Source organism: Zhihengliuella salsuginis (genome assembly GCF_014651715.1).
GTDB classification, from domain to species: Bacteria; Actinomycetota; Actinomycetes; order Actinomycetales; family Micrococcaceae; genus Zhihengliuella; species Zhihengliuella salsuginis.
Genome location: NZ_BMXK01000010.1, coordinates 1 through 115,343, shown reverse-complemented (window position 1 = coordinate 115,343; position 115,343 = coordinate 1). Strand labels below are relative to the sequence as shown.

Sequence of the window (115,343 nt, the reverse complement as noted above, 5' to 3'; positions counted from 1 at the left end):
GCACGCAGTTCGCCTAGTCGGCCCCGCGGCGGAGGTGCTCCGGCGCGCCGATCAGACGCGGCAGGATCGACTCGGTCAGCAGGGGTGCCAGGTCGTCCCGTTCCAGGGCGCGCGAGGGGGCGATCCAGACGGCGTCCTCGAGCTCGGCGCGCACGGCGACCGAACCGGCGTCGTGCGGCGGGCTGCCGGCCGGCCTGACGGCGTCCGCGAGGGCGACATCGAAAACGTAGGCGTGCAGTGCGGTACCGGGCTCATTGGCCGCGGCGCCCTTCCAGAGGCCGCGGTCCACGAGGGCGTCCGCTTCGAAGAGGAGACCGAGTTCTTCGTGCAGTTCGCGAATCGCGGCCCGGGCAGGGGACTCGCCCTGTTCCAGTTTGCCTCCCGGCTGCATATACTTCGAAGTGCCGCGTTTGCGTACGAGCAAAATGCGCTCATTCGTGTCGTAAAGAACAGCTGCGGCGACGGTGAGTAATGTAGACACGATGGAAGCTTAACATTTCAATCGATTTCGGCGTTTCGCAAAATGTTGCACTATTTGAATGTAGCTAATCGTTATACTATTTGACTACCGACGGCGTGGCGGTGTCGTGGACAGGTCGCCGCAACCGGCAGACTGTGCACAAGGGCGGTCGTCATGTCGTCACAGCCCATTGACTACGTACGCGGTAGACAACCTCTGGAGACTCTATGCAGCGAGGCACAAACCTCGGAAGACTTGGTGATTTCAACCAGGCGGTCATTTTCGACTCGATCCGCCGTGCTGACGACGGTATCAGCCGGGTCGAGCTGGCCACCTCGACGGGCCTGTCCCCGCAGACCATCTCCAACGTCGTGCGCCGGCTCCTGGACAACGGCTTCGTGCGCGAGGACCGGACCGTCATCTCCGGCCCCGGCAAGCCGCGCACCGTCCTCGAGCTCGAAGCCGACCGCCTGTTCGCGATCGGCATCCACCTCGATCCGGGCCAGATCACGATCGTCATGGTGAACCTGCGCGGCCGCGTGGTCGGCAGCCGCCGGTTCGTCGAACGCGACATCGCGGTGCCGGAGGAGACGATCTCCATGATGGCGACGGCCGTCGAGGAGCTCATCAAGGACTCCGGCCAGCCGAAGGACCACATCGTCGGCATCGGTGTCGCGGCGCCGGGACCGATCAACCCCGAGGCCGGAACGATCGTCTCGCCGCCGCTGATGAGCGGCTGGAGCGAGGTCGAGGTCGTGGAGCCGCTCGTCGAGCGCCTGTCGCTCGACGTGCTGATCGAGAAGGACTCCGTCGCCTCCGCGATCGCCGAGCAGTGGAACGGCGACGAGGCGCGCGACCGCAACTTCATGTCCGTCTACATCGGCACCGGCGTCGGCGTCGGCATGGTCATCGGCGGCGAGGTCATCCGCGGGGCGAGCAGCAACGCCGGCGAGATCGCCCGTGTCCGCGTCAACCTGGACGGCAGCGACGACGACTCGGGCGAGTCCTCGACGTTCGCCTCGGCCGTCGCCTTCCCGGCCGTGCTGGCCAAGGCGCGCGAGCTGGGCGTCGACGTGGGCAGCGCCACCGACGACTCCAGCATGCACGAGCGTGCGCAACTGCTGAACTCGATCGTCCGGCAGGCCAAGGACGGCGAGGAGCCGGCTGTCGCCGTGGTCAAGGTCCTCAACCGCTACTGGGCGTCGCTCGTCTCGCAGCTGACGAACACCTTCGACGTCGACAAGGTCTTCGTCGGCGGACCGGTCTGGTCCGAGTTGCACGAGGTCCTCCACGACGACATGGACCGGATCCTCCAGGAGCGCTTCCTGATGAAGGACGTGCACGAGCTCGAGGTCCTCACCAGCGAGCTGGGCCACAACCTGGGTGCCATCGGCGGCGCGTGCGCCGTCCTCGACGCGGCCCTCTCGCCGAAGGCCAGCGCGCTGCTGCTGCGCTGACCAGAGTCGGAGCAGACGACGACGGGCCCCACCTGGTGGTGGGGCCCGTCGTCGTACCCGGTCCTTGCAGGACCGCTGGTGCCCCTGGCCGGAATTGAACCGACGGCCTACCCTTTAGGAGAGGGTCGCTCTATCCAACTGAGCTACAGGGGCATGCCCCCGCGCGGGAGGCGTAACCATACTAACGGTTCCGCGGATGGGCCGCGTCAAGGGCGTCGTTGACACGCGCACGGATCGTCAGCATCGAGATGCCGACCATGATGGCGACGGAGGCGAAGAACAGCGCCCAGCGCGCGATCGTCAGCGCGCTCACGACGGCGACGGCCGGCTGCCCGTCCCCGCCGGAGAGCAGCAGGTCGATCGCGTTGTTCTCGAACACGTCGACGACGGCGAACAGCAGGGGCACCGCCCAGAGCCCCCAGCGCTTCGGGCCGCGCGCGACGTTGAGGTTGACCGCGAGCATCGTCACGAGCGCGAAGAACAGCGGGAAGAGCAGGCCCGCGGTCTTGTGCAGGTAGTTCAGCTGGCCGCGGGCGTCGACGTCCATGGCGGCCCGCAGTTCGGCCACGGCGGCGTCGTCGTAGCCCAGCAGGCGCTGATCGAGCATCTCGAGCCCGCCCGTGAGATCCGTCATCTGGCCCAGCGCGAGCAGATGGTAGTACCAGAAGAGCAGTGCCGACGCGATGATCCCGGCCCACAGGATGATGCTGCCGTTGCTGCGTGCCTGCGCCTCGGAGCGCTGCGTCGTCGGATTTGGCGCGGCCTGGCCCTTCGCGCCGGCGGCCCGGCCGGCCGGTGGGGTCGGTGCGCCGGGAACTGGGCGGTGGGACCTGCTGCGTGACTTCTTCTTGGCCATCCACCCATTATGGGCGACCGGCCGCGGTCGATGTGCGGGTGCCGGCCCGTAGACTGGATGGACCATGGATTTTCTCTTCGACGACTTCGCCGCACCAGCCGAACAGCCGGAACCAGCGCAGACGACGCCCGGGGCGGAAGAGCTGCTGACCGGACTCAACCCCGAACAGGCCGAGGCCGTGAAGCACGCCGGAACGCCGCTGCTCATCGTGGCCGGTGCCGGGTCGGGCAAGACGCGCGTCCTGACGCACCGCATCGCCTACCTGCTCGCCACGGGGCGCTCCCGTCCGCACGAGGTCCTCGCCATCACCTTCACCAACAAGGCAGCCGCCGAGATGCGCGAGCGCATCGGCGAGCTCGTCGGCGCCGCCGCGGAGAAGATGTGGATCTCGACCTTCCACTCCTCATGCGTGAAGATCCTGCGGAGGGAGGCCGCCGCCGTGGGGCTGAAGTCGAACTTCTCGATCTACGACGCCGCCGATTCCCTGCGGCTCGTCACGATGATCGCGAAGTCGCTCGAACTGGACCCCAAGAAGTTCGCTCCGAAGGCGATTCTCAACAAGATCTCGGCGCTGAAGAACGAGCTGATCGACGACGAGGAGTACGTCTCGACGGCCGCCCAGGATCCCTTCAGCAAGGCCGTCGCCGAGGTCTACCGGATGTACACGCAGCGGTTGCGGCAGGCGAACGCGATGGACTTCGACGACCTGATCGGCCAGGTCGTCAACATCTTCCGGGCCTTCCCCGGGATCGCCGACAACTACCGGCGGCGCTTCCGCCACGTGCTCGTCGACGAGTACCAGGACACCAACCACGCCCAGTACGCGCTGGTACGGGCGCTGACCGGCCCGGACGGCCAGACCCCCGGCGGCGAGCTGACCGTCGTCGGCGACTCCGACCAGTCCATCTACGCGTTCCGCGGCGCCGATATCCGCAACATCGTCGAGTTCGGCAAGGACTACCCGGACGCGCGGACCATCAAGCTCGAGCAGAACTACCGCTCCACCCAGACCATCCTGACCGCCGCGAACGCGGTGATCGAGAGGAACCCGGACCGTCCGGCCAAGAAGCTGTGGACGGCCGAGGGCGACGGTGAGAAGATCACCGGCTACGTCGGCGAGTCCGAGCAGGCCGAGGCGAAGTGGATCGCCGACGAGATCCTGCGCCTGAACGACGACGAGGGCATCCGGCCCGGCGACGTCGCGATCTTCTACCGCACCAACGCGCAGTCCCGCTCCCTCGAGGAGCAGCTCATGCGCGTCGACCTGAAGTACAGGGTCGTCGGCGGCACCCGGTTCTACGACCGCAAGGAGATCAAGGACGCCCTCGCCTACCTGCGCGCGCTGGTCAACCCGGACGACGACGTCAACGTGCGGCGCGTCCTCAACGAGCCCAAGCGCGGCATCGGGGACCGCGCCGAGTACGCCGTCGCCGCGTTGGCCGCCCGGGACCGGCTGACGTTCATGGACGCCCTGCGCAAGGCCGAGGAGGCGCCCGGCATCGCGACGCGGAGCCTCAAGAACGTCAACTCCTTCGTCAAGCTGGTCGACGACCTGGCAACGGTCGCGGAGGGCTCCGGCGCGGCCGAGGCGCTCGAAGCCGTGCTGGAGCAGACGGGCTACCTCGAGACGCTGCGGAAGTCGACCGACCCGCAGGACGAGTCCAGGGTCGAGAACCTCGCCGAACTCGTCGCCGTCGTCCGCGACTACGAGCGGGAGAACCCCGAGGGCTCCCTGGAGGGCTTCCTGGAGCAGGTCTCTCTCGTCGCCGACGCGGACCAGATCCCCGACGCGCCCGTCGACGAGGAGGGCGCGGCGATGGCCGAGCAGGAGGGCGTCGTGACCCTCATGACCCTCCACACCGCCAAGGGCCTCGAGTTCCCCGTGGTCTTCCTGACCGGCATGGAGCACGGCATCTTCCCGCACCAGCGGTCGATGATGGACGAGCAGGAGCTCGCGGAGGAGCGCCGCCTGGCCTACGTCGGCCTGACCCGCGCCCGGAAGCGCCTCTACGTCTCGCGTTCGGAATACCGCAGCCTCTGGGGGCAGACCCAGTACAACCCGGCGAGCCAGTTCCTGCAGGAGATCCCCGAGAACCTGCTGGACTGGAAACGCGAGGGGTCGGCATCCCCCGGTGGATTCGGTTCCATCTCCGGAGGCTTCGGCTCCCGTGGCTCCGGATTCGGCTCCAGCCGCTACGACACCGGCTCGCACTGGGGTGCGGGCGCGTCCTCGCGCTCGAACCGGCAGGCGGGCGACCCGGAGACGGCGACCCTGCGGACGGCGCCGACGGTCCGGGCCGGCGGCCGGGTCCAGCAGCAGAAGGAAGTCGTCTCGCTCGAGGTCGGCGACAAGGTGAAGCATGCGACGTTCGGCGACGGCACCGTCGTCGCACTCGAAGGCAGCGGCGACAAGACCGTCGCCAAGGTGGGTTTCGGGGCCGAGGAGAAGCGGTTGCTGCTGCGCTACGCGCCCTTGACCAAGACGGACGGGTAGCCCGCCCACGACAGGCATGAGAGGCGGATCACACCTGCCGTATCGTCGTGCCGCTGCGCGCGGAATCGGGGCCGCGAAGTTGACCGTCTACGCCCTGTAGAACTGGGTGATGCCGCCCGAACGCGTTAGTCTAGGCGAGGCGTCAAGCGCCGCGGAGGCCCCATTCGGCCTTCGAAAGGAATCGGCGGGCTGGGTTAGGCCCGTGCGTTCCGAGTCAGACACGACTTCGACGTAGAAGGACACAGCCCGTGGACCTGTATGAATACCAGGCGCGCGATTTGTTCGAGAAGCACGGCGTCCCCGTGCTTGCCGGCATCGTTGCGTACACCCCAGAAGAAGCCAAGGCCGCTGCCGAGAAGATCGGCGGCGTGGTTGTGGTCAAGGCTCAGGTAAAGGTCGGCGGCCGCGGCAAGGCCGGCGGCGTCAAGGTCGCCAAGAACGCCGATGAGGCCTTCGAGTACGCGAGCAACATCCTCGGTATGGACATCAAGGGCCACACCGTCAACAAGGTCATGATCGCGCAGGGTGCAGACATCGCCGAGGAGTTCTACTTCTCGGTCCTGCTCGACCGCGCGAACCGCAACTACCTGGCCATGTGCTCGGTCGAGGGCGGCGTGGAGATCGAGCAGCTCGCCGTCGAGCGCCCCGAGGCACTCGCCAAGGTCGCCGTCGACCCGATCGTCGGCATCGACCAGGCCAAGGCCGACGAGATCGTCGCCGAGGCCAACTTCCCCGAAGAGCTGCGCACCGCGGTCGCCGAGACCATCAAGACCCTGTGGACCGTCTTCACCGAAGAGGACGCCACGCTCGTCGAGGTGAACCCGCTGGTCAAGACCGGCGCCGGCGACATCATCGCCCTCGACGGCAAGGTCTCCCTGGACGAGAACGCCTCCGAGGTCCGCCACGCGGACCACGAGGAGCTCGAGGACAAGGGTGCGGCCGACCCGCTCGAAGCCAAGGCCAAGGAAGCCGGCCTGAACTACGTGAAGCTGGACGGCGAAGTCGGCATCATCGGCAACGGTGCGGGCCTCGTCATGTCCACGCTGGACGTCGTCGCCTACGCCGGCGAGAACCACGGCGGCGTCAAGCCGGCCAACTTCCTCGACATCGGAGGCGGCGCCTCCGCCGAGGTCATGGCCAACGGGCTGGACGTCATCCTCAACGACCCGCAGGTCAAGAGCGTCTTCGTGAACGTCTTCGGCGGCATCACCGCGTGCGACGCCGTCGCCGACGGCATCGTGAAGGCCCTCGCCATCCTGGGCGAGACAGCCACCAAGCCGCTCGTGGTCCGCCTGGACGGCAACAACGTCGACGAGGGACGCCGCATCCTGGCCGACGCCAACCACCCGCTGGTCACGCTTGCCACCACCATGGACGAGGGGGCCGACAAGGCCGCCGAGCTGGCGAACGCCTAAGGACGAGGGACACTAAAATGGCTATCTTCATCAACAAGGACTCCAAGGTCATCGTCCAGGGCATCACCGGCGGCGAGGGCTCCAAGCACACCGCCCGCATGCTGCACGCCGGGACCAACATCGTCGGCGGCGTGAACGCCCGCAAGGCGGGAACCACGGTGGCGCACACCGACCAGCACGGCGCCGACGTCGAGCTGCCCGTCTTCGGCGCCGTCTCCGAGGCCGTCGAGAAGACCGGCGCGGACGTCTCCATCGTGTTCGTGCCGCCGAAGTTCACCAAGGACGCCGTCGTCGAGGCCATCGAGGCGGAGATCGGCCTCGTCGTGGTCATCACCGAGGGCGTGCCCGTGCAGGACGCGGCCGAGTTCTGGGCCCTGGCCCAGTCCAAGGTCGACGCCGACGGCAACCAGATCACCCGCATCATCGGCCCGAACTGCCCCGGCATCATCACCCCGGGCGAGTCGCTGGTCGGCATCACCCCGGCGAACATCACCGGCAAGGGCGGCGTGGGCCTCGTGTCCAAGTCGGGCACCCTGACCTACCAGATGATGTACGAGCTGCGCGATCTGGGCTTCTCCACCGCCATCGGCATCGGCGGCGACCCGGTCATCGGCACCACGCACATCGACGCCCTGGCCGCGTTCGAGGCCGACCCGGAGACCCACGCCATCGTCATGATCGGCGAGATCGGCGGCGACGCCGAAGAGCGTGCGGCCGACTACATCAAGGCCAACGTCACGAAGCCGGTCGTCGGCTACGTCGCCGGCTTCACCGCCCCGGAGGGCAAGACCATGGGCCACGCCGGCGCCATCGTCTCCGGCTCCTCGGGAACGGCCGACGCCAAGAAGGAGGCCCTCGAGGCCGCCGGCGTCAAGGTCGGCAAGACGCCGTCCGAGACCGCGCACCTGCTGCGCGAGGTCTACCCGGTGCAGGAGCCGGCCTCCTCGCTGTAGACCAGACCACACCGTTCCGGCGGTGATGGGAACGACGGCGGCCGCTCACCTTCATGCCCAGCGGCCGCCGTCGTTTTTCGTTCCCCCGGGTCGCTACCGGGCGGTCTCGGTCTGGCCGCGGTGCTCCTCCTCGGAGGCATCCGTGGGCACGCCGCGGCCGGCGAGCCGCTCGTCCCAAGCCGTCATGACCTCGGGTGCTGTGGGCCGCGACAAGAGGCTGACGGCCAGGTAGGCGACCGCGGACGCGGCGAGGCCGAAGTAGATCGGCTCGTTCGCGTAGACGCCGCCGAACCTCTCGTCGGAGCGGATCTCGAGGACGATGATGGTCGCGATCGTCACGACCGTGCCCACGCCCATGGAGACCGCCGCGCCGATCCCGTTGCCGCGCCGGAAGACCAGGCCGCCGATGATGGGGACCAGCAGTCCGCCGACCAGGATGTCGTAGGAGATCGTCAGAGCGGCGACCACGTCGTCGACGATGATCGCGAGGACCACCGTCACGATGCCGAGTGCCAGGACCCACCAGCGGTTCCCGGAGATGTCGTGCTCGTCGACCTCGGCTCCCTCCGCCTTCCGCCCCCGGCCGAACCAGCCCGACACCATGGGCGTCACGTCGTTGCGGGCCACGGTGGCAGCAGCGATCAGGGCGCCGGACGCCGTCGACATCATGGCCGCCACGGCGGCGGCCAGGACGATCCCGCCGACGACGGCCGGCAGGACCTCGGTCGCCACCGACGCGTAGACGACGTCGTTGCCGGCGGAGGTGTCCAGATCGGGGAGGGCGGCGCGTGCCGCCAGGCCGATGGCGGCTCCGGCGACACCGTAGAGGATGCAGTACACGCCTGCCGTGGCGCCGCCCCAGCGGGCCACGGTCGGGGTGCGGGCCGTGAAGACGCGCTGCCAGATGTCCTGGCCGATCAGCAGGCCGAGCGTGTAGACGACGAAGTAGGTGATGATGGTCTGCGTCCCGATGCCGTCCCACTGGAAGAACTCGGCGCCGAGACGCTCGCGCACGCCGTCGATGCCGCCGGCGGCGTTCAGGGTGAACGGCAACATGAGTGCGAACACCCCGATGGTCTTGATGACGAACTGGACCTGGTCCGCGAGGGTGATCGACCACATGCCGCCGATCGTCGAGTACAGCACCACGACGCCGCCGCCGATGGCGATGGCGAGCCACTTCTCCCACCCGAACAGGACCACGAACACCGTGGCGTAGGCGCTCGTCGAGGTCGCGCAGAGCATCAGGGTGTAGGCGAGCATGACAACCGACGAGGTCTGGGTCGCCCTGCGGGACGCGTAGCGCAGCGAGAGCATCTGGGAGACGGTGTAGATCTTCAGCCGCTGCAGCCGCGGTGCGAAGAACAGGCTCAACAGGAGCACGCCCGAACCGATCGCGATGACGAGCCACGCGCCCGAGAGGCCGTACTGGTAGCCCAGTCCGACGCCGCCGACCGTGGAGGCGCCGCCGAGAACGAGGGCGGCCATGGTCCCGGTGTACACGAACGGTCCCAGGCGTCGTCCGGCGACCAGATAGTCGCTGGTGGTGCGGGTGCGGGACTTGCCCCACCAGCCGAACAGGAGCATCGCGACGAGATAGAGGACGACGATGCCCGAATTGATGATGTCCATGTTGATCCCTCACGGTAAACGAATGTTTCCTAAAGGGTAGGGTGAGGCGGCTCACAATACAATCTCCCGTAGGGTTGGCCGGAGAGGCTGGCGGATGTTCGCGCACGTCGCACCCGGATCTGCGCCGGCTCGAAAATCGTGAGGAGTGACGTTTCATGAAGGCTTTGCCCGTCGAGCCGAGCAGCATGCCGCTGGCGATCGGCTCCCGCCTGCGGTCCGCCCGCCAGACCAGGCGCATGACCATCGAGCAGCTCGCGGCCTCCACCGGGCTCACCAAGGGGTTCCTCTCCCGCGTGGAGCGCGACCTGACGTCCCCGTCGGTGGCCTCGCTCGTGACGATCTGCGAAGTGCTCTCGCTGTCGGTCGGCGAGCTGTTCGAGCGTCCCCAGACGCATCTGGTCCGAGCCGGGGAGGGGCTCGGGGTCTCACTGGGCGGCCAGGGGATCCGCGAGCAGCTGCTGACGGCCCGCTCCGAGCGGAGGGTCCAGGTGATCCGCGCCGAGATCGAGCCGCACGGCGTCGGGGAAGAGGAGATGTACTCCGTGGACTGCGATGTCGAGGTCCTCCATGTCGAGTCCGGCGAGTTCGTGCTGAAGCTCTCCGGTGGCGAGTTCGCCCTGTCCGCGGGGGACACCATCACATTCCCGGGCCGTGAGCCGCACACGTGGGTCAACCCGGCCGCGGAGCCCGCCGTCGTGCACTGGACGCTCGTCCTCTCCGGCCGCGGCTGAGGCTGCGGTGCTGCTGGGTGGGCGGCATTGACGCCCGCGTGTGATCCACCTAGCATCATAAGAGAAAACAACTGTTGACTGTTGTGCAACAGTCGTGGAGGCGTGGACACGGTCGTCGACGCCTCGGCGCGCAGCTGCACCCGGTGTGAGGAGAACCCCTTGGAAGAGATCCGCGTCGAAGAAGGCGGAAACGTCGGCCCCATCGATTCGTCCCAGATCCCGCGCTATGCCGGCGCCGCGACCTATGCCCGGCTGCCGCGCCTGGACCAGGTCGAGTCGGCCGACATCAAGATCGTCGGCGTCCCCTTCGACACGGGTGTGTCCTACCGGCCCGGCGCGCGCTTCGGCGCCACCCACGTCCGCGAGGCCTCCCGCCTGCTGCGCCCGTACAACCCGGCGATGGACGTCAGCCCGTTCGCGAACGTGCAGGTCGCCGACGCCGGCGACATGGCCGTCAACCCGTTCAACATCGACGAGGCCATCGCCACCATCCAGCGCAACGCCCTCGAGCTGACCGCCGACGGCGCATCGCTCATGACCATCGGCGGCGACCACACGATCGCCCTGCCGCTGCTCCGCGCCGCGGCAGAGCGCGCGGGCCAGCCGGTCGCGCTCCTGCACTTCGACGCCCACCTGGACACCTGGGACACCTACTTCGGCGCCGACTACACCCACGGCACGCCCTTCCGCCGCGCCGTCGAGGAGGGCATCCTCGACACCGAAGCCATCAGCCACGTCGGCACCCGCGGGCCGCTCTACGGCAAGAAGGACCTCGACGACGACGAGCGCATGGGCTTCGGCATCATCACCAGCGCCGACATCTTCCGCCGCGGCGTCGACGACGTCGTGGCGACCCTGCGAGAACGGGTGGGCGACCGCCCGCTGTACATCTCCGTCGATATCGACGTCCTGGACCCGGCGCACGCTCCCGGCACGGGCACCCCCGAGGCCGGCGGCATGACGAGCCGCGAGATGCTCGAGATCCTGCGCGGGCTGCGCGGGCTGGACATCGTCGGGGCCGACGTCGTCGAGGTCGCCCCCGCCTACGACCACGCCGAGCTGACCGGCGTCGCCGCCTCCCACGTCTGCTACGACCTCATCACCCTGATGTCCGACCTGCGGGCGAACCGGGCATGAGCCGGCGCAACGGCGGCGACCTGGTCGTCGAGGCACTGTCGGGACTCGGCGCGCGCACCGTGTTCGGGATCCCCGGGCAGCACGCCCTGGGCCTCTTCGACGCGCTCGGGCGCTCGCCGTTGCACTTCGTCTCCTCGCGGGTGGAGAACAACGCGGCTTTCGCGGCCGACGGGTTCAGCCGCGCCACCGGCGAGGTCGGGGTGCTGTTCCTGTCGACCGGGCCGGGGGCGCTCACCGCGCTCGCCGGGCTGCAGGAGGCCTACGCGACGGCGGTCCCGGTCGTCGTCGTGAGCAGCCAGATTCCGGCGGCAGGACTCGGCGGAGTCCGGAAGGGCATGCTGCACCAGCTCGACGACCAGGCCTCCGCCGCAGCGCAGGTCACCAAGTCACAGCGCACCGTGCGCACCGCGTCCTCGATCGGTCCGGCCATCCGCGCCGCGTGGGCCGAGGCGACGACGTCCCCGCAGGGGCCCGTGTGGGTCGAGGTTCCACAGGATCTGCTCCTCGCCGAGACGGACCTTCCGGCCACCGGGTCCGTCGCCGCGACCGGGGCCGCGGAGGGGCCGGCCCCGGCCCCTGAGCTGCTCGACGAGGCGTCCCGGCTGCTGTCCGCCGCCGGGCGGCCGGCGATCATCGCCGGAGGCGGCGTCCGCCGTGCTGGGGCCGAGGCGGATCTGCTGCGGCTCGCCGAAGCCCTCGACGCCCCGGTCATCTGCACTCCCGGCGGCCACGGCGCGTTCCCGTGGGAGCACCCGCTCTCGCTCCAGTCCTGGATCGAGGACCGGCACACCACCGACCTCCTGGAAGACGCCGACGTGCTGCTCGCCGTCGGAACCTCGCTGGGGGAGATCTCGTCGAACTACTTCACGCTCGCGCCGCGTGGACGCGTCGTCCAGATCGACGCCGAGGCCCGCGTCCTCGAATCGAACTACCCGGGCCTCGGCCTCCACGCCGACGCGAAAACGGCGATGGAAGCCCTCGTCTCCGCTGCCGGAAACGCCCCTCGCGCCGCCTCCGACTGGCACGGTGCGTCGGCTGCGGAGCACGTGGCGGCGACGCTCGAGGCTGTTCGGGCCCGGCTCGACGCGCAGGACCTGGGTCACGAACGCGACTTCATGCAGGCGCTGCGCGACGGCGTCCCGGACAGCACCCAGACCTTCTGGGACATGACCATCGCGGCCTACTGGGGATGGTCCTGCTGGGACGCCCGCCGCGGCGAATTCCACTCCGGCCAGGGCGCCGGGGGACTCGGATACGGGTTCCCGGCAGCCCTCGGTGCCGCCGTCGGCCTGTCCGGCCCCGACACCGCAGAACGCGTCCTCGCCGTCTCCGGCGACGGATCGGCGATGTACTCCATCGCCGAGCTCGCCACGGCGCGGCAGCACGACGCCGACGTGACCTGGGTGATCATCGACGACGGAGGCTACGGCATCCTCCGCGAGTACATGACCGACACGTTCGGGGCGCCGACGGCGACAGAGCTCGCGCGTCCCGACTTCGCGGCTCTGGCCGAGTCGTTCGGCGTTCCAGCCCGGCGCGTGGCCCCCGAGGGCATCCGGGAGGCCCTCGACTGGGCGTGGCAGCAGCAGGGACCCAACGTGATCGTCGTGCCGACGCTGCTGAGGATGTTCGCTCCCACACACCTGGGCTGACGCTGCGCACGGCGTTCTGTCCCGGGTCCCGTTCGCCGTAGGCTGGAGGAAGACTTCCAGCAGCCGACGAACCAGGAGTACCAATGCGCGCCGCCATGATCCACGCCCCCGGCGACATCCGAGTGGAAGACCGCCCGGAACCGGGACTCGTCCACGCAACCGACGCCCTCGTGCAGGTCAGTGCCTCCTGCGTCTGCGGTTCGGACCTGTGGCCGTACCGCGGCGCGCGCGAGATCGAGGAGCCGCGGCCGATCGGGCACGAGTTCGTCGGCCGGGTGACCGCGGTCGGCGACGCCGTGCGGAACGTCTCGGTGGGAGACTTCGTCATCACCCCGTGGGCCAACAGCTGCGGCGAGTGCGAGAACTGCCGGAACGGCGTCCTGGTCGCGTGCGAGCGCCCGGCAGGCTGGGGCTGGACCGACGCCGAGGGCGAGCCGGTCGACGGCGGCCAGGGGCAGGCCGTTCGCGTTCCGAACGCCGACGGGACCCTGTTCGTCGTCGACGAGTTCAGCGGCCCGGACGCTCCGGAGCCGGACGAGGCGACGCTGAAGTCGTTCCTGGCCCTGACGGACGTCATGGGCACCGGGCATCACGCGGCCGTGGTCGCGAACGTCTCGGCGGGCAAGACCGTGGTGGTCGTGGGCGACGGGGCCGTCGGGCTGAGCGCGGTTCTCGCGGCCAAGCGCCTGGGGGCCGAGCGCATCATCGCGATGTCCCGTCACGAGGACCGGGCCGCCCTGGCCCGGGAGTTCGGTGCCACCGACGTCGTCGCGGAACGCGGCAAGGAGGGGGCCGCCAAGGTCCGCGAATTGCTCGGGGGACGGCTCGCCGATTGCGTGTTGGAGTGCGTCGGTACCAAGGAGTCGATGGAGCAGGCACTGCGGTCGACGCGGCCGGGCGGTGCGCTTGGTTTCGTCGGGGTTCCTGCCGGTGGCGCCGAGCTGCCCGTGGGTGTGCTCTTCGCGAAGAACATCGCCGTGGCAGGCGGGGCCGCTTCCACGCGGCTCTACCTCCCGGAGCTGCTGCCCGAGGTCCTCGACGGCACCATCAACCCGGGTCGGGTTTTCGACTCGGTGATGCCGCTCGATGACGCCGCCGAAGCCTACCGTGCGATGGATGAGCGCCGTTCCATCAAGGTCATGCTGCGCCCGTAGGCGCTTGGCCGACCGGTTTTGCTTGAGCGCTGTTCAGAGTAGCCGTCAGCCGTCGCTGTCGCTGTCGCTGTCGGTGGTGGGGGCCGGGGCGTCTGTCCACGGGGGTTCGTCGTCCGGGGCGCTCCATGCGGCGCGGCGTTCTTCCGCGGTCTCGGGCGTGATCCGGGCCGCGGCTGCGTCCCAGCGGGCCGCGAATTCCTCTTCGGTCTCGCCCCGGCGCGAGGCATCACCGCTGCCACCATCACTGGTCTCTTCTGCGCGGGTCGAGGTGTCGGTCGCGGGGTGTCGGCCGGGGTCCAGGCTCCAGGGCCAGGGCTCGCCCGCGCTGCCACCCGCGCCGGGCGAGGCTTTTCCTCCCGGGTTCTGGCCGCCCGCGTTCGTGTCCTCGCGGTCAGGGGGAGTCGACGGCTGTGGTCCGGGTGGCCGGTGGTGTCGGCTGCGGCGGGTGATCGCGTTCGGGGCCGGCCGGTATCCTCCGGACGGATCGGCCCAGGCCGGTGCCCGGACCTCGGGCACGGCCTGGTTCATGCGGATCTGCCACCCGGAAGACTCGAGGTGGTGGTGGTGCCACCAGCAGAGCAGGACCCCGTTGTCGGTGTGGGTGGGACCGCCGTCGGCGTGCTCGATCACGTGGTGGACCTCGCACCAGGACGCCGGGATCGTGCAGCCGGGGATGACGCACCCGCCATCTCGGGCCGTGATCGCCCGGCGCTGATGGGCGGTGAAGACCCTCTCCTTGCTGCCGAGCCCGATGACCCGTCCGGTGTGGTCGAACACGACCTTCTGCACGGCCCCGGTGCACGCGATCCGGTGCGTGAGGCTGGTCGGTGCGGGGAGGTCGATGCCGTCGAGGGTCGCGATCCCGGCCGGGTCGGTCAGGTCCTGGGCGTTCACGTGCACGAGCAGGGTCGCCGCGTCCCCGCCCAGGGATGGTGTCTGTGCGGAGCGGGCGGCGGCGGAGAGGATGGAGGCGAGCACGTCGTGGCGCTTCTGCGCGGGAGTCCGGTCATCGGCCACCACGGGGACGGGGGTCCCGAGGGTGTCGGCCTGCGCGCCCCCTGGTTCTGTGGCCACTGCTCCGGTGGCGGGTGCCGGATGGCCGGCCTCGCCGGCCGTGTCCGCGCCGGCGGGTGTTTTGCTGTTCTGGGCGGCGGGGTTCAGGTGCGCGTCCAGCAGGCGGGTGAGCTGGGAGGCGGTCTCGGGCATCAGGTGCCCGCGGACCGGGACCAGTCCTCCGCGGACCGGACCGAGGGTGAGGCTGCGGGAGCGGGCGGCGCGTTCGGCGTCCGGGTCGGGGCCGTCCTGGTCCAGGAACGCCTCCCACGTCTGGGCCTGGATCTTCAGCTCGGCGAACGTCGGCCGCACGGCACCATCTGCTGCGGCGGGCAGTACGCGGGTGCCCTCTGATCCGGTCTCCGCTGCGGCGTCCGCGCCGTCGCCGGCGGGCCGTGCCGTGTCTCCTCCGGTGGCGGCGGCCACGAGTGCGGTCTCGGCGGCGGCGGCATCCGCCGGGTCCGCCCGGTGTCCGATACGGGAGAGCATCCCGGTGACCAGTTCGGCGGTCTCCAGGCCGATGGCCCCGGTGTGCAGGGCGTCGGCGACGTCGGGAAAGACCGCCGGCAGGGCCTGGCCGGTCAGCGAGGAGCCGGTGCGGGTGCGGGCGTCCAGGGCGGCCCGGCGGCGGACCTCCGGCCCCGGCGCCTGGGTGAGGCGCTCGAGCAGCTCGGCTCCGGCCCGGCATCCGTGCCGGGCGGAGAGCCGGTCCTCGCCGAGTCCGCGCTGCGAGCGCTGGTCGACCTCGCCGGCGACCCGGACCCGGAATCCGTCCACGAGCCGTCCGAGTTCCTCTGCGGCCCGGACTGCTTCGACCAGGTCCGCGTCCGTCAGGCCGGCCACGGGGTCGCAGGTGCCGGCGAGGAGTTCCGCGGCCGCACGGAGCCGGTCCGCCGGCTCGGCCGGCGGTGTCGGGGTCTCGAACGGGGGTGCGATGGCCATGCCACTATTTTAGTATGTATGAACGAGTTGTGGTAGGGGTGTGGACAACTAGTCGAACAGGAATTCGAGGTTGAAGTAAGCCACGCCGGCAACACGGCACCACCTGCGCCGTGCCCCGCGTGCGGCACCAAGGAGCCGCGCCCCGCCGTCGGACTCGCGAGGTGCAGGGCGCCTCGCCATCAGTCCTTGAGCAGGTCCCGGATGTCGTCGGCAGTCAGGGTCGACCCGAAGCCCTCGCCCTCGTCCATGACCGAGGAGATGAGCTTGCGCTTGGCGTCCTGGAGTGCGACGACCTTCTCCTCGATCGTATCCTTGGCGACCATCCGGTAGACCATCACGTTGCGTGTCTGGCCGATGCGGTGGGCACGGTCGACCGCCTGGGACTCGGCGGCGGGGTTCCACCACGGGTCGAGCAGGAAGCAGTAGTCGGCCTCCGTCAGGTTCAGGCCGAAGCCACCCGCCTTCAGCGAGATGAGGAAGACCGGTGCGCGGCCCTCCTTGAACGCGGCGATGACCTCCTGGCGCTGGCGCGTGGAGCCGTCGAGGTAGACGTACTCGACGCCCTCGTCCTTGAGCCGGTCCGCCGCGCGCTTCAGGAAAGACGTGAACTGGCTGAAGACCAGCGCGCGGTGGCCCTCCGCGAGGACATCCTCCAGCTGCTCGAACAGGACGTCGAGCTTCGCGCTGGGGACGCCCGCGTACTCCTGGTCGACGAGCGAGGCGTCCAGCGAGAGCATGCGCAGCAGGGTCAACGACTGGAAGATCGTGAACCGGTTCTTGTCCATGTCCTCGACCAGGTGGAGGATCTTCTGGCGCTCGCGCTGCAGGTGCGTGTCGTAGATCTTGCGGTGCTTCGGCGTCAGGTCGATATGCAGGACCTGCTCCTGCTTCGGCGGCAGATCCGTGACCACGGCGTCCTTGGTGCGCCGGAGCATGAACGGGCGGACGCGGCGCCGCAGCCGGCCGAGGGGCTCGCCCAGGCCCTGGCGCTCGATGGGGCGCTGGAAGTTCTCCGCGAATCGGACCGCCGACGGGAAAAGGCCCGGTGAGACGATCGAGAAGATCGACCACAGCTCCATCAGGTTGTTCTCCATGGGAGTGCCCGTGATGGCGAGCTTGAAGCGGGCCGTCAGGTCGCGCGCGGCCTGGTGTGCCTTGGTCGCCTTGTTCTTGACGAACTGGGCCTCGTCGAGCACGAGTCCGGCCCAGAACTGCTCCTGGTACGCGTCGGCGTCGAGCCGGAACAGCGTGTAGGAGGTGATGACGATGTCGTTCTCCGCCGCGAGGGTTCCGAGCTTGACGGCCGCGCGCGGCTGCGTGTCGGAGATCGTGGCGACCCGCAGATCCGGGGCGAACTTCTTGGCCTCGTCCGCCCAGTTGCCGACCACCGATGTGGGTGCGACGACGAGGAACGGACCGGGCAGGTTGGCCGCCTCGCCCGATCCCTGCGGGCGGTCGGCTGCGGTGGCCCACGTCTGCTTGGCGTGGAGCATCAAGGCCAGCGTCTGCAGTGTCTTGCCGAGGCCCATGTCATCGGCGAGGACGCCGCCGAGCCCGTTGTGCCAGAGCGTGGCCAGCCAGCCGAATCCGGAAACCTGGTAGGGGCGCAGGTCGGCTCGGAGCCCGGCCGGCAGGTCGATCGGTCCGGAATCCGCGAAGTTGAGCAGGGATCCGACGCCGGCGTACCAGGAGTCGGGTCCCTCGGTCTGGACGGCCAGGGCGTCCAGCTCCTCCCAGAGGGAGGCCTGGTAGCGCGTGATCTGGAGTTCGTCGGCGTTTCCGTCGGTCAGCTGCGCGGCCTCGGTGACGAGCGTCCGCAGTTTGTCGAACAGCGGCTGCTCGAGCGAGAACCAGGTCTTGTCCGGCATGAGCATCCGCGTCTGCCCGCGGGAGAGTGCGCGCAGGATGTCCGCGTACGGGATGCGGAGGTCGCCGACGGCGATGATCAGGCCCAGATCGAACCAGTCGCGGCGCTCGGACTCGACCGTCGTGACGGTCAGCTCCGGGGCCTCGGTCAGCTCGTGGAAGGGCGGCTGCTCGCCGCTGGTGCGGACCTCGGCCCCGTCCAGATCTTCGACGGCGGGGAGGACGTGGCGGATGAGGTCGACGGTCTGGAGGCCCTTGAGGTTCCGCGGTGCCAGCGACGTGCCGGCCAGCGGGGTGTCCTCCAGGGCGCGCAGGGCGGCGCGCTCGAGCATCTGCTCGGTCTCCGCGTCGCGGGTGTCGGCATCGACGACGACGTCGCCGTAGTCGAAGTCCCAGTCGAGCTCGGCCTCGTCGTCGCCCGTGAACTTGGCGTTCAGGACGAGTTTCGGCGGCTGGATGTCGGGCAGCTCGACCGAACCGTCGGGGCTCGAGACGGAGACCTTGCGGCCCAGTCGCGGGTAGACCTTGCGCAGGAACCGGTCGACGTCGTCGTGCGGGATCTCGATCGACTCCGGGTGGCGGAACATCTCGAGCTCCGTCGGATTGAGCCGGTGGGCCATGGGCGACAGGAGGATCCGGTGGCCGCCGTCGAGGCCGAGGTACGCGCCGTGGTGGCCGATCGGCCCGGCGGGCACGTCGCCGCCCAGGGCGACGTTCGTCTCGCCGACGGTGAGCGACGGGGTCAGCGTCAGGGGGCCGCCGTCGTCGTCGGCCGGCTCTCGGGCGGCACCGCCGTCCGGGACCGGCTGGCCGGAGGGCTGCGCGGCGGACAGGACGAGCTCGGCGGGCTCGGCAACGCGGATGTCGGCGTCCCCGTTCCTCCCGATGAAGGCGATCCCGAGGTCCCGTGCCTCATCGAGCAGGGTCCACAGCAGGGGCGAGGAGAAGTCGTCCAGGTTGATCCAGTCGTTGTCCTCGCCGAAGTACAGCTGGCCGTTGGCGCGGTGCAGCGGCACGAACTGGCAGAACCAGCGGTGCTGCTCCTCGTCCAGGTTGAGGCCGTAGGTCTTGAAGCTGATGGAGTTCCAGCGCAGGTTTCCGCGCACCCAGCGCCCATTGCCCGAGCGGACCATCGGGCGGACGCCGAGCTGGAACCGGCGGGCGGCACGCTGGCGCCCGGCTCCGCTGCCGGGCGCCCACTGGCGGTGGGCGGAGAGCATGTTGTCCTGCAGCTCGAACTGCAGAGCGAGCGGCTGGATCCGTCCGCTCGGGTCGACGGCGTCCGAAGCGGACTGTGGTTTGGGGGCCGAGCTCGACGCCTTCGGTGCTGCTCCGGCGGCGAGGAGCCCGTCGAGGCTCTGGTGCCAGGCCGGGGCCGAGACGGGGGCCTCGACGACGATGTCCTCCTGCGCGCGCATGTGCATCGAGTTGGACTGGATCATGATCGCGGCCGTGTGCTTGCAGTTCTGACCGACATAGCACGAGCAGTAGGCGGATTCGATGCGCCAGCCGTTCTTTGCGTTGACCAGCTGGACCACCGTTGTGTAGGGCTCGGCGGCGGTGCCCTGGACGTCTGCCGAAAGGGTCGCGTCGGAGGCGTCCCAATCGATGTCGAGAATTTGTTCTGTGTCCGCGTAGCCCTTCCCGCGGGTGAAGGCTGCGCCGCCGACAACACGCAGGATTTCGCGGGCATCGATCAGCGGGAACTGCTGGCTGCTCATCCGCATATAGTTTCACGCTTGCCGCCGTCCCCGCCAACCGGGGCCTCCGCGCCGGAGGGCGGCGAACTGCCGGTGAGCCTGGTCCTACGACTCCCGTGGTGCGCCAGTGCTTCCGCGGACCACCAGATGTGGTGCGAAGCGGCGGTCCACGACGGCGGCCGCCGGGTCCTCGAGTCGGCGCAGCGCTGCTGCTGCCGCGGCACGCCCCAGATCGGCGGCGGCGACGTCGACCGTCGTCAGGTCGATGCCCGTCAGCCCGGCCGTCCGGGAGTTGTCGTAGCCGACGAGGGAGAGGTCGCCGGGGATCGACAGCCCGAGGTCCGCTGCGGCCTCCCGTATCGCCAGGGCGAGCTCGTCGTTGTGTGCGAAGACGGCGCTCGGCCTGTGTCCCGGCGGGCGTTCGAGCAGTCCGCGGGCCGCGGACAGCCCGGCGTCGCGGGAGTACCCGTCGGCCTCGACGACGTCGGCGGGGGCGCCCATCGCCGACATCGAGCGCTGGTAGGACTCGCGGCGATCGCTGTGCCCGCTGAAGAGCGGCCCGGTGAGATGGGCGATGCGGCGGTGGCCGAGATCCGCGAGGTGCTCGACGGCGCGCCGCGCGCCGACGTCGTCGTCTGAGGAGATGCTGTCGACTCCGGGGACCCGGCGGAACATCGCGATCAGCGGCACCCGGGCGGTCAACGCGGCGATGTCGGCCTCGGACCCGATGACCGCGGTGGAGATGACGACGCCGACGTTCGCCTCGAGGAGCGTGTCGACCGCCCGCGGGTCGGGGTGCTCTGGAGCCGAATCCACGGCGAGGACGAGCCTCCGCTCCCGGCCGGCGAGTTCCTCCTGCACGCTGTGGAGGATCGTCGAGTAGATCTCGTTGCGGGCGTCGAGCAGGTGCAGGCCGACCGAGGTGCGCCGCCGCCCGGCGAGTTCCGCGGCCATCGTGTTTCGGCGGTAACCGCGGCGGTCGGCGGTTTCCAGGATGCGCCGCCGCATGGCGGGGGAGACGCCGGCCCGACCGCGGAGTGCGAGGGAGACGAGTGTGCGGGAGACCCCGAGTTCGCGCGCCAGATCCGATTGCGTCGCGCCGGACACCGGGCTGGTCCCGGGCGCGTCTTCACTGGGATCTGCGGACATGAGTCTCATTTTCCCACGGGGTGCCCCGGGAAGAAATTAGTTAAAGATGTACATATGACCTGACAAACTACCTTTCGCGCGTTAGTCTGGTGAGACACGGATCACAATAGAGCTGGATGAAGGAGTCTTGCATGAGTTCCCACAACCCGTTCGCCGCTTCCGGCGGCGCTCCCGCGGGGCTGCCACCGCTGACGTCCGGTCCGCACCGCAAGAAGCTGGGCATGGTCGCCTTGATCGCGACCTTCGGCGGTCTGCTGTTCGGCTATGACACCGGCGTCATCAACGGTGCTCTGCGGCCGATGTCGGCGGAGCTCGGCCTGACAGCCTTCACCGAGGGCGTCGTGACGTCTTCCCTGCTTTTCGCCGCCGCGATCGGCGCGATGCTCGGCGGGCGCATCTCCGACTCCTGGGGGCGCCGCCGGACGATTCTCCTGCTGGCCGTCTTCTTCTTCATCGGCGCCATGTGTGTCGTGTTCGCGCCCGGGTTCTCCGTCCTGGTCGTCGGCCGCATCATCCTGGGTCTCGCCGTGGGCGGCGCCTCCACGGTGGTTCCCGTCTTCCTTGCCGAGCTGGCCCCGTACGAGATCCGCGGCGCGCTGGCGGGCCGCAACGAACTGATGATCGTCATCGGCCAGCTGGCCGCGTTCATCATCAACGCCATCATCGGCAACGTCTGGGGCGACATCGACGGCGTCTGGCGCATCATGTTCGCTGTGGCCGCGCTGCCGGCCATCGCGCTGTTCGCCGGCATGCTGCGCATGCCGGAGTCCCCGCGCTGGCTGGTGGCCCGCGGTGACATCGACGGGGCCGAGGCCGTGTTGCGCACGGTCCGTTCGTCCGATCGCGCCCAGGCTGAACTGGATGACATCCGGCAGTCGGCCGCCAAGGACGAGCGTTCTGTCAATGAGGGCTTCGGCGCCCTGAAGAACAAGTGGTTCGTCCGCATCCTGCTGGTCGGCATCGGCATCGGCGTCTTCCAGCAGTTCACCGGCATCAACTCGATCATGTACTACGGCCAGACGGTTCTGGTCGAGTCCGGTTTCGCCGAGAAGATGGCCCTGGTGGCCAACATCGCTCCCGGTGTCATCGCCGTTGTCGGCGGGCTCATCGCCCTGCGGCTGATGCAGACCATGGACCGCCGCAAGACCCTCCTGATCGGCTTCAGCCTGACCACCGTGTGTCACGTGTTGATCGGCATCTTCTCGCTCGTCCTCGCCGAGGGGAATCCGGCCCGTCCGTGGGTCATCCTCCTGCTCGTGGTCGCGTTCGTCGGATCGATGCAGACGTTCCTCAACATCGCCGTCTGGGTCCTGCTGTCGGAAATCTTCCCGTTGCGGGTGCGCGCCTTCGGCATGGGCGTCTCCGTGTTCTGCCTCTGGATCGCCAACGCGTTCCTCGGCCTCTACTTCCCGACGCTCGTCGACGGCATCGGCATCACCGGAACCTTCTTCATGTTCGCCGGGCTCGGCGTCCTGGCCATCATCTTCGTCAAGACGCAGGTCCCCGAGACGCGCGGCGTCACCCTGGAGAAGGTCGAGGAAGACGTGCAGACCGGCGAGATCTTCCTGCACCACCTCAAGGCGGGGAAGGAGTAGGGCCATGCCACTCGTGAGAATCGACCTGACCGGTCAGCGCTCCGACGAGGAGGTCGGCGAGATCAGCCGTGCCGTGCACGACGCGATCGTCGACGCCTACAAGATCCCGGAGCGCGACTATTTCCACATCGTCACCGAGCATCCAGCAGGGCGCATCGTCGCCCAGGACGCCGGTCTCGGGTTCGAGCGGAGCGAGTCCGTGGTGATGATCCAGATCTTCACCCAGCGCGGTCGCGACCGGGCGGCCAAGCAGGCGTTGTACGACGGCGTCGCCGCCTCCCTCGAGCGCATTGGCGTCGCCGGCGAGGATGTCTTCCTCGGCTACGTCGAGAACGGGCCGGAGGACTGGTCGTTCGGTTTCGGCCGGGCGCAGTACCTCACCGGCGAGCTGGCGGTCCCGGGCTCCTCGGCGGGTTGAGTGCGGCCGCCCCGCCGAGAGCCGGTGGGGCGGCCAGCAATCACTGATTGTTTCATTGTCCTGACAAGCATTTGACAGGACATAGTTGTTCGTAGCAGAGTATTCAGTGACAGGCATCACAATGGCTGAGAGCCTGATCTACCGGAACTTGGAAGGAAGGCGGGACGAAGTGAGCTTCGACCTCTTGACGATGGGACGCATCAGCGTCGACATCTACCCCAATGACGTCGGCAGGACGCTGGACCGCGTCGAGTCCTTCGGCAAGTACTTGGGCGGTTCGCCGTCGAACGTCGCCGTCGCGGCCGCCCGCCACGGCGATCGGACCGCCGTCGTAACCCGGACCGGGCAGGACCCGTTCGGGGAGTATCTCCACCGGGAGCTGGCCAAGTTCGGTGTCGACGACCGCTTCGTCTCCGGAGTCGAAGGACTGCAGACGCCGGCCACGTTCTGCGCCATCCTCCCCGAGGAGCAGCAGTTTCCGCTCTACTTCTACGGCCGATTCCCGACGGCCCCGGACCTGCAGATCGCCGCCGAGGAGCTCGACGTCGACGCCATCCGCGACGCCCGCGTCTTCTGGTCCACGGTCACCGGCCTGTGCCAGGAGCCGAGCGCTTCGGCGCACATCGCGGCCCACGAGGCCCGGCCCCGCACGGGGCTGCGCGACGGGCAGTACACCGTACTCGATCTCGACTACCGGCCGATGTTCTGGGAGTCCGTCGACGAGGCGCGGACGCAGGTCGCGAAGGTCCTGCCGCACGTCACGGTCGCGATCGGCAACGACGAGGAGTGCGCCGTCGCCGTCGGCGAGGGGACACCGGACGAGCAGGCCGACCGGCTGCTCGACGCCGGCGTCGAGATCGCCGTCGTGAAGCTCGGCCCCGAGGGCGTCATGGCCAAGACCCGCAACGAGCGCGTCGTGTCGGCGCCCGTCCCCGTCGAGACCCTCAACGGCCTCGGCGCCGGAGACTCGTTCGGCGGCGCTTTCGTCCACGGCCTGCTGGCCGGCTGGCCGCTCGCCCAGACCCTGGACTTCGCGAACGCCGCTGGGGCCCTCGTCGCGTCCCGGCTCTCCTGCGCCGACGCGATGCCCACCACCGACGAGGTCGTGTCCCTGCTCGCCGAGCGCGGCCGCCTCGTCCCCGAGACGGAGGCCTCAGCATGAGCACCCCGGAGATCGACCGCGAGGATCCGCGGCGCTACGAATTCCTGACCCGCATCCGCCTGGAGGACCCGCAGGCCGTCGCCCGCGCCGCCAAGGCGCGCCGCCGCCACGCCGGCCCGCGGCTGGGGGAGCAGAACTTCATCGTGGCCGCCGACCACACCGCCCGCGGCGCGATGAGCGCGCAGGGCAACCCGACCGCGATGAACGACCGCCGCGAGCTGCTGGACCGGATGCAGCAGGCGCTGGCCAACCCCGCCGTCGACGGCGTACTCGCCAGCCCGGACATCATGGACGACCTGCTGCTGCTCGGCGCGCTCGAGGGCAAGCTCGTCTTCGGTTCCATGAACCGCGGCGGCCTGGCCGGCTTCGTCAACGAGTTCGACGACCGATTCACGGGCCACACGGCGCAGTCCCTCGCGGACCTCGGCGCCGACGGCGGCAAGATGCTCACGCGCATCGCCTTCGACGACCCGGCGACCGCCTCCCTCCTGGAGGACACCGCACGCGCCATCGACGAACTGACCGGGCACGGCCTGATCTCGATGGTCGAGCCGTTCCTGTCCCAGCGGGTCGAGGGCCGGGCGCGCAACGACCTGACCCCGGACGCGGTCATCAAGTCCGTGGCCATCGCCTCCGGTCTCGGCGCCAGCAGCGCGCACAAGTGGATGAAGCTGCCGGTCGTGGAGGAGATGGAGCGCGTCATGGCCTCGACGACCATGCCGACCGTCCTCCTCGGCGGCGATCCCTCGTCGCATCCGGACGAGGTCTTCGCCTCCTGGGGTGCCGCGCTGGCGCTCCCGGGCGTCCAGGGTCTGACCGTCGGGCGCACCCTGCTCTACCCGGCCGACGGCGACGTCGAGGGCGCCGTGGCCGCGGCAGCCTCGCTGCTGCGCCGCACGGCGACGAACGAATCGGAAATGGAGAACGCCTCATGAGCACGCGCACCATGTCTGTCTCGCAAGCCGTTGTCGAGTTCCTCGGCCGGCAGTACACGGTGGACCGCGTGGGCGGCGACACCTACCGCGAGCGCCTGATCCCGGGCATGTTCGGCATCTTCGGCCACGGCAACGTCGCCGGCGTCGGCCAGGCCCTGAAGCAGTACCAGGTCGCCGACCCGGCGCTCATGCCGTACTACCAGGGCCGCAACGAGCAGGCGCAGTCCCACCAGGCGGTCGGCTACGCGCGCCACACGCGCCGGCGCCAGACGTTCGCGGTGTCGACGTCGATCGGCCCGGGCTCGTCCAACCTGCTGACCGGCGCCGCGCTGGCCACGGCCAACCGGCTCCCGGTCCTCCTGCTGCCCTCGGACACCTTCGCCACCCGCGCGGCGGACCCGGTCCTGCAGCAGCTCGAGCACCCGCACGGCTACGACATCACGGTCAACGACGCCTTCCGCCCGCTGTCCAAGTACTTCGACCGGGTGAACCGCCCCGAGCAGCTGTTCTCCGCGCTCTCCCACGGCCTGCGCGTGCTGACGGACCCGGCGGAGACCGGCGCCGTGACGATCTCCCTGCCGCAGGACGTGCAGGCGGAGTCCATGGAGGTGCCGGAGGAGTTCCTCGCCGAGCGCGAGTGGCGCATCCGGCGCCCGGCCCCGGAGCCCGAGGACATCGCCGAGGCCGCCCGCCGCATCCGCGCGGCCAAGCGGCCCCTGATCGTCGCCGGCGGCGGCGTCCTGTACGCGTTCGCCACCGACGCGCTGCGCACCCTCGCCGAGTCCACGGGCATCCCGGTGGGCTGGACGCAGGCGGGCGTCGGCTCGCTGGCCTGGGACCACCCGCAGGCACTCGGCGCCATCGGCTCCACGGGCACGACGGCGGCCAACGCCCTCGCGGCCGAGGCGGACCTGATCATCGGCATCGGCACGCGCTACGAGGACTTCACGACGGCGTCCCGCACTGCGTTCCAGAACCCGGACGTCGAGTTCGTCAACATCAACGTCGCCCCGATCGACGCCTACAAGCACGGCACCTCGCTGCCCGTCGTCGCCGACGCCCGCAAGGCGCTCGAGGCCCTGAACGAGGCCCTCGGCGGGACCCGGGTCTCCGTCGAGCTGGGCGAGTCCGTCGCGGCCGAGAAGGCCCGCTGGGACGCCACCGTGGATGAGGCGTTCGCGCAGCGGCACAGCCCGCTCGTGAGCCAGAACGCCATCATCGGGGCAACGAACCGCGCGATGGACGCGTCCGACGTCGTGATCTGCGCCGCCGGCTCCCTGCCCGGCGACCTGCACAAGATGTGGCGCGTGTCCGATCCGTTCGGCTACCACGTCGAGTACGCGTTCTCCTGCATGGGCTACGAGATCGCCGGCGGCCTGGGCGTCAAGCGCGCCGCGGTCGCCGAGGCGGACGGCGGCGACGGGCGCGACGTCGTCGTGATGGTGGGCGACGGCTCCTACCTGATGATGCACACCGAGCTCGTCACGGCCGTCGCCGAGGGCCTGAAGCTGATCGTGGTGCTGATCCAGAACCACGGGTACGCCTCGATCGGCGCACTGTCGGAGTCCCTGGGCTCCCAGCGCTTCGGCACCAAGTACCGCACGCTCGACGCCGAGCGCCACACGTTCGACGACGGCGCGACGCTCCCGGTGGACCTCGCGACGAACGCCGAGTCGCTGGGCGCCACCGTCTACCGGGTCGAGCCGGGGGAGGACGCCATCGCCGACCTCGAGGGCGCGATCGCCCGGGCCAAGGCGGCGCCGGAGGGCAGCGGGCCCATCGTCATCCACGTCGAATCCGATCCGCTGATCGACGCCCCGAGCTCCGAATCCTGGTGGGACGTGCCTGTCAGCTCGGTCTCCGACCTCGACTCGACGCAGCAGGCCTACCAGACGTACACGGACCACAAGTCCCGCCAGCGCCCCCTCCTGGGCGGCGGCGCGGGCGAAGCATAAGGAGAGACCATGAGTGAGAACAGCTCCGTCATCATCGGCACCGCGCCGGACTCGTGGGGTGTCTGGTTCCCGGACGACCCGAAGCAGACCCCGTGGGAGCGCTTCCTCGACGAGGTCGCCGAGTCCGGCTACAAGTGGATCGAGCTCGGCCCGCACGGCTACCTGCCGACCGACCCCGCGCGGCTCGCCGACGAGCTGAAGGCCCGCGACCTCAAGGTCTCGGCGGGCACCGTGTTCACGGCCTACCACCGCGGCAGGGACCAGTGGGACGCTGCCTGGGAGCCGGCCCGCCAGGTCGCCGAGCTCACGGCCGCCATGGGCGGCGGGCACATCGTGGTCATCCCCGCCATGTGGCGCGACGACGTGACCGGCGAGGCCGTCGAGCCCGGCGAGCTGAACGCCGAACAGTGGACGTCCCTGACGGACGGGCACAACGAGCTGGGCCGCCGGCTGCGCGAGGAGTTCGGGCTGCAGCAGCAGTTCCACTCCCACGCCGACTCCCACGTGGAAGGTCAGGCCGAGATCGAACGCCTGCTGGAGGACACGGATCCGGGCCTGCTGACGCTGTGCCTGGACACGGGGCACGCCGAGTATGGGGGAGCCAGCAGCATCGACCTCATTCGTCGCTTCCCGGAGCGCATCGGCTACCTGCACCTGAAGCAGATCAACCCGGACATCCTGGCGCGGGTCCGCGCCGAGAACATGACGTGGGCCGGTGCCAACACCGCCGGAGTCATGACGGAGCCGCCGGGCGGCCTGCCGGACCTGCGCGAGGTCGTCGAGTCCTGCGAGGGCCTCGGCCGCGACATCTTCGGGATCGTCGAGCAGGACATGTACCCCGTTGCGAGTTTCGATGTGCCGATGCCGATCGCCCAGCGCACCCGCAACTACCTGCTCTCCTGCGGATCCCGCACCCGCATCTAGCCGCCAGCGCAGCACCGCGAGTCCGCGGTGCCGACAATCGAAAGGCATCTAATGACTGACAACCTGAGAGTAGCCGTCGTCGGCGCCGGACGCATGGGCGCCGACCACATCGAGCGCATCCACTCCCGCATCGTCGGCGCGCGCGTCAGCGCCGTCGTCGACATCGACGCCGAGCGCGCCCGCAGCGCGGTCGCCCAGATCCCCGGCGCGCAGGCCTACTCCACCCCCGCCGAGGCCTACGCCTCCGGCACGGTGGACGCCGTGCTGCTGGCCACCCCGGGCTTCCTGCACGAGGACGCGCTGCTGGAGGCGCTCGAGCAGGACCTGCCGATCCTCTGCGAGAAGCCCCTGACCCCCGACGCCGAGTCGTCCTGGCGCGTCATCGAGGCCGAGCAGAAGCTGGGCCGGCAGCGCATCCAGGTCGGCTTCATGCGCCGGTTCGACGCCGACTACGCCAAGCTCGGGAAGATCATCTCCGGCGGCGACCTCGGCGAGCTGCTCATGCTGCACTGCCGCCACCGGAACCCGGGCACGCCCGAGGGATTCACCAACGAGATGCTCATCAACGATTCGGTGGTGCACGAGTTCGACGTCGTGCGCTTCCTGACCGGCGAGGAGATCACGTCCGTCCAGGTGCGCCTCGGCAAGGCCTCCCGCAACGCGCCCGAGGGCCAGCACGACCCCCAACAGGTCCTCCTCGAGACGGCCTCCGGTGTCCTGATCGACGTCGAGATCTTCGTCAACGCCCAGTTCGGCTACGAGGTCGCCACGCAGGCCAGCCTCGAGTCGGGCATCGTCGACATCGGTGCCGACCACGGCCCGGTGACCCGCACCGCCGGCCGCGTCGGCGGCGACGTGACGCCCGGCTTCGAGGAGCGCTTCGGCGACGCCTACGACCGCGAAATCCAGTCGTGGATCGACGCCGCGCGCCGCGGCGAGGTCGGCGGCCCCAACGCCTGGGACGGCTACGCGACCGCGGCCTGCTGCGAAGCCGGCGTGCGGGCCCAGGCCAGCGGAGAGAAAGTGGCCATCGAACTGAACGAGAAGCCGGAGCTGTACCGATGAAGACCGCCCTCGACCCGACACCGTTCCACCACTCCTACTCGCTGCTCGAGTTCCCGGCGCTGGCCGCCGACCTCGGATACGAGTACCTGCAGCTGACCCCGCACCCGGACATGATCCCGTTCTACATGCACCCGAAGGCGGACGATGGTCTGGTGCGGAAGTTCCGGGCAGCGTGCGACGCCGCCGGAGTGCAGGTCGCGAGCATCCTGCCCGTGCTGCGGTGGTCCGCACCGGACGAGCAGCTGCGCGAGGCAGCCGTCCGCTACTGGAAGCGCGCGCTGCAGATCGGCGTCGACCTGGGCGTGCACCAGTTCGGCACCGAGTTCTCCGGCCGCCCGGAGCACCCGGAGCAGTCGGAGGCCAGTTTCTACCGGTCCATGGAGGAGCTGTTGCCGATCATCGAGCGGGAGGGCATCCACGTCGCGATCGATCCGCACCCGGACGACTACGTGGAGGAGGGGCTCGCCGCCCTGCGCGTCATCCGGGGTCTCAACTCCCCGAGTGTCGGCATGGTCTACGTCGCCCCGCACACGTTCCACATGAACGATGCGCCCCTGGACATCCTGCGCGCCGCGGGGGACAAGGTCCGGATCGTGCACATCGCCGACACCATGGACCACCGTGCCTCGCACGGGCTGCGGTACATCAGCAACCCGGCCGGCAACACGGCCCGCGTGCACCAGCACCTGAAGATCGGCGACGGCGACGTCGACTGGGACGAGCTGTTCGGCGGACTGGCCGAGATCGGCTTCCTCGACAGCGACGACACCGTCATGTGCTCCTCGGTCTTCGCCGAGAACGAGAACGCGCACGAGGTGTCCCGGTACCAGAAGCAGACCATCAACGAATTCATCAAGCGCGCCAGCGCGTGAAGCACCGAGCAGGTTAGGAAGACCATGACCACCAGCATCAACCACTTCATCAACGGCGAGGAGACGGCCGGGTCGGGCACCGAGACCCAGCCCGTCTACAACCCGGCCACCGGCCAGGTCACGGGCGATCTCCAGCTCGCCTCGACCGAGGACCTGAACGCGGCCGTCGCCGCCGCCCGGACCGCCGCCGACACCTGGGCCGACGTCTCGATCGCCAAGCGCAGCGCCGTCCTCTTCAAGTTCCGCGAGCTGCTCGCGGCCAACACGGCCGAGCTCGCGCAGATCGTCACGAGCGAGCACGGCAAGGTGCTCTCCGACGCCGCCGGCGAGATCGGCCGCGGCCTGGAGGTCGTCGAGTTCGCGTGCGGCATCTCGCAGTCGCTCAAGGGCGACTTCTCCGACCAGGTCGCCACCGGCATCGACGTTCACTCCTTCCGCCAGCCGGTCGGCGTGGTCGCCGGCATCACCCCGTTCAACTTCCCGGTCATGGTGCCGATGTGGATGGCCCCGGTGGCCATCGCGGCGGGCAACGCCTTCATCCTGAAGCCGAGCGAGCGCGACCCCTCGGCGTCGCTCTTCATGGCGCGGCTCTGGAAGGAGGCCGGTCTGCCGGACGGCGTCTTCAACGTCGTGCACGGCGGCAAGGACGCGGTCGACGGCCTGCTGACGCACCCGGATGTCGACGCGATCTCGTTCGTGGGCTCGACCCCGATCGCCAAGTACGTGCACGAGACGGCCACCGCGCACGGCAAGCGCGTCCAGGCCCTCGGCGGCGCCAAGAACCACGCCGTCGTGATGCCGGATGCCGACATGGACGTCGCCGCCGACCACCTGACCGCGGCCGCGTTCGGTTCAGCCGGTCAGCGCTGCATGGCGATCTCCGTGGCGGTGGCCGTCGGCGAGGCCGGCGATCTGGTCGTCGACAAGCTCGTCCAGCGCGCGAAGGACGTCAAGGTCTCCGACGGCACGGACCCGTCGGCGGACATGGGCCCGGTCATCACCCCGGCGTCCAAGTCCCGGGTCCAGAAGATCGTGGGCGAGGCGGAGTCCGACGGCGCCGCGATCCTGGTCGACGGCCGGGACCTGGTGGTCGAGGACCACGAGGAGGGCTTCTTCGTCGGCCCGACGCTGATCGACCAGGTCAAGACCGAGATGAGCGCCTACGAGGAGGAGATCTTCGGCCCGGTGCTCGTCGTCGTCCGCGTGGACTCCCTCGAAGAGGCGATCCACCTGGTCAACGCCAACCCGTACGGCAACGGGACGGCGATCTTCACCTCCTCCGGCTACTCGGCCCGGACGTTCACGCGCCGCATCCAGGTCGGCATGGTCGGCGTCAACGTCCCGCTGCCGGTTCCGGTCGCGTGGCACTCGTTCGGTGGTTGGAAGGACTCGCTGTTCGGCGACCACCACATCTACGGCCCGGACGGCATCCGCTTCTACACGCGGGCCAAGGCGGTCACCACCCGCTGGCCGGAGGTCTCGGAGGCATCGGGCGCGTCGTTCGCGTTCCCCTCCAGCGAGAAGCACTAGCAGCACCGTCGTAAGGCACGCCGGGCGCTCGGGACATCCGGGCGCCCGGCGTGCCTTTTCCGTCGGGTTGCGTTCCAACCACTGCACAGGAGAGAGACAAACATGCGCATCGGACTCGTGGGCTTCGGCGCCGGTGGGAGGCTTTCCCACCTCCCGTACATCCAGGCGGCCGCCGAGTGGAGCCTCTCCGGGGTCGTCACGGGGTCGGCCGAACGTCGCAGGGTGCTGGCGGCCGAGGCCCCCGGGATCCCGGCCTACAGCTCGCTCGACGACCTGATCGACGCCGGCGTCGACGCCGTTGTTGTGAGCACGCCTCCGCAGACGCGCCGCGAGCTCGTCCTAAGAGCTCTCGAGCGCAGGGTGCACGTCGTGGCGGACAAGCCCTTCGCCCCGGACGCGGCCACGGGCCGCGAGCTCCGCGACGCTGCTGAACGGGCGGACCGGGTGCTGACGGTCTACCAGAACCGCCGCTGGGACACGGACCTGCTGACGCTCCGGTCGGTCCTCGACTCGGGCGAACTCGGAGACGTCTGGCGGGCGCATTTCGTCCTCGACCAGGACGATCCGGCGACGCTCGAACCGGGTGCCGCCAACGGCCTGCTGCGCGATCTCGGCGCGCACGTCGTCGACCAGCTCACCTGCCTGTTCGGGCCGGTGGTGCAGGTCGACGGCCACCTCGACCGGGTGGGCAGCGGAGCCGAGCGGGTCGACGGCTCCTTCAGCCTCGGGCTGCATCACGCCAACGGCGTCTACTCCACGGCCACGGGCAGCAAGGTCTGCCGCCGTGAGGAGCGCGCGATGACGGTGTACGGGAGCTCCGGCTCGTATGATTCCCGCATGTCCGACGTGCAGATCGACCTGGTGCGCGCCGGCCGGCGCCCGGCCTCGTTCGAGGGCGAGTGGGGGCTGGAGGACGAGTCCCGGTGGGGTGTCCTCAGCACCGCAGCGGGTCGCCGGACGGTGAAGCCGGTGCCGGGGGACTACTCGGACTTCTACCGGAGCCTGCATCGTGCACTGGTGGACGGGACGGAACCGCCGGTGCGACTCGACCAGGTACTGCATACAGTCGCTGTCCTCGACGCTGCGCGCGAGAGCGCCGACACCGGACGGCGCGTGGCCATCAGCAGCTGAGCAGAACGACGCCGGCACCCGCCCCGCGAGGGGTGGGTGCCGGCGTCGTGGTGGCTGAGTCAGGCCGTGAACGGCAATCGCGGGTCGATGTCCTGGTCCTCCCAGGTCTGGCGGACCCAGCCGTGGTGCGGGTCGTCGGAGATGAGCCACTCCCGGACGGGGCCCGGGCCGGCCATGACGTTCAGGTAGTAGAGGTCGTAGCCGGGCGTGGCCATGGCCGGCCCGTGCCAGCCGTAGGGGACCAGGACGACGTCGCCGGAGCGGACCTCGGTGGCCACGTCGATCGGGCGGTCGTCGGACGCGTAGACGCGCTGGTAACCGTGCGAGTCGGCGGTGCCGTTCGCGCGGACGGCCTCCGGGGCGGCGTCCGAGAGCTGCGTCTCGAAGTAGTAGATCTCCTCCAGCTGGGTCTCGCCGTCCTTCTCCTTGTCGTGCTTGTGGGGAGGGTAGGAGGACCAGTTGCTCGACGGGGTGATGACCTCGCAGACGATGAACCGGTCCGCCTCCAGCGTGGCCGGGGTGCCGAAGTTCTGCACCTGGCGGGACGACTGGCCGGCGCCTCGCAACTCCACGGGGATCTCGGCCTTGCGCAGGTGGCGCACAGGGTACTCGGCCTTGGCCGGTGCCGACGCGACGGCCAGCCGGCCACCGCCGCGGGCGGTGATCGTCATGGACCGGTCGATGCCCGTGTAGAGCACGTCTGCCGGGCCGTGGAACACGGATCGACGTCCGTTGAGCGAGTAGGTCTCGCCGTCGACGGTGACGTCGTAGTCGCCGCTGAGCGGGACGACGATGCGCTCCTCGGAGGTGGCGTCGAGAGTGACGGAAGCCCCGTCGGCGAAGTCGCCGACGCGCAGTCCGGTGTGCTTCCAGCCGCCGACGGCGGTCGCGGAGTCGTGGGCGCCGAGAGAGCAGAACCAGGGTCCCTGCGGGGCTTCGCCGGCGCGGTGGATCCATTCAGTCACGTGTTGCCTCTTTCCGTAGGTTGCTTGATGGTGGTCAGTGCTGCATGAGCGTCATCTCGAAGGAGTAGAGGTCCGCCGCGTAGACGTGGTGGCCGGTCTCGACGGGCCGTCCCTGGTCGTCCGTGGCAGTTCGCTCCATCGTCACCACGGCCTCGCGCGGCTCCATCTCCAGAAGGTCGGCCTGGTAGCGCGTGGCCAGTGCCGCACCGACGCGCTGGTGCGCCAGGTGGAAGTTGATGCCGAGGCCGCGCAGCAGGTCGTACAGTCCCCGCTCGGCGAGCTCCTCCTCGGTGAGCGTCCCGAAGGCGAGGGGGACCCAGTTCTCCATCACGGCCAACGGCTTCCCGTCCACAGAGCGCAGGCGGATCATGTGGTAGGCGTCGGCGCCCGCGGCGAGGCCGAGGTGCCCGGCGACCTCCGCCGGAGCGGGGGCCGTCCCGAACTCCAGGACCTTCGTCGTGGGGCGGGAGCCGGATTTGGCGAGGTCGTCGTGGAGACTGGAGAGCTGCAGGGGGCGGCGCACGCTGGGCGCCACGACCTGGGTCCCCACGCCGCGCTTGCGCACGAGCAGGCCAGCCCGCACCAATTCGTCCATGGCCTTGCGCATGGTGGGCCGGGACAGGCCCAGCTGGCGGGCCAGTTCGATCTCGTTCTCGAGTTTCGTCCCCGGCGGCAGCTCGCCTGCGTTGACTGCGTCCTCGAACCCCTGGACCACCTGGTGGTACAGGGGTACGGGGGAGTCCTTCGAGATCTTCAGGTTCAGTGCCACAGCTCCACTCCCGCAGTTGATGTAAATGTGTCCTGTCATTCTATCAACCAAACTTTGTGAAGTCCATCACGCGTGAGGCTCGTACGGGCCCTTCCATCAAGTGAGTATGTCATGACATTCTATTGACAAGCGTGATTATTGTCACCAAGCTGGTGGTGCACGTGTCCGGCCGGCGAAAGGCCGGGCCGGCACGGCGGCCGCATTCCGGAGTGCCTCCGGCCGCGGGGCCCACGACACACAGGAGATGCGATGCCGATCAATGTAGGAGTCATCGGGGCCGGGGTCATGGGCGCCGACCACGTCCGCCAGCTCTCCCGCAGCGTTCCGGGCGCGCGGGTGGCGGTCGTGGCGGACCTGGACGCTGAGAGGGCGGGCCGCGTCGCCGGCGGGGCGGGCGCGCGCAGCACGTCCGACGCCGGAGCGGTGATCGCGGATCCCGGCGTCGACGCCGTCGTCATCGCCTCCCACGACTCCACGCACGCGGAGCTCGTGACGGCCTGCCTCGACGCGGGCAAGCCGGTGCTCTGCGAGAAACCGCTCGCGCCCGCCGTCGACGACTGCCGGCGGATCGTCGCCGCGGACGAGCGCTGGGTCGCCGAGCACGGTTCCAGCCTCATCACCCTGGGTTTCATGCGGCGGTTCGACCCGGCGCACGCGCAGCTCCGCTCGGGGCTGGAGGCCGGGCAGTGGGGGCGGCCGCTGATGGCGCACTGCATCAGCCGCAACGTCGCGTCGGCCCGCGGCGCCACCACCGCCTCCGCCATCACCAATTCGGCGATCCACGAGCTGGACTCGATGCCGTGGCTGTTCGGGTCGCCGGTCCGCGAGGTCTGCTGGGTCCCGCTGGGGCGCTCGAGTTCGGGCGCGCCGGAGGGGCTACAGGACCCTGCCTTCATGATGCTCCGCCTCGCCAACGGCGTCACGGCCACCCTCGAGCTCTTCCTGAACTGCCGCTACGGCTACTCCACCCGGCTGGAGGTCGTCGCTGAAGACGGCGCGGTCGAATTCACCGAGTCGCCGGCGCTCCTCACCCACCGGGACGGCCTGCGCGGGACCGGGTACCCGGACGACTGGCGCCCCCGCTTCGAGGACGCGTACCGCCTGGAGCTCACCGCCTGGATCGACTCCCTTGCCACGGTGCCGGGAGAGGGCGGCGAGCCGCATCCGGGGCTCGCCTCGGCCGGCGACGGGCTCGCCGCCTGCCTCGTCGCCGACGCCCTGCAGGCCTCGATGTCCGACGGTGGCGCGTGGACGGCCGTGGTCGCCTCATGACCGCATTCGATTTTCCCGAGCCCCGTACACCGGACCCGGCGCTCGCCCCGTCCCTGCGCTGGGGGATCGCCGGCCCCGGCTGGATCGGCGAACGCTTCGCCGAGTCGCTGCAGGCCCACGGGACGCAGCGCGTCGTGGCCGTCGGCTCCCGCTCGACGGACCGCGCGCAGGCGTTCGCAGACCGGTACGGCCTGGTGGCCCACGGCGGCTACGGTGCGCTGGCGGCGGCCGACGACGTCGACATCGTCTACGTCGCCACTCCCCACCCGGCCCACCTGGAGCTGGCGCTTGAGGCGATCGCGCACGGCAAGCACGTGCTGATCGAGAAGCCGATCGGCATCACGGCCGCCCAGGCGGACGAGATCGCCGCCGCCGCCCGCGCCCGCGGAGTATTCGCGGGCGAGGCGATGTGGACCGTCTACCTGCCGGCGTTCGACGTCGTGCGGCAGGTCCTCGACTCGGGGCGGCTCGGCCGGATCGAGGGCGTCGTCGCCGACTACGGAGAGTTCCTGCCGGAGGACCACCGCGCCTACCGGCCGGACCTGGCCGGCGGGCCGCTGATGGACCTCGGGATCTACCTCCTCGCGCTGAGCACGCACGTGCTCGGCGGGGTGCGCAGTGCGACGGCCGGCGCCGGGTACCACGGCCCCGAGGGCGCGGACGGCGTGCACACGCACGTCTCTGCGGTGCTGGAGCACGACGGCGGCGCGACCTCCGCGCTGCACACCACGCTGAGCGGCTTCACCCCGTCGACCTTCACCATCACGGGCAGCGCGGCCTCCCTGACCATCGACGGCCCCTTCAACTCACCGGCGGGCCTGACCGTGGTCACCGCCGACGGCGAGCGGCACCGATGGGAGCATCCGGCGCTCGATCAGGTCGCCGGATTGCACTACCAGGCGGCGGCAGCCAGCCGCGCCATCGCCGACGGGCGCCTCGAGACACAGGAGTGGCCGCTCGAGGCCTCCCGGCTGGCGCTGGACGCTGCTGACCGGCTCCGGTCAGCGGCGGGCATCGACTTCGGCCCGGCTCTCGGGCGCCCCGGCCGGTAGCCCGGCCATCGACAACACCACAGGAAGGCTCAACATGAAGACCATCACCCTCGGACTGGTGGGCGTCGGCCGCATCGGCCAGATGCACGCCCGCAACCTCCTGACCGTGCGCGGGCAGCTCGCCCGGCGCGACATCAGTCTGGAGATCGTCGTCGCCGACGTCGCCGCGGAGTTCGCCCGGTCCGTGGGTGACGAACTCGGCGTCTGCTCGGCCGGCAGCGTCGACGAGCTGCTCGCCTCGCGCATCGACGGACTGCTGATCGCCACCGGGACGGCGACGCACCCGGAACTGATCCGGGCCGGCGTCGCCGCCGGGATTCCCGTGTTCTGCGAGAAGCCCGTCTCCGCCGATGTCGTCTCGGCGCTGCCGCTGCTGCGGGAGATCGAGGCCGCCGCCGGCGTCGTCCAGATCGGGCACCAGCGGCGCTTCGACGCCGGCTACCTGGCCGCCAAGCGCGCCTACGACGCCGGCGAGCTCGGCTGGATCCACGGCCTGCGGGCCGTCACGGGGGACATGTTCCCGCCGTCGGTCGACTTCCTGGCGACGTCCGGCGGCCTGTTCCGGGACTGCTCCGTCCACGACTTCGACATCCTGCGCTGGCTGACGGGGCAGGAGATCGTCGAGGTCTACGCCCGCGGCTCAAACAACGGCGACCCGGCGATCGGCGGCGTGGGCGACGTCGACACGGCCCTCGCCGTGTTGACCCTCGCCGACGGCACGGTCGCCACAGCCGCGGCCACCCGGTACAACGGGGCGGGGCACGACGTCCGGCTGGAGATCCAGGGGTCGAACGGCTCCCTGATGGTCGGCCTCGACGACAAGTCGGCCCTGCGTTCGGCGGAGAACGGCGTCGGATTCCCGTCCGGCGCGGCGCACACGACGTTCGCCGAGCGGTTCCACGACGCCTACGTGGCCGAACTGGCGGCCTTCGCCGAGGTAGTCCTGGGGGAGCGGGAGAACCCGTGCACCCCGTACGACGCCGTCGCGGCCTCGCTGGTCGCGGACGCCGCCCAGCTGTCCCTGCGCGACGGCGGCCCCGTCCGGGTCCCGGCGCTCGGGGACATCCTGGACGGGACCCGGGATCCGCTGCCCGCAGTGGACCTGGTCCCCGTCAGCGGGTGATCAGGCTCAGGCGACCGAGGTGCCGAACGCGAGACCGAGCACGTAGGTGACGGCGGCGGCGCCCCAGCCGATGGCGAGCTGGCGCAGGGCCCGCTTGCCCGGCGCCGCCCCGGAGAGCAGGCCGACGACGGCGCCCGTGCACAGCAGAGCCAGACCGACGAGCGCGACGGACAGGGAGACGGCCGCCAGACCGGTCATTCCGAAGAGGTAGGGCAGGATCGGAATGACGGCGCCGGAGGCGAAGAACAGGAAGCTCGAGGAGGCGGCGCCGACGGACGAGCCGATGGTGTCGTCCTCGTCCTGCTGCGGGCGGGCCTCCTCCTCGGCATGGAACGAGAGCGACGGATCGCAGTCGCAGGTGAAGTAGCCGAGGCGCTCGCCGGCGCGGTGCTCGGCGTCCTCGGCCGACATGCCGCGCGCCTTGTAGACGAGGACGAGCTCGTTGTGGTCCAGATCGAGGTGCGGCGCCGCCGACAGGGTCGCCTGCGTCGGGCGCGAGGCGAGCATCAGCTCGCGCTGGGACCGGACGGAGACGTACTCGCCGGCGGCCATCGACAGGGCGCCGGCCAGCAGGCCGGCCACGCCGGAGAACAGCACGACGGAGGTGGAGACGCCCGTGGCGCCGATGCCCATGACGAGGGCGAGGTTGGAGACGAGACCGTCGTTGGCGCCGAACACGGCGGCCCGGAAGTTACCCGACAGCCGCTTGCGCCCGGCCGTGGCGAGGGCGCGGACGACCTCCTCGTGGACCATCTCGTCGGCAGCCATCTGGCGCGTCGCGTCCTGGTCCTTCACATAGGGCGAATTGCCCTCGGCGCGCTGGGCGAGCGCGAGGACGAAGACCGATCCGAAGTGCCGGGCCATGAACCGCAGGAGGGTGCGCCGGATCGACGGGCGCGGTGTCCTCTCCGCGTGCTCGCCGAGCATCCGCTGCCAGTGTTCCTCGTGGCGCTGCTCGGCCTCGGCCAGGCCCAGCAGGATCAACCGCTCCTCGCCGGAGCGCTTCTCGGCCAGGGTCCGGTAGACGGCGCCCTCGGCGCGTTCGTCGGCCAGGTAGCGCCGCCAGCGGCGGATGTCCTGACGTCGGGCCGCGGACGGGGTCGACGTTGCTGGCGTCATGACTAAATTCCTCCCAAGGCGGTGACCCGAGCATCGCCTCGGGGCGACGGACTCGACCCGAATGTGGGCGGAGCCCGGCCGCATCTGCGCCTAGCTGGAATGGCGGGCGCAGACGCTTTTCCTTCAGCCGTCCAGTATAGCCCCGAGTGGCGAAATCCGTCAGGCGTTCGGCGTCTGGCGTCGTTGTCGCCGTCGTCTGTCGATTGCGGCGACCGTGGCCTCGCCCCTGCTCGCTATCGAGACGCTCTGATCGGGCATATCGATTCGTCGGCGTGCCCCTGCGTCGGCTGCGACTTCTTCCTCCGGGAATCCTTTGTTGGGCACCGTGCCGAGCGCACGGGAGTTCTTATGAGTCTCGCCTACCCCTTGACGTGACGTGAATCACGGGAAATACTCAACGCAACACGGTTGCAGTGAATGCAACGAACCCAAGCCCTGTGAGGTTCAACGCCATGTCGAAACACGAGAACTCGGGCCACGCGCTCCTCGCGTCCAGCTCGGAAATTCCTGCCGAGAGTGCCGACTCCGCAGGTGAATCTGTGGATCCCGCCACCAGGCGCCGCGTCGTCGCTGCCAGCTTCATCGGGAACTTCGTCGAATGGTTCGACTACGCCGTATATGGGTATCTCGCCGTCACGATCACGGCCGTCTTCTTCCCGGAGTCGGACCCGCAGACGGGACTGATGCTCACGTTCGGCCTCTTCGCCATCTCCTTCTTCGTCCGCCCGCTCGGCGGATTCGTCTGGGGGCATCTGGGCGACCGGATCGGGCGTCGGACGGCACTGTCCTGGTCGATCCTGCTCATGTCCCTCGCGACGTTCTGCATCGCGTTGATCCCGTCCTACGCCGTCATCGGCGTGTGGGCGCCGCTGACGCTCCTGGCGCTCCGCGTGGTCCAGGGCTTCTCCGCCTCCGGCGAGTACGCCGGCGCCTCCGCGTTCCTCGTGGAGTACGCGCCGGCCAATCGCCGCGGCCTGTACGCGGCGGTCGTTCCCGCCAGCACGGCAACCGGGCTGCTCCTGGGGTCGCTCGTGGCAGCGCTGCTCTCCGCGACGCTCGATCCGCAGCAGATGTCCGACTGGGGGTGGCGCCTGCCGTTCCTGCTGGCCGCGCCGATGGGCCTGATCGGCCGCTACATCCGCACCAGGCTCGAGGACACCCCCGCCTTCCGGGAGCTGGAGCACGAGGACGAGTCCGCCAAGGCGCCCGTGGGGTCGCTGTTCCGGAACCACTGGCGGAAGCTGGTGCAGGCGGCTGGCGCCGTACTGCTCAATGCCGTCGGGTTCTACGTCATCCTCAGCTACATGCCGACCTACCTCTCCCGGGAGATCGGTCTGGAGGAGACCGCCTCGTTCCTCGCGACGACCGTCGCGCTGCTCACCTACGTCGGCTTCATCTTCGTCACGGGTATGCTCTCTGACCGGTTCGGGCGCAAACGCGTGCTGATCAGCGCGTCGATCGCCTTCATCATCCTTACCGGGCCGGCGTTCCTCGCGCTCGGCACCGGGAGTTTCGCCGTCATCGTGCTCGTCCAGATCCTGCTGGGCGCCATGCTCACCCTCAACGACGGAACGCTCCCGAGCTTCCTGGCGGAGATGTTCCCCACCCGGGTCCGATACTCCGGATTCGCCGTCAGTTTCAACCTCGCCAACGCGGTTTTCGGCGGCACGGCGCCGCTCGTCGCCACCTGGCTGATCGCGTCCACGGGCAGCGACCTGGCGCCGGGCTGGTACCTCATGGCCGCCGCCGTCGTCTCCCTCGTCGCAGTGGCGATGTCCGCGGAGACCAGCCGCAGCGAGCTGCGGCACCACTAGACCATCACGACACACACCAACCACTGCGCTGCGGCGCCGTACGAAAGGAATGACAATGACCATCGCCTCGACCACCACCGCCGGCTCCGTCGCCGAACTCGAGCGTCTGAAGACCCTGCACAACGGATCCAAGCAGAAACTGACGTTCTCCGACGCGGAGTTCGAGCGCCGCCTGGCCGGGCTGCGCCGGATCATGGCCGCCCAGCAGCTCGACGCGGTCATCCTGACCAGCTACCACGGCATCAAGTACTACTCCGACTTCCTCTACACCACGTTCGGCCGCAACTACGCACTGGTCGTCACGGCCGAGGAGTCGGTGACCATCACCGCGAACATCGACGCCGGCATGCCGTGGCGGACCAGCTACGGCGACAACATCGTCTACACGGACTGGAAGCGCGACAACTTCTACTTCGGCCTGCAGGAGGCCGTGCGCCGGGCGGGCGTCAAGGCGTCCCGCATTGGCGTCGAGGACGACGCCCTGCCGCTGGCGACCCGCGACCGCATCCAGGCCGCCTTCGAGGGCGCCGAGCTGCTCGACGTCTCCCAGGACGCCATGCGCCAGCGCATGCTCAAGTCGGCCGAGGAGATCGAGGTCATCAAGCACGGTGCGCGCATCGGCGACCTGGGCGGCGAGGCCATCAAGGCCGCCATCCGCGAGGGCATCACCGAGTACGAGGTCGCGCTCATCGGCACCGAGGCGATGGTCCACGAGATCGCCAGGACCTTCCCGGAGCAGGAAGTCCGCGACACCTGGGTCTGGTTCCAGTCCGGCATCAACACCGACGGCGCCCACAACTGGGCCACCACCCGCAGGCTGCAGCGCGGGGACATCCTCTCGCTGAACTGCTTCCCGATGACCTCGGGCTACTACACGGCACTGGAGCGCACCCTGTTCCTGGGTCAGCCGGACGAGCGCTCGTTGGGGTTGTGGAACATCAACGTCGAGGTGCACCGCCGCGGCCTGGAGCTCATCAAGCCCGGCGCCGTCTGCCGGGACATCGCCGCCGAGCTCAACGAGATCTACATCGGCCACGGCCTGCTGCCGAACCGGACCTTCGGCTACGGCCACTCCTTCGGCGTCCTCTCGCACTACTATGGGCGTGAGGCCGGCCTGGAGCTCCGCGAGGACATCGACACCGTCTTGGAGCCCGGCATGGTCGTCTCGATGGAACCGATGATCACCGTGGCCGACGGCGAGCCGGGAGCGGGCGGCTACCGAGAGCACGATATTCTCGTGGTCGGCGAGACCGGCGCCGAGAACATCACCAAGTTCGGCTTCGGCCCGGAGAACAACATCGTCGACGCCTGACGGGACGCCGGTGGGCTCCGGGCCTCGGGTCCCACCGGCTGCCGCGGATTCGACGCGAAGGGAAGCGCGATGGTGGAACAGACTGCCGAGCGGTCCGAGGGGCGCGGTGCCTCGGTCATCGTCAATGTCGTCGACGTGCTGCGCTGTTTCACCGTCGCGGAACCTCTGCAGGGCGTCACGGAGATCGCGGCCCATGTCGGGCTGCACAAGTCCAGTGTCTCGCGTATCCTCGCGACGCTTGAGCATGAGCAGATCGTCGAGCGGGACGAACCCACGCGCAAGTACCGGCTCGGACTGGGGCTCATCGCGGTTGCCGGCCCGCTGCTCGCGAACCTCGACGTGCGGCGCCTTGCGATGGACGAACTGACGGCCCTGTCCGAGGCGACGGGGGAGACCGCAGCGCTGAACATCTGGGACGGAGGCGCCGCCGTGACGGTCGAGCAGATCCCCAGCAAGCGGCAGGTGAAGCACACGTCGGCTATGGGCAGCCGCTACAACACCGGATGGAGCGCGAGCGTCCAGGTCTTCCTCGCGCACAGGGGCGCCGGGCGTGTGCGCGGGTTGATCGACGACGGCCGGGTCCGCTTCGACGGCCCGGTCGATATGGACGCGTACCTGCAGCGCCTGGACAACGTCCGACGCGATGGCTACGCGGTCAACCACGGCGAGACGTCGGATGAAGAGGTGGGTGTTGCGGCCCCTGTGCGGGACCACCGCGGCGAGGTCGTCGCCGCAGTGCTGATAGCTGCGCCGTACTACCGGGTCGCCACCGAGGACCTGCCCTCGCTGGCGGACGCCTGCCGCCAGGCCGGTCACCGGATCGGTCTGCGGCTCGGCGCGCTCCCCGACTGAGAACACGCGAAAGGACAACGCGACGATGATGGAACGTGACGCGTACGCGGCCTTCGACCATGCCCTTCACGGCGGGGAGGGCAGCACGGCGATCCAGTTCCATTTCGCGGACGCCATGACACGTCCGGTCGCCATCCAGACCTGGACGTTGGAGCCCGGGGCGAGCGAAGGGTTTCACGCCCACGACGATCTCGAGGAGTTCTACCTGGTCCTGTCCGGGTCCGCACGGATGGATGTCGACGGCGTCGTCTACGACCTGACGCCGGGTGAATCCGTGCTGTGCGCCCCGGGAACCGGGCACGACGCGGCGAACACGGGCGACGGCGACCTGCGGATGCTCGTCGTCTGGGGCCGGCCGGGGCAGGCGGACTTCAGCCCGTACGCCACGTACCGCAAGTCCGTGGCCGCGCGCGACCTCGGACCGGACGAATTTACCCATTTAGGATGATGAACTGAGCGACCTCGGGTGCATAAAGTTGGGTACGTAACCACTCGCGCGCTCAGGAGGCCAACATGACAGAGACCCCGCAGAACCCGAACGACCCGAAACACGGTGCCGGCTCCGACGGCGACGTCCCGCGGCAGCCCGAAACCCCGCAGAACCCGGAGGCCCCGCAGCAGCCCGAGACGCCGCAGGCTCCTCCTGCCCCGCAGGCTCCTCCGGCGTTGGGAGACGCGACCGGCGGGTGGCCCGCACCGCCCGCCGCCGAACCGCAGCAGAGCCCCTACGGCCAGACCCCCGGACAGGCCCCGTACGGCCAGGCCCCGCAGCCGCAGAAGGCCAGCGGCATCACGATCACCGCCATGGTGCTCGGCATCGTGGCGATCTGCCTGTCGTTCATCCCGTTCGTGCACTACGCGGCGTTCGCCGTGGGTGCGGCGGCCGTGATCGTCTCCATCGTCGCCCTGGTCAAGAAGCGCCACCGCAAGGGCTTCGCGATCACCGGCCTGATCACCGGCATCCTCTCGCTGATCATCGCAGTGGTCTGGACGATCCTGATCTCGGCCGCCTTCTCGTTCTTCGGCGAGGCCGCCGGCGAGACCGCGAGCTTCACGTTCGAGGCCGCCTCCGAGGAGCAGGCCGAGGTCGTCTTCCTGACCACGCTCGACGACGTGGCCTCGTCGACGCAGACCCTCGCCGGCGGGGAGACGCTGAGCGAGCAGGTCGAGGCCAACCCGATCTTCGGCTCGGTCGTCGTCACGAACGCGGACGGGTCCACCGGCGAAGTCGCCTGCCGCATCCTCGACGAGTCCGGCGCCGTCGTGTCGGAGAGGAGCGCGTCGGGCTCCGGAGCCGAGGCCGTGTGCTCGGCCGCCGAGGGCACCATGCAGTAGTCAGGTTCGCACCCTTGCCGCCGAGCGCGGCCGACGCGGCGGGCTACCGGGTTTTGCCCCGGTAGCCCGCCGCCGTGCGTCGGGCCATGATCCGTTCGACGACGGCGGTCGCCGTCGCGGCGTCCGCGCCCGGGCCGTGGGCCAGGTAGGTGGGGGCCTCGTGCGCGGGGCGCGCGGCGCCGTCGTATTCGAAGGCGCGGTAGGTGCCGCCGGACTGGGTGACGAGGAAGGCGCCGGCGGCGACGTCCCAAGGGTTGGTGTCGAATCCGAGGGTGATGTCCGTCCAGCCCGCGGCGACGTGGGCGAGCTCGAGCGCCCCGGAGACCTTGCGGCGCACGGTCGCGTAGGCGGTGACGAGCTCGGCGAAGGCGTCGAGGCAGGCCCGGCCGTCGATGTCGATGGCCTCGGCCGACGGGAAGTCGGTCATCACGGACGCCTGGCGTTCGTCGGCGGCCGCGACCGGGCGCAGCACCTCGCCGTCGAGGTACGCGCCGGCGGAATCCGCGGCGAACATGAGCCCGGCCACCGGGTCGTACACGACGCCGGCGACGACCTCGCCGTCGACGGCGGCGGCGATCGAGACGCAGAAGAACGCGACGCCGTGCGCGAAGTTGCTGGTCCCGTCGATCGGGTCGATGATCCACTCCACGCGCCCGGAACCGTGCGTGCCGCCCTCCTCGCCGCGGAACCGGCTGTCCGGGACGGCGGACGCGAGGTGCGCGGTGATACGGCGTTCGCTCTCGTGGTCGTACTCGGTCACCAGGTCGTGGTGGTTGCGCTTGGTGTCGGCGGAGAGGCCGGAGCGGAAGGCGCCGCGCAGCAGGTCGCCGACGCCGCGGGCTGCTTCCTCCGCGATGAGGCGCAGGCGAGCGGATTCTTGGGGGGAGGCGGGCACGGGGCGAGAAGTCTGCTCGGTCACGACTCCACCCTATCGACTGCTCGCCGCCGCGTCAGGGGTCCGGTGGCGAACTCTGAAGTTCACCGCAACGGGCCCGCGTCGACTCGTTGCGGTGTGAGGCGTCGTGCAAGACTGGGCGCATGTCCGCATCGAACACCGCCGGGGACCAGCCGAATCAGGACTCGGGCGCACCCCGGGAACACGTCGGGGTCCAGCTGGAGAACTCCTGGCACGCCTTCCGCGAACGCCATTCCCGCTCGCGCGGCCACCTCCCGACGGTGACGCCGTTCCGCGGGTACGGCGTCAGCGGGCGGGCCGACGCCTCGTCGTTCGCGACGGTCCCCTCGGACCGGGCCACGGACGACGCCGGCTCCCACGGCTGGGTGCGCATCCTCGCCCGGGTGGTCCTCGCCCGGCCGGGCGCCTTCTTCAACGGCCTCCGCCACAGCCGGGTCGTCGCCGACGGCGTGCGCGGATGGCGCAACTTCATCTCCCCGCCCATTCCGTACGCCGAGGTCGAGGCGCGCATCGGCGGGCAGACCTTCTACCTCGACGCGGACCGCGGCGGGGTGCTCGACGTCCGGATCGCCGTCGACCTCGAGCCCGGCTGGCACGAGGTCGTGCTGACGTCCGAGGGGTCCGAGCCCGCGACGGTCGCCGTCCAGGTGATCGACGAGGAGGGAGCGTTCGGCATCATCTGCGACGTCGACGACACGGTCGTCGTCACAGCGCTCCCGCGCCCCCTGCTGGCCGCCTGGAACTCGTTCGTCCTCTCGGAGCACGCCCGCGTCGCGACGCCCGGCATGGCCGTCATGATGGAGCGGCTCGTCGAGAAGTGGCCGGGCGCCCCCGTGCTCTACCTGTCGACCGGCGCCTGGAACGCGGCGGCGACCCTGACCCGCTTCCTCAGCCGAAACCTCTTCCCGAAAGGGACGCTCCTGCTCACCGACTGGGGCCCGACCGAGAACCGCTGGTTCCGCTCCGGCATGCAGCACAAGGTCGACGAGCTGCGGCGCCTGGCCCAGGAGTTCCCCGCTGTGAAGTGGGTCCTCATCGGAGACGACGGCCAGCACGACCCGGAGATCTACGCCGAGTTCGCCAAGCGCCACCCGGACCAGGTGCGCGCCATCGTGATCCGCCAGCTGACGCCCTCGGAGGCCGTGCTCGCCGGCGGGCGATCGGACCACACGGTCAACGCGACGCCCGGCGTTCCCTGGGTGTACGGCCCGGACGGCCAGACGATCTGCACGCAGCTGCGCGAACTCGGCGTCATCTAGGATCGCGCGGCACGGGCCGCGCAGGCGCTGACGCGCCGTGGGAAGGGGAACCGATGACGGGACGTCGCTTGACCGTCGAGGTGCCGATGCGGTGGGCCGACATGGACGCGTACGGGCACATCAACAACGTGAACCTGGTGCGCATGATGGAGGAGGCGCGCATCGCCGCCTTCGGCGTCCCCGGCGGGACGGGCCGGCCGGGCGCCGAACCCGCCGTCGACCTCTTCACGAGCGTCCCCGCGGACACGCAGACGCTCGTCGTCGAGCACCGGGTCCGCTACGTCCGCCCGCTCGACTACCGCAACGTGCCCGCACCCATTGACGTCTGGGTCTCGGCGGTGAAGGCGGCCAGCTTCGACCTGAGCTACACGTTCCGAGACCCCGTCGACGGGCACGAGTGCGTGCGCGCGACGACGACCCTCGCCTTCTACTCCACCGCCGCGGAGCGGCTGCTGCGGATCCCCGCGGAGCGCCGGGCGGCGCTCCGCGAATTCCTCGGGGATCCGCTCTTCAGCTGAGCCGGTGCGTCAGTGGGCGGGTGCCGCATCCGCGGCCTGCGGCACGGTCCGGGGCGCGGCGGCCGGTTGGGGGCACGGTGCCGGCGGCTGCCGCGAGACGCTGAGGACGCGCCGCGTCCGCTCGCGGCCGGAGCCCACGCGGGGCCCGATCAGCGCCGAGGCCCCGGGCACCCAGCGGCACGCCCTGCCGATGGGCAGGTGCGCCGCGACGGCGGCGAGCTCGTGGTGGTAGGCGCTGAACGCCCCGCCGGTCGCCAGGAGGACGTCGATCCGTCCGCTCGCGCGGTGCAGGCCTGTGATGGTGGCGCGGACCGTGCTGTGGCGGTGGTTGATGGCTGCCTCGATGACGGAGACGATTCCGTCGGAGCCGAGGTGGTGCCCGTCCTCGGAGGAGTCGCAGTCGAACGTGGAGGCATCGGCGCGGTCGGCGAAGATGAGGGACATGTGGGGATCCTTCGTTGCTCTTGCCCGGGCGCGGTCTGCGCCAGGCCGCTTCGTCATCCGAACCACCCACGATGGCCGCGGCCGGCCTGGAAGGCCGGTGCTGCCGGTTGTCTCTTCGAGCATGGGGTTGGTGTGCGGCCGGGTCGGAGCCCTGGTGTGGCCGCCTCTCGTGAAGCTGGTCCCACTATAGCCGGTCCGTGGCGGCCGCCAGCGCCCGGTGCGGGTGTGAGGCGCGTTTGCAAACCCTTGGCGCTTAGGGCAACCTAACTCAGGTGCGCTCCCGCAGCGCGCGCGTCGACGAAGGAGTACTGAGAACATGGCCGATCCGCGCCCCGCCCGTGGCCCCAAGCCCCAGGTTGTTCTGGAGGTCGTCGCCACGCGCTGGCTGAACGACCACTTCGTCCGGCTCACCCTCGGCGGCGAGGGGTTCGCCGGGTTCCAGGACAAGCCGGCCACCGACAAGTACATCAAACTGCTCTTCGCGGACCCCGCCCTGGGACTAGTTCCGCCGTACGACATGGAGGAGCTGGCGACCCGGCTCGCGCCGGAGCAGATGCCGGTCCGCCGCACCTACACGGTCCGCCGCGTCGACCACGAGGCGGGGACGATCGACGTCGACTTCGTCTACCACGGCGACGAGGGGCTCGCGGGCCCGTGGGCGGCGCAGGCCGCCCCGGGGGACAATGTCTGCTTCATGGGTCCCGGCGGAATGTACGCACCCGAACCGGAAGCGGACTGGCACCTGCTGGTGGGCGACGAGTCGGCACTGCCGGCGATCTGCACCGCCTTCGAAGGAATGGCCCGCAACGCCCGCGGCGAGGCCTACCTCGAGGTCGCGTCCGCCGCGGACGAGGTCGAGCTCGACGCGCCGGAGGGCGTCCGCGTCCACTGGCTCCACCGCGGTGGAGCATTCACGCCGGAGACGACGGGGCTCGTCGACGCCGTCGTCTCCGGCGACTGGCACGAGGGGGACGTGCAGGTGTTCGCCCATGGCGAGCGCGAGACGATCAAGCGGCTGCGCGCCTACCTGACCGAGACCCGCGGCGTCGGGCGCAAGCGCATGTCGCTCTCCGCATACTGGGCGTACGGCCGCGCGGAGGACGCCTTCCAGGCGGAGAAGCGCCAGCCCGTGGGCCAGATCTTCCCCGACGAGGCCGCCGGGCCCGCGAAGTAGCCCCGGTCAGCCGGGGAAGTCCTCGGAGTCGATGGTCGACTGCTGTCCGTCGGTGTAGCGGGCGCCGCTGATGGTCGCCTGGTTGACGATCTCGGAGCAGGCGGCGACGGCCGCGTCGTCGAGCACGACGTCGTCGGCCCCCGAGTTCTCGAGCAGGTGGCCGCGGTCCGCGGTGCCCGGAATCGAGACGACGTGGTCGCCGTGGGCGTGCACCCAGGCGAGTGCCAACTGCGCGAGCGTGATGCCGTGGCCGTCGGCGATGGGCCGGAGCGCGTCGACGAGCAGCATGTTCCCGGGGTAGTTCTCCGCGGTGAAGCGCGGCATGAAACTGCGGATGTCCGCCGCCGGCAGCTCCCACGGGCGCTCGAGCGTGCCGGCGAGCATCGCGCGAGAGAGCGGGGAGAACGCGACGAAGGTGGTGCCGTTGTCCCGGCAGGTGTCGAGCATTCCCAGCTCGGGGTTGCGGGTGGCGAGCGAGTACTCGTTCTGGACCGCGGCGATGTGGTGGACGGCCTCGGCGCGCTCGAGTGTGGCGACGGAGACCTCGGAGAGGCCGATCGAGCGGATCTTCCCCTCGTCCACGAGCTCGGCCAGCGCGCCGACGCTGTCCTCGATCGGTACCCTCCGGTCGAGCCGGTGCAGGTAGTAGAGGTCGATCACGTCCGTGCCGAGGCGCCGCAGCGAGGCCTCGGCCTGGCGCTTGATGGAGGCCGGCTCGCCGTCGACGACCGTCTGCCCCTCCTCGGTCCGGCGGAGGCCGCACTTGCTGGCGAGGAAGATCTCGTCGCGGCGGTTTCCGAGAGCCTCGCCGAGGAGCTCCTCGCTGGCACCGTGGCCGTACAGGGTGGCGGTGTCGAAGTGGTCGACGCCGGCGTCGAGCGCAGCGCGGAACAGGCCGACGGCGTCGTCCCGGCTGGGGAACGACGAGTAGCCGTGGGTGACGTTCATGCAGCCCAGGCCGGTGGGCCGCACACGGGCGTGGGCGAGTGCGCGTTGTTGGCTCATGCGTTCCGTTCTAGCACGACGGGGGCCGTCGGGCTGAGTTCGAGGAAGGCGCCGAGCTCGACCATGGCCCCCGGGGTGGCCGGCAGGTAGTTGGTCAGCTGCCCGGAACGGACGATGAACGCCTTCCACTTGCCGCGGGAGACGGCGACGTTGAGCCGGTTCCGGTTGAGGAGGAACTCGAGGCCGCGGGCCGCGTCGGCCGGGGCGGAGCAGGCGAGCGACAAGATCGCGACCGGTGCCTCCTGGCCCTGGAACTTGTCGACGGTGCCCACGGCGACCTTGTCGAGTCCGGCGGCATCCAGCTTCTCGCGCAGCAACTGCACCTGGGCGTTGTACGCGGCGACCACGAGCACGTCGCCCTGATCGGCGGCGCGCGGGCCGTGTTCGTCCTCCCACGTCAATCCCAGGTGCTCGCGGACCAGGCGAACGGCGGCGTCGGCCTCCTCGAGTGAGGACACCGTGTTCCCCGCGTGGGGTACGATCACGGTCTCCACGCCGGGCTCCACCGAATCGAGCCGGCGTTCGGATGCGGCCGGGGCGGATGCGAGCTGGCCGTCGTAGCTGAGCCTGGACACCGCGGCGCACAGCTTTGGATGCATGCGCCACGAGTCGGAGAGGAAGTAGCCGAACGCCGGCGGCAGGGTCGCGTGCCCGGCCGAGAGCCAGCCGAGTGCGGAATCGTCCACGGGCACGGGGTGGGTGCCCTGCGTGACCTGCGGCAGCTGCTGCGGGTCGCCGAGCAGCAGCAGGTTCTTCGTGGCGACGCCGACGGCCAGCGTGTTCGCGAGCGAGAACTGGCCCGCCTCGTCGACAACCAGCAGGTCCAGGCTGCCGCGGGGGACCGTCCGACCCGTCATCGTCCACGCGGTGCCGCCCACCAGGGCCCCGCCGGGCTCGCCGAGCAGCCGCGTGATGTCCTTCTTGCTCGTGTTCTCCCACGCGGGCTCGGTGCTGCCGGCCTTGGGCTCCTTGGCGACACGCGCCGGGTCCACTCCCGCGGCAATCGCCTTGGCCAGCATCCCGTCTACGGTGACGTGGCCCTGGGAGACGACGCCGATCTTCCAGCCCCGCTCCACCAGCGCGGCGATCACGTGGGACCCGACGAACGTTTTGCCCGTGCCGGGCGGCCCCTGAACCGCGAGGTAGGAGCGATCGAGGCGTTCGACGGCGCCGAGCACGGCGGCTGTGAAGTCGTGGCCGGTGGCCGTCTCCGCCGGAACCGGCAGGGGCGCGTCGCCTGACAGCCGCGGGGGGATGCGCTGGAGCAGGTCCAGCGCCGCCGTGGCCGGGAGGACGGGAAGGGTTGCCGCGACATCGTCCGCGACCTCGCCGAGCGCCTCCTCGATCGACTTGGTGGCGATCGGCTGGGATTGCGTGAGCGCCATCGGCAGCTCGCTGTGCGGACTCGCGCCGCGGTACGTGCTCTCTGTGACGGTCAGCGCCACGGTGCCGTCGGCGCGCCGGATCGCCTCGTCCACGGTGAGCTTGAACGTTCCGCCGCGGGCCCCGGCGTCGTATGGGCCGTTTTTCTCCTCGTTGTGGAGCTCGAGCGGAGCGGGTGCCGCGTACATCGCGAACCACGTCGACCCCGGGCGCACGTCGGAGCCCTCCGACGCCGTGCCGCGCAAGCTGAGCGTGCGGGACAGCGTCTGGGAACGTGGTGTCGGCTTCTCCCAGTCGGAGACCACGCGGGCCGAGGCGATCATGACGACGTCGCGCGTCTCCTGCCATTCGACGGGGTCCGATTCGAGCCGGTCGAAGTGCGCCCACCAGTACTGCTTGCGCTCGCGGCGGTGGAAGCCCGTGGCCGCCGAGACGAGGGCGACCGCCTGCTCGCGGCTATCCGGCGCGCGGTCCGCGGGCAGCGATTCGAGGAACTCGGCGAGGCGGCGTTCGGACGCGGTGGGCTCGACGTCGTCGCGTTCCGGCGCCTCGTGGGCGACGGGCGGATCCGTGGCGGCCGGAGGGTCGCCTTCGCTTGCGGCGCGCCGGGCGGCAAGGTCCAGGAGCCAGTCGCGCAGGCGCAGGGTCGAGACGCAGTCGTACTCGTTGTAGGCGCGGATCGATTCGAGGATGTCGGCCGCGCCGGCTGCGTCCTCCGCGTCGCGGGCGTCGGTGTAGTGCGCGTAGGCGACCACCGAGGCCCCGGCGTTGGTGACGTCGCCGACGCGATGCTCCTCGCCCATGTAGAACGGCTCGAGGCGTTTGATCGAGTAGGAGTCCGCGCTGATGCGCAGCGAGGCGTGCACGGTCTCGAGGAGGTCGACGAGGAGGCCCGTGCGCAGCCACTCGTCGATGGTGTCCTCGCGCGCGCCGTGCCGCAGGGACAGGTTCCGCAGCGCCGTCTTCTCGTAGGCGGCGTAGTGGTAGATGCGCATCCCGGGGAAGCGCTCCCGCCGCTCCTCGACGTAGTCGACGAAGTCCAGGAACGCCCGGCGTTCCTCGGCGCGGCTGTGGGCCCAGAAGGGGCGGAAGACGGTCGCGGCGGCGTCGTTCTCGACGACGCCGAAGAGATACTCCAGGCCCCACGAGCCGTCGGATCCCTCCTGGTACATGGGGTCGCCCTCGAAATCGAAGAACAGGTCCCCGGCATCCGCCGCGGGCAGGCGCCCGACGGTGTGGGCGCCGACGAGCCGGTAGCGCAGTGACGGGTCCCCGGGGGCGTGCCCGTCGCCGGGCTCGGCTCCCGACTGCATCCGCGCCTGGTCGCGCAGGCGCTCGACAGGGCCGGGCAGAGCGGAGGCGCCGAGCGTCGTGGCGGTGATCTCGGCGAGGTCGGCGACGGTGGTGACGCCGGCGGCGCGCAGCTTCTTGCGCATCGGCAGCGACATGCGGGCCACCAGCAGCAGGTCGTCGCGGGCCTCGACCTCGAGTCGGCAGTAGTCGCACCGGCCGCAGGCGGCCAGTCCCGGCTGGTCCCACTCGACCGGGGCGTCGCGACTCAGGTGCTCGTCGACGAGCGCGAGGAACCGGGCGCGGCGTTCCCGGAAGACGGACATCAGCGGCCCCAGCGGGTGCACCGAGTGCTCGCCGTCGCCGAGGACCAGCACGGCGTCGTCGGCGGGGGAGAGCCCCGCGGCGATCAGCTGGTCGCCGTACGCGGCGATCTGCAGCAGCGCCGTCGTCTTCGCGTGGCGCGCCAGCTTGGTGTCCCACACGGCGTAGCGGCCGTCGTCGTCCCGGACCAGGAAGTCGGCGTAGCCGACGAAGCTCCCGTCCCAGAAGGTGCCCTGGAAGACGACGTCGGCGCCGGAGGCCAACGCGTCCAGGGTCTCGCGTCGCCGTGCCTCCAGCACCTCGGCCGACGTGTCGCCCGGGCTGGGCAGGGCGAGGACGCCGCCGGTGCCGCCCGGCTCCCACCGGCCGTGCTCGGCTGTGAGGGATTCGAGGACTCGGTGCTCGTGGTCGTCGCCCAGCCGCGCGGCACGCTCGAGCATCTCGTCGCGGGCGACGTCGGGCGCGGGACGCCGGCCCAGCTTGTCGTCGAGGGTGACGAGCGTGGCGTACTCGCAGGTGCTGGCCGTGACCAGATCGCTGGCCGAATAGACGAGCCGTCCCGTGGCGGACGAGAAGAACATGGAACCCCCGTGCGTGATGTGTCGTGGGTTCAGACCCTACGCGGTCGCGCCCGCAGAATGGTGCCCGTGCCGGACGCTACCCGGCCTTCGCTGCGCGGGGCTTCCGCCGCCCGCCGAAGATCATGGACGCGAGGGCCGTGGCGCCGGTGACGGCGAACACCGCCGGCCAGGCGCCGATCCTCTTGGCCAGGGGGTGGGACAGCCCGAAGGCGGCGACGTAGGTGCCGGTGAGCGCGGCCGCGCGGGCCGTGCCGGCGTCGCGCTGCCAGACGGTGAAGGCCGCGACGCCGCAGGCGGCGAGCACGGTGCCGCCGGCCTGGCGGTCGCCCGTCTCGCTGGCGACCTTGTAGCCCATGAGCAGGCCGGCTTTCGCGAGACCCGTGGAAATGATGCGTGACATGGCAGCTCCTTCGTCAGAACGTGGTTCATCCCAGCATAGGCCGATGCGGGCGGTGTAGCCGCGGGCGGCGGGAGTTGGACCCGCCGTCTGACGGCCGGCCTCGTTCGCCGCGGGCGCACGTCATGAGCGTGCACGGCGTTCCGAACGCGTTAGGCTGGCTTCACGTATCAGGCGCGGCGGAAGGACGACGATGACTCAGAAGCCCACGGAATCGAGCTGGGAAAAAGTAGGGGAGCGGGCGTACGTCCTGACCCTCCCGGCATTCAAGGCCAACATCGGACTCGTCATCGGCGACGAGCGCGCCGTCGTCATCGACACCGGCGCCGGGCCCGGCGAGGCCGAGACCATCCATGCGGCCATCCGCGAAGTCACCGACCTGCCGCTCGTCGTCGTCAACACCCACGCGCACGCGGACCACTACTTCGGCAACGCCTACTTCGCCGCCCACGGCGTCAAGGACGTCTGGGCGCACTCCGCCGCCGCCGAGGCCATGGAGTCCGCCGGCGAGAAGCAGCGCCCGCTCGTCGCGGACAGCGAGCCGGCCATGGCCGCGGCCGACGGGTCCTGGACCGAACTGCGCCTGCCGAACAAGACCGTCGCGGACGAGCCCGTCGACCTCGACCTGGGCGGCTACACCGTCACGCTCTTCCACCTGGGCCGCGGGCACACCTCCGGCGACCTGCTCGTCGGCTCCGGCAACGTGCTCTTCGCCGGCGACCTCGTGGAGGAGGGCGCCCACCCCGAGTTCGAGGACTCCTACCCGTACGAGTGGCGCAAGACCCTCGGCAAGATCATCGCGATCGACGAGCTCTACTCGGTCGTCGTCCCCGGGCACGGCCGCGTCGTCGACCCGGACTACGTGCGCTCGCAGCTGAACAACCTCCGCCAGGCGATCCGCATGTGCAACACGGCCATCCACGAGGCCTCCGTCGACTACACGAAGGCCGTCCCCGTCCTGCCGTACGGGCCGACCCAGTCGCGCCACCTCATCCTGCGTCTCAAGGCGACGGAGACCACGGCGGACCAGATCCTGCCGCACTGACCCCGGTGGGCGGCACCGGCGACTTCAGGCTCCGCGACCTCGGGCTCAAGGTCTACGGCCCGTCCCTCCTCTACGCGGTCGGTCTCGGGGCGATCACCCCGGTCATCGCGCTGAGCGCGCTCGACGCGGGCGCCAGCGTCCCGCTCTCCGCACTCGTCGTCACGCTGGTCGGCGTGGGCTCGCTCCTCATGAACGTGCCCGCCGCGCTGCTGACGGCCCGCTTCGGCGAACGCTCGTCCATGATCGCGGCGGCCGGCGTGGCCGCCGTGGGCATGGGCGCGGCGATCGCGTCCCCGAATCTCGGCGTCCTCGCCGGGGCGGTCCTGCTCGTCGGCATGGCCGGCTCCGTGTTCAACCTGGCGCGCCAGAGCTACCTGGCGGAGGCCGTTCCCGCCTACTTCCGCGCCCGCGCGATGTCGACCCTCGGCGGCACCCTGCGCATCGGCGCGTTCGTGGGCCCCTTCCTGTCGGCGGCCGTCATGGTCCCGCTGGGGCTCGCGGGTGCCTACTGGGTGGGCCTGGCCGCGATGGCCGGCGCCGCCGTCGTCGGCTTCTGGGTTCCGGACCTGCCGGCACCGGGTGGGAGCGGAGCGGGGACGACGACGGCGGCCCTCGCCGGGCCCGGTGCGGCGGAGGACGCCCGGCGTTCGGTCTCGATGCGGCGGATCGCCCGCGAGAACGTGCGCACGTACGCGACCGTCGGCATCGGCGTGTTCGTCCTCGCCGCGGTGCGCGCGACGCGGAACGTCGTGCTGCCACTCTGGTCGGACCAGCTGGGGCTCGACCCGGCGATGGCCGCGATCGTGTACGGCGTCTCCGGCGCGGTCGACGTGATCGTCTTCTACCCGGCGGGGAAGATCATGGACCGCTACGGGCGGATCTTCTCCGCGGTGCCGTGCCTGCTCCTGCTCGGCGTCTCACTGGCGCTGCTGCCGCTCGTGGACGACCTGTGGGCGCTGCTCTGGGTCGGGGCGCTCATGGGGTTCGGCAACGGGCTCGGCACGGGGATCGTGATGACGCTCGGCGCCGACTACGCGCCGGCCCACGCGCGGCCGCAGTTCCTCGGGATCTGGCGGCTGCTGACGGACTCGGGCATGATGGCCGGCCCCGTGGTGCTCTCGGCCGTGACGTCGGCGGCCACGCTGGGCGCGGGCATCCTGGTGATCGCCGCCGCCGCCTTCGTCGGCACGGGCGTGTTCGCGTACTACCTGCCGCGCTCCCGGGACTGATGCATGAACACCTGGTTCATCAGCCCGAACAGCGTCAGCGCCGCGCCGCCGATCATGAGGATCCCGGCGGCCAGGAAGCCCAGCAGCAGCTTGAAGTTCTCGCCGGTCTCGACGGGCGGGAGCAGGACGAACAGGCAGGCCGCCGCAACCAGGGCCAGGAGGCCCGGCACCTGCATCGCGAACCGCCAGCCGCGCGCGGCGCCCCAGAACCGCAGCGTGCGCCACCGGTTCCAGCGCGGGGTGGCGAGGGTGAGCACCCAGCCCGTGGCGAGGGACCACCAGACGACGACGAGGTAGGCGCCGACGATGTCAGCCGGCCGGTGCCAGCCGAGGACGAGCGTCGCGGCACCGGCCAGCGCCGCGTAGACCCCGCCCAGGCACGCGACGAGCGGTCTCCAGCGGGGCGTGACCATGCAGAAGATCGCCACCATCGAGGCGGACGCGAGCGTCGTGTGCCCGGACGGGAACGAGTTGACGGTCGCTTCCGAGATGCCGAGGTTCGGGCGGTCGAGCACCGCATGCTTGAGCACCTGCGTGGTCAGGAACGCGCCGCCCATCCCGGCCAGGTTGATGAGCGGGGCGGCGACCGAGCGGTGCACCAGCGCCGATACGAGCAGCGAGACCGCACCCAGCACGGCGGAGACCTGCGGCAGCTTGCCGAGGAACGCCAGCGCGGGCTCCCTCGCGATGTCCTGCTGCTCGAGGTACCGGTGCGCGCCGACGAGCGTGTTCTCGTCGATCTGCTGCCCGACCGGGGTGAGGACGAAGAACCAGTAGGCCGCCGCGAAGGCGGCCGCGGTGAGGACCAGTGCCCCCAACCAGCCGAAGGGCCGGGCGATGCGGGCGCCATCGCGGGCGTGACTGACGTGATTCATCGTCTTCAGCATGCCACGGGAGCGGCCCGGATGGCGGCAGCCGTGGATAGAGTGTGGGGCATGCCTCAGGTGAATCCGACTCCCTCGCCGCTCCCGGACATCGAGGAGGTGCTGGCCGCGGCGCATGTCGTGAGCCTTCCGCTGAAGGTCCGGTTCCGCGGCGTCACCCATCGCGAGGCCGTGATCCTGACCGGCCCGCGGGAGCACTCCGAGTTCTCGCCGTTCCTCGAGTACGGCGACGCGGAGGCGTCCGCGTGGCTCCGCTGCGCGCTCGAGGCCGGATGGTCCGGGTTCCCGGATCCTGTACGCGCCGCCGTGCCGGTCAACGCGACGGTCCCGGCCGTGCCCCCCGCCGAGGTCGCGTCCGTGCTGGGCCGCTACGACGCCGCCCACACGGTCAAGGTCAAGGTCGCCGAGCGCGGACAGGACCTGCACGACGACGTCGCCCGCGTCGCCGAGGTCCGGCGCCTGCTGCCGGCTGCCCACCTGCGCGTCGACGCCAACGGCGGCTGGGGCCACGACGAGGCGCTGGCCGCGCTCGAGGCGCTGGCCGGGTTCTCGCTGCAGTACGCCGAGCAGCCGGTGCCGGGCGTCGAGCCCCTCGCCGCGCTGCGCGAGGAGCTGGACCGGCGGCAGCTGCCCGTGCTGATCGCCGCCGACGAGGCGGTGCGCAAGGAGTCCGACCCCCTCGCCGTGGCCAGGCTCGGCGCCGCCGACCTGATCGTGGTCAAGGCCCAGCCGCTCGGGGGAGCGGCGCGGGCGCTGCAGATCGTGTCCGATGCGGGGCTCCCCGCCGTCGTCAGCTCCGCCCTGGACTCCTCCGTGGGCACCCGCGTCGGCGCGGCGCTGGCGGCGGCCCTGCCCCGGCTGCCCTACGCGTGCGGCCTCGCGACAGTGTCGCTCTTCGGCGGGGACGTCGCGGCGGAGCCGTACGTCGCCGCGCACGGGGAGCTCGACCTGCGCCGGGTGGCGGCCGATCCGGACCTGCTGCGCCGCTACCGCGCCCCGGCCGAGCGCGCCACGTGGTGGTTCGAGCGGTTGCGGCGGTGCCGTGAACTGTTGGTGAATTGATCTGCGGCTGCGGTTCATGTCGTGGTGACCTGCAATTATCTTGAAGATGCGACTTTGGGCTGGCCACCATTGACCAAGCATCCCTCGAGAAGGACCCACTCATGAGCATGCCCCGAAACTTCCTCCAGCTCCTCCCCATGGCCGGCCACACGCGCGGCAACCGCGACGCCATGACCTGCCACTTCAAGTGCGGCGACGCGTGCTCGAAGGCCGTGTGCAACACCAGCTCCAACTCCTACTTCCGCGACATCGCCGACAAGGCACTCTCCCGCCGCGCGGCCCTGGGCCTCGGCGGAGTGGCCGCGGCCGCCGTCGTCGTGGGCCCGCAGATCGCCAACGCCCCCTCGGCCGCCGCCGACTTCGGCGGCTTCGGCAAGGGCGGCGGCAAGCTGCCGTTCAACGCCATCGACCCGGTGGAGCGCACGGTCGACACGGTCACCGTCCCGGAGGGCTACGACTGGGCGCCGATCATCCGCTGGGGCGACCCGCTCTTCCAAGACGCCCCGGCGTTCGACGCGGCGAACCAGACGGCGGCCGCCCAGGAGCGCCAGTTCGGCTACAACAACGACTACCTGAACATCATGGCCGACGGCGGCAACGGCCGCACCGGCGTGCTGGTCTGCAACCACGAGTACACCAACGAGTACATGATGTTCGACCCGGCCTGGCAGGCGCAGAACGAGGACGAGGCCCGCCGCATCGCCTGGGCCGCGCACGGCTTCACGGTCGTGGAGATCGAGCGCGCCAAGGCCGGGCAGAAGTGGGAGTACGTCGTCGGCGGCGACCGCAACCGCCGCATCACCGCGACGACGCCGTTCCGACTCGACGGCCCGGCCGCCGGTTCGGACCTCGTCAAGACCGTCGCCGACCCGGAGGGCATGACCGTCCTGGGCACCAACAACAACTGCGCCGGCGGCACCACCCCGTGGGGCACCATCGTCTCCGGCGAGGAGAACTTCAACCAGTACTTCCAGGGCCGCGGCACCCCGGAGGAGGCCCGCTACGGCATCGGCACCGGCGCCCCGAGCCGTGGCTGGGAGAAGCTCGACCCCCGCTTCAGCGCGCAGAACGCCGGCTACGAGTACGAGCACAACCGCTTCGGCTACATCGTCGAGATCGACCCGCAGGACCCGACCTCGACCCCGGTCAAGCACACCGCGATCGGCCGCTTCAAGCACGAGGGCGCCAACATCAACATCGCCGCCGACGGCCGCGTCGTCGTCTACTCGGGTGACGACGAGCGCTTCGACTACGTCTACAAGTTCATCTCCAAGGGCAAGTACCGCGAGGGCGACAAGGCCCACAACATGACCCTGCTCTCCGAGGGCGACCTGTACGTCGCGAAGTTCAGCGAGACGTCGGCCGCCGAGATCGACGGCTCCGGCGCGGTGCCCTCCGACGGCGCGTTCGACGGCGGCGGCGAGTGGCTGCCGCTGGTCAAGAACGGCACGTCCCGCGTCGCGGGAATGAGCGTCGAGGAGGTGCTCGTCTACACGCGCCTCGCCGCCGACCAGGCCGGCGCCACCAAGATGGACCGCCCGGAGGACGTCGAGCCGAACCCGGCCACCGGCAAGCTCTACATCGCGCTGACCAACAACTCGAACCGCGGCAAGGCCGGCTACGAGGCCGCGGACGAGATGAACCCCGTCAACGGCAACCGCGACGGCCACATCGTCGAGCTGACCGAGCGCGGGAACGACGCCGCCGCGCTGACGTTCGAGTGGAACATCCTGCTCGTCGCCGGAGACCCGGCCGTCAGCGACTCGACCTACTTCTCCGGCTTCCCGCCGGAGAAGGTCTCGCCCATCTCCTGCCCGGACAACCTGGCCTTCGACTCCAAGGGCAACCTCTGGATCTCGACCGACGGCGCCCCGGGCAAGATCGGCTACTGCGACGCGATCCACAAGGTCCAGCTCACGGGCGCCGAGCGCGGCAGGGTCGAGCAGTTCCTGGCCGTCCCCGCCGGCGCAGAGGCCTGCGGCCCGGTCATCCACGACCTGGACGACTCGGTCTTCGTCGCCGTCCAGCACCCGGGCGAGGGCGGCACGTACGCGGAGCCGTACTCGCGGTTCCCGGACTTCAAGGACTCCCGCGAGGACGTCGGCGCGGGCGAGTTCTACGGTCCCCGCCCGTCGGTCGTGCAGGTGTTCAGCACCCGCGGCAACAAGGGCGTCGGCCACGCCAAGCGTGCCGCGAAGGCCAAGTCCCTGCCGCGCAAGAAGTAGCGGACGGGCTGCCAGACGCCCCGCGGCCCCGCACCGGTCCTCACGACCGGTGCGGGGCCGCACCCGTTTCCGGGCACGGGGCCGTGGCCGCCTAGGATTGAAGCCATGGAACCAGTCCGTCCCGACCCGCCAGCGGCAGCCCTCGACTCGATGGCCGCGGCCCGCGCCGTGCTGGAGACCCTGGGGGCCGCCGGCGTCGCCCACCTGGTGCTCTCCCCGGGGTCCCGCAGCGCGCCCCTCGCGTACGCGGCCGCCGAGGCGGAGGCGGCGGGACTGCTCACCGTGCACGTGCGGATCGACGAGCGCGACGCCGGTTTCACAGCCCTGGGGCTGTCCCTCGCCTCGGGCGCCCCGGTGGCCGTCGCCACGACGTCGGGCACCGCCGTCGGCGAGCTGCTGCCGGCGGTCATGGAGGCCAACCATGCGGCCGTCCCCCTGATCCTGCTCTCGGCGGACCGGCCCGCCGAACTGCACGGCACCGGCGCCAACCAGACCACGGACCAGGCCGGACTGTTCGGCACCCACGTGCGCGGTGCCGTCGTCGTCCCGGCGGGCCGGGATCCGAGGGCCCCCGTCCGGCAGTCGGCGGCCGCCGCCCTGGCCGCGCCGCGCGGCCCCGTGCAGATCAACCTCGAATTCCGCGACCCGCTCGCCCCCGAGCCCGGCGCGCCGATGCGGATCCCCGTCCGGCCGGCGCCGGCCGCCACCGCCGCGCGAGCGGAGCCGTCCGTGCCCGCGCCGGAGGGTGCGGAGCGCCGGCGCACGGTCGTCCTCGCCGGGCACGACGCCGGGGGAGTCGCCGCCCGCTTCGCCGAGGCGCACGGGCTGCCGCTGCTCGCCGAGCCGAGCTCGAACGCGCGGTCCGGGCCGAACGCGATCGGCCCCTACCGGCTGCTGATCGGGACTTTCGCCCGGGCCGCGCAGCCGATCGAGCGCGTCGTCGTGTTCGGCCGCCCGACCCTGAGCCGGCCCGTCGCCCGCCTGCTGGGCGACGCGACGGTGCCGGCCGCGCTCTACGCGCCCGAGCCGGTGGCGTGGTTCGAGCCCGGGCGCCGGCGCGAACGAGTCGTCGCCGACCTGGGCGAGCTCTCCGCTTTCGCCGGCGCGGCGCCGGACGGCTGGCTCGCGGCCTGGCGCGAGGCGGCCGCCGCGGCCGATGGTGTCATCGCGGCCGAGCTGGACACCGCGCGGGCGCCGACCGGCCCGGGGCTGGCCCGCGCGGTCTGGGCCGCCGGTGCGGGGCCGCTCGTGATCGGCTCCTCCAACGCCGTGCGCGACGCCGACCTCTGGGCGGATCCGGCCGCCGCCACCGCCGAACGGCGCGTGTTCGCCAACCGCGGGCTCGCCGGCATCGACGGCACGCTGGCCACCGCGGCGGGCATTTCGATCGCCTCCCGCGAGCGGACCACCGTGCTCGTCGGCGACGTGACCCTCCTGCACGACGTCGGCGGCCTGCACCTGGGCGCGGGGGAGACGGAACCGGAACTGGACGTCGTCGTGCTCAACGACGCCGGCGGGGCGATCTTCTCCACCCTCGAGCACGGAGCGGTCGAGGCGGGGGGCGCCTACGGTGACGCCGTCGAGCGCTTCTTCGCGACCCCGCACGCGGTCGACCTGTCGGCTCTGGCGACGGCCTACGGCCTCGCCTACGCGGAGGTCCGCACGACGGCGGAGCTTGCCGCCGCGCTGGCAGCCCCCGCGGGCGCGGCGCGGCGCGTCATCGACGTGAAGATGCCGCGCGGGGACGTTCGCGGGCGCACGCGGCGGATCGCGGAGGCCGTCGAACGGGCCATCGGGGGCTGACTGCGGACCGGGTCGCGAGACCCCGCTGGTCGTACCGGAGGACACCCGTACCCGGCGGTGACGTGCTGCGCCCCGGTCGGCAACGAAAAAGCCTGAGGTGCTGACTTCGGGGGTGTCTGTACCCCTCGGCCGAAGTCAACACCTCAGGCTCGATCGTGCCGTGAGGGTGCTGCCGGGTCACTCGTCGACCTCGACGTGGGTCGGGTCGAGCACGCGCTTGAGGAAGTCCTGCATGCGCGGGGTCTGCGGGTCGCCGATGACCTGCGCGGCCGGGCCGGACTCGACCACGACGCCGTCGTCCATGAAGACGACCCGGTCGGCCACGTCGCGCGCGAACGCCATCTCGTGGGTGACCACCAGCATGGTCATCCCGTCCTTGGCGAGGTTGCGCATGATGGACAGGACCTCGCCGACCGTCTCCGGGTCGAGGGCCGAGGTCGGCTCGTCGAAGAGCATCAGCTTCGGATCCATGGAGAGCGCACGCGCGATCGCGACGCGCTGCTGCTGGCCGCCGGAGAGCTGATCCGGGTAGCGGTCGCCGAACTCGCCGAGCCCGACCTTGGCCAGGTTCTTCTCGGCGATCCGATCCGCGTCCGGCTTCTTGCGTTTCAGGACCTTCTGCTGGGCGACGGTGCAGTTCTCCAGCACGGTCAGGTGCGGGAAGAGGTTGAACTGCTGGAACACCATGCCGACGTTGCGGCGCATCGCGTCGACGTCGATGTCGGGATCGGTGACGTCGTACCCGCCCACGTCGATCGATCCGCCGTTCGGCTGCTCCAGCAGGTTCACGCAGCGCAGGAGGGTCGACTTGCCGGAACCCGACGGGCCGATCAGGCACACCACCTGGCCGGGGGCGACCTCGAGGTCGATGCCCTTGAGGACCTCGACGGGGCCGTAGGACTTGTGCAGGCCGTCGATGACGACGCCGGCGGCCTGGAACTGTTCTTCGATGGTCTCGCTCATGATTCCTCCTCGTCCCTAGCGCTTGGCCTTGGCGGCGCGGGATTCGAACTTCCGGGCCAGCTGGCTCAGCGGCAGGGTGATGATCAGGTACATGGCTCCGGCCAGGACCAGCGGTGTGATGCCGGCGCCGTACTGCAGGATGCCGTCGCGGCCGAACTTCGTCAGCTCGTAGTCGGCGACGGCGAGCCCGAGGACGAAGATGAGCGAGGTGTCCTTGGTGACCAGGATGAACTCGTTGGTCAGCGGTGGCAGGACGATCTTGAAGGCCTGCGGGATGATGATCGTGACCATCGCCCGCCACCCGGGCATGCCCAGGGAGCGGGCGGCCTCGTACTGGCCGCGGGGCACGGCCTGCAGACCGGCGCGCAGCGTCTCCGCGATGTAGGCGGCGGCGACGAGGCCCAGCGAGACCATGACGACGAGCCACGTGGGCCAGACGGTCCCGGGGAACGCCGTCGGGACGCCGAAACCGAAGGTGATGAACACCAGCAGCGCCGGGACGCCGCGGAAGAACTCGATGTAGCCCGTGGCGATCCAGCGGTACGGGGGGAACGAGGCGAGCTTCATCAGCGCGAGGACCAGCCCGAGGCCCAGCGCGAAGAAGAAGGAGATGATCGTGTAGAAGATCGTGTTCTTGAGGCCGACGGTGATGACGGTCGGGAACATCCCGCCGAGGCTCTCGAACTGGAAGAACGCGGTCCGGACGGTCGCCCAGTCGATGGTGATCGCCAGGGCCACGAGGACGGCGACGAAGATGCCCAGTTGTACGTAGAGGCTGGTCCGGGCTCGTTGGCGAGCGGTCATGGCCATTTCAGGTGCCTTTCATGAACGGGGGCGGGGCCGCCGTGGCGGCCCCACCCCGCGGGTTCGTCGAGTCGTAGGAGGTGCTACTCGGCCTCGCCGAACCACTGGGCCTCGAGCTCGCCCAGCTCGCCGGACTCCTCCATGCGCTGGAGGGTCCCGTTGACGGCGTCGGCCATCTCCGTATTGCCCTTCTTGATGGAGACGCCCAGCTGCTCGCCGGTCTCGATCTCCTCGACCCGGACGAACCCGGTTTCGTCCTTGATGGCGTAGCCGAGGACGGAGATGTTGCCCAGTGCGGCGTCGACGGTGCCGGCCTTGAGCGCCTGTATCTGGAGCCCGGAGTCGTCGAACCCGATGGTCTGCAGGCCGTTCTCCTGCCCGAAGGTCTCGCCGGTCGTGCCCGCCTGGACGGCGATCCGCTTGTCCTGCGCCGACTCCAGGTCCGTGATGTCGGTGCCCTCGGGGGCGATCAGGACCAGGTCGTCCTCCATGTAGGGATCCGAGAAGTCCATGTTGCCCTTGCGCTCCTCCGTGATGGAGATGGAGGAGATCGAGACGTCGCACTTGTTCAGCGAGATGCCGGACTGGATGCCCTCGAAGGAGTCGTCGATGATGCTGAGCTCCACGTCCTGGTCCGCGGCGATCTCGGTGGCGATGTCGATGTCGAAGCCGACGATCTCGCCGTTCTCATCGGTGAACTCGAACGGCTCGTAGGGGATGTCCGAGCAGACGGTCAGCTGGCCCTCGGTCATGAGCGACAGACCCGCCTCTCCGCCTTCCGAGGGCTCGGCTTCGTTCCCGCCGGAGGAGCAGGCGGTCAGGGCGAGGGTGGCCGCGGCAGCGATGGCGAGGCCCTTGAAGGTGCGGGACGGAATCTTCATGAGTGATGTCTTTCGTTGGTGCTGGCGACGAAATCTTGTGCTTCAGAACGCAATTCTAATGGCAAGTAGCTTTCGAAATGTGTCGAAGCTCGGCACGTCACCTTACTCGATGTGACGGACCGCACTCCATAGTGCAGTGATCTGCACACTATGCGTAATCGCCGCGGATTGCTAGAGGTTGAGCGCCTCGCGCATCGGCCGCATCTTCGCCCACGACTCCGCCAGCTCGGCGTCGGGGTCCGAGGCGGCCACGACCCCGCAGCCCGCGAACAGCCGCACGCGCGTCGGCGATTCGACCACGCCGCCGCGCAGCGCGATCCCGAATTCGCCGTTGCCGTGCGTGTCGACCCAGCCGACGGGCCCCGCGTAGGGCCCGCGGTCCATGCCCTCGAGCCTGCGGATCGCGGCCGCCGCCGCCGGGGTCGGCGTCCCGCACACGGCGGCCGTCGGATGCAGCACCTCGGCGAGGTCGAGCGCCGTCGGCGTGCGGCCGTCGTCGAACGCGTTCAGGTGGGCCTCCACATCGGAGGCGAGGTGCCAGACGTTCGGCAGCTGGAGCACGAACGGCTCGGTGGGCGCGACCATCTGGGACACCAGCGGGCCGAGCTCGGCGGTGAGCGAGTCGATCGCGAGCTGGTGCTCGTGCCGCTGTTTCTCGTCGCCGGCGAGCACCCGGCGCGGGTACTCGGGGTCCGCCGGCGCCTCCCGCCGGTCCAGGGTGCCGGCGAGCACGCGGGCCTTCGCCGTGGCGCCCTCGACGCTCACCAGCATCTCCGGGGTCGCGCCGATGAGGCCGTCGACGCTGTAGGTCCAGCAGTCGCCGTAGCGCATCGCCAGTTCGCGCAGCACCTGCGCGACGGCGATCGGCGAGTCGAGCTCCGCCACCGCGTCGCGCGCCAGAACCAGTTTGGTCAGCTCGCCCGACTCGATGGCGCGCACGCCTGCCGCCACGGCCTCCTTGAACGCGTCCTCGTCGACGAAGCCGGGCCCCAGCGTGCCTCCGCACGTGAGCTCGTGCTCGCCGTCGACGGCGTCGAGCTCCACCGCGAGCTCCTCCTCGGCGGCCTGCAGCGTCAGCTCCTCCGCGGGGTCGTCGCTGATGATCGTCAGCCAGCTGGTCTCCCCGCGGCGGCCCACCACGAGGCGCGGCACGATCAGGGTGGACACCCAGTCGCTGGTCTCGTCGAACGCGAACGACGCGAACGCCTGCGCGCCGGTGCCCGGCAGGTCGAGAGGATTGGCGGAATCGGCCGCCTGCGCCACCGCGGACCACCAGGCGCGGGCGTCGGCGAACCGGTCGACCCCGCGGGTGCTGAAGCGGGCGACCTCGCCGAAGCCGACGCGGCCGTCGCCGCGGCGCCCCCACACGAGGGTGTCGCCTCTGACGACGTAGTCCAGCAGGCCGCCATCGGCCATCGCCGGGCGTTCGAAGGTGGCACTGCGCAGGGTCGGGGTGCGCCGTTGTTCATCGGGCAGCGCGGCAGACAGAACGTGGGTCATGGTGCCCCCAGCCTACTCCCAGATCGCGGGCACGCGGGCGCGGCGGCCGGTGCCGCCGTCGTCCGGCGAAGGACCCGCAGGGCCCGGGAACACGGGGCGTTTCCCGCTGGCCCACAGTTTTGCGACAATGTACGACGTGAGCCGAGCAACGCTGCAGAAGCGTCCAGATGAAGTCCAAGCCATGTTCGACGACGTGGCGCCGCGTTACGACATCGTCAACGACATCCTGTCCCTCGGGCAGGACCGCCGCTGGCGCAAGGTGGTCGTGGACGCCGTCGGTGCCGAGCCGGGGCAGCGCGTCCTCGACCTCGCCGCCGGCACGGGCACCTCGTCCGAGCCGTACGCCGACGCCGGCGTCCACGTGGTGGCCTGCGACTTCTCCCTGGGCATGCTGGAGGTGGGCAAGCGCCGGCGCCCGGACATCGACTTCGTGGCCGGCGACGCGACGAACCTCCCCTTCGCGGACGAGACCTTCGACGCCGTGACGATCAGCTTCGGGCTGCGCAACGTCTCGGACCCCCAACTGGCGCTGCGCGAGATGGCGCGCGTGACCAAGCCGGGCGGCACGCTGGTGCTCTGCGAGTTCTCCCACCCGGTCTTCGCGCCCTTCCGGACCGTCTACACGGAGTACCTGATGAAGGCGCTGCCGACGATCGCGCGGAAGGTCTCCTCCAACCCGGAGTCGTACGTCTACCTCGCCGAGTCCATCCGCGACTGGCCGGCACAGGACCGGTTGGCGTCGTGGGTCGAGCAGGCCGGCTGGAAAGACTGCCGGTACCGGAACCTGTCCGGCGGGATCGTGGCCGTGCACCGGGCCGTCAAGCCGGGTACGGCGGTGGCGGATCCGGAGCGCGCGGCCCGCGCCTCCGATTTCCTGCGCCGACGTGCCTCCCGGCGCAGCTATTGACCCCCTGAGTCGGCCCGCCCGGCCAGTGCGCGGATGGTTGTGACAGCCGTGCATGCGACTAGAGTGGATCACTGTGGCTGCCCCGGACGGGGTGCGCCGCCTAAGCCACCAGACTCACATCCCGAGGCAGCAAACACGTGACTGAAGCTCAGAGCAACTGGACCGCCGCCGGCCACTCGGTGCCGGAGGAGTTGGACCTGCATCCGGAGACGGCGGCCCTGGCCGCCACCATCAAGCTGCCCGCGGGCTTCCGGGCCGTCGCGGAGGATCCCGAGTTCGGGCCGGCGATCTCCGAGGGCATGGCCCGCGTGGAGAAGCTGCTGCGCGACGCCGTCGCCAACTCGGACCCGTTGATCGACGCCACCAGCCGGCACCTCGTCGAGGCCGGCGGCAAGCGCATCCGGCCGCTGCTCGTCATCCTCTCCTCGTTGCTGGGGGACGGCGTCAACGCCGAGGTCGTCAAGGCGGCCGCCGTCTGCGAGCTCACGCACCTGGCGACGCTCTACCACGACGACGTCATGGACTCGGCGCCGTACCGCCGCGGCGCACCGACGGCGCACGAGGTGTGGGGCAACTCGGTGGCCATCCTGGCCGGCGACCTGATCTTCGCCCGCGCCTCGATCACCGGTTCCGAGCTCGGTCCGGAGGCCGTGAAGATCCAGTCGCGCACGTTCGAGCGCCTGTGCCTCGGCCAGCTGCACGAGACCATCGGCCCGCGCGAGGGCGACGACCCGCGCGAGCACTACCTGCAGGTCATCGCCGACAAGACCGCGTCGCTGCTCTCGGCGTCGGGCCGCTTCGGCGCGATGTTCGGGCACGTCGACGGCGCCGTCGAGATCATGGCCGAGTACGGCGAGCGGGTCGGCGTGGCTTTCCAGCTGGCCGACGACGTCATCGACCTCACCGGCGGCAAGGACGCCGGCAAGACCCCGGGCACCGATCTGCGCGAGGGCGTGCCCACCCTGCCCGTCCTGCTGCTGCGCGAGGCCGCCGCCGCCGGCGACGAGTCCGCCGACCGCGCCCTCGCCCTGGTCGACGGCGACCTGACGAGCGACGAGGCCCTCGCGGAGGCCGTCGCGGCGGTCGCCGGGCACCCGGCGACGCAGAAGGCCTGGGACGTCGCCCACGAGTGGGCCAACATGGCCGTCGAGGCGCTCGCCCCGCTGCCCGACGGCACGGTCAAGGCCTCCCTGGCCGCCTTCGCCGACGCGGTCGTCACCCGCGAGATCTAGGAGCCGGCCGTGGAGACGGTGCTGCCCGACGGCTGCGGAAACGCGCCGCGCGTGTCCATCGTTGCCGACGTCGTGAGCGCGTGGACCGCGCGCGACGACGGGGCGCTGTCCGCGATGCTCGCGGAATCCGCCGTGTGGCGCGTGGTCGGGGCGGGGCAGTCCCCGGAGGCGGGTGCCGCGGACGCGCTGGCGGCGCTCCTCGGCGCGGACGCTCTCGTCCGGCGGATCGAGTTCGACGACATCATCACCCACGGCCGCCTGGCCAGCTGCACGGGCCGGATCGTGGCCGCCGACGCCGCCGGGAACGAACGCGCGATCGAGTTCTCGCACCACCTGCGCTTCGCGGGGGCCGCCAAGACCGCGCCCGTGGCCGCGGTGCGGACGTTCCTCGGTGGCGGATCTACCCGCTGAAACCGACCTGCCGCAGGGCCGCAGCCAACTCCCGCCCCTTGCGGGCGCGCTCCTCGACCGACACGCGGTGGCGCAGCTGCCGGTAGAGCATGTCGTCGCCGTACCGGGGGAAGACGTGCTGGTGGTAGTGCCACACGTGCTGGTTGCCCGAGGGCTCGTTGTGCTGCCGGGTGGACGTGCCCTCCGGGTTCCATGCGAGTTTCATCGCGAGCGCGGTGGCCCGGGTCGCGCGCATGATCGCGGCGCCGACGTCGTCGTGCAGGTCGTAGAGGGACTCCAGATGGTCCGCCGGGATGACCATGGCGTGCCCGCCGTAGGGGCCGAACCCGTCGCACGCCATGATGACGGCGACCGCGTCGTCGCGGTAGACGAGGTCCGTGAGCGCGCAGAGGTTGGTGGGGGAGGAGATCTCCCCGGACAGCAGCTCGCAGAAGGGGCACGCGTACCCGGAGGGCGCGTGCGACTCCCAGAACTGCTGCGCCACGGTCAGTCGTCGAGCTCGGGCTCGAGCTCCTCGAAGACCCACGCGAACATGTCGAGGACGTACTCGCTGAAGGTCCCCTCCTCGCTGCGCCAGGCGTTGCGGCGGTTGTTGCGGCGGTAGACGATCGGGTCGGGGACGTCGAGCTGGTCGATGCGCACGCCCCAGACGTACTTCTCCTCCTCGTCCTCCATGAACAGGAGGTAGCCGTCGTCGTACTCGAGCTCCTCGGGATCCCAGAAGTAGTAGTAGGCCTCCATGAGGTCCTCGCAACCGCCGAGGGAGAGGTAGAACTCGCGCAGCACCAGCGGGATCTCGACGCCGGCCTCGGCCAGGGCGGCATCCAGCTCGGAGGAGGAGAGCCCGTCCTCGTCCACCCACTGATCGTCGAGGTACTTGGGGATCAGGGAACGGAACTTGTCCAGAAACATCTCAGCCATGCATGAATCCTATCGGGAAATACCGGGGTGCCGGACAGAGGATCCGGGTCCAATGTTTCGCCGCGGAGCTCGGGGTCGAGAGGTGATTGTAGTGGTCAATCGTAGAACTGCTGCAGAAATGTGACGCTTCTTAAACGGAAATGTTTGTGTGAGCGGTTGCACTCGCGTCTAGCGTTAATGGTTATGAGCACTGCACCTAGCCACCGCGGCCAATCCAAGGCCGCCGCGCGCGAGACGTTTTCCTCGCGCAAGCTGTTTATCCTCTCCGCCATCGGATCGGCGGTCGGACTGGGTAACATCTGGCGTTTCCCCTACGTCGCATTCGAGAACGGCGGAGGCGCCTTCCTGATCCCGTACCTGGCAGCGCTGCTGTCCGCGGGCATCCCACTCTTGTTCCTCGACTACGCGATCGGCCACAAATTCCGTGGCTCCGCGCCCCTCGCCTACCGTCGCATGAGCCGCCCCGCCGAGTTCCTCGGCTGGTGGCAGGTCCTCATGTGCTTCATCATCGCCATCTACTACGCCGTCATCATCGGCTGGGCGGGCATGTACACCTGGTTCTCCGTGCGGCAGTCGTGGGGCGACGACGCCGAGGGGTTCTTCTTCGGCACTTTCCTCGAGCTCGGCGACCCGGGCGTCTCGACGACCTACGTGCCGCAGGTCCTGTGGCCGCTGATCATCGTCTGGCTCGTCGCCATCGTGATCCTCGTCGGCGGCGTCCGCAAGGGCATCGCCCGGGCGAACGGCATCTTCATGCCGCTGCTCGTCGTGATGTTCGTGCTGCTGGTCGTCTCGTCGCTGTTCCTGCCGGGCGCCATGGAGGGCCTCAACGCCTTCTTCACCCCGAACTGGGCGGCTCTGGCCGACCCGACCGTCTGGGCCGCCGCGTACGGACACATCTTCTTCTCGCTGTCCATCGCGTTCGGCATCATGATCACCTACTCGTCCTACCTCAAGCGCAAGACCGACCTGACCGGATCGGGCATGGTCGTGGCCTTCGCCAACTCGGGCTTCGAGATCCTGGCCGGCATCGGCGTGTTCGCGGCGCTGGGCTTCATGGCCGTGGCATCGGGATCGAGTGTGGAGGACTCGGCCTCGGCCGGCATCGGGCTGGCGTTCGTCGCCTTCCCGACAATCATCTCCGAGGCGCCGCTCGGCTCCGTGCTGGGCGTCCTGTTCTTCGGGTCGCTCGTCTTCGCCGGCCTGACGTCGTTGACGTCGATCGTCGAGGTCATCATCTCTGCCGTGAAGGACAAGATGGGCTGGGGCCGCCGCACCGCCGCACTGGCGGTGACCATTCCCCTGGCCATCATCTCGATCCTGCTCTTCTCCACGTCGACGGGCCTGTACGTCCTCGACATCGCGGATGCGTTCGTGAACCAGTTCGGCATCCTCTTCGGCGCGTTCATCGCCACGGTGCTCGTCGCCTGGGTGTTCCGCAAGCTGCCGATCCTCTCCGACCACCTGAACCTCTTCGGGTCGGTCAAGATGCGCCGGACGTGGATGGTGCTCGTCGGCGTCGTCGGGCCCCTCGTCCTCGGCTACATCTCCATCCAGGCGTTCAACACGTTCCTGTCGGAGCCCTACGAGGGCTACCCGGCGTGGATGCTGAACACCTTCGGCTGGGGCATGGCCGCCGGAATCGTGATCCTGGCACTGATCATCACGATGCTGCCGTGGAGCAGGAAGTCCCTGCTGCACGACGACCCCGAGTACGTCGCCATCAAGGCCCACGAGGACACGCTGACCGGCAGCGTCCCGGTCGCGGGCACTGAACAGAAGGAGGACCGGCCATGACCGCAACAGCGATCGTCATGATGATCATCGCCCTGCTCACCGTCTGGGGCGGGCTGGGCCTGGCCCTCGCCAACCTCTCGAGGAACCCCGAGGTCGAGGACGACCTGCCGGGCGAGCCGGCACCCGAGCTGTAGCGCACGGCGCGCCGCAGCAGCGGACAGACGAAGCCCCGCCGGCCCGCACGAGGACACCTCGTCGCGGGTCGGCGGGGCTTCGTCGTCTCCCGGTGCTCCCGGCCGGGTCAGGCCGGCTCGACCGCCGTACGCGCGGCTGCCCGGGTGCGCGGGCGGCGTCGGACGAGATCGAGCGAGAGGATCACGATCGCGACCCAGACCAGGCCGAAGCCGATCCAGCGCTCGAGGGGCATCGGCTCGTGGAACACGCTCAGGGCGATCACGAACTGCATGACGGGGGCGATGTACTGCAGCGTCCCGATCATCGACAGGGGAAGCCGCGACGCCGCCGCGCCGAAGAACAGCAGCGGCGTGGCCGTGATGATGCCGCTGGCCGCCATGAGCCAGAAGTGCGCCGGACCGAGGGACGTGAGCGTCGCCGTTCCCGTGGCCGCGAACCAGGCCATGACGGCGGCGGCCGGGACGACGAGGACCGCCGTTTCCAGCGTCAGGCCCGTGACCGCCGTCGTGCCCGGCCCGACCTTCTTCTTCGCGAAACCGTAGAGGCCGAACGAGAAGGCCAGCGTGAGCGCCACCCACGGGACCGAGCCGTGGCCGACGGCCAGGACCAGCACCGCTGCGAGCGCGACGACGACGGCGAGCCACTGCATCCGGCTGAGCCGCTCGCCCAGGAGGACGACGCCGAGGGCCGTCGAGACCAGCGGGTTGATGAAGTAGCCGAGCGAGGCCTCGAGCGCATTGCCGCCGAGGACGGCGAACGTGAAGGTGAGCCAGTTGACGGCGATGAGGCACGCCGCCAGCGCCAGCCAGCCGAGGGCGCGTCGATCCGCGGCCACGATGCGCAGGCGCCCCCACTGCCGCGTCATCGTGACCAGGACCGCGCAGAACAGCAGCGACCAGAGCACGCGGTTCGCGACCAGCTCGACCGGGTGCGCGGCCGCGACGAGCGCGAAGTAGAGGGGCAGGACGCCCCAGAGGCCGTAGGCGGCGAGGCCGGAGGCCAGCCCGACGCTCTGTTCGCTGCGCGGGGCGCGGGCTGATGCCCGCCCGGCGTTTCCTGAGGTTCTCACCCGCGGCATCATACGCCCGCGTCGGCCTCCGGAGTATCCGGATCCCGGTACGTCTGGACGGTCTGCAGCGGTTTGCCGGTCTGGACCAGCTGGCCGCGGCCGGGCGGGAGGGCGCGGGCGCGCACGTTGTTGACGAGCGCGCCCTCGGAACGGTCGCCGGACATGATCAGGGCCGCGGTGCCGGAGTCGCGCAGGGTCGAGAAGAACGACTCGTACATGCCGCGGCTCGCACCGCGCACCTTGCGGGTGAGCACGACGTTGAGGTTGAGCTCGGCGGCCATCGGCAGGTAGTTGGCGAGCCGGCTCAGCGGGGAGTTGTTGCCGGCCGTCAGCACGTCGTAGTCGTCGGCGAGGACGACGAGCCGGGCCGTGCCCGGCTTCTCGTCCTCGCTGCCGCCGTTGAGCCGCAGTTCGAGCTCCTTCACGAGGGCGGCGGAGAGCTGCTCGCCGACCGCCGCGCTGCCGGCGTACCCGCCGAGGTAGTCGTCCGGCACGACGTCGTCGAGGTCCTTGCGCGGGTCGTACACGGCGAAGAGGAGTTCCTCGGGCGTGTGCTGGTCGACGAACGTGCGGATGACGCGGCGCAGCATGTTGGACTTGCCGCAGCCCTCGTCGCCCATGATGAGCAGGTGCCGGTCCTTGGTGGTCATGTCGAGCACGTGCGCGCCCAGGTCGACCTCGCGCAGGCCGACGGCCAGGTGCCCGGGGGTGGCGAGATCCGGCGCCTCGTTCGAGGAGACCTCGGCGGGGAGCACGCGCACCTTCATGGCGGTCTCGCTGGTGGAGGCCGCGACCTCCTCGACCAGTGCCCGCAGTCCGTCGGAGAGGGTCTCCGGGTCGGCTTCGCCGTCGATGCGCGGCAGCGCGACGTGCCCGATGAGCTTCGCGTCCGAGAGACCGCGGCCGGGCACGTCCGCGTTCACGCCGGTGGCGACCTTGCGGTCGATCATCGAGTCGCCCGGATCCGAGAGGGCCAGCTCGAGTTTGTTCCCGAAGAAGCCCTGCTGGGCCATGCGGATCTCGCCGCTGCGGTTGAGGGTGGCGACGATGTGGATGCCGTATCCGCTGCCGCGCATGATGAGCGTGGTGACGGCGTCGGAGATCTCGTCGAAGTCGTCGTTGATCTGGGCGTAGCCGTCGATGAGCAGGAAGACGTCGGCGCTGGGCAGCTCCGGCAGGTTCCCGGCGGCGTGCATGCGGCGCATGGTGGCGAGCGAGTCGATCTGTCGGTGCTCGAAGAGCTGCTCGCGGTGCATCAGCATGCCGAGCAGCTCCTCGATCGTGCGCCGGACGACTTCGCGGTTGGTGCGGATCGCGATGCCGCCGACGTGCGGCAGCCCGTTCAGCGGCAGCAGCGACGAGCCGAGCAGGTCGACGCCGTAGACGCCGACCTCGCTGGGCCGGTGGGTGAGCGCGAGCGAGGCGACGATCGTGCGCAGCAGCGTGCTGCGCCCCGACTGCGGGCCGCCGACGATCATCAGGTTGCCGCCGCCCGAGGCGAAGTCGATCTCCCACAACCCCTGCCACTGCTTGGCCGGGTCGTCGAGGAGCCCGATCGGAACGCGGAGCCGGCCGCCCTGCTCGAGCCGCAGCCCGTGCTCGCTCGGCCGCACCTGGCCGACGCTGGCGTCCAGCGTGACGGCCGCGGGCAGCGGGGGCAGCCAGATCTCCTGCACGGAGCGGGGGAACGTGCGCAGCGTGTCCATGAGGGTGGACATCACGGTGGGGCCGGTGGTCCGCTTGGCCGCCGACTTCTTCGGCGCGCCGCCGTCGGCCCCGTCCGCGGGGGCGGCGTCGTCGGTGGCGAAGAAGCGCAGGGGGACGACGTCGGCGCTCACGGGGGCCGCGGGCTCGTCGTCCCGCGTCTGCTCGGCCTCGACGGGGCCCGAGACGTAGCCGGACTTGAAACGCGTGTAGACGGTCGTGTCGACCTTCAGGTAGCCGTAGCCGGGCACGGGCGGCAGGTGGAAGGCGTCGCCGGTGTCGAGCACGGTCTTGGACTCGGACTCGGAGAGTGTGCGCAGCCCGATCCGGTAGGACAGGTACGTCTCCAGCCCTTTGAGCTTCCCGCCCTCGACGCGCTGCGAGGACAGGAGCAGGTGCACGCCGATGGAGCGGCCGATGCGGCCGATGGAGAGGAACAGGTCGATGAAGTCGGGGCGGGCGGTGAGCAGCTCGCCGAACTCGTCGATGATGATCACCAGGTGCGGCAGCGGATCCATGTGCTCGCCGCGCGCCAGTCGTTCGTTCCGGTGGACCTGGTAGTCGGTGATGTTGGCGATGTTGCCGGCGGCCTTGAGGACCTCCTGGCGGCGGAGGATCTCGCCGTTGAGGCTCGCGTAGACGCGCTCTACCAGGGAGAGGTCGTCGGAGAGGTTCGTGATGATGCCCGTGACCTGCGGGGCGCCCTCGAACGGCGCGAACGTCGCACCGCCCTTGAAGTCGATCAGGACCATGGCCAGCACGTCGGGGGAGTGCGTGGCGAGCAGGCCGAACACCATCGAGCGCAGCATCTCGGATTTGCCGGAGCCGGTCGCCCCGACGCAGAGCCCGTGCGGGCCCATGCCGAACTGGGCGGACTCCTTCAGATCGAGAGTCGCGGGCCGGCCGCGGTCGTCCGGTCCGAGCGGGACGCGCAGGAAGTCGGCGTCCGACCGCGGCCGCCACGTGCGCTCGACGTCCTCGCGGCTGAGCGCGGGCGTGAGGCCCAGCATCCCGATGAACGACTCGGCGCCCTCGGCCCCGCCCCCGTGTTCGAGCGAATCGGCCGAGAGCCGCAGCGGGGCCAGCTCCCGGGACAGGGCCGAGGCGGTGGCGACGGGCAGGTCGTCGAGCTGCCCGAGCGTCGTCGCGGGCGCGGCGGCGTCCCGCCGGTAGTCCTCCATCCGGAATCCGTCGTCGGTCTCCGTGATGCGGATGCTGATCTCCGAGGGCTCGTCGCCGCGCCGGCCGACCAGGTGCACGACGGTCATCCCGATGCCCTGCGGCGCCAGGTACCGGTCGGCCAGCGGGAAGTCCTCGGCCTGGGTGCCGTAGCCGTCCGAGACGATCAGGAGGCGCGAGAGCACGGACAGCGCGCCGGATTCGGACTTGCGCGCCTCGGCGGCGATCTTCGTCCGGTGCTGCATGTCGGCGGCCATGACGTCGGCCAGGTCGTCGAGGCTGCGGCCGATGCGCCGCACGGGGCCGGTCTCCGTGGCCTGACGCTGGTCGGCGAGGTGGGGGAGCCACTGCGCCCACGACCAGTCGTCCTCGGCGCTGCGCGGCACCGCGAGCCCCAGCTCGAGGTCCTCGGGGGAGTGCAGGGCGGTCGAGGAGACGATGAGGTTGCGGGCGACCGCCAGAGCGAACTCGCGCGAACCGACCACCGACACGTTGCCGACGGCGTCGAGCGGGACCGCCACCGGCATGGACGGGCTCTTCTCGTAGCGCCGGCGCAGGATCTCGGCCTCGGCCGCCATGAATGCGTCCTCCAGCTGGCCGGGGGAGGAGGCGTCCGCGACCGCGACGGGACGGCAGGGGCGCTCGCCCGTGCCGAGCCGGACGTCGAGGAAGTCCTCGCTCGAGCGGCGCCGTTCCCACAGCCGCAGGGGATCGCGGACGACGTCGAACAGCGCGTCCGGGTCCGGGCTGGCCACCCGCGCCGTGGCGAGGGCCTCCTGCTCGTCGGCGCGGAGCTTCACGCGTGTCCGCTCGAGGTAGCGCAGGTAGAGGTCGCGGGCCTGGCGCCGCTGCTTCTGCTGCTTGCCGCGCTGGGAGAACATCATGGCGATGCCCACGACGACGGTCAGGACCATCATCATGGCCCCGACGGCCGCGAACGGCGAGTTCCGGAACATCATCATCACGGTCATGGAGACGGCGCCGCCGAGCATCGGCACGATGGCCATGAGGTTCATGCCCTGCGCCTCCCCCTCGACGGGCGGCGGGGCGTCGATCGAGAACGGGCGGAACTCCCGCAGCGGCGGTGTCGTGCGGGCCGGCCGGTGGATGATGCGCTGACTCATCGGCGCCCGCCCGCGCTCGAGGTCCCGAGGGGGGCCTGCGCCGCATTGGCCACCGTGAGCACGCGCCCGGCGAGGTGGGCGACCCCCATGCGCCGCTGCGGGCCGAGCCGGGCGAGCCCCAGGCGGGCGCCCGCGGCCAGGTGGGCGTCGTAGTCCAGCGCGTGCGCCTCGTAGCCGAGGGCGGTGAGCCGGGCGGCCTGCGCCGCGGCGGACAGCGGGGCCCCGCGGTCCAGCTGCGTGACCACGACGACGACGCGGCCGGCCGCGACGAGCTGGCGCAGGTACGGGCCGGAGAGCTGCGCGAGGGCGTCCTCGATCCCGCTCATCGTCGCCGGGACCACCCAGACCACGGCGTGGGCGTCCGCGAGGGCGGCGGCCGTCGTCGGCTGGTTCACGCCCGCCGGGCAGTCCAGGACGGTGAGGGGGAAGTAGCGGGAGACGCTGGCGCAGGTTTCGCGGACGAGCGACCCGGCCGGCGGCGGTCCGTCCGCGGCCGGGGCGCTGGCCGTGGCGAGCAGGTTGTCGCGGACCGGGGCGAGCATCGAGCGCATGTCCTCCGCGCTCGGCAGCCGCCCGCCGGTCGTCTCGGGCACCAGGTGGGCGAAGGTCGCGGCGCCGCCCGATCCTGCACGGTCGTCCACGCCGAGGCGCAGGCCGAGCGTGCCGTGCCCGATCGCGAGGTCGAGGGCCGCGACCGTGTCCTGGCGGACCGCCGCGTAGAGACGGGCGAGCAGGGCGGCGGCCGTCGTCGTGCCGGCCCCGCCGCGCGTCGAGAAGACGGCGATGCGGCGACCGGTCGAGACGGGTGCCTGGGCCTCCGCCGCGGAGGCGGCGAGCTCCGCGGCGGACTGGTCCGAGCCGAAGATCCTGCGCAGGGTCCGCGCGAAGCCGCCCGAGGCGCCGGAGACGTGCGAGAGGCGGAGCAGGTCGAAGCTCAGGGCCTGCCCGACCGCAGGGTCCACCCGACCGCCGGGCGACGGTGCCGGCCGGCTCGGCGCGGCGCCCCGGCGCCCCGTGTCCCGGTCGCGGCGTGCGCCGCGTCCCGGGGCCGGCGCCCACGGATCCACGACGCGCGCCTCCTGCGCCGGCTCGGGTGTTGAACGGGAGTCGTTCGTCGACATGGGGATCGCTTCCTCGTCTCTAGAAGGACTTCAACAGCAGGGAGAAGACGCCGCAGTAGCCGACGATCAACGGGATCGTCGCGACGACCGCGAGCGACTCGATCCGACCGCCGATCTGCCGCAGCCGGGCCTGCACGTGGTCGGGGAAGCGGACCGTGAGCCCCAGACCGGCGCCGACCGCGGCAACGAGCAGGCCCGCCGCGACGATCCACGAGAGGGGGCCGACGACGTCGACGAGGTGCAGGCACCCGGAGACGACGCCGGCGGCACCCGCCGCATAGAGGCTGTACCGCTCGACGGCCAGCGGGAAGGCCCGCGCCCGCAGGACGGTCGCGACGGTGAGGCAGAGCAGCAGGGGCATCGTCCACTCGGGCCGCTCGGACTCCGCCAGCAGCCAGAGGCCGACGCCCGCCGAGGCGGCGGCGGCGACCGTCGAGTAGCGCAGCGCCGAGTGGGCGCCGTGGATGGCGGCGACGGCGTCGTACCGCAGGATCGTCGCGCCCTCGGCGCGGTCGTCGTCCAGTCCGGCGAGCCCGGAGGCCGTCAGGGCGATCGAGGGGAGCAGGCCGAGCACGACGACCGAGCCCAGCGCCCCGATGGCCGCGACGGCCGGTGCCGCCGGGACGGCGTCGGTGGTCGCCCAGGCCGCGAGCGGGTAGGCGCCCGCCCAGACGGCTGTGAGCGCGCCCGCCACGCCCGCCGTGGTGAGGACGGATCCGGGCCGGTCGGAGACGCCCGCGAGCGCCGCGATCAGCGCCACGACGACGACGGCCGCCAGCATCGCGAGACCGTAGCCGGGCAGCTTCTCCCAGTGCCACAGGCCCACGACGGCCAGGGCGGCCCCGGTGACCTGCAGGGTCGCGGCGACGGGCCGCGAGGCGGCCACCAGGGCGGCACCGGCGCCGAGCAGGCCGAGGCCGCACGCGAGCAGGATCCACCACATGCGCTCTGCGGCATACTCGCTCGTCAGCAACCATAATCCGAAGACTGCAGCGATCCCGGCGGCGACGCCCGACCCGATGACGACGTGGCGTTCCGTCCACCCGCCGCCGACGGCCTCGGCCTCGCCCACGACGGCGTCCGTCACGTCGTAGACGACGGCCGGCGGGGGCGCCTGGTGGTTGCTGAACAGGCTCAGCGTCGATCCGTCGACGATGCCAGCGGCGGCCAGCGTCGAGCCGGCCGGCAGGGGCTCGCCGGTGTCGGTGAGCAGGACCTTCGAGGCCACCCGCTCGCCGGGGGTGTCGCCCAGCAGCCGGAGGATCTGCGGCATCAGCGTCCCGACCTCGGCCGTCGACGGCAGCAGGAGGTCGAGGCGGCGGCGCTCGCCGGCCAGGGTGACGCGGGTGTAGGGGGTCGTGGCGATCGCTTGACTCATGTTCTCGTTAGGCCTCCGCGCGTGCTTCGATGTCGACGACGAGGACGACGGCGGCGCGGAGTTTCTCCTTCTCCGCGGCCTGTTGCTCGAAGATATTGGTGATGAACGAGACGCCCACGCAGACCGCCGCGACGAGGGCGGCGATCACGATGCTGACGAGGAAGAGCTTCAGGGGCGACTTCCAGCGGCGCTCGGTCGGGTTGCTCCCGAAGAGCAGCGCGTCCGTCAACCGGGCGCGGCGGACCGAGACGGATTCGATGAGTTGTGCGTCGAACTCCGATGACATTCAGTCCTCCCCGATGCGTCCGGCGTGATGGAAACGGCGTGTTCGCTCCAGTCCATCATGTCAGGTAGGGGGCCCGTGTGCCGCAGATTTCGCCCGATATGGGTAGTTCTCCCCATCCTCCGCCCTTGACCCGCGGTCCGTTGCGCCGTTGGATGGATATAAGCCCGGCAGGCGGGCACCGGCGAGGCACCCGCAGCGGGTCCGCCGCCGAACGAACCTAGAGGAGACCCCCATGAACGATTTCAAGGGAAAAATGAGTGTCGCTTCCGTGGGCGATGCATCCAAGCAGTCGGAAGACTCCGGCCTCACCCTCGTGAAGCTCGTGGAGGAGATGCTCGACGGCGTCGAGGAGCTGCAGACGACCTTCAAGGGCTCCGCGGCAGCCGAGTTCACCCGCGTCATCAACGAGGGCACCCGCGTCCAGGGCGAGCTGATCCACGCGCTGGCCTCCATCTCCGCCGGACAGGCCGACGCCGCGAAGGCGTACCTGGACATGGATTCCGAGATGGAGAGCGAGGGGCGCGATGCCGCATCCGTGGCCGCAGCCGCCTCGGGCAGCACCGGCTTCAACTTGGGCGGCCGCTAGGCCCTCCGGGCACAGCGGATCAGCGAACCTCAGACACCAGGCAAAGGACACAGGATCATGAGCAAGGGCAACAGCGACGTCATTCAGTTCGATACGGCCAGCGCGGGGCAGATGGAGGCGACCGTGCTGCGCATCGCCGGACGGATCGAGACGATCATCGGCGACCGCGAGCAGCAGGCGAAGTTCGTCCAGGACAACTGGGAGGACGCCAACAACCGCGAGGGCTACGACGCCAAGGAGAAGGCGTGGGTCTCCGCCGGTCAGGACACGCTTGCGTTGGTGCAGCGGGTCCGCAGGCTGCTGGAGCAGAACCAGGTCACGGCGACCAGCACCGGCCGCAAGGTCGGGAACATCATCGACAGCATCTGATGCGCTGCCCTCGTCTGCAGGAGCCACTGCAGACGGGGCGGGGCCATCGCGGGGCCCCTCCGCCGGCCGGAAAGGTGAGCGCGGGCACGTTGGTGTGGACGCAGTCGTACTGGCAATTAGACTAGGTAGCCGTGCGCTAAATCCACCCGCGTGCCCGCGAACCCTTCCGGAAGGAAACCACGTGTCCAACCCAGCCGAGGTCGATACTCCGGCGGCCGACGCCGCCCCGGCAGACCGCCCGCTGCGCGTCGCCATCATCGGGGCCGGCCCCGCCGGCGTCTACGCAGCGGACATCCTGACCAAGGCCGAGCGCGACTTCGAGGTCTCGATCGACCTCTTCGACGCCTACCCGGCGCCCTACGGGCTGATCCGCTACGGCGTGGCGCCCGACCACCCGCGGATCAAGGGGATCGTCAAGGCGCTGCACAAGGTGCTGGACCGCGGGGACATCCGCTTCATCGGCAACGTGACCTACGGCCGCGACCTGCTGCTGTCCGACATCCGCGCCATGTACGACGCCGTGATCTTCGCGACCGGCGCCATCAAGGACGCGCCGATGGACGTCCCCGGCGTCGAGCTCGAGGGGTCCTACGGCGCCGCCGACTTCGTCTCCTGGTACGACGGGCATCCGGACGTGCCGCGCGAGTGGCCCCTCGACGCGAAGGAGGTCGCCGTGATCGGCAACGGCAACGTCGCGCTCGACGTCGCCCGCGTCCTGTCCAAGCACGCGGACGACCTGCTGGCCACCGAGATCCCCGACAACGTCTACGCCGGCCTGAAGAACTCGCCCGTCACCGACGTGCACGTGTTCGGACGCCGCGGCCCGGCACAGGTCAAATTCACCCCGCTGGAGCTGCGCGAGCTCTCGCACAGCCGCGACGTCGACATCGTGCTCTACCCGGAGGACTTCGAGTTCGACGAGGCCTCCGACGAGGCCATCAAGACCAACAACCAGGTCAAGACCATGGTCAACACCCTGGCGAACTGGATGGTCGAGCAGGACGAGCGCGAGGAGGACCCGGACCACGAGCCGGCCAGCCGCCGCCTGCACCTGCACTTCCTGCACTCCCCGGTCGAGGTCGTGGGCGAGGACGGGAAGGTCGCCGGCATGAGGTTCGAACGCCAGGAACTCGACGGCACGGCCAACGTCCGCGGCACCGGCGAGATCGTCGAGTACCCGCTGCAGGCCGTCTACCGCGCCATCGGCTACTTCGGCTCCGAGCTGCCCGAACTCGAGTTCGACGCCAAGCGCGGCGTCGTCGTGAACGATGGCGGCCGCGTCCTGGACGCGGACGGCGCCACGGTGCCCGGCATCTACACGACGGGCTGGATCAAGCGCGGTCCGGTCGGCCTCATCGGCCACACCAAGGGCGACGCCCTGGAGACGGTCGGCAACCTCCTCGAGGACCGGACCGAGTTGCCGCCGGCGTCGGAGCCCGGCGAGCAGGCGGTCCTCGAGTTCCTGGCCGACCGCGGTGTCGAGTACACGACGTGGGAGGGCTGGCTCGCGCTCGACGCCCACGAGCGCTCGCTCGGGGAGGCGGCCGGTGCGCTCCAGACCGACGCCGGAGAGATCACCCGCGAGCGGATCAAGGTGGTTCCCCGCGAGGAGATGGTCCGTGTCTCCAGCGAGAGCGTGCGCGCGGCGGGCGCCGGCGCCTGATGCGAAGCGACTGGACGAGGACGAGGACGACGTGAACACAACCCAGCAGGCTCCCCCCGTGAAGCGCCGCGCCGTGCCCGAGGTCGCGGCCAACGTGCTGCGCGGCGGCCTGATCGGCGCCGTCGAGGTGATGCCCGGCGTCAGCGGCGGCACCGTCGCCCTGGTCGTCATGATCTACGAGCGCCTCATCGCGTCGGCCTCGGCGGCGATCGCCGGACTCTTCCTGCTCGTCTCGGGTCTCTTCCGCGGGGCGGCGGTACGCCGCCGCGGGCTGGAGCGCCTGCGCGAGGTCGACTGGCTGCTGGTCCTCCCGCTGGTCATCGGCATGGGCGCGGCGATCCTGACGATGTCCCGCGTGATGGAGTCCCTCGTCGAGGACCACCCCGTGCTGATGCGCGCCGCGTTCTTCGGCATGGTCCTGGTCTCCCTGCTCATCCCGATCCGGATGGCGGGCGACTGGCGGATGCGCGACTGGCTGTACCTCGCGGTCGCGGCGCTCGTGACGGCGTTCGCCGTCAGCCTGCCGACCGCACCCCTGGAGATCACCCCGCTGACGATCATGGGCTGCGCCGCGATCGCAGTCTGCGCGCTGGCCCTGCCGGGCCTGTCCGGCTCCTTCCTCCTGCTCGCGCTGGGCCTCTACGAGCCGACGCTCGAGGCCGTGAACAACCGCGACCTCGGCTACCTCGGCCTCTTCCTCGTCGGCGCGGCCACGGGCGGGGTCCTCATCATTCTGGGCCTGCGCCGCCTGCTGCGCACACGGCACCACGTGACCATGGTGGTCATCACGGGGCTCATGGCCGGCGGCCTGCGCGCGCTGTGGCCGTGGCAGGACGAGGCCCGCAACGTGGTCCCGATCGAGCCCGGAACCCTCGGGCCGGTGATCGGGCTCGCGATCGCGGGCGCGGTCGTCGTCGGCATCGGCGTCTGGGCGGAGAGCCGCCTGAACCGGAAGTGATTGCCCCAGGCGACTAGACTGCGTCTGTGCCCCGATTCCTCGCCGACCTCACGCCGCTGAAGGTCAGCCCGGCGTTCCGCCGGCTCTGGATCGGGAACGCGCTCTCGGCGGTCGGCAGCCAGCTCACGCTCGTCGCGGTCAGCCTCGAGGTCTACAAACTCACCGGGTCCAGCTTCCACGTCGGCCTGCTGGGGGCCTTCGCGGTGGTCCCGCTGGTCGTCGCGGGCCTCTACGGGGGCGCCGTCGCCGACCACTTCGACCGCCGCAGGGTCGCCCTCGCCTCCTCCGCCGTGTTGTGGGGCGCGACCGCGGCCATCGCCGCCCAGGCCTGGGCCGGCGTCGAGAACGTCTGGGTGCTCTACGGGCTGATCGCGGTCCATTCGGGGGCCGGCGGCATCAACCAGCCGACCCGCGGCGCGATCATCCCCGCCCTCGTCGGCACCCGGCTCCTGCCGGCCGCCAACGCCCTGAACATGGTCACCTTCGGTGTGGCCATGATGGTCGGCCCGCTGCTCGGGGGCGTCCTGGTGGCCACGGTCGGCTACGCGTGGACCTACACCGTGGACGTCGTCACCTATCTGGCCGCCCTGTGGGCGGTTTTCCGGCTCCCGCCGCTGCCGGTCGCGCAGCCCGCGGCGGACGCCGGGGAGGCGGGTACGACGGCGGCCGCGCCCCGCCGTCGACGCGTCGGTCTGGCGTCGGTGGGGGAGGGCTTCCGGTTCCTCGCCACCAAGCCGAACGTGCGCATGACGTTCCTGATCGACCTGGTCGCGATGATCACCGCGGCACCGCGCGCCCTGCTGCCGGCGATCGGCGCGGTGCTCATCGGCGGCGGGGAGACCACCGTCGGCGTCCTGCTCGCGGCGACGGCGCTCGGCGCCTTCCTGACCGGTCTCTTCTCGGGCCCGCTGACGCGGATCAACCGCCACGGGGCGGCCGTCTACGCGTCCGTCGTGGCGTGGGGGCTGTGCGTCGGCGGGTTCGGCGTCGTCGTCTTCCTCGCGTCCCGGGATCCGCTGTCGGACGGAGGCGGGGCCGGTGACTGGCTGTGGCCGGCCGCCGCCTTCATGGCGCTGGCCGGCGTCGCCGACTCCGTCAGCGGCGTCTTCCGCAACACCATCCTGCAGTCGGCCACGCCCGACCACCTGCGCGGGCGGCTCCAGGGCGTTTTCATCGTGGTCGTCGCCGGCGGCCCGCGCGTCGGCGAGATGGTCGCCGGCGGGGCCGCGGGGCTGGCCGGCGAGGCCTGGGTCATGATCGGCGGCGGCGCCCTGTGCGTGGTGCTGGCCACCGTTCTGGTCCGCTGGCTGCCGTCCTTCATGCGCTACGACGCCCGCAACCCCACCCCGTGACCGCGCTGGGCGGATCCTGTGGGGTTGGTGTGCATGCTCTGCGCCGTGGGTGAATCGTCGCCCCGCAGGCGCGATCCGCCGGTAAGATGACAGCGTGCACAATCACAACAACGGACTGAAGACGGCGCTCCTGCTCGGGGCCCTGTTCGGCCTGCTCCTGCTCATCGGCTCGCTCATCGCCTCCGGCACCGGGCAGTCGATGTTCATTTGGCTGTTCGCCCTGTTCGGCGTCGGGACCACGGCCTACGGCTACTGGAACTCGGACAAGATCGCGATCCGGTCGATGCAGGCGTACCCGGTGACGGAGGCGCAGCAGCCGCAGATGTACCGGATCGTCCGCGAGCTCTCGATCACCGCCCAGAAGCCCATGCCGCGGCTCTACGTGTCGCCGACCATGGCGCCGAACGCGTTCGCCACGGGGCGGAACCCGGAGAACGCGGCCGTCTGCTGCACGGAGGGCATCCTGCAGCTGCTCAGCGAACGCGAGCTGCGCGGCGTGCTCGGGCACGAGCTCATGCACGTCTACAACCGCGACATCCTCACGTCCTCCGTGGCGGCCGCCGTGGCCGGCGTGGTGACGGCCGTGGCCCAGTTCATGTTGTTCTTCGGCGGCGGGGACCGGCGCAACGCGAATCCGATCGCGATGATCGCCATGGCGCTGCTGGCACCGCTGGCCGCGTCCCTGATCCAGATGGCCGTCAGCCGCACCCGCGAGTACGACGCCGACGAGGACGGCGCCCAGCTGACGGGCGACCCGCTCGCCCTGGCCGCCGCGCTGCGCAAGCTCGAGACAGGCGTGCAGCGGGCCCCGCTGCCCGAGGAGCAGCGGCTGGTCAACACGTCGCACCTGATGATCGCCAACCCGTTCCTGGGCGGCGCCAAGAAGCTCTTCGCCACGCACCCGCCGATGGACGACCGCATCGCCCGGCTCGAGCGGATGGCCGGACGCCCGCTCGGGCACTGACCCGGGGACGACGAAGGCCGGTGACGCGCGAGTGCGTCACCGGCCGTCGTCGTACGGGCTGCTGCGGAACCTAGCGCAGGTTCACGAACTGCAGATCCGCCTCGTCGAAGCCCTTGAGCAGGGTCATGGTCGCCTGCAGGTCGTCGCGCGACTTGGAGGAGACGCGGAGCTCGTCGCCCTGGATGGACGACTTGACGCCCTTGGGTGCCTCGTCGCGGATCAGCTTGTTGATCTTCTTCGCCACGTCCTGGGCGATGCCCTCCTTGATGGAGGCCTCCAGGCGGTACTCCTTGCCGGACGCGTACGGCTCGCCGGCGTCGAGGGACTTGAGCGAGATGCCGCGCTTGACGAGCTTGGACTGGAAGACGTCGAGCACCGTGTTGACGCGCTCCTCGGTGGACGCCTTCAGCAGGATCGTCTCGCCGCTGTAGTCGATCTCCGCGCCGACGCCCTTGAAGTCGTAGCGCTGTGCGATCTCCTTCTGCGCCTGGATGAGCGCGTTCGAGACCTCCTGCTTGTCGACCTTGCTGACGACGTCGAACGTAGAATCGCTGGCCATCGATATACCTCCCGGGTTGGTTGATGTCTGCCTCCCAGCCTACCGGGAAGCACCCGATTCGATTCTCGGTAGAAAGTTCTGTAGAGTGTTTTCTCGTTCCGATGGGAACGTTCGGCAGATTACCCGAGCGGCCAAAGGGGGCTGACTGTAAATCAGCTGGCAATGCCTACGGGGGTTCGAATCCCTCATCTGCCACCGAACGAGAAGGGTCCGAGTTCCTCGAAATCGAGGAGTTCGGGCCCTTCTTGCATGCCCGGTCCTCATGCGGCCAGCTCCCCGGCGAGCTCCAGATCCCACAAGACCATCCACGCCGTCGGGGTGGCGTTCATCACTGCATCGTAGTGCGCCCACTGCCAGGCCGATGCCCCGTTGTCATCGGGCGGCGCCGGCCGGCACTTGTCCGGCGTCTGCCACCGTCCCCGGGCCCAGATCGCGTGCACGGAACCGAGCTCCGTCGCGGCCGCGTCCCGGGGGACGAGGGGGTGCGGCGGCCTGATCTTCGCCTGGATGCGACCGGCCGCCCCGACGGCGTAGAGCTCTTGCCGTGACACGCTCGGCGCGAACGGCGACTCGCGCCGGAACTCGTCGGCCAGATCGGCGCAGCGGCCCACCGCCTCGGGCAGGGGGAGGTCTTCGAAGATCATCAGCAGTGAACACCGCGGCATTGGGCCCTCCTGGTTCGGTTCCGGTCGGTACCTTGAGGACGCTATGCGCGGATCGGGCCCGCCGGAACCGGGGCGGGCCGATCTGTGGATAACCGGGGCATCCGGTCCGGGTTGTTCACCTCTCGGCGAAGGACGGGGCCGTGGGCAGGTCGATCCGGTTACCGTGGGGGGATGGCTACCGTAGATATCACCGAAGCAGACTTCCCTCAGACGCTCGAGGACAACGAGATCGTCCTCGTCGATTTCTGGGCCGACTGGTGCGGACCGTGCAAGCAGTTCGCGCCCGTCTACCAGCAGGTCTCCGAGCAGCACCCGGACATCGCCTTCGCGAAGGTCGACACCGAGGCGGAGCGCTCCCTGGCCGCCGCGGCCGGCATCACCTCGATCCCGACGCTGATGGCGTTCCGGCAGAAGGTCCTCGTGTACTCGCAGCCCGGCGCGGTCGGCGCGCCGCAGCTGGCCGAGCTGGTCGACGCCGTCAAGGCGCTCGACATGGACGAGGTGCACGCCCAGGTCGCCGCACAGGAGGCAGGCACCGAAACCAAGGGTGACTAGTACCGCGGTGATCCACGGCGCCCGATAGGCGGGCGGAAGCGCCGCTCCCCGGTGTGGCATCAGTCACGTTAATGACCATTCACCTTTTGCGTTGTATGGTCTAGATCACAGACGGATGTCAGCACCAGGGAGCCACAGATGACCCTTACGGATTCATTCACCGCGACCGATTCCTACACCGCCGGCGGCGACGGAGTCGAGATCCTCGAACAGACGATCGGGGCCAACTTCAGGCTGGTCGCGGGCCGCACGCCCGGCGCCGTGGCGATGGAGGAGGCGCTGACCGGGCGGTCGTGGACGTATGCCGAGATGGACCGCGATACCGACGAGCTGGCGCGCGCCCTGATGGCGGCCGGGATCGAAGCCGGCGACCGCGTCGGCATCTGGAGCCCGAACTGCGCAGAGTGGACGCTGCTGCAGTACGCGACCAGCAAGATGGGGGCCATCCTGGTCAACATCAACCCCGCCTACCGCCGCCACGAGCTGGAGTTCGTGGTCGGCCAGTGCGGGATGAAGATGCTCGTCGCCGCACCCGACGACGAGCGCAGCGACTTTACCGCCATGGCCCGCGGCGTCCTCGAGGCGGCCGGGTCGCTCGAGCAGGTGGTCCTCCTGCCCGACATGGCTGCCGCCGCGGGTGCCCGGTACGACGGCGCCGGCGATCTCCGCCAGGGAGAGTCGACGTTCGCCGCGCTGGTCCAGCGGGCCGGAGAGGTTTCCGCGGATGACCTCGACCGGAGACTGGGCTCCCTGGCCCCGGACGACGCGATCAACCTGCAGTACACCTCCGGCACCACGGGGTTCCCCAAGGGCGTGACGCTCTCCCACCGGAACCTGCTCAACAACGGATTCCACATCGGCTCTCTGCTCTCCTACGCGGGCGCGGATTCCGAGACGGGGCAGGACAAGGTCGTCATCGCCGTCCCGTTCTTCCACTGCTTCGGCATGGTGATCGGCAACCTGGCCGCGCTCTCGCACGGCGCCTCGACCGTCGTTCCGGGGCGTGCGTTCAAGGCCGACGAGGCGCTGGCCGCCGTTCAGCGCTACGGCGGAACGAGCCTCTACGGCGTGCCGACCATGTTCATCGCCGAGCTGGCGCTGCCGGACTTCGCCGACTACGACCTCTCGACCCTGCGCACCGGTGTGATGGCCGGCTCGACCTGCCCCGTCGAGGTCATGAAGCGGGTCATCAGCGAGATGAACATGAGCGAGGTCGCCATCTGCTACGGCATGACCGAGACTTCTCCGGTCTCCACCATGACCCGCGTCGACGATTCGCTGGCGCGGCGCACCCAGACCGTCGGGCGCACGATGCCGCACCTCGAGTCCAAGATCGTCAGCCCCCTGGACGGAGCGGTGGTCGCCCGCGGCGAGCAGGGCGAGCTCTGCACCCGCGGCTACGCCGTCATGCAGGGGTACTGGAACGACGGGGCGAAGACCGCCGAGGCCATCGACGAAGGCGGCTGGATGCACACCGGCGACCTGGCTTCGATGGACCCGGACGGCTACGTCAGGATCGAGGGCCGCATCAAGGATCTGGTCATCCGCGGCGGCGAGAACATCTCCCCGCGCGAGATCGAGGAGTTCCTCTACCAGCACCCCTCGGTCCAGGACGTCCAGGTCATCGGCGTCCCCGACGAGAAATACGGCGAGGAGATCATGGCCTGCATCATCCTCAAGGAGGGGGTGGGACCGCTGACCGTCGACGACGTCCGCGAGTACTGCACGGGTCGGATCGCCCACTACAAGATCCCGCGCTACGTGCAGGTCCGCAGCAGCTTCCCCATGACCGTCTCCGGCAAGGTGCGCAAGGTCGAGATGCGCGCCGAGGCATCCCGGCTGATCGAGGGCGGGGAGGCCTAGAACCTCCGGTAGTCGCGTGGTGCCAGCCGCGGGCCGTGGGCCTGCTTCCGGAACCCTGAGGCGGCGATCATCCTCACGACCCGCTGCCGGTGCCCGTGCCACGGGCGCAGCAGGTCCAGCATGCCTACGTCGTCGGTCCGGCTCCCGGTGAGCGCCTCGCCGACGAAGCCGGACAGGTGGAAGTCGCCGACGGAGACCGAGTCCGGGTCTCCGTGGCTGCGCTGGAGCACCTCGGCGGCGGTCCAGGGGCCGATCCCGGGCAGCGACTGCAGGGCCCGCCCGGGCCGGTCGTCCAGCGTCGACCGCGCCAGCCGGTCCAGGCCGGCCGCCGACTCGGCCGCGCGCAGCAGGGTCCGGCTCCGGGCGGAGTCAACGCGCGCCGCGTGCCACTCCCACGAGGGGATGCGGCGGATCTGCGCCGGCGTGGGCGGCAGGCGCAGCCCCGCCGGCAGGACGGAGTCTCCGGGTCCGGAAGCCGGCGACGGGGGCGCGTCCCCGAACCGGCCGGCGAGGTACCGCCAGGCGAAGCGCGCCTCGATGGTCGTCACCTTCTGCTCGAGGACGACCGGCACGAGCGCGTCGAAGACGCGGCCCGTGGCCGGCAGCCGCAGCCCCGGATGGGCGCGCCGGGCCCGCTGGACGATCGGGGGCAGGGCGGCGGGGAAGTCGCCGGCGTCGAAGACCGACCAGTCGTCGGCCCCACCCGCGAGCCGCACGACGGCGTCCGCGAACCCGTCGTGCTGCGCGCCCTCGCCCCAGGCCCGCCAGCGCAGCAGCGCCGGGGCGGGGTCGCCGTGGGCCGGAGCGGGGTCCCGGGCGAGGTCGAGGCGCAGGGTGACCGGGCCGCCGTCGTGCCGGAAGCAGAGCCAGGCCGAGGAGTCGCCGACGCGGACCGTCGGGTCGTGGGTTCCGCGCTGGAGCACGCCGAGCGTCTGCGCCAGCGAGTACGCTGCCGCGGGGCGCCATTCGCCCTCGGCATCCGGGGTGATCGCGCGCGTGGACATGGACTCCATGATGCCTCCCGTCGCGCTCGTTTCGCGTGCCCGGGCCCGGCCTCTGTCGTGCCGAATGCGTCCGGCGACCGCCCAGCATGAACCCACGTTAACAATCCTTCATGGTGCGTCACGTTACGCCGGTACAGTCGAAGTCATGAAATACGCCAACTCCGTCCTGGACCTGATCGGCGACACCCCGCTGGTCAAGCTCAACCGGGTCACCGAAGGCCTCAGCGCCACCGTCCTCGTCAAACTCGAGTACCTGAACCCCGGCGGCTCCATCAAAGACCGCATCTCTCTGAAAATGATCGAAGAGGCGGAAGCAGCCGGGAAACTCGCGGCCGGGGGCACCGTCGTCGAGCCGACGTCCGGCAACACCGGCGTGGGCCTGGCCATGGTCGCGCAGCAGAAGGGCTACAAGACCGTCTTCGTCACCCCGGACAAAGTCGGGGAGGAGAAACGGGACGTGCTGCGCGCGTACGGCGCCGAAGTGGTCGTCACGGCCTCGTCCGTGGCCCCGGAATCGCCCGAGTCATATTACGGCGTCTCCGACCGCCTGAGCCGCGAGATCCCCGGCGCCTACAAGCCGGACCAGTTCTCCAACCCGGCCGCGCCCGCGAGCCACTACGAATCGACCGGCCCGGAGATCTGGCGCGACACCGACGGGAAGGTCACCCACGCCGTGATCGGCGCCGGCACGGGCGGCACCATCACCGGCACCGGCCGCTACCTCAAGGACGTCTCCGCCGACCGCGAGTCCGGCCCCGTGAAGATCATCGGCGCCGACCCCGACGGCTCCGTCTACTCCGGCGGGACCGGGCGCCCCTACTTCGTCGAGGGCGTCGGCGAGGACATGTGGCCGGGCAACTACGACAAGACCGTCGCCGACGAGGTCGTGGCCGTCACCGACGCCGAGTCGTTCGCGATGACCCGGCGCCTCGCCGAGGAGGAGGGGCTGCTGGTCGGCGGCTCGTCCGGGATGGCGGTTGTGGCGGCCCTGCGCGCCGCCGAGAACCTCAGCGAGGACGACGTCGTGGTGGTCATCCTGCCCGACGGCGGCCGCGGCTACCTCGCCAAGATCTTCAACGACGGGTGGATGACCCGCCACGGCTTCCTGCCGGCGGCCGCACCGCAGCACGACGGTGCCGCGCAGGTCTCCGCGCTGCTCGCCGGCGGCTCCGGCCGGCGGGAGATCGCGCACGTTCCGGCGACGGCCACCGTGCGCGAGGCGCTCGCCGCGCTCCGGTCCACGGGGCTTCCGGCCTTGGCCGTCCTCTCCGCCGTGCCCGGGGGGCCGGTCACGGCCGTGCGCCTGGGCGAGGTCGCCGGCATCGTCTCCGACCGCGGGCTCTCCGAGGCCGTCCTCTCCGGCGCAGCGCCCCTGGACGCCCCCGTGGGCGAGCATGTGGAGGCGCTCCCGGTCATGCTCGGCGCCCGGCAGGGAATCGACGCCGCCCGGACGGCGTTGTCCACTGAACCGGCCGCCGTCGTCACGCTCGACGGCGACGTGGTCGGCCTCCTGACCCGCGCGGACCTGATCGACGCCGCAGCCCGCACCTCCTGATCCCCATCCCCGACGCACGCAGAGGACTTCGATGAGCACCGAGAACAACCCCGGATTCAACACGCGCGCCATCCACGCCGGTCAGGCCTTCGAGCCGCACACCGGCGCCGTCGTGCCGCCCGTGCACTTCTCGACCACCTACGCCCAGGACGGCATCAGCGGGTTGCGCAACGGCTACGAGTACGGCCGCGGCACCAACCCGACCCGCGACTCGCTGCAGGAGCAGCTGGCCGCGCTCGAGTTCGGCAGCCACGGCCTGACGTTCGGCTCCGGGCTCGCCGCCGAGGACGCGATCATCCGCGCGGTCCTGCGCCCGGGCGACCACATCGTGCTCGGCAACGACGCCTACGGCGGAACGTACCGCCTGATCAGCCGCATCTTCGGCGACTGGGGCATCGGCAACACCCCGGTCGACATGGCCGACACCGCCGCCGTGGAGGCGGCCGTCGCCGAGACGGGCGCGAAGCTGGTCTGGCTCGAGACCCCGTCGAACCCGATGATGAAGATCACCGACATCGAGGCGATCGCGGGCATCGCCCACGCGGCGGGCGCCCTGCTGGTCGTCGACAACACGTTCGCCTCTCCCTACCTCCAGCAGCCGCTGACGATGGGTGCGGACATCGTGGTGCACTCGACCACCAAGTACATCGGCGGGCACTCGGACGTCGTCGGCGGCGCCGTCGTGACCTCCGACGACGAGCTGGCCGAGAAGATCGGCTTCATGCAGTTCGCCGCCGGGGGCGTGAACGGGCCGATGGACGCGTTCCTGACCACGCGCGGGCTGAAGACGCTCGGCGTGCGCATGGACCGGCACTCGGACAACGCGGAGCAGGTCGCGGCCTGGCTGCTGCAGCGCCCCGAGGTCGAGAAGGTGCTCTACCCGGGGCTCGAGGACCACCCGGGGCACGAGCTGGCGAAGAAGCAGATGAAGCGCTTCGGCGGCATGGTCTCCGTGCAGTTCGCCGGCGGCGAGGGGGCGGCGCGCACCGTGGCCGAGGCGACGCGCGTGTTCACCCTGGCCGAGTCGCTCGGCGGGATCGAGTCCCTCATGAACTACCCGTCGGAGATGACGCACGCGTCCGTGAAGGGCACCGAGCTGGCCGTCCCGGAGAACCTGCTGCGCCTGTCCGTGGGCATCGAGGACGCCGAGGACCTGATCGCCGACCTCGAGCAGGCGTTCGCGAAGCTGGCGTAGCCCCGGCCCGTCCCGCGGGTCAGGCGGCGCCGCGTGCGGCCACCCGCGGGGCGCGCGCGGCGTCGTCGTACTCCATGACCGTGCGGCCGCCGATGAAGACGCGGCGGGCGCGCTGCATGACGTCGAGCGGGTCGCCGGACCAGAGGACGAGGTCGGCGTCCTTGCCGGCCTCGATCGAGCCGATCCGGTCGGCCAGGCCGAGCACGCGCGCCGGGTTGATGGTGATCGAGCGCAGCGCGGTCACCGGGTCGAGGCCCTCCTTCACCGACAGCGACGCCTGGTGCACCAGGAAATCGATCGGCACCACGGGGTGGTCGGTGATGATCGAGATGTCGACGCCGGCGGCGGCCAGTTTGCCCGGGTTCGCGAGCGAGCGCCCGCGCAGCTCGACCTTGGACTTGGTGGTGAAGAGCGGGCCGATCAGCACCGGAGTCCCGCGCTCGGCGAGGACGTCCGCGAGCACGTGCGCCTCGGTGCCGTGGTCGAGCACCAGCTCGTAGCCGAACTCGTCGGCGATCCGCAGGGCGGTCGCGATGTCGTCAGCCCGGTGGGCGTGCTGGCGCCACGGGATCTCGCGCCGCAGCACCATCGCCAGGGCCTCGAGCTTCGGGTCCCGGTCCACCCGCTCGCCGGCCTCGATCTTCGCCACGTGGTCCTGCGCCGCCGCGAACGCCTGCCGGATGACCATGGCGGTGCCCAGGCGGGTGGACGGCGTCTGCTTCTTCTCGCCGTAGATCCGCTTGGGGTTCTCGCCGAGCGCGGACTTCAGGCCGCTGGGGGAGCGCAGCACCATCTCCTCGAGGTAGCGCCCGTGGGTGTGCAGGGCCACGGCGAGGCCGCCGATCGGGTTCGCGGAGCCCGGGTTGACGTTCACGGTGGTCACGCCGCCGGCCAGGGCGTCGTCGAAGCCCGGGTCGAAGGGGTCGACGGCGTCGATCGCGCGCGCGGCCGCAGTGACCGGGTCGGTCATCTCGTTCACGTCGGCCGTGGCACCGTTCTCGCCCTCGGGGTCCATGCCGAGGTGCACGTGGGCGTCGACGAAGCCGGGCAGCAGCCACTGGCCGGCCGCGTCCAGTCTCTCGCCCACGGGGTCGATGCCGGGGCCCGCCGCGGCGATCCGGCCGTCCTCGACGACGACCGTCCCGTCGTACGGTTCGCCCTCGATCGGGATGACGTGGGCGTTGATGATGGAGAACGCACTCATTCAGCAGTCCTTTCAGGTCGGTGTCGTTCCGACCCTACTCGTCGCGCCCGCCGGAGTCAGCAGCGCCGGGTCACGGCTTCATGCGTTTGCGGGCGGCGCGGGCCGCCTTGGCCTGGGGCTTGAAGTAGCGCCGCGAAGCCGGCAGCCACAGCAGGACGACGCCGATCAGCAGCCCCGCCGCCGGCAGCATCAGGCGGGGACCGCGCAGCAGCAGCGGCAGGCCGCCGATCAGTCCGAACGTCGTCAGCAGCGTCCGGCCGGCGAGGTGCCCGAGCCACAGGCGCCCGGTGCCCCAGCCGATCATGAGCCCGAGCGCCGCGAGCAGGACGCCCAGCATCAGCAGCCCCAGCCTGTCCCCGTCGTCGCGCATCAGGCCGAAGTTGCCGAACGCGGCGACCGCGAAGCCGAGCACGACCGCCGTCATGGCGCCCCACCACCAGATCGCGCCCTTGACCGTGGCCGGCAGGGAGGCCCACGCGCCGAACCGGCGACCGCCGGCGGGTGATTCGTCGCGGGAGGTCGAGGCGGGGGAGTGGCGCTTCTTGTTCACGAATTCGAGCCTACCTCCGAACCTGCGCGCCGGATGTGTAGCCTGTCGGTATGACGGAATCGACAACGGGCGCAGGCCGGGACACGACGACGGCGGCCGCGGCCCGCGCGGTCGGCGAACCGGTCGCGGTCGGCCGGCTCGAGGCCGTGTGCCGGGTGCACCAGCTCGCCCCCGACGCCGGGGCCGTGGGCGTGACGGCCATCGACAAGCGGCCCGTCGAGACGGCCGTGAAGGTCGCCCGGCTGGGGCTCTACGCGGACGTCCAGGCCGACCGCGAGCACCACGGCGGCGAGGAGCAGGCCGTCTACGCCTACGCGCAGGAGGAGGCCGACGCCTGGGGCGAGCGCCTCGGCCGCGACATCCCCGCCGGCCTGTTCGGCGAGAACCTGCGCATCAGCGGCCTGGCCGTCTCCGACGCCGTGATCGGCGAGCGGTGGTCCATCGGCGAAGCGGAGCTGGAGGTCACGATCCCGCGGACGCCCTGCGCCACGTTCGCCCGCCGGATGGGCGAGGAGCGCTGGGTGCGCCGGTTCACCGAGCAGGCGGACACCGGCTGCTACCTGCGGGTGGTCCGCAAGGGCCGGATCGCGGCGGGTGACGCGGTCGCCGTCGTGATGCGTCCGAGCCACGGGATCACCGTGCGCGACCTCTTCGTGGGGCCGACGCCCGAGCAGGCCGCCGCGCTGCGCGACGGCCGCCGGGCCGGGGAGTGGGAGCTCTCCCCGAAGGCGGCGCGGGAGGTCGAGCAGGTCCTCGCCCGCTGATTCCGAAGGGTTGCGCCCAAGGGCCCGGAGCGGTTGTGCCCAAGGGCACAGCCTCCGGCGACCCACGACGGGCGCGGAAACGCTACAATGAAGTGTTCACTGATTCCGGTTTCCCTCGCATCCTGCCCAATTTTTGAGGCAAGAGCCCTTCCGAGTCGTGTGTGTTATCCGCTCGCTGCCTGAGTTCAATCTCGAGTGTTGCAGCCTCGCGGGTCAGTGCCATAGGGGAGCCGCCGGGCCGAAGTGATCGCGTCCGAAATGTGCCGCGGTGCATCACGGCTGGGACCGTCCAACGGGGCCGTCCAGCCGCACCGCCTCCCCTAATGATCGAGGTTATATCTCAGTGTCTTCTGAGCAGCAGTCTTCCGCCGTGTCCGAAAACTCCACCACCGAAGAAGAGAACACCGTCACCTTCGCCGAGCTCGGCATCGACGGCCGTGTCCTCGCCGCCCTGAGCGACGTCGGCTACGAGAAGCCGTCGCCGATCCAGGCCGCCACCATCCCCCTCCTGCTGGAGGGCAACGACGTCGTCGGCGTCGCCCAGACGGGCACCGGCAAGACCGCCGCGTTCGCCGTCCCGGCCCTGTCGCGCCTGGCCGAACTGGCCGACCTGAACGGCCCGACCCGCAACACCCAGGTGCTGGTGCTCGCACCGACCCGCGAGCTCGCGCTCCAGGTCGCCGAGGCGTTCAGCTCCTACACCAAGCACATGCAGGACGTCACCGTCCTGCCGGTCTACGGCGGCTCGCCGTACGGCCCGCAGCTGAGCGGTCTGCGCCGTGGCGCCCAGGTCGTCGTCGGCACGCCGGGCCGCGTCATCGACCACATCAGCAAGGGCTCGCTGGACCTCTCCGACCTGCAGTACGTCGTCCTCGACGAGGCCGACGAGATGCTGCGCATGGGCTTCGCCGAAGAGGTCGACAAGATCCTGGAGGCCACCCCGGAGAACAAGCAGGTCGTCCTGTTCTCGGCCACGATGCCGAGCTCGATCCGCCGCATCTCCAAGCAGTACCTGCGCAATCCCCAGGAAGTCACCGTCAAGTCGAGCACGTCGACCGGCAAGAACATCCGCCAGCGCTACGCGCAGGTCATGGGCCCGCACAAGCTGGATGCGGTCACCCGGATCCTCGAGTCCGAGGCGCACGACGGCGTCATCACCTTCGTGCGCACCAAGATGGCCACCGAGGACATCGCCGACAAGCTCAAGGCGCGCGGTTTCACCGCGGCCGCGATCAACGGCGACATCCCGCAGCAGCAGCGCGAGCGCACCGTCGAGAACCTGCGTGCGGGCAAGATCGACATCCTGGTCGCCACCGACGTCGCCGCCCGCGGGCTCGACGTGGAGCGCATCAGCCACGTCATCAACTACGACATCCCGCACGACACCGAGTCGTACGTGCACCGCATCGGCCGCACCGGCCGCGCCGGCCGCACGGGCGACGCGATCCTCTTCATGACGCCGCGCGAGAAGTACCTGCTGCGCGCCATCGAGAAGGCGACCCGCCAGCCGGTCGAGCTCATGCAGCTGCCGAGCGTCGACATCGTCAACGACAAGCGCCTCAGCAAGTTCGCCCAGCGCATCACGGCGACGCGCGAGTCGGAGGACCTGAGCGTCTTCCGCAACCTCGTCGAGAAGTACGTCGAGGAGAACGACGTCACCGCGGTCGAGGCAGCCGCGGCCCTGGCCCACATGGCCCAGGGCGGCCGCCCGCTGCTCATGGAGGAGATGCCGACCCCGCCGGCGAAGCAGGTCCGCATGGCCAAGGGCGCCAAGGACGGCTTCGGCTCCCGCGGCCCGACGCGCGCGCTGACCGAGGGCAACGCCACCTACCGCATCGCGGTCGGCCGTCGCCAGCGCGTCATGCCGGGTTCGATCGTCGGCGCCCTGGCCAACGAGGGCGGCTTCACGGCCACCGAGATCGGCGGCATCGACATCCGCAGCGACCACTCGCTCGTCGAACTGCCGGCGGACCTGTCCAAGGACCAGTGGCGGGCCCTGTCGCGGACCCGCATCGGCGGCGAACTGATCCAGCTGGAGCTCGACGCCGGCCGCAAGCCGCAGCGTGAAGGCGGCGGCGGTGGCTTCAAGGGCAAGTCGGGCGGCTTCCGCAAGGACGGCAACCGCAAGGCCGGCGGCTTCAAGGGCAAGCCGCGCACCGGACGCAACTTCGAGGACCGCAGCAACTAGGCCTCCGGTCGCAACGGCCGACGAGCAGGGCGCCCACGCACCAGCGTGGGCGCCCTGCCGCGTTCCGGGGCATGGTGCACAATGGCCTCATGACCCGCAACGAACCCGCCACCGTTCTGCCTCCCGCCGATTCGCACGACACGATCCGCGTCCGCGGGGCCCGCGAGAACAACCTGCGCGGAGTCGACCTGGACGTCCCGAAGCGTCGGCTGACGGTCTTCACCGGGGTCTCCGGCTCCGGCAAGTCGTCCCTGGTCTTCGGGACCGTCGCCGCCGAGTCGCAGCGGATGATCAACGAGACCTACAGCGCGTTCGTGCAGGGGTTCATGCCGTCCGTGCCGCGCCCGGACGTCGAGCTCCTCGAGGGACTCACGACGGCGATCACGGTCGGCCAGGAACGGCTCGGCGCCAATCCGCGCTCCACCGTCGGCACGGTGACGGATGCCGATTCGATGCTGCGCATCCTGTTCAGCCGGCTGGGGGACCCGCACATCGGCGGCCCGACCGCCTTCTCGTTCAACATCCCGACGCAGAAGGCCAGCGGCGTGATGACCAGCGCCAAGGGCGAGAAGAAGATCGTCAAGGACGTCGTCTACCTCGGCGGCATGTGCCCGGAGTGCGAGGGCCGCGGCACCGTGTCGGACATCAACCTGGCGGAGGTCGTCGACGAGTCCAAGTCGGTGCTCGAGGGCGCGATCAAGGTCCCCGGCTACACGGCGGACGGCTGGATGGTCAAGGGCTTCGCCGAGTCCGGCTTCTTCCCGGCCGATCAGCCCGTCTCCACGTTCACGGAGCAGCAGCGGCAGGACTTCCTGTACAAGGAGGCCACCAAGATCCGCGCGCTGGACATGAACATGACCTACGAGGGCCTGATCCCGAAGATCACCAAGTCGATGCTGTCCAAGGACGTCGACTCGCTGCAGCCCCACATCCGTGCCTTCGTCGAGCGGATCGCGGTCTTCACCTCCTGCCCGGCCTGCGATGGAACGCGCCTGACGGAAGCCGCGCGGCACTGCCTGATCGAGGGGATCTCGATCGCGGACGCCAGCCGGATGCAGGTCTCCGATCTCGCCGAGTGGGTCCACGGCCTCGACCTTCCCGCGGCGGCGCCCCTGCTCAAGGGTCTCGGAGAGATGCTGGACTCCTTCGTGACGCTCGGCCTCGGCTACCTGAGCCTGAACCGGCCCTCCGGCACCCTCTCCGGGGGCGAGGCGCAGCGCATCAAGATGCTCCGCCACCTGGGATCCCCGCTGACGGACGTCACCTATGTCTTCGACGAGCCGACCACGGGCCTGCACCCGCACGACATCGAGCGCATGAACACGCTCCTGCGCCGGCTGCGGGACAAGGGCAACACGGTCATGGTCGTGGAGCACAAGCCGGAGGTCATCGCCATTGCGGACCACATCGTGGATCTCGGGCCCGGGGCGGGAAGCCACGGCGGCGAGATCTGCTTCGAGGGCGACCTGGCCGGGCTCAAGGCCAGCGGCACGGTGACCGGGCGGCACCTGGACTACCGGGCACGGCTCAAGGACGAGGTGCGCCAGCCGGACGGCGTCCTCGCAGTCCGCGGCGCCACCGCGAACAACCTGCGCGACGTCGACGTGGAAGTCCCGCACGGGGTCCTCACCGTGGTCACGGGTGTCGCCGGGTCGGGAAAGAGCTCGCTCATCCACCAGTACGTCGCCCCGCTCGACGGCGTGGTCGCGATCGACCAGACGGCCATCAAGGGGTCCAGGCGTTCGAACCCTGCGACCTACACGGGCCTGCTGGAGCCGATCCGCAAGGCCTTCGCCAAGGCCAACGGCGTCAAGCCCGCCCTGTTCAGCGCCAATTCGGCCGGCGCCTGCCCGTCCTGCAAGGGCGCCGGAGTGATCGTCACCGAGCTCGGGTTCATGGACACGGTGGAGACCCCGTGTGAGGACTGCGGCGGCAAGCGTTTCATGGCGGAGGTCCTGCAGTACACGCTCGGCGGCAAGGACATCACCGAGGTGCTGGACCTGCCCGTCGACCAGGCGCGCGACTTCTTCACCGACGGCGAGGCCAAGCTCCCGGCCGCGGCGAAGATCCTGGGCCGGCTGCACGACGTCGGACTCGGGTACCTCAAGCTCGGGCAGCCGCTGTCCACGCTCTCGGGCGGAGAACGGCAGCGCATCAGGCTCGCCAACCAGATGGGCGAGAAGGGCGACGTCTACGTGCTGGACGAGCCCACCACGGGACTGCACCTCGCGGACGTCGAGAACCTGCTGGGCCTGCTGGACCGGCTCGTGGACGCCGGACGCACCGTGATCGTGATCGAGCACCACCTCGCGGTCGTCGCGCACGCCGACTGGGTCATCGATCTCGGACCCGGCCCAGGGCACGACGGCGGCACGGTCGTGTTCGAGGGCACTCCGGGAGAGCTGGTCCAGGACGACTCCTCGCTCACCGGCCGCCACCTGGCCGCCTACATCGCCGACTGACACGTCGTCGTACGGCTGGCCAGGCCAGGGCGGAGCGGGTACCTTCTGACCAGGGGCGTCCACCCCGCGTTCACGTCGTGCTTGGATGAGAGTCTTCTCATGTCCACCTCATGGTCCGCTCATCGTGGCCGCCCACTATGGATGTCGGGGGAGGAAGAGGGGAAGCATCCATGGCTGTACCGGCACGGAAGCCCGGACTCCGGGTCGTCCTGTACTCGCACGATTCGGTCGGGCTGGGGCACACGCGGCGCAACCTGGCGATCGCCCACGCGCTCTCGCGCGAGCTGCCGGCCGGGACCGGGCACCGCGTCTCGGGCCTGCTGATCACCGGCGAGCGCTCCGCCACCAGCTACCCGTGCCCGCCCGGCTGGGACTGGGTGGTCATGCCCGGCATCAGCAAAGAGCCCGACGGCTACTCGCCGCGGACCCTCGACGTCGGCATGACGCGCCTGATGGGGGTGCGCTCCTCCGTGATCGACGGCGTGCTCCAGTCCTTCCGGCCGCACCTCATGGTCGTCGACCGGCACGCGTTCGGCGTCGACGGCGAGCTCACCGGTCCGTTGGAGAGGCTCAAGCGCAGCCGCCCCTCGTGCCGGATCGTCCTGGGCCTGCGCGACGTGCTGGACGCCCCCGAGGTCGCGCAACGGGAGTGGAAGGGCATCGGCGCCGACCGCGTGGGGGCGGTCTTCGACGAGCTCTGGGTGTACGGGGACCCCTCCGTGCACGACCCGCTCGAGACCGGCGAGCTGCCCCTCGAACTGGCGGACCGCGTCCGCTACACCGGATACCTCGCGGACGGGCGCGACACGGCCCGCGCCCCGCAGCCCGGCCCCGACGCGCACCCCGCGGCACCCTACGTCCTGACGATGGCCGGCGGCGGCGCCGACGGGTTCGCGCTGACAGCGCAGGCCGCCCGCGCCCCGGTCCCCGCCGGGCACTGGCACCTCATCGTGACCGGACCGCAGATGCCCGACAGCCAGCGGGCCGAGGTCCGGGCGCTCGCCGGCGGCGCGGCCGACGTCCTCACCTCCGTCCCGGACGGGCTCGCGTGCCTGCGCGGGGCGGCTGCCGCCGTCGTCATGGGCGGGTACAACACCGTCTGCGAGGCGCTGAGCACCGCGACGCCGACCCTGGTCGTGCCGCGCGAAGCGCCGCGCACGGAGCAGCTCATCCGCGCCACCTCCCTGCTCGCCCGCGACGCGGTCGACCTCATGCGGCAGCGGGACGCCACGCCGGCCGGCCTCGGCGTTTGGCTGCGCACCGCCGTCGGACACGGGGCGCACGCGGACCGCACGCGCACGGGGCGCCGCAGCCTCGACACCGGCGGGCTCGCCCGCGTCGTCGAGCACGCCCGCCGCCTCACCACGACCGACACCCTCGAGGAGCTCGACCATGTCATCGCCTGAGACCGAACCCGCCCGCCGCACCGGCTACGTCGTCAAGGTCTACCCCCGGTTCTCCGAGACGTTCATCGTCACCGAGATCCTGGCCCGCGAGGCCGCCGGCGAGCAGCTGCGCATCTTCGCCCTGCGCCACACGAGCGACACCCGCTTCCATCCCGAGCTCGCCCGGGTGAAGGCCCCCGTCGAGTTCGTCCCGCGCGTCGCTAAGACCACCGAGGCCTGGGCCCACCTGGCCGAGGCCACCGCCACCATCGGCGGGTTCGCCGAGCGCTACGCGCGCCTGCTGCCCGAGCTCACCGGGTACGACGCCGGCGAGGCGCACCAGGCCGTCGCCCTCGCCGTGATGGCGCGCCGGGCGTCGCTGACCCACCTGCACTCCCACTTCGGCTCGATGTCCGGGCGGGTGGCGGAGATCGCCGCCGAGCTGGCGGGCATCACGTTCTCCGTCACCACCCACGCCAAGGACCTCTTCCACGAGTCGGTCGACGCGGCCCGGCTGGAGCGCATGCTCGAGCGCGCCCACCACATGGTCACCATCAGCCGCTACAACCTGGAGCATCTGCGGGCGGCCTATCCGCACCTGGCGGACAAGGTCCACCTGCTCTACAACGGGCTGGAGCTGGCGCGCTTCCCGTACCGCGACCCGGCCGCCCCCGACGGAGAGCTGCGCGTGGCCGCCGTCGGGCGCCTCGTCGAGAAGAAGGGCTTCGCGCACCTGGTCCGCGTCGCCGCCCGCCTCCGCGACGAGGGGGTGGCGCTCCGTGTGCGCATCGCCGGCGAGGGCGAGCTGGCCGGGCCGCTGGCCGCGCTCGTCGAGCGGACCGGCGCCCCGGTGGAGCTGCTGGGCGCGTGCACCCAGGAGGAGGTGCGCGGACTGCTCGGGTGGGCCGACGTCTTCGCGGCCCCGTGCGTCGTGGGTGCCGACGGCAACGCGGACGGGCTCCCGACCGTGCTGCTCGAGGCCATGGCCACCGGCGTCCCCTGCGTGGCGACGGCGGTGACCGGCATCCCGGAGGCGGTCGTCGACGGGCGGACCGGCCTGCTGCTCGAGCCCGGGGACGACGACGGCCTGGCGGCCGCCCTGCGCGGGCTCGCCGGCGACGCCGACCGGGTGGGGCTGGCGCGCGCGGCGCGGCGGCTGATCGAGGCCCGCTTCGACTCCGCCCTCCAGGCGCGCACGCTGGCCGCGCTCGAGGACGACCCTGAGCCGCGGGCCGTCGAATCGGCTCGGGCGGTCCGCCGGGATCTGGCCGGACGCCGGGTCGCCTACGTCTGCGTCGACCCGGGCATCCCGGTGTTCGGCGCCAAGGGCGCCTCCGTGCACGTGCAGGAGATCGTGCGCGCCCTCCGCCGCCGCGGAGCCGAGGTGCGCCTCTACTGCACCCGCGCGGCGGCCGGCGGGCGTGCGGGCGCCGGCGCGGCGCCGTCGGACCTGGCAGACGTGGCCGTCACCGAGGTGCGGGTCGGCAAGCACGCGGACGCGTCGGAGCGGGAGGTCGCGCAGCGCGCGGCCGCCGCCGAGCTGGCCGCGGCGGTCCGCCGGGACGGGACGGACCTGGTCTACGAGCGGTACAGCCTCTTCAGCACGGTCCTCGAGACGCTGGCCGGCGACGGCGTGCCGGGGGTGCTGGAGGTCAACGCGCCCCTGATCGACGAGCAGCGCACCCACCGCGAGCTCGAGCACGAGGCGCTGGCCCGCGAGCTCTTGGAACGGCAGGTCCGCGCGGCGCGGCGAACCGTCTGCGTCTCGGCGCCGGTCGCCGACTGGGTGCGGGAGCACGTGCCGGACGCGGGCGACGTCGGCGTGGTCGCCAACGGCGTGGACACGGCCCGCATCCGGCCGGCGCCGGCGGCGAACGACGACGGGGCGGTCGAGGCCGTCTTCGTCGGCACCCTGAAGGCGTGGCACGGCGTCGAGACGCTCGTCGACGCGGTCGCCGCCTCGTCCGGCGGCTGGCACGCGAAGATCGTCGGCGACGGCCCCCTGGCCGGGGCCCTGCGCGAGCGGGCCGCCGCCCACGGGCCCGAGGTCGCCGCGCGCATCCGCTTCACCGGGGCGGTGCCCCCGGCCGACATGGGTCGGGAACTGGCCGCGGCCGACATCGCGGTCGCGCCCTATCCCGCCGCCGGCGACTCCGAGTCGTACTTCTCGCCGCTGAAGATCTACGAGTACCTGGCCGCCGGCCTGCCGGTCGTCGGCAGCCGGGTCGGGCAGGTGCCCTCCATCGTCGACGACGGAGCCACCGGCCGCCTCGTCGCCCCGTCGGACCCGCAGGCCCTCGCGGCGGCGATCGACGCGCTCGCCGCCGATCCCGCGGCACGGGAGGCGCTCGGCGCCGCCGGCCGCGCGCGGGCCGTGGCCGCCCACGACTGGTCGCGCGTGCTCGAGAAGATCCTCGCCGGCGTCGACTTCCCCCGCCGCGAGCTCCCGCCGGCGTCCGCGGGCGCGGACGCCGCGGCCGCCCTGATCGGGGAAGAGTCGTGAGCCGGCGCAAGTCCGCCGACAAGCTGCGGATCGGCCCCCTGCGCCGCACGCTGTCGATCCTGCGCCCGCACCTGCGCGGCCAGCGGCTGCTCATGTCCGGCGGCGTCACCGCACTGATCTTCGAGGTCGCCTTCCGGGTGGCCGAGCCGTGGCCGGTGAAGTTCGTGATCGACGCCGTGACCGCCAGCCTCGGCGCCCGCATCGACGGCGCCTGGGCGGCGTCGGTCGAGCTGCTCATCGCGTGCGGCGCGGCCGTGATAGTCATCGTGGCCCTGCGCGCGCTCGCCAACTACCTGGCGACTGTCGCGTTCGCGCTCGCCGGCTCCCGCGTGGCCACGAAGCTGCGCCAGCACGTTTTCGCGCACGTGCAGTCGCTGCCGCGCGTCTACCACTCCCGGGCCAGGTCGGGGGACCTGGTCCAGCGCCTCGTCGGCGACGTCGGCAAGCTGCAGGAGGTCGCGGTCACCGCCGGCCTGCCGCTCCTGGCCAACTCCATCACGCTCGTCGCCATGGCCGGGGTCATGCTGTGGCTCGACCCGCTGCTGACGGTCGTGGTCGTGCTGGCGACCCTCGCCTACGGCATCTCGGCGAAGGGCAGCTCCGGGGCGATCACCGATGCCTCGCGCAAGACGCGCCGCGGCGAGGGCCAGCTGGCGAACATCGCCGCGGAGAGCCTCGGCGCGATCGGGGTCGTCCAGGCGTACGGGCTGCAGTCGGAGCTGGAGGGCCGCTTCGGGCGCAGCAACAAGAAGACCCTGAAGGACGGGGTGAAGGCCAAGCGCCTCGCGGCCGGATTGGAGCGGCGCACCGACGTCCTCGTCGGCACGGCCACCGCCATGGTCCTGTTCGCGGGCGGCTGGCGGGTGATGCAGGGAGACATGACGCCGGGGGATCTCGTCATCTTCCTGACCTACCTCAAGACCACCATGAAGCCGCTGCGGGACATGGCGAAGTACACCGGACGCATCGCCCGCGCGGCCGCCTCCGGCGAGCGTGTGGCCGACGTCCTCGACGTCGTCCCGGCCATCCGCGACGCGGACGGGGCGCGCGCGATCACCCGGGCGGACGGCACCGTCGAGCTGTGCTCGGTCACGGCGGGGTACGACGACGGCGCCCCCGTCCTGCACGACCTCACCCTGGCGGTCCCCGCCGGACAGCGGGTCGCGTTCGTCGGCCCGTCCGGGGCGGGCAAGTCCACGATCTCCCTGCTCGTGTCCCGGCTGCTCGACCCCGAGTCCGGGCAGGTGCGGCTCGACGGGCACGACGTGAGGGAGCTGACACTGGACTCGCTGCGCGCCCAGATCGGATTCGTGCCGCAGGAGTCGGTCCTGTTCTCCGGGTCGATCCGGGAGAACATCCGGTTCGGCCGGCTCGACGCGACCGACGCCGAGATCGAGGAGGCCGCCCGGCGCGCCCAGGCGCACGGCTTCATCATGGAGTTCGAGCACGGCTACGAGACCCGGATCGGGGAGCGGGGCGGCACGCTCTCCGGCGGGCAGCGTCAGCGGATCGCGATCGCCCGGACGATGCTGCGGGGCGCCGCCGTCGTCGTGCTGGACGAGGCCACGGCGGGTCTCGACCCGGAATCGGCGGCGGACGTGCTGGCCGCCTTCGACGAGCTGACGGCGTCGGCGACGACGATCAGCATCACCCACGACGCCGCGACGGCCCTGGCCGCGGACCGCGTGGTGTGGATCGAGGGCGGCAGGATCCGCCTCGACGGGACGCCCGCGGAGCTCCTGCAGGACGACGACGGGGTGTTCGCGGCCTGGGTGCGCCAGCAGTGGGACGACCCGCAGGTGCTCCTGGAGCGCGCCCCGTGAGCGCGCAGGACCCGCCCCGCCCGGCACTCCTGCCGGCCGCCGGGGTCCTCTTCGCCGCGGCGGACGGCGGGTCGGACGCGCTGGACGGGCTGGCCCGCCGCCTCGGCCCCGTGCACGGACGGGTGCGGGCCGACCACCTGCGCTACAAGCCGGGCCGCTCCGTGATCGGCCGGCTCAACGATTCCGACGGCACCCCGATCGGCTGGGTCTCCGGGTACGGTCCGGCGGCCGCCGACAAGGCCGCGCGCCTGCTGCGGACCGGCGCGAAGGCCGGGGTGGAGCTGCCGGTGTTCGAGCTGGGGGACGGGCACGTGCTCATCGCCGGCCCCATCGGCGCGGACAAGCGGCTGGGGCGCCTGATGCGCCGGACCGGGTCCGTGCGCGCGGACCGCTCCGTGCGCGGCGGCGTCCTGAACTACAACCCGGGGCGCCGGCTCGTCGTGCGCCGTCGCGACCTGCCCGCGTCCGGCGCGGGGCCGGGCGGCGACGTCGTGGTCAAACTGTCCCGCCGCCCGTACGGTCACGTCGCCCCGCTGGCGGCCGCGCTGAAGGCGGGCGGCGTCCCGGCCCTGGAGCCGCACCCGCTGGCCGGTCACGAGGAACACGCGCTCGCCTACGAGTACTACGGCACCGGGAACCTGGCCGCCGGCGGGGCCGGCGCGGAGTTCGAGCAGGCCGGTGGGCTGCTGCGCGCCTGGCACGCCTCGGGGGCGCGCGTGGAGGCCGCGACGTCGCTGCCCCGGCTCGACGCCACCGCGCGGATGGGCGCGGTCGTGGCCGGCGTCGAGGGGATCCTGCCGGGGGCCGGCGGTGCCGCGCGCCGGGCCGCGGAACGGCTGGGGGAGGCGCTCGCGGAGGCGGGCGGCGACGTCGTGCCCCTGCACGGCGACTACTCGCCCGACCAGCTGCTGCGCGGCGCCCGCGGCCTGCGCGTCATCGACGCCGACCGCGCCGCCTGGGGGCACCCCGGGTGGGACCTCGGCTGCTTCGCCGCCGCCGATCTGCTCGCGGGCGAGGCGGGGTCGGCGCCCGGGCTGGACACGGCCGCGGCCCTGCTGCGCGGCTACGGCGGCGCCCGGCACCTTCCGGCCTTCGCCGGCGCGCACGTGCTGCTGCGGGCCCTCGAGCCGTTCCGCGCCGCCGACCCGGACTGGGTCCCGCGGGTGTCCCGCCGCCTGGCGCTGGCCGAGCGCCTCGCCGCCGCACCGCCGGACGGCGGGGTCGCGGCGGTGCGGGACGCGCTGCGGGCCGTGACGCCGCTGCCGGAGGGGACGCCGTGACGGCCGGTCCGGCGAACGGCGCCGGGGCCCCGCCCGCCGCCGCTTCCGTGCCCCAGGAGGCCGGCGGGATACGCATCCGCCGCGCCTGGCCGCGCGCCGACGGCACGCAGACCGTCGAGGGGCACGACGGCGACGGTCGCCTGCGGGCGGGAACCTGGCACGGCGCCGGGGCCCGCCTCGACGTGCTCGACTTCGGCCGCGACGCCAAGCTGCCCGCGCTGCCCGGGGTACTGGCGCCGGGCGCCGAGCTGATCGTGCACCGGGCCGGCCGCCGCGCCGTCGTCCGCTCCGGGGACCGCTACGTCAAGGTGCTGCGCCCCGGCCGGGCGGCCGGCGTCGCCGAGGCGTCGACCCGGCTGGGGGAGCTCGTGCGCGACGCCGGCGGAGCGAGTGCCACCGTGCTGGAAACGGGGAACGACCGGGTGGTGTTCGACACCGTCCGCGGGGTCCCCCTGCGCAGCCTGCAGGGACCGGGCGATCTGGCCCGGTGGCGCGCGGCATGGCAGGAGTTCGCCCGGATGTGGGCGCGACTCGTGGGGCGGACGCCGCCGGCCGGCGCCGGCGGGAACGACTGGGCGCGGCACGACGCGCAGGCCGAGGCCGACGTCGTGCTGGCCTGGGTCGGGAACCTGCGCGGGCACGACCCGCTGGGGCTCGGCCGGGACGAGACGGAGCGCCTCGAGGAGCGGGCGCGGCGGGCGGTGTCCGGCCTGCTCGACGGCGCCGGCGACCGGCTGGTGCCCGCCCACCGGGACCTGCACGACGAGCAGCTGCTCTACGACCCGGCGGCGGGCCGGATCGGCGTGCTCGACTTCGACACGGCCGCGCTCGCCGAACCGGCCCTGGACCTCGGCAACCTGATGGCCCACCTGGCGCTGCGCCACGACCAGGGGCTGATCAGCGGGCCCGCCCGCGATGCCGCCCGCGACGTGCTCGCGGAGGCGGCCGAGGGCTGCGGAGTGTCCGCGGCCCGGCTGGCCGCCTACGAGAACGCGACCCGGCTGCGGCTGGTCGGCGTCTACGCGTTCCGGCCGCCGTGGCGGCAGCTCGCCCGCGACTGGCTCCGCGTGGGGTGACCGGCGTGGCGTGAGCGGGGCGGAGCGGCCGCCGGCGTGCACCGTTCGGGAGTGACGAGCGCCTCACCCCGGAATCATCCGGGACCTGTCGCCGGCCGGCGCGGCGGGGGCTGAGGGGTGGCCGGCGGGGTCGCCGGGATCGCCGTGTTGACGGGGATGCGGGCGGCTCCCCGCGCCCGCGATGGGAGGGGAGCGCCCGATTTTGCGCGGGGCCTCCTCGCTGGTAAAGTATTTCTCCGTTGCCCCCCTAGCTCAGTGGTAGAGCGCGTTCTTGGTAAGAACGAGGTCACGGGATCGATTCCCGTGGGGGGCTCTGAATGGAAGCCCGCGTCTGTGTCATGCAAACTGGCGCAGACGCGGGCGTTTCCATTCGTGGCGGCGTAGCTCAGCTGGTTAGAGCGCACGACTCATAATCGTGAGGTCCCGGGATCGAGTCCCGGCGCCGCTACCAACGGAAATCCCCGCAGATCCAGTGATCTGCGGGGATTTTTTCATGCTCCGATGCGTCCTGCGGCTTCGCCCCGGTCGATTGCTCGCGCGGATCACGCGATGCCTTCGCGGCATGCATGGTCAGACCATTGACCCGGCCTGTGATCTGGATTACGTTCTACGTTGGAAAGCGCAATCCCACACTCGCTGAAATCTGACCTCCAGAGGAGCACGTTCGATGATGAATCGTTTCACGATCCCAGTGCGGGGAGCCCTCGCGGCACTCGCCGTCGGTTGCCTCGCCGCCGGTTCGGTGTCGCCGGCGCTGGCGGCGCCCTCCGCCGGCGGGCCCGCCGCCCGCGAGCACGCCGAGCCCCTCACGTTGTCGGGCACCCAACTCGAGGACCTCGACCGGGGCCTGGTCGCGGTCGCCGCCGACGACCAGGTGTTCCTCAGCTGGCGGCTCCTGGCGTCGGAGGTCCGCGGGGCGTCCGCGGGCGGCATGACCGGCACCGGGTTCGTCGTCTACCGGGACGGGGAGCGGATCGCGGCGGTCGACTCCAGCACCAACTACGTCGATCCGGGCGGCACCGCGGAGAGCCGCTACGCCGTCGCCCCCGTCGTGAACGGCGTCGAACTGGACGCGGGCGAAGAGGCGACCGCGTGGGGCCGGGGCTACCACGACCTGCCCCTGCAGAAGCCGGCCGACGGCGTCACCCCGGCCGGCGAGGCCTACACGTACTCGGCCAACGACGTCTCGGTCGGCGACGTCACCGGCGACGGCGCCTACGAGTACGTCGTGAAGTGGGATCCGTCGAACTCCAAGGACGTCTCCCAGAAGGGGTACACGGGCAACACCTACCTCGACACCTACACGCTCGAGGGCGAGCTGTTGAACCGGATCGACCTCGGCGTCAACATCCGCTCCGGCGCGCACTACACCCAGTTCCTGGTCCAGGACTTCGACGGCGACGGCCGCAGCGAGATCATGGTCAAGACCGCGCCCGGCACCAGCTCCACCACGTACGACGACGGCGCGGCCGCCTCCACGTCCCACGTCACCCTGCCGGAGGCGGACGTCGCCGCCGGCGTCGGCCACGGCGACGACTACCGGATGAGCGCCGCCGACTACCGCGAGCACGTCATCGACCTGTTCGCCGCCTGGCACGAGCACCCCGAGGTCGCCGCCGGGAACTGGCCGGCCACGCTGGAGGAGGCGCTCGGCATCGACGCCGCCCACGACTACCCGCTCAGCCGGGCGGACGCCACCGAGCTCGCGGACTACTTCATCGACGAGTACGCCCCGGGCCGCAGCGGCCGCAACGACCTCACGACTTTCGAGGGCTTCGTCATCACTGGTCCCGAGTACCTGACCGTCTTCGACGGGGAGACCGGCGCCGAACTCGACACGGTCGACTACGACCCGGCCCGCGGCGACGACGGCCTGCTCTGGGGCGACTACGCCATGAGCCGGATCGAACCCGGCAACCGCGTGGACCGCTTCCTGGCCACCACCGCGTATCTGGACGGGGAGAAGCCGTCGGCCGTCTTCGCCCGCGGCTACTACACCCGCACGGCCGTCGCCGCCTACGATTTCGACGGCGAGCGGCTCAGCCAGCGTTGGCTCGCGGACAGCGGCCACGTGCCGATGGACAACCCCTTCGACGCCGCGCCGCACGGCAGCGACGGATCCGACCCGGTCTACGGCGAGATCGCCTCCCAGGGCTTCCACTCGATGATGCCGGCGGACCTCGACGGCGACGGCCGCCAGGAGATCTTCTACGGCGGGGCGGCGCTGGACGACGACGGCGGAGTCCTCTACAGCACCACGGACACCCTGCCCGCGGGCAGCGCGGCACCGGGCGAGACGGCGAAGCTCGGCCACGGCGACGCCATGCACGTCGGCGACCTGGATCCGGACCGCCCCGGCCTCGAGGCCTGGACCGTGCACGAGAGCGGAGCCTGGGCGCCGTACGGATCGGTGATGCGCGACGCCGCCACCGGCGATGTCCTGTTCGGCGCCTATTCCGGTCGCGACACGGGCCGGGGCATGGTGGGCGACGTCGACCCGAACACTCCGGGACTGGAGGTCTGGGCCTCGATGCCGGGCGGCACCGACGCCTCCGGCCTGCTGTCGGCCACCGGCGAGCACCTGGGCGACGAGACGCCCGGCACCAACGCGTCGATCCGCTTCGCCGGGGACGGCACCACCAGCATCATCGGTCGTGACGGCGACTCGCAGCCGGTGGTGCGCAATACCGCCGCCGGCACGGAGTGGGTGGCCGAGGGCACGCGAACCAACAACGGCACCAAGGGAAACCCGTCGCTCGTCGCCGACGTGCTCGGCGACTGGCGCGAAGAGCTGATCGTGCCGACCGAGGACTCGAGCGCACTGCGGTTCTACACCAGCACGGACCAAACCGACATCAAGCTGCCCACGCTGATGCACGACGCCCAGTACCGCTCGCAGGTCTCGGGCCAGCAGACCTCCTACAACCAGCCGGCCTACCCGGGCTACTACCTCGCCAGCGACGTCGACTACGGAGACGTCCCCGTCCTGACGGAGGCCGCGGCCCCGGCCGCGCCGAAGGTGAAGGACCGGAAGGGCGGCGAGCGCGACGAGGTCAAGGTCCGCGCCGGGCACCCGGCCTTCACGTACTTCGTCGACGGCGAGCCGGTGACGTCGGCGAACGGCAAGGTCGCGCTGGAGGGCGACGCCGTCGTCGTCGCCATCCCGAACCCGGGCTACCGGGTCGAGCAGGGCGCTCAGACCCGGTGGGAGGTGGGCGCCGGGGAATAGCAATCCGGCAGGAGGGCACGGATCGACCGAAAACCGGTCCGCAGTGTTCCTTTCCGTTACCGGTGCGTGAATTCTTGGTGGAAGGGGCTTCCGACCAGCGGCTTCGCGGTGCAGGGTGGAGGAGTCGCCGGTGTGGCGGCACAAAATCGGGGCGACGACCGTCCCCAGCGAAAGGACATGGCCCATGGCTGAACTGCTCGCTCTCCTGACCGGCCTGCTCTCGACCGTTACCGGTCTGCTGGACGGCGTCCTGGCCAACCTGCCGGCCTGACTCCCGGCAGGCACGATCAGAGGCGCCCCGCCGGGACGACGGCGGGGCGCCTCGTCGCGTGCGAACGCCGGTCCGGGGGTGCGATCGCGATAGGCTGGCTTATAAGCTTGGGGGAGTGGAAGAAGTCGAGTCGGCAGAAAGGACGGCCGTGGCAGAGGCAGATCAGCAGTTCCAGACGCGCGCCGAGCTCCGCCGAGCCCGGCAACGCGTGGCGGACGAGGCTGGACAGGGCAAGACCGGTCAACAGAACACAAGTCAGGGCGACGCCACGGGGGAAACGGCAGCCGAGTCCGAGAACACCGCAGAGGATCCCATCATTTCCGCCACCCCGAATTTCCGTCCGCAGACCGACGAGTCCCCGGCGCCTGCAGCGAAGAGGCCGCTGGCCGCCAAGCGGGAGATCGAGGCGTCACTGATGGAGGACATCCCGTTGCCCCGCGACGGGGAGTCCACGCCGTCCGGGGGCTCGGCGTCGTCCGAGCCGTCGCCGCCGAAGAAGACGACGCCGGCCGCGCCGAACGCGTCGTCACCTGCAGCGCCGCGGCCCGCCCCGGCGACTGCCGCGGGGTCCGGCCCGCACGACGACGACCGGCGCACCTTCCTGCGCAACGCCGAGCAGGGCGACGTGCCGGCGCAGCAGGGTCTCCGCGGCTTCCTGAACCGCCTCGGCTTCAGCCTGGAGCCGACGGGCGAGGAACTGCGCGACCGGCAGTGTCGCGCCCAGGTGGGCCGCCGCGTCGGCCGGCCGAAGACCATCTCGATCGTCAACGGCAAGGGCGGCGCGAACAAGACGCCGACCACCGTCCTCCTGGCCTCCGTCTTCGGCCGGAATTCCAGCCAGTCGGTCCTGGCCTGGGACAACAACGGCACCCGGGGCACCCTCGGCTGGCGCACCACGGGCGACGAGCACAAGTCGCACGTCATGAGCCTGCTCGACGACGCCGACTCCCTCCTGAGCTCGAAACCGACGGAGCGCAGCATCGACGGGTACGTCCACTACCAGCCGTCGGACCGGTTCAGCGTGCTGCGCACCGAACCGACGCTGCTGGCCGCGGAGCAGTCCGTGAGCAGTGTGGACTTCGACTCCCTGTACGCCGTCGTCTCCCGCTACTTCCAGATCACGTTCGTCGATTCCGGAAACGACGAATCGGCCGAGCGCTGGCTGCGCATGATCGACCACACCGACCAGCTCGTCATCGCCTCGACCACGGTCGAGGAGCACGCGGAGGCCGGCGCACTTCTGCTGGAGGCGCTCACCAACCGCGGCGGACGCTACGCGGAACTGGCGCGCAACGCCGTCGTCATCGTCTCGGAGCCGTCGCCGAGCCCGAAGCCGGGGCAGCTGCGCCGCATCACCCGCGGCTTCGAGCACCTGGCCCGCTCCGTCGTCGCGGTGCCGTACGATTCGCACCTGGTCAAGGGGCAGATCCAGTTCGAGGCGCTCAAGCCGGCCACCAAGCGCGCGTGGCTGCACGCCGCGGCCGCGGTGTCCGACGGACTCGCGGACTGACGCGGCCGCCGGAGTCGCGCCGATAGACTGGGAAATATGCTTTCGATTCCGTGGGACGCGCTGTCCCCGCTCTACAAGACCCTCGTCGGCCTGTCCATGGGACTCTCGGCGATCGGGATCGTCCTGGCCATCATCGGCGCGAGCACCGAGACCCTGCCGCTGCTCTACTCGGCTGTCGGCGTCATCATCATCGGCGTGCTGCTCCATGTCGGCGGCCTGGTCGTGAGGGGCCGGGACGCCAGGGCCTACCGTCTCCAACAAGAACATTCGCCGCGCCGTTGAGCGCGGGAGTCCAACCGCAAAGGACGATCATGAGCATCAGCCCCGACCTCGCCGGACGCGTCTATCCGGCGGGTGACCCGTACATCGTCGGCCGCGAGAAGATCCGCGAGTTCGCGGCGGCCGTCAAGGCGACCAGCGCCGCGCACTTCGACGTCGAGGCCGCCGGTGCGCTCGGCTACGCCGACGTCGTCGCCCCGCCCACGTTCGCCGTGCTGATCGCCCAGCGGGCCGACGCCCAGCTGATCGCCGACCCGGAGTCAGGGATCGACTTCTCGCGCGTCGTCCACGCCGACCAGCGCTTCACCCACCACCGTCCGATCGTCGCCGGCGACGAGCTCGTCACGGAACTGCACGTCGACACGGTGCGGGCGATGGGCGGCGGCGCCATGATCACCACGCGCGCCGAGATCTCCACCACCGGCGGCCGGCACGTGGCCACCACCATCTCGTCCCTGCTGGTCCGCGGAGAGGAATAACCCATGAGCATCGATTTCGATTCCCTGTCCGTCGGCGACTCCATCGGCGAGACGGTCGTCTCCGTCAACCGGGCGGATCTGGTCCGCTACGCGGGCGCGTCGGGCGACTTCAACCCCATCCACTGGAACGAGCGCTTCGCCACCGAGGTCGGCCTGCCGGGCGTCATCGCGCACGGCATGTTCACCATGGGGTCCGCGGTTCAGCTCGTCACCGACTGGGTCGGGGACCCGGGCGCCGTCGTCGACTACCAGACCCGCTTCACCAAGCCCGTCGTCGTCGAGGACGTCGCCGGCGCCTCGCCGACCGACGCCGCCGGGACCGAGATCTCGGTCTCCGGCAAGATCGGGACCAGGGACGACGACGCCCGCACCGTCCGCGTCGACCTCACCGTCTCTGCCGCTGGCCAGAAGGTCCTGGTCAAGTCGCAGGCCGTCGTCCGGTTCTAGGCGATCATGAAGCTGGCTGATCTCACCACCACCGCCGTCGGAGGCGACGCCGCCCGCTACGTCGAGGCGACCACCGAGCGCGAGCTGATCGATGCCGTCACCGCCGCCGACGACGCGGGCGACGACGTCCTGCTGGTCGCCGGCGGCTCGAACCTCGTCGTCGACGACGCCGGGTTCGAGGGCACGGTCATCCGGGTCGCCACCCGGGGGAGCAGCCTCGAGGACCTGGCGTCCTGCTCGGGCGGGATGATCGCGGTCGAGGCCGGGCACGACTGGGACGCGTTCGTCGCGGAGAGCCTCGAGGGCGGCTTCGTCGGCCTGGAGGCACTGTCCGGCATCCCCGGATCGGCCGGCGCGACCCCCGTGCAGAACGTGGGCGCCTACGGCACGGACGTCTCGCACACGATCGCGCGCGTGCGCACGTGGGACCGGGTCACCAGGCAGACGGTCTCGTTCGCCAACGCCGACCTCGGGTTCGGATACCGCGATTCGATCCTCAAGCGGGCCACGGCCAACGGGTCGCCGCGGTATGTGGTGCTCCAGGTGGTGTTCCAGCTCAAGCAGGGAACGCTGGGGGCGCCGATCGGCTATGGCGAGCTCGCCAAAGCGGTCGGCTCGGACGTGGGCGGGCGGGTCGCCGCCCGGCAGATCCGAGCGGCCGTGCTCGAACTGCGTGCGGGCAAGGGCATGGTGCTGGATCCCGAGGACCGGGACACGTACTCGACGGGTTCGTTCTTCACGAACCCCGTCGTCGACGAGTCGCTGGCCGCGACCCTGCCGGAGGACGCCCCGCGCTACCCGGTGGCCACCGAGTCGGGCGAGCGGGTCAAGCTCTCCGCCGCATGGCTGATCGACCGGGCCGGCTTCGGCAAGGGCTACGGTCTCGAGGGGACGGACGGCTTCCCGCTGGCGGAGGGGCGGGCCGCCCTGTCGACGAAGCACACCCTGGCGATCACGAACCGCGGCGACGCGACGGCTTCGGACATCCTCGCGGTCGCCCGGGCGGTGCGCGCGGGCGTGGCCGACAAGTACGGGATCACGCTGCACAACGAGCCCCTGCTCATCAACTGTGCGCTCTAGCATCCTGCGGCCGCCGGCCTGGAGATGACGGTTCGGCTACGGCCGCCGATACCCTCTGGACAGCACTCTGACAGGGGAGCATGATGGGCCCATGGGCACGCATACTGAGAACTCAAAGCACGAGACGAGCCTTGAACACGCCATGGAGATGGCGGACGGCAACCTCAAGGAGGCCAAGCGTCTCCGGGACAAGGCGCGTGAGTATTTCGAGGCCGGCGACATCGACGAGGACCGGTTGAAGTCCATCGAGCGGCTCTACGACATCGCGGCCGAGGACGCGCAGCGCACCCACCACGAGGTGTAGTTAACGTCGCGGGGCGCTCGCGCTTCTTCCACCCGCTCCTGTTCGAGCACGCGGCGGCCGACGAGCTGCGAGCCTATCTGGACCGCGCCGAGGCCGAGTTGCTGGGGCACCTCGAGGCCGACGAGGCCTGATCTGCGGCTAAGTCCCCGGTGCCGCCATCACGCGCACTGCTGCTCGTCGTCTGCGTCGGGCTGGCCGGGCTGTGCGGGGTGCTGCGCTGTGGTGGCGGCGTTGTGCTGGAAGTCATGGAGTTCCTCCGGCGTGTAGCCGAGGTGGTGCATGGTGCGCCGGGTTCCGGTCGCGTGCTGGTCGGCTGCGATGAGGCCGGTCCGGCCGCCCGGACTGGTGTCTGCCGGGCCGGCGTCTGCCGGGCTGGTGTTGCGTTCGCGGCGCAGGTTCCGGATGGTGTGGACTCGTTG

Annotated in this window: 98 protein-coding genes and 4 tRNA genes (1 of these 102 running past the window's edge); 69 read left to right on the top strand and 33 right to left on the bottom strand. The window is 70.9% G+C overall.

Annotation, left to right across the window (positions count from 1 at the left end; all coding sequences use genetic code 11):
* A protein-coding gene (locus tag IE069_RS12185) for an ABC transporter ATP-binding protein (protein WP_189350841.1) crosses the window boundary here: on the top strand, nt 1-17 show its final stretch. The gene continues 1,834 nt to the left of window position 1, outside the view; only the last 17 of its 1,851 coding nucleotides appear in the window; its start codon lies beyond the left edge, outside the window; it ends in the stop codon at nt 15-17.
* On the opposite strand, the gene IE069_RS12180 is transcribed toward IE069_RS12185, so the two are convergent.
* Complete coding sequence (locus tag IE069_RS12180) at nt 14-481, bottom strand: NUDIX hydrolase (protein ID WP_189350840.1); 468 nt, start codon at nt 479-481, stop codon at nt 14-16. The genes IE069_RS12185 and IE069_RS12180 overlap by 4 nt on opposite strands.
* A 206-nt stretch (nt 482-687) precedes the next feature.
* On the opposite strand from IE069_RS12180, the gene IE069_RS12175 reads away from it, so the two are divergent.
* The gene (locus tag IE069_RS12175; RefSeq protein ID WP_189350839.1) at nt 688-1,917 is read left to right on the top strand and encodes an ROK family transcriptional regulator; all 1,230 of its coding nucleotides are present in this window, start codon (nt 688-690) and stop codon (nt 1,915-1,917) included.
* Between the two features lie 76 nt (nt 1,918-1,993).
* Here the strand turns inward: IE069_RS12175 and IE069_RS12170 are convergent.
* Together IE069_RS12170 and IE069_RS12165 are read right to left on the bottom strand one after the other, a co-directional pair.
* Nucleotides 1,994-2,070 (bottom strand) — tRNA-Arg (locus IE069_RS12170).
* Nucleotides 2,071-2,098: 28 nt separating this feature from the next.
* Entirely contained in the window at nt 2,099-2,773 is a 675-nt protein-coding gene (locus IE069_RS12165) for a hypothetical protein (RefSeq protein WP_189350838.1), read from the bottom strand.
* Nucleotides 2,774-2,837: 64 nt separating this feature from the next.
* Here IE069_RS12165 and pcrA point away from each other — a divergent pair, with 64 nt between their 5' ends.
* The 3 genes from pcrA (at nt 2,838) to sucD (ending at nt 7,635) form a co-directional block, all read left to right on the top strand.
* Nucleotides 2,838-5,267 (top strand): DNA helicase PcrA, encoded by a 2,430-nt coding sequence (pcrA, locus tag IE069_RS12160; RefSeq protein ID WP_189350837.1) that lies wholly within the window; start codon nt 2,838-2,840, stop codon nt 5,265-5,267.
* A 248-nt stretch (nt 5,268-5,515) separates the two neighbouring features.
* Complete coding sequence (gene sucC / locus IE069_RS12155) at nt 5,516-6,682, top strand: ADP-forming succinate--CoA ligase subunit beta (protein ID WP_189350836.1); 1,167 nt, start codon at nt 5,516-5,518, stop codon at nt 6,680-6,682.
* A gap of 17 nt (nt 6,683-6,699) precedes the next feature.
* The gene (gene sucD / locus IE069_RS12150; RefSeq protein ID WP_189350835.1) at nt 6,700-7,635 is read left to right on the top strand and encodes a succinate--CoA ligase subunit alpha; all 936 of its coding nucleotides are present in this window, start codon (nt 6,700-6,702) and stop codon (nt 7,633-7,635) included.
* 93 nt (nt 7,636-7,728) lie between these two features.
* Here the strand turns inward: sucD and IE069_RS12145 are convergent, their stop codons facing one another.
* Nucleotides 7,729-9,267 carry a sodium:solute symporter family protein gene (locus tag IE069_RS12145; protein ID WP_189350834.1) on the bottom strand — a complete coding sequence of 513 codons (1,539 nt, stop codon included), beginning with the start codon at nt 9,265-9,267 and terminating at the stop codon, nt 7,729-7,731.
* Nucleotides 9,268-9,422: 155 nt separating this feature from the next.
* Here IE069_RS12145 and IE069_RS12140 point away from each other — a divergent pair, with 155 nt between their 5' ends.
* The 4 genes from IE069_RS12140 (at nt 9,423) to IE069_RS12125 (ending at nt 13,941) form a co-directional block, all read left to right on the top strand.
* Complete coding sequence (locus tag IE069_RS12140; protein WP_189350833.1) at nt 9,423-9,998, top strand: helix-turn-helix domain-containing protein; 576 nt, start codon at nt 9,423-9,425, stop codon at nt 9,996-9,998.
* Between the two features lie 159 nt (nt 9,999-10,157).
* On the top strand, nt 10,158-11,135 hold the full coding sequence (gene speB, locus IE069_RS12135; RefSeq protein WP_189350832.1) for an agmatinase: 978 nt from the start codon (nt 10,158-10,160) through the stop codon (nt 11,133-11,135).
* Entirely contained in the window at nt 11,132-12,787 is a 1,656-nt protein-coding gene (locus IE069_RS12130) for a thiamine pyrophosphate-binding protein (RefSeq protein ID WP_189350831.1), read from the top strand. Before speB ends, IE069_RS12130 begins: the two co-directional genes overlap by 4 nt.
* Before the next feature lie 83 nt (nt 12,788-12,870).
* A complete protein-coding gene (locus IE069_RS12125) occupies nt 12,871-13,941 on the top strand; it encodes a zinc-dependent alcohol dehydrogenase family protein (RefSeq protein ID WP_189350830.1) in 1,071 nt (356 codons plus the stop codon).
* 45 nt (nt 13,942-13,986) lie between these two features.
* Here the strand turns inward: IE069_RS12125 and IE069_RS12120 are convergent, their stop codons facing one another.
* The 3 genes from IE069_RS12120 to IE069_RS12110 all read right to left on the bottom strand — a co-directional run bounded on the left by IE069_RS12120 (nt 13,987) and on the right by IE069_RS12110 (nt 20,651).
* Nucleotides 13,987-15,936, bottom strand: coding sequence for an HNH endonuclease signature motif containing protein (locus IE069_RS12120; RefSeq protein WP_189350829.1), 1,950 nt, complete (start codon nt 15,934-15,936; stop codon nt 13,987-13,989).
* A 179-nt stretch (nt 15,937-16,115) separates the two neighbouring features.
* Nucleotides 16,116-19,523, bottom strand: coding sequence for a DEAD/DEAH box helicase (locus IE069_RS12115; RefSeq protein WP_189350828.1), 3,408 nt, complete (start codon nt 19,521-19,523; stop codon nt 16,116-16,118).
* An 84-nt stretch (nt 19,524-19,607) separates the two neighbouring features.
* Nucleotides 19,608-20,651: a LacI family DNA-binding transcriptional regulator gene (locus IE069_RS12110; protein ID WP_189350827.1), complete on the bottom strand. Its 1,044-nt coding sequence runs from the start codon at nt 20,649-20,651 to the stop codon at nt 19,608-19,610.
* Between the two features lie 131 nt (nt 20,652-20,782).
* On the opposite strand from IE069_RS12110, the gene IE069_RS12105 reads away from it, so the two are divergent.
* From IE069_RS12105 to IE069_RS12060, 10 genes are all read left to right on the top strand, one after another.
* A complete protein-coding gene (locus IE069_RS12105) occupies nt 20,783-22,246 on the top strand; it encodes a sugar porter family MFS transporter (RefSeq protein ID WP_189350826.1) in 1,464 nt (487 codons plus the stop codon).
* A gap of 4 nt (nt 22,247-22,250) precedes the next feature.
* The gene (locus IE069_RS12100) at nt 22,251-22,664 is read left to right on the top strand and encodes a tautomerase family protein (RefSeq protein WP_189350825.1); all 414 of its coding nucleotides are present in this window, start codon (nt 22,251-22,253) and stop codon (nt 22,662-22,664) included.
* Nucleotides 22,665-22,833: 169 nt separating this feature from the next.
* Nucleotides 22,834-23,826 (top strand): 5-dehydro-2-deoxygluconokinase, encoded by a 993-nt coding sequence (iolC, locus tag IE069_RS12095; RefSeq protein WP_189350824.1) that lies wholly within the window; start codon nt 22,834-22,836, stop codon nt 23,824-23,826.
* Nucleotides 23,823-24,761: a Cgl0159 family (beta/alpha)8-fold protein gene (locus IE069_RS12090; RefSeq protein ID WP_189350823.1), complete on the top strand. Its 939-nt coding sequence runs from the start codon at nt 23,823-23,825 to the stop codon at nt 24,759-24,761. The genes iolC and IE069_RS12090 overlap by 4 nt, the downstream gene beginning before the upstream one ends.
* 11 nt (nt 24,762-24,772) lie before the next feature.
* Nucleotides 24,773-26,716: a 3D-(3,5/4)-trihydroxycyclohexane-1,2-dione acylhydrolase (decyclizing) gene (gene iolD / locus IE069_RS12085; protein WP_189350885.1), complete on the top strand. Its 1,944-nt coding sequence runs from the start codon at nt 24,773-24,775 to the stop codon at nt 26,714-26,716.
* Between the two features lie 9 nt (nt 26,717-26,725).
* Nucleotides 26,726-27,640 (top strand): sugar phosphate isomerase/epimerase family protein, encoded by a 915-nt coding sequence (locus tag IE069_RS12080; RefSeq protein WP_189350822.1) that lies wholly within the window; start codon nt 26,726-26,728, stop codon nt 27,638-27,640.
* 51 nt (nt 27,641-27,691) lie between these two features.
* Entirely contained in the window at nt 27,692-28,705 is a 1,014-nt protein-coding gene (locus IE069_RS12075) for a Gfo/Idh/MocA family protein (protein WP_189350821.1), read from the top strand.
* Entirely contained in the window at nt 28,702-29,577 is an 876-nt protein-coding gene (locus tag IE069_RS12070; RefSeq protein ID WP_189350820.1) for a sugar phosphate isomerase/epimerase family protein, read from the top strand. Before IE069_RS12075 ends, IE069_RS12070 begins: the two co-directional genes overlap by 4 nt.
* A gap of 24 nt (nt 29,578-29,601) precedes the next feature.
* Complete coding sequence (locus IE069_RS12065) at nt 29,602-31,107, top strand: CoA-acylating methylmalonate-semialdehyde dehydrogenase (protein ID WP_189350819.1); 1,506 nt, start codon at nt 29,602-29,604, stop codon at nt 31,105-31,107.
* A gap of 102 nt (nt 31,108-31,209) precedes the next feature.
* Nucleotides 31,210-32,238, top strand: coding sequence for a Gfo/Idh/MocA family protein (locus tag IE069_RS12060; RefSeq protein ID WP_189350818.1), 1,029 nt, complete (start codon nt 31,210-31,212; stop codon nt 32,236-32,238).
* Nucleotides 32,239-32,297: 59 nt separating this feature from the next.
* Here the strand turns inward: IE069_RS12060 and iolB are convergent, their stop codons facing one another.
* Complete coding sequence (gene iolB / locus IE069_RS12055; protein ID WP_189350817.1) at nt 32,298-33,203, bottom strand: 5-deoxy-glucuronate isomerase; 906 nt, start codon at nt 33,201-33,203, stop codon at nt 32,298-32,300.
* 34 nt (nt 33,204-33,237) lie between these two features.
* Complete coding sequence (locus IE069_RS12050; protein WP_189350816.1) at nt 33,238-34,011, bottom strand: GntR family transcriptional regulator; 774 nt, start codon at nt 34,009-34,011, stop codon at nt 33,238-33,240.
* Between the two features lie 210 nt (nt 34,012-34,221).
* Here IE069_RS12050 and IE069_RS12045 point away from each other — a divergent pair, with 210 nt between their 5' ends.
* Genes IE069_RS12045 through IE069_RS12035 form a run of 3 tightly spaced genes read left to right on the top strand, consistent with a single transcriptional unit; the run spans nt 34,222 to nt 37,419 of the window.
* Nucleotides 34,222-35,244: a Gfo/Idh/MocA family oxidoreductase gene (locus tag IE069_RS12045; protein ID WP_189350815.1), complete on the top strand. Its 1,023-nt coding sequence runs from the start codon at nt 34,222-34,224 to the stop codon at nt 35,242-35,244.
* Nucleotides 35,241-36,296 carry a Gfo/Idh/MocA family protein gene (locus tag IE069_RS12040; RefSeq protein ID WP_189350814.1) on the top strand — a complete coding sequence of 352 codons (1,056 nt, stop codon included), beginning with the start codon at nt 35,241-35,243 and terminating at the stop codon, nt 36,294-36,296. The genes IE069_RS12045 and IE069_RS12040 overlap by 4 nt, the downstream gene beginning before the upstream one ends.
* A 34-nt stretch (nt 36,297-36,330) precedes the next feature.
* Nucleotides 36,331-37,419: a Gfo/Idh/MocA family protein gene (locus IE069_RS12035; RefSeq protein ID WP_189350813.1), complete on the top strand. Its 1,089-nt coding sequence runs from the start codon at nt 36,331-36,333 to the stop codon at nt 37,417-37,419.
* 6 nt (nt 37,420-37,425) lie between these two features.
* Here the strand turns inward: IE069_RS12035 and IE069_RS12030 are convergent, their stop codons facing one another.
* Nucleotides 37,426-38,538, bottom strand: coding sequence for a VIT1/CCC1 transporter family protein (locus tag IE069_RS12030; protein ID WP_189350812.1), 1,113 nt, complete (start codon nt 38,536-38,538; stop codon nt 37,426-37,428).
* A gap of 452 nt (nt 38,539-38,990) precedes the next feature.
* Between IE069_RS12030 and IE069_RS12025 the strand changes: the two genes are divergently transcribed.
* From IE069_RS12025 to IE069_RS12005, 5 genes are all read left to right on the top strand, one after another.
* A complete protein-coding gene (locus IE069_RS12025) occupies nt 38,991-40,352 on the top strand; it encodes an MFS transporter (RefSeq protein WP_189350811.1) in 1,362 nt (453 codons plus the stop codon).
* Nucleotides 40,353-40,407: 55 nt separating this feature from the next.
* Nucleotides 40,408-41,664 carry an aminopeptidase P family protein gene (locus IE069_RS12020; RefSeq protein WP_189350810.1) on the top strand — a complete coding sequence of 419 codons (1,257 nt, stop codon included), beginning with the start codon at nt 40,408-40,410 and terminating at the stop codon, nt 41,662-41,664.
* A 69-nt stretch (nt 41,665-41,733) separates the two neighbouring features.
* The gene (locus tag IE069_RS12015) at nt 41,734-42,516 is read left to right on the top strand and encodes an IclR family transcriptional regulator (protein WP_189350809.1); all 783 of its coding nucleotides are present in this window, start codon (nt 41,734-41,736) and stop codon (nt 42,514-42,516) included.
* Nucleotides 42,517-42,541: 25 nt separating this feature from the next.
* On the top strand, nt 42,542-42,964 hold the full coding sequence (locus IE069_RS12010; protein WP_229791126.1) for a cupin domain-containing protein: 423 nt from the start codon (nt 42,542-42,544) through the stop codon (nt 42,962-42,964).
* Between the two features lie 65 nt (nt 42,965-43,029).
* Complete coding sequence (locus IE069_RS12005; protein WP_189350808.1) at nt 43,030-43,851, top strand: hypothetical protein; 822 nt, start codon at nt 43,030-43,032, stop codon at nt 43,849-43,851.
* 43 nt (nt 43,852-43,894) lie between these two features.
* On the opposite strand, the gene IE069_RS12000 is transcribed toward IE069_RS12005, so the two are convergent.
* The gene (locus IE069_RS12000) at nt 43,895-44,770 is read right to left on the bottom strand and encodes an inositol monophosphatase family protein (protein WP_229791125.1); all 876 of its coding nucleotides are present in this window, start codon (nt 44,768-44,770) and stop codon (nt 43,895-43,897) included.
* A gap of 119 nt (nt 44,771-44,889) precedes the next feature.
* Between IE069_RS12000 and IE069_RS11995 the strand changes: the two genes are divergently transcribed.
* Nucleotides 44,890-46,026 carry an App1 family protein phosphatidate phosphatase gene (locus tag IE069_RS11995; RefSeq protein ID WP_189350807.1) on the top strand — a complete coding sequence of 379 codons (1,137 nt, stop codon included), beginning with the start codon at nt 44,890-44,892 and terminating at the stop codon, nt 46,024-46,026.
* A gap of 53 nt (nt 46,027-46,079) precedes the next feature.
* Nucleotides 46,080-46,544 (top strand): acyl-CoA thioesterase, encoded by a 465-nt coding sequence (locus tag IE069_RS11990; protein WP_189350806.1) that lies wholly within the window; start codon nt 46,080-46,082, stop codon nt 46,542-46,544.
* A gap of 9 nt (nt 46,545-46,553) precedes the next feature.
* Here the strand turns inward: IE069_RS11990 and IE069_RS11985 are convergent, their stop codons facing one another.
* Nucleotides 46,554-46,988 (bottom strand): hypothetical protein, encoded by a 435-nt coding sequence (locus IE069_RS11985; RefSeq protein ID WP_189350805.1) that lies wholly within the window; start codon nt 46,986-46,988, stop codon nt 46,554-46,556.
* Nucleotides 46,989-47,304: 316 nt separating this feature from the next.
* Here IE069_RS11985 and IE069_RS11980 point away from each other — a divergent pair, with 316 nt between their 5' ends.
* The gene (locus IE069_RS11980; RefSeq protein ID WP_189350804.1) at nt 47,305-48,162 is read left to right on the top strand and encodes a siderophore-interacting protein; all 858 of its coding nucleotides are present in this window, start codon (nt 47,305-47,307) and stop codon (nt 48,160-48,162) included.
* Nucleotides 48,163-48,168: 6 nt separating this feature from the next.
* Here the strand turns inward: IE069_RS11980 and IE069_RS11975 are convergent, their stop codons facing one another.
* The 3 genes from IE069_RS11975 to IE069_RS11965 all read right to left on the bottom strand — a co-directional run bounded on the left by IE069_RS11975 (nt 48,169) and on the right by IE069_RS11965 (nt 53,145).
* Complete coding sequence (locus tag IE069_RS11975; protein ID WP_189350803.1) at nt 48,169-49,167, bottom strand: aldo/keto reductase; 999 nt, start codon at nt 49,165-49,167, stop codon at nt 48,169-48,171.
* A complete protein-coding gene (locus IE069_RS11970; protein WP_189350802.1) occupies nt 49,164-52,745 on the bottom strand; it encodes a TM0106 family RecB-like putative nuclease in 3,582 nt (1,193 codons plus the stop codon). The genes IE069_RS11975 and IE069_RS11970 overlap by 4 nt, the downstream gene beginning before the upstream one ends.
* 76 nt (nt 52,746-52,821) lie before the next feature.
* Nucleotides 52,822-53,145 (bottom strand): hypothetical protein, encoded by a 324-nt coding sequence (locus tag IE069_RS11965; RefSeq protein WP_189350801.1) that lies wholly within the window; start codon nt 53,143-53,145, stop codon nt 52,822-52,824.
* A gap of 190 nt (nt 53,146-53,335) precedes the next feature.
* Between IE069_RS11965 and IE069_RS11960 the strand changes: the two genes are divergently transcribed.
* Together IE069_RS11960 and IE069_RS11955 are read left to right on the top strand one after the other, a co-directional pair.
* Entirely contained in the window at nt 53,336-54,187 is an 852-nt protein-coding gene (locus IE069_RS11960; RefSeq protein ID WP_189350800.1) for an MBL fold metallo-hydrolase, read from the top strand.
* Between the two features lie 5 nt (nt 54,188-54,192).
* Entirely contained in the window at nt 54,193-55,416 is a 1,224-nt protein-coding gene (locus IE069_RS11955) for an MFS transporter (RefSeq protein WP_189350799.1), read from the top strand.
* Here the strand turns inward: IE069_RS11955 and IE069_RS11950 are convergent.
* Nucleotides 55,392-56,291 carry a phosphatase PAP2 family protein gene (locus tag IE069_RS11950; RefSeq protein WP_189350798.1) on the bottom strand — a complete coding sequence of 300 codons (900 nt, stop codon included), beginning with the start codon at nt 56,289-56,291 and terminating at the stop codon, nt 55,392-55,394. The genes IE069_RS11955 and IE069_RS11950 overlap by 25 nt on opposite strands.
* A 60-nt stretch (nt 56,292-56,351) precedes the next feature.
* Here IE069_RS11950 and IE069_RS11945 point away from each other — a divergent pair, with 60 nt between their 5' ends.
* From IE069_RS11945 to menD, 3 genes are all read left to right on the top strand, one after another.
* Nucleotides 56,352-57,362 carry an o-succinylbenzoate synthase gene (locus IE069_RS11945; RefSeq protein WP_189350797.1) on the top strand — a complete coding sequence of 337 codons (1,011 nt, stop codon included), beginning with the start codon at nt 56,352-56,354 and terminating at the stop codon, nt 57,360-57,362.
* A gap of 101 nt (nt 57,363-57,463) precedes the next feature.
* Nucleotides 57,464-59,587, top strand: coding sequence for a PhoX family protein (locus IE069_RS11940; RefSeq protein ID WP_189350796.1), 2,124 nt, complete (start codon nt 57,464-57,466; stop codon nt 59,585-59,587).
* 105 nt (nt 59,588-59,692) lie between these two features.
* The gene (menD, locus tag IE069_RS11935; protein WP_189350795.1) at nt 59,693-61,390 is read left to right on the top strand and encodes a 2-succinyl-5-enolpyruvyl-6-hydroxy-3-cyclohexene-1-carboxylic-acid synthase; all 1,698 of its coding nucleotides are present in this window, start codon (nt 59,693-59,695) and stop codon (nt 61,388-61,390) included.
* A 177-nt stretch (nt 61,391-61,567) separates the two neighbouring features.
* Here the strand turns inward: menD and IE069_RS11930 are convergent, their stop codons facing one another.
* The 4 genes from IE069_RS11930 to IE069_RS11915 form a co-directional block, all read right to left on the bottom strand.
* Nucleotides 61,568-62,353 carry an amino acid ABC transporter ATP-binding protein gene (locus IE069_RS11930; RefSeq protein WP_189350794.1) on the bottom strand — a complete coding sequence of 262 codons (786 nt, stop codon included), beginning with the start codon at nt 62,351-62,353 and terminating at the stop codon, nt 61,568-61,570.
* A 15-nt stretch (nt 62,354-62,368) separates the two neighbouring features.
* Nucleotides 62,369-63,163 (bottom strand): amino acid ABC transporter permease, encoded by a 795-nt coding sequence (locus IE069_RS11925; RefSeq protein ID WP_189350793.1) that lies wholly within the window; start codon nt 63,161-63,163, stop codon nt 62,369-62,371.
* Between the two features lie 77 nt (nt 63,164-63,240).
* On the bottom strand, nt 63,241-64,038 hold the full coding sequence (locus IE069_RS11920; protein ID WP_189350792.1) for an ABC transporter substrate-binding protein: 798 nt from the start codon (nt 64,036-64,038) through the stop codon (nt 63,241-63,243).
* Between the two features lie 171 nt (nt 64,039-64,209).
* The gene (locus tag IE069_RS11915; RefSeq protein WP_189350791.1) at nt 64,210-65,538 is read right to left on the bottom strand and encodes an isochorismate synthase; all 1,329 of its coding nucleotides are present in this window, start codon (nt 65,536-65,538) and stop codon (nt 64,210-64,212) included.
* A gap of 136 nt (nt 65,539-65,674) precedes the next feature.
* Between IE069_RS11915 and IE069_RS11910 the strand changes: the two genes are divergently transcribed.
* The 3 genes from IE069_RS11910 (at nt 65,675) to IE069_RS11900 (ending at nt 68,088) form a co-directional block, all read left to right on the top strand.
* Entirely contained in the window at nt 65,675-66,445 is a 771-nt protein-coding gene (locus IE069_RS11910) for a demethylmenaquinone methyltransferase (protein ID WP_189350790.1), read from the top strand.
* 137 nt (nt 66,446-66,582) lie between these two features.
* The gene (locus IE069_RS11905) at nt 66,583-67,677 is read left to right on the top strand and encodes a polyprenyl synthetase family protein (protein ID WP_189350789.1); all 1,095 of its coding nucleotides are present in this window, start codon (nt 66,583-66,585) and stop codon (nt 67,675-67,677) included.
* 9 nt (nt 67,678-67,686) lie between these two features.
* Nucleotides 67,687-68,088: a hypothetical protein gene (locus tag IE069_RS11900; protein ID WP_189350788.1), complete on the top strand. Its 402-nt coding sequence runs from the start codon at nt 67,687-67,689 to the stop codon at nt 68,086-68,088.
* On the opposite strand, the gene IE069_RS11895 is transcribed toward IE069_RS11900, so the two are convergent.
* Both IE069_RS11895 and IE069_RS11890 read right to left on the bottom strand, forming a co-directional pair.
* The gene (locus IE069_RS11895; RefSeq protein WP_189350787.1) at nt 68,078-68,572 is read right to left on the bottom strand and encodes an HIT family protein; all 495 of its coding nucleotides are present in this window, start codon (nt 68,570-68,572) and stop codon (nt 68,078-68,080) included. The two genes, IE069_RS11900 and IE069_RS11895, sit on opposite strands and share 11 nt — an antisense overlap.
* Nucleotides 68,573-68,574: 2 nt before the next feature.
* Nucleotides 68,575-69,009 carry a hypothetical protein gene (locus IE069_RS11890; RefSeq protein WP_189350786.1) on the bottom strand — a complete coding sequence of 145 codons (435 nt, stop codon included), beginning with the start codon at nt 69,007-69,009 and terminating at the stop codon, nt 68,575-68,577.
* 183 nt (nt 69,010-69,192) lie between these two features.
* Here IE069_RS11890 and IE069_RS11885 point away from each other — a divergent pair, with 183 nt between their 5' ends.
* Together IE069_RS11885 and IE069_RS11880 are read left to right on the top strand one after the other, a co-directional pair.
* Entirely contained in the window at nt 69,193-70,806 is a 1,614-nt protein-coding gene (locus tag IE069_RS11885; protein ID WP_189350785.1) for a sodium-dependent transporter, read from the top strand.
* Entirely contained in the window at nt 70,803-70,940 is a 138-nt protein-coding gene (locus IE069_RS11880; protein ID WP_189350784.1) for a methionine/alanine import family NSS transporter small subunit, read from the top strand. The genes IE069_RS11885 and IE069_RS11880 overlap by 4 nt, the downstream gene beginning before the upstream one ends.
* 107 nt (nt 70,941-71,047) lie before the next feature.
* Here IE069_RS11880 and rarD read toward each other — a convergent pair whose 3' ends face one another.
* Genes rarD through IE069_RS11855 form a run of 5 tightly spaced genes read right to left on the bottom strand, consistent with a single transcriptional unit; the run spans nt 71,048 to nt 78,802 of the window.
* Nucleotides 71,048-72,019, bottom strand: coding sequence for an EamA family transporter RarD (rarD, locus tag IE069_RS11875; protein WP_373287819.1), 972 nt, complete (start codon nt 72,017-72,019; stop codon nt 71,048-71,050).
* A complete protein-coding gene (gene eccCa / locus IE069_RS11870) occupies nt 72,019-76,017 on the bottom strand; it encodes a type VII secretion protein EccCa (protein ID WP_189350782.1) in 3,999 nt (1,332 codons plus the stop codon). The genes rarD and eccCa overlap by 1 nt, the downstream gene beginning before the upstream one ends.
* Nucleotides 76,014-77,138 carry a hypothetical protein gene (locus IE069_RS11865; RefSeq protein ID WP_189350781.1) on the bottom strand — a complete coding sequence of 375 codons (1,125 nt, stop codon included), beginning with the start codon at nt 77,136-77,138 and terminating at the stop codon, nt 76,014-76,016. Before IE069_RS11865 ends, eccCa begins: the two co-directional genes overlap by 4 nt.
* 19 nt (nt 77,139-77,157) lie before the next feature.
* Nucleotides 77,158-78,516 carry a type VII secretion integral membrane protein EccD gene (eccD, locus tag IE069_RS11860; protein ID WP_189350780.1) on the bottom strand — a complete coding sequence of 453 codons (1,359 nt, stop codon included), beginning with the start codon at nt 78,514-78,516 and terminating at the stop codon, nt 77,158-77,160.
* Between the two features lie 7 nt (nt 78,517-78,523).
* Nucleotides 78,524-78,802, bottom strand: a complete 279-nt coding sequence (locus tag IE069_RS11855; protein ID WP_189350779.1) for a hypothetical protein — start codon at nt 78,800-78,802, stop codon at nt 78,524-78,526.
* A 232-nt stretch (nt 78,803-79,034) separates the two neighbouring features.
* Here IE069_RS11855 and IE069_RS11850 point away from each other — a divergent pair, with 232 nt between their 5' ends.
* The 6 genes from IE069_RS11850 to htpX all read left to right on the top strand — a co-directional run bounded on the left by IE069_RS11850 (nt 79,035) and on the right by htpX (nt 84,694).
* The gene (locus IE069_RS11850; RefSeq protein WP_189350778.1) at nt 79,035-79,388 is read left to right on the top strand and encodes a WXG100 family type VII secretion target; all 354 of its coding nucleotides are present in this window, start codon (nt 79,035-79,037) and stop codon (nt 79,386-79,388) included.
* A 57-nt stretch (nt 79,389-79,445) separates the two neighbouring features.
* Nucleotides 79,446-79,757: a hypothetical protein gene (locus IE069_RS11845; protein WP_189350777.1), complete on the top strand. Its 312-nt coding sequence runs from the start codon at nt 79,446-79,448 to the stop codon at nt 79,755-79,757.
* A 181-nt stretch (nt 79,758-79,938) separates the two neighbouring features.
* Entirely contained in the window at nt 79,939-81,420 is a 1,482-nt protein-coding gene (locus IE069_RS11840; protein WP_189350776.1) for an FAD-dependent oxidoreductase, read from the top strand.
* A 31-nt stretch (nt 81,421-81,451) separates the two neighbouring features.
* Complete coding sequence (locus IE069_RS11835) at nt 81,452-82,378, top strand: DUF368 domain-containing protein (RefSeq protein WP_189350775.1); 927 nt, start codon at nt 81,452-81,454, stop codon at nt 82,376-82,378.
* Nucleotides 82,379-82,404: 26 nt separating this feature from the next.
* Entirely contained in the window at nt 82,405-83,730 is a 1,326-nt protein-coding gene (locus IE069_RS11830; RefSeq protein WP_189350774.1) for an MFS transporter, read from the top strand.
* 94 nt (nt 83,731-83,824) lie between these two features.
* Complete coding sequence (gene htpX, locus IE069_RS11825; RefSeq protein ID WP_189350773.1) at nt 83,825-84,694, top strand: zinc metalloprotease HtpX; 870 nt, start codon at nt 83,825-83,827, stop codon at nt 84,692-84,694.
* Nucleotides 84,695-84,764: 70 nt separating this feature from the next.
* Here the strand turns inward: htpX and IE069_RS11820 are convergent, their stop codons facing one another.
* Nucleotides 84,765-85,253, bottom strand: coding sequence for a YajQ family cyclic di-GMP-binding protein (locus tag IE069_RS11820; protein ID WP_189350772.1), 489 nt, complete (start codon nt 85,251-85,253; stop codon nt 84,765-84,767).
* Between the two features lie 113 nt (nt 85,254-85,366).
* Between IE069_RS11820 and IE069_RS11815 the strand changes: the two genes are divergently transcribed.
* A tRNA-Tyr gene (locus IE069_RS11815) sits at nt 85,367-85,448 on the top strand.
* Between the two features lie 65 nt (nt 85,449-85,513).
* Here IE069_RS11815 and IE069_RS11810 read toward each other — a convergent pair.
* On the bottom strand, nt 85,514-85,918 hold the full coding sequence (locus IE069_RS11810) for a hypothetical protein (RefSeq protein WP_189350771.1): 405 nt from the start codon (nt 85,916-85,918) through the stop codon (nt 85,514-85,516).
* 171 nt (nt 85,919-86,089) lie between these two features.
* Here IE069_RS11810 and IE069_RS11805 point away from each other — a divergent pair, with 171 nt between their 5' ends.
* Nucleotides 86,090-86,473, top strand: coding sequence for a thioredoxin family protein (locus tag IE069_RS11805; RefSeq protein ID WP_189350770.1), 384 nt, complete (start codon nt 86,090-86,092; stop codon nt 86,471-86,473).
* Nucleotides 86,474-86,611: 138 nt separating this feature from the next.
* Nucleotides 86,612-88,336, top strand: coding sequence for an AMP-binding protein (locus IE069_RS11800; RefSeq protein WP_189350769.1), 1,725 nt, complete (start codon nt 86,612-86,614; stop codon nt 88,334-88,336).
* On the opposite strand, the gene IE069_RS11795 is transcribed toward IE069_RS11800, so the two are convergent.
* Complete coding sequence (locus IE069_RS11795) at nt 88,333-89,349, bottom strand: DNA-3-methyladenine glycosylase family protein (protein ID WP_189350768.1); 1,017 nt, start codon at nt 89,347-89,349, stop codon at nt 88,333-88,335. The two genes, IE069_RS11800 and IE069_RS11795, sit on opposite strands and share 4 nt — an antisense overlap.
* 136 nt (nt 89,350-89,485) lie before the next feature.
* Here IE069_RS11795 and IE069_RS11790 point away from each other — a divergent pair, with 136 nt between their 5' ends.
* Both IE069_RS11790 and IE069_RS11785 read left to right on the top strand, forming a co-directional pair.
* Entirely contained in the window at nt 89,486-90,895 is a 1,410-nt protein-coding gene (locus IE069_RS11790; protein WP_189350766.1) for a cystathionine beta-synthase, read from the top strand.
* A gap of 31 nt (nt 90,896-90,926) precedes the next feature.
* On the top strand, nt 90,927-92,090 hold the full coding sequence (locus tag IE069_RS11785) for a cystathionine gamma-synthase (RefSeq protein ID WP_189350764.1): 1,164 nt from the start codon (nt 90,927-90,929) through the stop codon (nt 92,088-92,090).
* 19 nt (nt 92,091-92,109) lie between these two features.
* Here the strand turns inward: IE069_RS11785 and IE069_RS11780 are convergent, their stop codons facing one another.
* A complete protein-coding gene (locus IE069_RS11780) occupies nt 92,110-93,294 on the bottom strand; it encodes an amidohydrolase (RefSeq protein WP_189350762.1) in 1,185 nt (394 codons plus the stop codon).
* Between the two features lie 70 nt (nt 93,295-93,364).
* Nucleotides 93,365-93,844, bottom strand: a complete 480-nt coding sequence (locus tag IE069_RS11775; RefSeq protein ID WP_189350761.1) for a hypothetical protein — start codon at nt 93,842-93,844, stop codon at nt 93,365-93,367.
* A 50-nt stretch (nt 93,845-93,894) separates the two neighbouring features.
* On the opposite strand from IE069_RS11775, the gene IE069_RS11770 reads away from it, so the two are divergent.
* The 18 genes from IE069_RS11770 to IE069_RS11685 all read left to right on the top strand — a co-directional run bounded on the left by IE069_RS11770 (nt 93,895) and on the right by IE069_RS11685 (nt 114,924).
* Nucleotides 93,895-94,608 (top strand): MOSC domain-containing protein, encoded by a 714-nt coding sequence (locus IE069_RS11770; RefSeq protein ID WP_189350759.1) that lies wholly within the window; start codon nt 93,895-93,897, stop codon nt 94,606-94,608.
* Nucleotides 94,609-94,978: 370 nt separating this feature from the next.
* Nucleotides 94,979-96,796: a DEAD/DEAH box helicase gene (locus IE069_RS11765; protein ID WP_229791123.1), complete on the top strand. Its 1,818-nt coding sequence runs from the start codon at nt 94,979-94,981 to the stop codon at nt 96,794-96,796.
* Nucleotides 96,797-96,885: 89 nt separating this feature from the next.
* Entirely contained in the window at nt 96,886-99,258 is a 2,373-nt protein-coding gene (locus tag IE069_RS11760) for an ATP-binding cassette domain-containing protein (protein WP_189350755.1), read from the top strand.
* Nucleotides 99,259-99,428: 170 nt separating this feature from the next.
* Nucleotides 99,429-100,664 (top strand): glycosyltransferase family protein, encoded by a 1,236-nt coding sequence (locus IE069_RS11755; RefSeq protein ID WP_189350753.1) that lies wholly within the window; start codon nt 99,429-99,431, stop codon nt 100,662-100,664.
* Nucleotides 100,651-103,146 carry a glycosyltransferase family 4 protein gene (locus tag IE069_RS11750; protein ID WP_189350751.1) on the top strand — a complete coding sequence of 832 codons (2,496 nt, stop codon included), beginning with the start codon at nt 100,651-100,653 and terminating at the stop codon, nt 103,144-103,146. The genes IE069_RS11755 and IE069_RS11750 overlap by 14 nt, the downstream gene beginning before the upstream one ends.
* Nucleotides 103,143-104,969 (top strand): ABC transporter ATP-binding protein, encoded by a 1,827-nt coding sequence (locus tag IE069_RS11745; RefSeq protein ID WP_229791122.1) that lies wholly within the window; start codon nt 103,143-103,145, stop codon nt 104,967-104,969. The genes IE069_RS11750 and IE069_RS11745 overlap by 4 nt, the downstream gene beginning before the upstream one ends.
* Nucleotides 104,966-106,249, top strand: a complete 1,284-nt coding sequence (locus IE069_RS11740; protein ID WP_189350749.1) for a phosphotransferase — start codon at nt 104,966-104,968, stop codon at nt 106,247-106,249. The genes IE069_RS11745 and IE069_RS11740 overlap by 4 nt, the downstream gene beginning before the upstream one ends.
* Entirely contained in the window at nt 106,246-107,325 is a 1,080-nt protein-coding gene (locus IE069_RS11735) for a phosphotransferase (protein WP_189350747.1), read from the top strand. The genes IE069_RS11740 and IE069_RS11735 overlap by 4 nt, the downstream gene beginning before the upstream one ends.
* A gap of 241 nt (nt 107,326-107,566) precedes the next feature.
* Nucleotides 107,567-107,638, top strand: a tRNA-Thr gene (locus IE069_RS11730).
* Between the two features lie 61 nt (nt 107,639-107,699).
* Nucleotides 107,700-107,776: transfer RNA gene (locus IE069_RS11725), tRNA-Met, on the top strand.
* 219 nt (nt 107,777-107,995) lie between these two features.
* Nucleotides 107,996-110,554 carry a rhamnogalacturonan lyase gene (locus tag IE069_RS11720; RefSeq protein WP_189350881.1) on the top strand — a complete coding sequence of 853 codons (2,559 nt, stop codon included), beginning with the start codon at nt 107,996-107,998 and terminating at the stop codon, nt 110,552-110,554.
* A 130-nt stretch (nt 110,555-110,684) separates the two neighbouring features.
* Nucleotides 110,685-110,825, top strand: coding sequence for a hypothetical protein (locus IE069_RS11715; protein ID WP_189350745.1), 141 nt, complete (start codon nt 110,685-110,687; stop codon nt 110,823-110,825).
* Nucleotides 110,826-110,973: 148 nt separating this feature from the next.
* On the top strand, nt 110,974-112,335 hold the full coding sequence (locus IE069_RS11710; RefSeq protein WP_189350743.1) for a MinD/ParA family ATP-binding protein: 1,362 nt from the start codon (nt 110,974-110,976) through the stop codon (nt 112,333-112,335).
* A 36-nt stretch (nt 112,336-112,371) separates the two neighbouring features.
* Nucleotides 112,372-112,617, top strand: coding sequence for a hypothetical protein (locus IE069_RS11705; RefSeq protein WP_189350741.1), 246 nt, complete (start codon nt 112,372-112,374; stop codon nt 112,615-112,617).
* A 29-nt stretch (nt 112,618-112,646) separates the two neighbouring features.
* Nucleotides 112,647-113,093 carry an FAS1-like dehydratase domain-containing protein gene (locus tag IE069_RS11700; protein ID WP_189350739.1) on the top strand — a complete coding sequence of 149 codons (447 nt, stop codon included), beginning with the start codon at nt 112,647-112,649 and terminating at the stop codon, nt 113,091-113,093.
* A 3-nt stretch (nt 113,094-113,096) separates the two neighbouring features.
* On the top strand, nt 113,097-113,540 hold the full coding sequence (locus IE069_RS11695) for a MaoC family dehydratase (RefSeq protein WP_189350737.1): 444 nt from the start codon (nt 113,097-113,099) through the stop codon (nt 113,538-113,540).
* A gap of 6 nt (nt 113,541-113,546) precedes the next feature.
* A complete protein-coding gene (locus IE069_RS11690) occupies nt 113,547-114,620 on the top strand; it encodes a UDP-N-acetylmuramate dehydrogenase (RefSeq protein WP_189350735.1) in 1,074 nt (357 codons plus the stop codon).
* 91 nt (nt 114,621-114,711) lie between these two features.
* A complete protein-coding gene (locus IE069_RS11685; protein WP_189350732.1) occupies nt 114,712-114,924 on the top strand; it encodes a hypothetical protein in 213 nt (70 codons plus the stop codon).
* 158 nt (nt 114,925-115,082) lie between these two features.
* Here the strand turns inward: IE069_RS11685 and IE069_RS11680 are convergent.
* On the bottom strand, nt 115,083-115,343 hold a 261-nt coding region (locus IE069_RS11680), incomplete at its 5' end, for a hypothetical protein (RefSeq protein ID WP_189350730.1).

Bases quoted from the DNA above. Each gene is read 5' to 3' on its own strand.
- IE069_RS12175 (WP_189350839.1), top strand. From the start codon at position 688: ATGCAGCGAGGCACAAACCTCGGAAGACTTGGTGATTTCAACCAGGCG.
- IE069_RS12165 (WP_189350838.1), bottom strand. From the start codon at position 2,773: ATGGCCAAGAAGAAGTCACGCAGCAGGTCCCACCGCCCAGTTCCCGGC.
- pcrA (WP_189350837.1), top strand. From the start codon at position 2,838: ATGGATTTTCTCTTCGACGACTTCGCCGCACCAGCCGAACAGCCGGAA.
- sucD (WP_189350835.1), top strand. From the start codon at position 6,700: ATGGCTATCTTCATCAACAAGGACTCCAAGGTCATCGTCCAGGGCATC.
- IE069_RS12145 (WP_189350834.1), bottom strand. From the start codon at position 9,267: ATGGACATCATCAATTCGGGCATCGTCGTCCTCTATCTCGTCGCGATG.
- IE069_RS12140 (WP_189350833.1), top strand. From the start codon at position 9,423: ATGAAGGCTTTGCCCGTCGAGCCGAGCAGCATGCCGCTGGCGATCGGC.
- IE069_RS12130 (WP_189350831.1), top strand. From the start codon at position 11,132: ATGAGCCGGCGCAACGGCGGCGACCTGGTCGTCGAGGCACTGTCGGGA.
- IE069_RS12125 (WP_189350830.1), top strand. From the start codon at position 12,871: ATGCGCGCCGCCATGATCCACGCCCCCGGCGACATCCGAGTGGAAGAC.
- IE069_RS12120 (WP_189350829.1), bottom strand. From the start codon at position 15,936: ATGGCCATCGCACCCCCGTTCGAGACCCCGACACCGCCGGCCGAGCCG.
- IE069_RS12115 (WP_189350828.1), bottom strand. From the start codon at position 19,523: ATGAGCAGCCAGCAGTTCCCGCTGATCGATGCCCGCGAAATCCTGCGT.
- IE069_RS12110 (WP_189350827.1), bottom strand. From the start codon at position 20,651: ATGTCCGCAGATCCCAGTGAAGACGCGCCCGGGACCAGCCCGGTGTCC.
- IE069_RS12105 (WP_189350826.1), top strand. From the start codon at position 20,783: ATGAGTTCCCACAACCCGTTCGCCGCTTCCGGCGGCGCTCCCGCGGGG.
- IE069_RS12100 (WP_189350825.1), top strand. From the start codon at position 22,251: ATGCCACTCGTGAGAATCGACCTGACCGGTCAGCGCTCCGACGAGGAG.
- IE069_RS12090 (WP_189350823.1), top strand. From the start codon at position 23,823: ATGAGCACCCCGGAGATCGACCGCGAGGATCCGCGGCGCTACGAATTC.
- iolD (WP_189350885.1), top strand. From the start codon at position 24,773: ATGTCTGTCTCGCAAGCCGTTGTCGAGTTCCTCGGCCGGCAGTACACG.
- IE069_RS12080 (WP_189350822.1), top strand. From the start codon at position 26,726: ATGAGTGAGAACAGCTCCGTCATCATCGGCACCGCGCCGGACTCGTGG.
- IE069_RS12075 (WP_189350821.1), top strand. From the start codon at position 27,692: ATGACTGACAACCTGAGAGTAGCCGTCGTCGGCGCCGGACGCATGGGC.
- IE069_RS12070 (WP_189350820.1), top strand. From the start codon at position 28,702: ATGAAGACCGCCCTCGACCCGACACCGTTCCACCACTCCTACTCGCTG.
- IE069_RS12065 (WP_189350819.1), top strand. From the start codon at position 29,602: ATGACCACCAGCATCAACCACTTCATCAACGGCGAGGAGACGGCCGGG.
- IE069_RS12060 (WP_189350818.1), top strand. From the start codon at position 31,210: ATGCGCATCGGACTCGTGGGCTTCGGCGCCGGTGGGAGGCTTTCCCAC.
- IE069_RS12050 (WP_189350816.1), bottom strand. From the start codon at position 34,011: ATGACAGGACACATTTACATCAACTGCGGGAGTGGAGCTGTGGCACTG.
- IE069_RS12045 (WP_189350815.1), top strand. From the start codon at position 34,222: ATGCCGATCAATGTAGGAGTCATCGGGGCCGGGGTCATGGGCGCCGAC.
- IE069_RS12040 (WP_189350814.1), top strand. From the start codon at position 35,241: ATGACCGCATTCGATTTTCCCGAGCCCCGTACACCGGACCCGGCGCTC.
- IE069_RS12035 (WP_189350813.1), top strand. From the start codon at position 36,331: ATGAAGACCATCACCCTCGGACTGGTGGGCGTCGGCCGCATCGGCCAG.
- IE069_RS12030 (WP_189350812.1), bottom strand. From the start codon at position 38,538: ATGACGCCAGCAACGTCGACCCCGTCCGCGGCCCGACGTCAGGACATC.
- IE069_RS12025 (WP_189350811.1), top strand. From the start codon at position 38,991: ATGTCGAAACACGAGAACTCGGGCCACGCGCTCCTCGCGTCCAGCTCG.
- IE069_RS12020 (WP_189350810.1), top strand. From the start codon at position 40,408: ATGACCATCGCCTCGACCACCACCGCCGGCTCCGTCGCCGAACTCGAG.
- IE069_RS12015 (WP_189350809.1), top strand. From the start codon at position 41,734: ATGGTGGAACAGACTGCCGAGCGGTCCGAGGGGCGCGGTGCCTCGGTC.
- IE069_RS12010 (WP_229791126.1), top strand. From the start codon at position 42,542: ATGATGGAACGTGACGCGTACGCGGCCTTCGACCATGCCCTTCACGGC.
- IE069_RS12005 (WP_189350808.1), top strand. From the start codon at position 43,030: ATGACAGAGACCCCGCAGAACCCGAACGACCCGAAACACGGTGCCGGC.
- IE069_RS11995 (WP_189350807.1), top strand. From the start codon at position 44,890: ATGTCCGCATCGAACACCGCCGGGGACCAGCCGAATCAGGACTCGGGC.
- IE069_RS11990 (WP_189350806.1), top strand. From the start codon at position 46,080: ATGACGGGACGTCGCTTGACCGTCGAGGTGCCGATGCGGTGGGCCGAC.
- IE069_RS11985 (WP_189350805.1), bottom strand. From the start codon at position 46,988: ATGTCCCTCATCTTCGCCGACCGCGCCGATGCCTCCACGTTCGACTGC.
- IE069_RS11980 (WP_189350804.1), top strand. From the start codon at position 47,305: ATGGCCGATCCGCGCCCCGCCCGTGGCCCCAAGCCCCAGGTTGTTCTG.
- IE069_RS11975 (WP_189350803.1), bottom strand. From the start codon at position 49,167: ATGAGCCAACAACGCGCACTCGCCCACGCCCGTGTGCGGCCCACCGGC.
- IE069_RS11970 (WP_189350802.1), bottom strand. From the start codon at position 52,745: ATGTTCTTCTCGTCCGCCACGGGACGGCTCGTCTATTCGGCCAGCGAT.
- IE069_RS11965 (WP_189350801.1), bottom strand. From the start codon at position 53,145: ATGTCACGCATCATTTCCACGGGTCTCGCGAAAGCCGGCCTGCTCATG.
- IE069_RS11960 (WP_189350800.1), top strand. From the start codon at position 53,336: ATGACTCAGAAGCCCACGGAATCGAGCTGGGAAAAAGTAGGGGAGCGG.
- IE069_RS11950 (WP_189350798.1), bottom strand. From the start codon at position 56,291: ATGAATCACGTCAGTCACGCCCGCGATGGCGCCCGCATCGCCCGGCCC.
- IE069_RS11945 (WP_189350797.1), top strand. From the start codon at position 56,352: ATGCCTCAGGTGAATCCGACTCCCTCGCCGCTCCCGGACATCGAGGAG.
- IE069_RS11940 (WP_189350796.1), top strand. From the start codon at position 57,464: ATGAGCATGCCCCGAAACTTCCTCCAGCTCCTCCCCATGGCCGGCCAC.
- menD (WP_189350795.1), top strand. From the start codon at position 59,693: ATGGAACCAGTCCGTCCCGACCCGCCAGCGGCAGCCCTCGACTCGATG.
- IE069_RS11930 (WP_189350794.1), bottom strand. From the start codon at position 62,353: ATGAGCGAGACCATCGAAGAACAGTTCCAGGCCGCCGGCGTCGTCATC.
- IE069_RS11925 (WP_189350793.1), bottom strand. From the start codon at position 63,163: ATGGCCATGACCGCTCGCCAACGAGCCCGGACCAGCCTCTACGTACAA.
- IE069_RS11920 (WP_189350792.1), bottom strand. From the start codon at position 64,038: ATGAAGATTCCGTCCCGCACCTTCAAGGGCCTCGCCATCGCTGCCGCG.
- IE069_RS11915 (WP_189350791.1), bottom strand. From the start codon at position 65,538: ATGACCCACGTTCTGTCTGCCGCGCTGCCCGATGAACAACGGCGCACC.
- IE069_RS11890 (WP_189350786.1), bottom strand. From the start codon at position 69,009: ATGGCTGAGATGTTTCTGGACAAGTTCCGTTCCCTGATCCCCAAGTAC.
- IE069_RS11885 (WP_189350785.1), top strand. From the start codon at position 69,193: ATGAGCACTGCACCTAGCCACCGCGGCCAATCCAAGGCCGCCGCGCGC.
- IE069_RS11880 (WP_189350784.1), top strand. From the start codon at position 70,803: ATGACCGCAACAGCGATCGTCATGATGATCATCGCCCTGCTCACCGTC.
- rarD (WP_373287819.1), bottom strand. From the start codon at position 72,019: ATGCCGCGGGTGAGAACCTCAGGAAACGCCGGGCGGGCATCAGCCCGC.
- eccCa (WP_189350782.1), bottom strand. From the start codon at position 76,017: ATGAGTCAGCGCATCATCCACCGGCCGGCCCGCACGACACCGCCGCTG.
- IE069_RS11865 (WP_189350781.1), bottom strand. From the start codon at position 77,138: ATGTCGACGAACGACTCCCGTTCAACACCCGAGCCGGCGCAGGAGGCG.
- eccD (WP_189350780.1), bottom strand. From the start codon at position 78,516: ATGAGTCAAGCGATCGCCACGACCCCCTACACCCGCGTCACCCTGGCC.
- IE069_RS11855 (WP_189350779.1), bottom strand. From the start codon at position 78,802: ATGTCATCGGAGTTCGACGCACAACTCATCGAATCCGTCTCGGTCCGC.
- IE069_RS11850 (WP_189350778.1), top strand. From the start codon at position 79,035: ATGAACGATTTCAAGGGAAAAATGAGTGTCGCTTCCGTGGGCGATGCA.
- IE069_RS11845 (WP_189350777.1), top strand. From the start codon at position 79,446: ATGAGCAAGGGCAACAGCGACGTCATTCAGTTCGATACGGCCAGCGCG.
- IE069_RS11820 (WP_189350772.1), bottom strand. From the start codon at position 85,253: ATGGCCAGCGATTCTACGTTCGACGTCGTCAGCAAGGTCGACAAGCAG.
- IE069_RS11810 (WP_189350771.1), bottom strand. From the start codon at position 85,918: ATGCCGCGGTGTTCACTGCTGATGATCTTCGAAGACCTCCCCCTGCCC.
- IE069_RS11805 (WP_189350770.1), top strand. From the start codon at position 86,090: ATGGCTACCGTAGATATCACCGAAGCAGACTTCCCTCAGACGCTCGAG.
- IE069_RS11800 (WP_189350769.1), top strand. From the start codon at position 86,612: ATGACCCTTACGGATTCATTCACCGCGACCGATTCCTACACCGCCGGC.
- IE069_RS11795 (WP_189350768.1), bottom strand. From the start codon at position 89,349: ATGGAGTCCATGTCCACGCGCGCGATCACCCCGGATGCCGAGGGCGAA.
- IE069_RS11790 (WP_189350766.1), top strand. From the start codon at position 89,486: ATGAAATACGCCAACTCCGTCCTGGACCTGATCGGCGACACCCCGCTG.
- IE069_RS11785 (WP_189350764.1), top strand. From the start codon at position 90,927: ATGAGCACCGAGAACAACCCCGGATTCAACACGCGCGCCATCCACGCC.
- IE069_RS11780 (WP_189350762.1), bottom strand. From the start codon at position 93,294: ATGAGTGCGTTCTCCATCATCAACGCCCACGTCATCCCGATCGAGGGC.
- IE069_RS11770 (WP_189350759.1), top strand. From the start codon at position 93,895: ATGACGGAATCGACAACGGGCGCAGGCCGGGACACGACGACGGCGGCC.
- IE069_RS11760 (WP_189350755.1), top strand. From the start codon at position 96,886: ATGACCCGCAACGAACCCGCCACCGTTCTGCCTCCCGCCGATTCGCAC.
- IE069_RS11755 (WP_189350753.1), top strand. From the start codon at position 99,429: ATGGCTGTACCGGCACGGAAGCCCGGACTCCGGGTCGTCCTGTACTCG.
- IE069_RS11750 (WP_189350751.1), top strand. From the start codon at position 100,651: ATGTCATCGCCTGAGACCGAACCCGCCCGCCGCACCGGCTACGTCGTC.
- IE069_RS11720 (WP_189350881.1), top strand. From the start codon at position 107,996: ATGAATCGTTTCACGATCCCAGTGCGGGGAGCCCTCGCGGCACTCGCC.
- IE069_RS11705 (WP_189350741.1), top strand. From the start codon at position 112,372: ATGCTTTCGATTCCGTGGGACGCGCTGTCCCCGCTCTACAAGACCCTC.
- IE069_RS11700 (WP_189350739.1), top strand. From the start codon at position 112,647: ATGAGCATCAGCCCCGACCTCGCCGGACGCGTCTATCCGGCGGGTGAC.
- IE069_RS11695 (WP_189350737.1), top strand. From the start codon at position 113,097: ATGAGCATCGATTTCGATTCCCTGTCCGTCGGCGACTCCATCGGCGAG.
- IE069_RS11690 (WP_189350735.1), top strand. From the start codon at position 113,547: ATGAAGCTGGCTGATCTCACCACCACCGCCGTCGGAGGCGACGCCGCC.
- IE069_RS11685 (WP_189350732.1), top strand. From the start codon at position 114,712: ATGGGCACGCATACTGAGAACTCAAAGCACGAGACGAGCCTTGAACAC.